The organism is Candidatus Brachybacter algidus (genome assembly GCF_016707225.1).
Classification (GTDB): Bacteria; Bacteroidota; Bacteroidia; order Chitinophagales; family Saprospiraceae; genus Parvibacillus; species Parvibacillus algidus.
The window spans coordinates 1,111,716-1,227,058 of the sequence record NZ_JADJID010000001.1; the positions used below are offsets into that span (position 1 = coordinate 1,111,716).

General features: G+C 35.7%; 81 protein-coding genes, 3 tRNA genes and 1 pseudogene (1 of these 85 only partly in view). 41 read left to right on the forward strand and 44 right to left on the reverse strand.

Annotated elements, in window-relative coordinates:
• Window positions 1-695 precede the first annotated feature (695 nt).
• Complete coding sequence (locus tag IPI15_RS04525; RefSeq protein ID WP_287401025.1) at window positions 696-1,451, reverse strand: TrmH family RNA methyltransferase; 756 nt, start codon at window positions 1,449-1,451, stop codon at window positions 696-698.
• A gap of 12 nt (window positions 1,452-1,463) precedes the next feature.
• On the opposite strand from IPI15_RS04525, the gene tamL reads away from it, so the two are divergent.
• Complete coding sequence (gene tamL / locus IPI15_RS04530) at window positions 1,464-3,836, forward strand: translocation and assembly module lipoprotein TamL (RefSeq protein ID WP_287401026.1); 2,373 nt, start codon at window positions 1,464-1,466, stop codon at window positions 3,834-3,836.
• 107 nt (window positions 3,837-3,943) lie between these two features.
• Here the strand turns inward: tamL and IPI15_RS04535 are convergent, their stop codons facing one another.
• Window positions 3,944-6,310 carry a DUF5686 family protein gene (locus tag IPI15_RS04535; RefSeq protein ID WP_287401027.1) on the reverse strand — a complete coding sequence of 789 codons (2,367 nt, stop codon included), beginning with the start codon at window positions 6,308-6,310 and terminating at the stop codon, window positions 3,944-3,946.
• A gap of 128 nt (window positions 6,311-6,438) precedes the next feature.
• On the opposite strand from IPI15_RS04535, the gene IPI15_RS04540 reads away from it, so the two are divergent.
• Window positions 6,439-7,863 carry a hypothetical protein gene (locus tag IPI15_RS04540; RefSeq protein WP_287401028.1) on the forward strand — a complete coding sequence of 475 codons (1,425 nt, stop codon included), beginning with the start codon at window positions 6,439-6,441 and terminating at the stop codon, window positions 7,861-7,863.
• Window positions 7,864-8,142: 279 nt separating this feature from the next.
• Complete coding sequence (locus IPI15_RS04545) at window positions 8,143-8,265, forward strand: hypothetical protein (protein WP_287401029.1); 123 nt, start codon at window positions 8,143-8,145, stop codon at window positions 8,263-8,265.
• 63 nt (window positions 8,266-8,328) lie between these two features.
• Here the strand turns inward: IPI15_RS04545 and IPI15_RS04550 are convergent.
• Window positions 8,329-8,399: transfer RNA gene (locus IPI15_RS04550), tRNA-Gln, on the reverse strand.
• Between the two features lie 257 nt (window positions 8,400-8,656).
• On the opposite strand from IPI15_RS04550, the gene IPI15_RS04555 reads away from it, so the two are divergent.
• The 4 genes from IPI15_RS04555 (at window position 8,657) to IPI15_RS04570 (ending at window position 12,203) form a co-directional block, all read left to right on the forward strand.
• Window positions 8,657-8,812, forward strand: coding sequence for a hypothetical protein (locus tag IPI15_RS04555; protein ID WP_287401030.1), 156 nt, complete (start codon window positions 8,657-8,659; stop codon window positions 8,810-8,812).
• Between the two features lie 89 nt (window positions 8,813-8,901).
• Window positions 8,902-9,570 carry a tRNA (5-methylaminomethyl-2-thiouridine)(34)-methyltransferase MnmC2 gene (gene mnmC2 / locus IPI15_RS04560; RefSeq protein WP_287401032.1) on the forward strand — a complete coding sequence of 223 codons (669 nt, stop codon included), beginning with the start codon at window positions 8,902-8,904 and terminating at the stop codon, window positions 9,568-9,570.
• 359 nt (window positions 9,571-9,929) lie between these two features.
• Window positions 9,930-10,700, forward strand: coding sequence for an aminotransferase class IV (locus tag IPI15_RS04565; protein WP_287401605.1), 771 nt, complete (start codon window positions 9,930-9,932; stop codon window positions 10,698-10,700).
• A gap of 30 nt (window positions 10,701-10,730) precedes the next feature.
• The gene (locus tag IPI15_RS04570; RefSeq protein WP_287401033.1) at window positions 10,731-12,203 is read left to right on the forward strand and encodes an acetyl-CoA carboxylase biotin carboxylase subunit; all 1,473 of its coding nucleotides are present in this window, start codon (window positions 10,731-10,733) and stop codon (window positions 12,201-12,203) included.
• Here the strand turns inward: IPI15_RS04570 and IPI15_RS04575 are convergent.
• The 3 genes from IPI15_RS04575 to IPI15_RS04585 all read right to left on the reverse strand — a co-directional run bounded on the left by IPI15_RS04575 (window position 12,196) and on the right by IPI15_RS04585 (window position 14,907).
• Window positions 12,196-12,573, reverse strand: a complete 378-nt coding sequence (locus IPI15_RS04575; protein ID WP_287401034.1) for a DUF983 domain-containing protein — start codon at window positions 12,571-12,573, stop codon at window positions 12,196-12,198. The two genes, IPI15_RS04570 and IPI15_RS04575, sit on opposite strands and share 8 nt — an antisense overlap.
• A gap of 14 nt (window positions 12,574-12,587) precedes the next feature.
• Window positions 12,588-13,862 (reverse strand): adenylosuccinate synthase, encoded by a 1,275-nt coding sequence (locus IPI15_RS04580; RefSeq protein ID WP_287401035.1) that lies wholly within the window; start codon window positions 13,860-13,862, stop codon window positions 12,588-12,590.
• An 88-nt stretch (window positions 13,863-13,950) separates the two neighbouring features.
• Complete coding sequence (locus IPI15_RS04585; protein WP_287419337.1) at window positions 13,951-14,907, reverse strand: prolipoprotein diacylglyceryl transferase; 957 nt, start codon at window positions 14,905-14,907, stop codon at window positions 13,951-13,953.
• 199 nt (window positions 14,908-15,106) lie between these two features.
• Here IPI15_RS04585 and lolB1 point away from each other — a divergent pair, with 199 nt between their 5' ends.
• Both lolB1 and IPI15_RS04595 read left to right on the forward strand, forming a co-directional pair.
• Window positions 15,107-15,922 (forward strand): lipoprotein insertase outer membrane protein LolB1, encoded by an 816-nt coding sequence (lolB1, locus tag IPI15_RS04590; protein ID WP_287401038.1) that lies wholly within the window; start codon window positions 15,107-15,109, stop codon window positions 15,920-15,922.
• Window positions 15,834-17,288, forward strand: coding sequence for a murein hydrolase activator EnvC family protein (locus IPI15_RS04595; RefSeq protein ID WP_287419339.1), 1,455 nt, complete (start codon window positions 15,834-15,836; stop codon window positions 17,286-17,288). The genes lolB1 and IPI15_RS04595 overlap by 89 nt, the downstream gene beginning before the upstream one ends.
• 37 nt (window positions 17,289-17,325) lie before the next feature.
• Here IPI15_RS04595 and IPI15_RS04600 read toward each other — a convergent pair whose 3' ends face one another.
• From IPI15_RS04600 to IPI15_RS04615, 4 genes are read right to left on the reverse strand one after another with little or no spacing between them, the layout of a single operon-like run.
• The gene (locus IPI15_RS04600) at window positions 17,326-17,715 is read right to left on the reverse strand and encodes a DUF423 domain-containing protein (RefSeq protein WP_287401040.1); all 390 of its coding nucleotides are present in this window, start codon (window positions 17,713-17,715) and stop codon (window positions 17,326-17,328) included.
• A gap of 30 nt (window positions 17,716-17,745) precedes the next feature.
• On the reverse strand, window positions 17,746-19,056 hold the full coding sequence (locus IPI15_RS04605; protein ID WP_287401041.1) for a TolC family protein: 1,311 nt from the start codon (window positions 19,054-19,056) through the stop codon (window positions 17,746-17,748).
• A gap of 10 nt (window positions 19,057-19,066) precedes the next feature.
• Window positions 19,067-22,174: an efflux RND transporter permease subunit gene (locus IPI15_RS04610; protein WP_287419340.1), complete on the reverse strand. Its 3,108-nt coding sequence runs from the start codon at window positions 22,172-22,174 to the stop codon at window positions 19,067-19,069.
• Window positions 22,175-22,178: 4 nt separating this feature from the next.
• On the reverse strand, window positions 22,179-23,246 hold the full coding sequence (locus tag IPI15_RS04615) for an efflux RND transporter periplasmic adaptor subunit (RefSeq protein WP_287401043.1): 1,068 nt from the start codon (window positions 23,244-23,246) through the stop codon (window positions 22,179-22,181).
• Between the two features lie 161 nt (window positions 23,247-23,407).
• Between IPI15_RS04615 and IPI15_RS04620 the strand changes: the two genes are divergently transcribed.
• Together IPI15_RS04620 and IPI15_RS04625 are read left to right on the forward strand one after the other, a co-directional pair.
• Window positions 23,408-24,865, forward strand: a complete 1,458-nt coding sequence (locus tag IPI15_RS04620) for an aldehyde dehydrogenase family protein (RefSeq protein WP_287419342.1) — start codon at window positions 23,408-23,410, stop codon at window positions 24,863-24,865.
• 132 nt (window positions 24,866-24,997) lie between these two features.
• Window positions 24,998-25,435, forward strand: a complete 438-nt coding sequence (locus tag IPI15_RS04625) for a hypothetical protein (protein ID WP_287401046.1) — start codon at window positions 24,998-25,000, stop codon at window positions 25,433-25,435.
• Window positions 25,436-25,512: 77 nt separating this feature from the next.
• Here IPI15_RS04625 and ald read toward each other — a convergent pair whose 3' ends face one another.
• Together ald and IPI15_RS04635 are read right to left on the reverse strand one after the other, a co-directional pair.
• Window positions 25,513-26,625: an alanine dehydrogenase gene (ald, locus tag IPI15_RS04630; protein WP_287419343.1), complete on the reverse strand. Its 1,113-nt coding sequence runs from the start codon at window positions 26,623-26,625 to the stop codon at window positions 25,513-25,515.
• Window positions 26,626-26,713: 88 nt separating this feature from the next.
• Window positions 26,714-27,700 (reverse strand): pyruvate dehydrogenase complex E1 component subunit beta, encoded by a 987-nt coding sequence (locus IPI15_RS04635; protein WP_287401049.1) that lies wholly within the window; start codon window positions 27,698-27,700, stop codon window positions 26,714-26,716.
• 180 nt (window positions 27,701-27,880) lie between these two features.
• Here IPI15_RS04635 and IPI15_RS04640 point away from each other — a divergent pair, with 180 nt between their 5' ends.
• On the forward strand, window positions 27,881-29,080 hold the full coding sequence (locus IPI15_RS04640) for a CofH family radical SAM protein (RefSeq protein WP_287401051.1): 1,200 nt from the start codon (window positions 27,881-27,883) through the stop codon (window positions 29,078-29,080).
• 278 nt (window positions 29,081-29,358) lie between these two features.
• On the opposite strand, the gene IPI15_RS04645 is transcribed toward IPI15_RS04640, so the two are convergent.
• From IPI15_RS04645 to rseP, 3 genes are all read right to left on the reverse strand, one after another.
• Window positions 29,359-29,442: transfer RNA gene (locus IPI15_RS04645), tRNA-Leu, on the reverse strand.
• A 30-nt stretch (window positions 29,443-29,472) separates the two neighbouring features.
• Window positions 29,473-29,985: a Fe-S protein assembly co-chaperone HscB gene (hscB, locus tag IPI15_RS04650; protein ID WP_287401052.1), complete on the reverse strand. Its 513-nt coding sequence runs from the start codon at window positions 29,983-29,985 to the stop codon at window positions 29,473-29,475.
• The gene (gene rseP / locus IPI15_RS04655) at window positions 29,986-31,323 is read right to left on the reverse strand and encodes an RIP metalloprotease RseP (protein ID WP_287401053.1); all 1,338 of its coding nucleotides are present in this window, start codon (window positions 31,321-31,323) and stop codon (window positions 29,986-29,988) included.
• Window positions 31,324-31,452: 129 nt separating this feature from the next.
• Here rseP and IPI15_RS04660 point away from each other — a divergent pair, with 129 nt between their 5' ends.
• From IPI15_RS04660 to IPI15_RS04670, 3 genes are all read left to right on the forward strand, one after another.
• Complete coding sequence (locus tag IPI15_RS04660; RefSeq protein WP_287401055.1) at window positions 31,453-32,160, forward strand: RsmE family RNA methyltransferase; 708 nt, start codon at window positions 31,453-31,455, stop codon at window positions 32,158-32,160.
• A 138-nt stretch (window positions 32,161-32,298) separates the two neighbouring features.
• A complete protein-coding gene (locus IPI15_RS04665) occupies window positions 32,299-33,879 on the forward strand; it encodes a peptide chain release factor 3 (protein WP_287401056.1) in 1,581 nt (526 codons plus the stop codon).
• 478 nt (window positions 33,880-34,357) lie between these two features.
• Window positions 34,358-36,922: an FtsK/SpoIIIE family DNA translocase gene (locus IPI15_RS04670; RefSeq protein WP_287401057.1), complete on the forward strand. Its 2,565-nt coding sequence runs from the start codon at window positions 34,358-34,360 to the stop codon at window positions 36,920-36,922.
• 10 nt (window positions 36,923-36,932) lie between these two features.
• Here the strand turns inward: IPI15_RS04670 and IPI15_RS04675 are convergent, their stop codons facing one another.
• Complete coding sequence (locus IPI15_RS04675; RefSeq protein WP_287419344.1) at window positions 36,933-37,814, reverse strand: IS1595 family transposase; 882 nt, start codon at window positions 37,812-37,814, stop codon at window positions 36,933-36,935.
• 180 nt (window positions 37,815-37,994) lie between these two features.
• Here IPI15_RS04675 and IPI15_RS04680 point away from each other — a divergent pair, with 180 nt between their 5' ends.
• The gene (locus tag IPI15_RS04680) at window positions 37,995-40,373 is read left to right on the forward strand and encodes a S9 family peptidase (protein WP_287401059.1); all 2,379 of its coding nucleotides are present in this window, start codon (window positions 37,995-37,997) and stop codon (window positions 40,371-40,373) included.
• A 432-nt stretch (window positions 40,374-40,805) separates the two neighbouring features.
• On the opposite strand, the gene rsmI is transcribed toward IPI15_RS04680, so the two are convergent.
• The 3 genes from rsmI to pssA are packed head-to-tail and all read right to left on the reverse strand — an operon-like array spanning window position 40,806 to window position 42,540.
• Window positions 40,806-41,537 (reverse strand): 16S rRNA (cytidine(1402)-2'-O)-methyltransferase, encoded by a 732-nt coding sequence (gene rsmI / locus IPI15_RS04685; protein WP_287401061.1) that lies wholly within the window; start codon window positions 41,535-41,537, stop codon window positions 40,806-40,808.
• Window positions 41,537-41,788, reverse strand: coding sequence for a phosphoribosylformylglycinamidine synthase subunit PurS (purS, locus tag IPI15_RS04690; protein WP_287401062.1), 252 nt, complete (start codon window positions 41,786-41,788; stop codon window positions 41,537-41,539). The genes rsmI and purS overlap by 1 nt, the downstream gene beginning before the upstream one ends.
• 41 nt (window positions 41,789-41,829) lie before the next feature.
• The gene (gene pssA / locus IPI15_RS04695) at window positions 41,830-42,540 is read right to left on the reverse strand and encodes a CDP-diacylglycerol--serine O-phosphatidyltransferase (RefSeq protein ID WP_287419345.1); all 711 of its coding nucleotides are present in this window, start codon (window positions 42,538-42,540) and stop codon (window positions 41,830-41,832) included.
• A gap of 140 nt (window positions 42,541-42,680) precedes the next feature.
• Between pssA and IPI15_RS04700 the strand changes: the two genes are divergently transcribed.
• The 3 genes from IPI15_RS04700 to IPI15_RS04710 all read left to right on the forward strand — a co-directional run bounded on the left by IPI15_RS04700 (window position 42,681) and on the right by IPI15_RS04710 (window position 45,306).
• On the forward strand, window positions 42,681-44,513 hold the full coding sequence (locus tag IPI15_RS04700) for a T9SS type B sorting domain-containing protein (protein ID WP_287401064.1): 1,833 nt from the start codon (window positions 42,681-42,683) through the stop codon (window positions 44,511-44,513).
• 101 nt (window positions 44,514-44,614) lie between these two features.
• Window positions 44,615-44,696: transfer RNA gene (locus tag IPI15_RS04705), tRNA-Leu, on the forward strand.
• A 109-nt stretch (window positions 44,697-44,805) separates the two neighbouring features.
• Complete coding sequence (locus tag IPI15_RS04710) at window positions 44,806-45,306, forward strand: hypothetical protein (protein WP_287419346.1); 501 nt, start codon at window positions 44,806-44,808, stop codon at window positions 45,304-45,306.
• Window positions 45,307-45,581: 275 nt separating this feature from the next.
• Here IPI15_RS04710 and IPI15_RS04715 read toward each other — a convergent pair whose 3' ends face one another.
• Window positions 45,582-46,634, reverse strand: coding sequence for a T9SS type A sorting domain-containing protein (locus IPI15_RS04715; protein WP_287419347.1), 1,053 nt, complete (start codon window positions 46,632-46,634; stop codon window positions 45,582-45,584).
• Between the two features lie 205 nt (window positions 46,635-46,839).
• Here IPI15_RS04715 and IPI15_RS04720 point away from each other — a divergent pair, with 205 nt between their 5' ends.
• Window positions 46,840-47,385, forward strand: coding sequence for a hypothetical protein (locus IPI15_RS04720; protein ID WP_287419348.1), 546 nt, complete (start codon window positions 46,840-46,842; stop codon window positions 47,383-47,385).
• Between the two features lie 791 nt (window positions 47,386-48,176).
• On the opposite strand, the gene IPI15_RS04725 is transcribed toward IPI15_RS04720, so the two are convergent.
• The 9 genes from IPI15_RS04725 to IPI15_RS04765 all read right to left on the reverse strand — a co-directional run bounded on the left by IPI15_RS04725 (window position 48,177) and on the right by IPI15_RS04765 (window position 62,547).
• Entirely contained in the window at window positions 48,177-49,409 is a 1,233-nt protein-coding gene (locus tag IPI15_RS04725; RefSeq protein ID WP_287401072.1) for a cation:proton antiporter, read from the reverse strand.
• Window positions 49,410-49,411: 2 nt separating this feature from the next.
• Window positions 49,412-50,230 carry a DUF8492 domain-containing protein gene (locus IPI15_RS04730; RefSeq protein ID WP_287419349.1) on the reverse strand — a complete coding sequence of 273 codons (819 nt, stop codon included), beginning with the start codon at window positions 50,228-50,230 and terminating at the stop codon, window positions 49,412-49,414.
• Between the two features lie 17 nt (window positions 50,231-50,247).
• Window positions 50,248-50,688, reverse strand: a complete 441-nt coding sequence (locus tag IPI15_RS04735) for a DUF389 domain-containing protein (protein WP_287419350.1) — start codon at window positions 50,686-50,688, stop codon at window positions 50,248-50,250.
• 355 nt (window positions 50,689-51,043) lie between these two features.
• A complete protein-coding gene (locus IPI15_RS04740; RefSeq protein ID WP_287419351.1) occupies window positions 51,044-53,125 on the reverse strand; it encodes a fibronectin type III domain-containing protein in 2,082 nt (693 codons plus the stop codon).
• A gap of 1,199 nt (window positions 53,126-54,324) precedes the next feature.
• Window positions 54,325-55,929: a sensor histidine kinase gene (locus IPI15_RS04745; RefSeq protein ID WP_287419352.1), complete on the reverse strand. Its 1,605-nt coding sequence runs from the start codon at window positions 55,927-55,929 to the stop codon at window positions 54,325-54,327.
• Window positions 55,930-55,943: 14 nt separating this feature from the next.
• A complete protein-coding gene (locus tag IPI15_RS04750; RefSeq protein WP_287419355.1) occupies window positions 55,944-57,281 on the reverse strand; it encodes a ligand-binding sensor domain-containing protein in 1,338 nt (445 codons plus the stop codon).
• A 444-nt stretch (window positions 57,282-57,725) separates the two neighbouring features.
• Window positions 57,726-60,668 (reverse strand): ELWxxDGT repeat protein, encoded by a 2,943-nt coding sequence (locus IPI15_RS04755; protein WP_287401076.1) that lies wholly within the window; start codon window positions 60,666-60,668, stop codon window positions 57,726-57,728.
• Between the two features lie 110 nt (window positions 60,669-60,778).
• Window positions 60,779-61,417, reverse strand: coding sequence for a response regulator (locus IPI15_RS04760; protein ID WP_287401077.1), 639 nt, complete (start codon window positions 61,415-61,417; stop codon window positions 60,779-60,781).
• A 527-nt stretch (window positions 61,418-61,944) separates the two neighbouring features.
• Complete coding sequence (locus IPI15_RS04765) at window positions 61,945-62,547, reverse strand: response regulator (protein WP_287401078.1); 603 nt, start codon at window positions 62,545-62,547, stop codon at window positions 61,945-61,947.
• A gap of 115 nt (window positions 62,548-62,662) precedes the next feature.
• Here IPI15_RS04765 and IPI15_RS04770 point away from each other — a divergent pair, with 115 nt between their 5' ends.
• Window positions 62,663-62,854 (forward strand): hypothetical protein, encoded by a 192-nt coding sequence (locus IPI15_RS04770; protein ID WP_287419357.1) that lies wholly within the window; start codon window positions 62,663-62,665, stop codon window positions 62,852-62,854.
• Entirely contained in the window at window positions 62,841-65,090 is a 2,250-nt protein-coding gene (locus IPI15_RS04775; RefSeq protein WP_287419358.1) for a tetratricopeptide repeat-containing sensor histidine kinase, read from the forward strand. The genes IPI15_RS04770 and IPI15_RS04775 overlap by 14 nt, the downstream gene beginning before the upstream one ends.
• Window positions 65,091-65,813: 723 nt before the next feature.
• Here IPI15_RS04775 and azu read toward each other — a convergent pair.
• Complete coding sequence (azu, locus tag IPI15_RS04780) at window positions 65,814-66,329, reverse strand: azurin (RefSeq protein ID WP_287401081.1); 516 nt, start codon at window positions 66,327-66,329, stop codon at window positions 65,814-65,816.
• Between the two features lie 66 nt (window positions 66,330-66,395).
• Window positions 66,396-67,241, reverse strand: coding sequence for a helix-turn-helix domain-containing protein (locus IPI15_RS04785; RefSeq protein ID WP_287401083.1), 846 nt, complete (start codon window positions 67,239-67,241; stop codon window positions 66,396-66,398).
• 212 nt (window positions 67,242-67,453) lie between these two features.
• On the opposite strand from IPI15_RS04785, the gene IPI15_RS04790 reads away from it, so the two are divergent.
• The 5 genes from IPI15_RS04790 (at window position 67,454) to IPI15_RS04810 (ending at window position 80,112) form a co-directional block, all read left to right on the forward strand.
• Window positions 67,454-71,587: a thrombospondin type 3 repeat-containing protein gene (locus IPI15_RS04790; RefSeq protein ID WP_287419359.1), complete on the forward strand. Its 4,134-nt coding sequence runs from the start codon at window positions 67,454-67,456 to the stop codon at window positions 71,585-71,587.
• Window positions 71,588-71,593: 6 nt separating this feature from the next.
• Window positions 71,594-73,270: a hypothetical protein gene (locus IPI15_RS04795; protein WP_287419361.1), complete on the forward strand. Its 1,677-nt coding sequence runs from the start codon at window positions 71,594-71,596 to the stop codon at window positions 73,268-73,270.
• Window positions 73,271-73,281: 11 nt separating this feature from the next.
• Window positions 73,282-75,045: a hypothetical protein gene (locus IPI15_RS04800; protein ID WP_287419362.1), complete on the forward strand. Its 1,764-nt coding sequence runs from the start codon at window positions 73,282-73,284 to the stop codon at window positions 75,043-75,045.
• 5 nt (window positions 75,046-75,050) lie between these two features.
• On the forward strand, window positions 75,051-79,358 hold the full coding sequence (locus IPI15_RS04805; RefSeq protein WP_287419363.1) for a hypothetical protein: 4,308 nt from the start codon (window positions 75,051-75,053) through the stop codon (window positions 79,356-79,358).
• Window positions 79,359-79,674: 316 nt separating this feature from the next.
• Window positions 79,675-80,112 (forward strand): hypothetical protein, encoded by a 438-nt coding sequence (locus IPI15_RS04810; RefSeq protein ID WP_287401089.1) that lies wholly within the window; start codon window positions 79,675-79,677, stop codon window positions 80,110-80,112.
• 519 nt (window positions 80,113-80,631) lie between these two features.
• Here the strand turns inward: IPI15_RS04810 and IPI15_RS04815 are convergent.
• Both IPI15_RS04815 and IPI15_RS04820 read right to left on the reverse strand, forming a co-directional pair.
• Window positions 80,632-81,045 carry a DUF1573 domain-containing protein gene (locus IPI15_RS04815; RefSeq protein WP_287401091.1) on the reverse strand — a complete coding sequence of 138 codons (414 nt, stop codon included), beginning with the start codon at window positions 81,043-81,045 and terminating at the stop codon, window positions 80,632-80,634.
• A 54-nt stretch (window positions 81,046-81,099) separates the two neighbouring features.
• Window positions 81,100-83,052: an acetoacetate--CoA ligase gene (locus tag IPI15_RS04820; RefSeq protein WP_287419364.1), complete on the reverse strand. Its 1,953-nt coding sequence runs from the start codon at window positions 83,050-83,052 to the stop codon at window positions 81,100-81,102.
• A 411-nt stretch (window positions 83,053-83,463) separates the two neighbouring features.
• Between IPI15_RS04820 and IPI15_RS04825 the strand changes: the two genes are divergently transcribed.
• Entirely contained in the window at window positions 83,464-85,737 is a 2,274-nt protein-coding gene (locus IPI15_RS04825; RefSeq protein WP_287419366.1) for an aconitate hydratase, read from the forward strand.
• 102 nt (window positions 85,738-85,839) lie between these two features.
• Here the strand turns inward: IPI15_RS04825 and IPI15_RS04830 are convergent, their stop codons facing one another.
• The 4 genes and pseudogenes from IPI15_RS04830 to rsfS form a co-directional block, all read right to left on the reverse strand.
• Entirely contained in the window at window positions 85,840-86,853 is a 1,014-nt protein-coding gene (locus IPI15_RS04830; protein WP_287419367.1) for a quinone-dependent dihydroorotate dehydrogenase, read from the reverse strand.
• Window positions 86,846-87,331, reverse strand: a complete 486-nt coding sequence (locus IPI15_RS04835; protein ID WP_287401099.1) for a methylated-DNA--[protein]-cysteine S-methyltransferase — start codon at window positions 87,329-87,331, stop codon at window positions 86,846-86,848. Before IPI15_RS04835 ends, IPI15_RS04830 begins: the two co-directional genes overlap by 8 nt.
• 345 nt (window positions 87,332-87,676) lie before the next feature.
• Window positions 87,677-89,672, reverse strand: a pseudogene (gene ftsH / locus IPI15_RS04845) (ATP-dependent zinc metalloprotease FtsH).
• Window positions 89,673-89,703: 31 nt separating this feature from the next.
• Window positions 89,704-90,087: a ribosome silencing factor gene (gene rsfS / locus IPI15_RS04850; protein WP_287401103.1), complete on the reverse strand. Its 384-nt coding sequence runs from the start codon at window positions 90,085-90,087 to the stop codon at window positions 89,704-89,706.
• A gap of 57 nt (window positions 90,088-90,144) precedes the next feature.
• Here rsfS and IPI15_RS04855 point away from each other — a divergent pair, with 57 nt between their 5' ends.
• Window positions 90,145-90,921, forward strand: coding sequence for a biotin--[acetyl-CoA-carboxylase] ligase (locus tag IPI15_RS04855; protein ID WP_287419371.1), 777 nt, complete (start codon window positions 90,145-90,147; stop codon window positions 90,919-90,921).
• A gap of 221 nt (window positions 90,922-91,142) precedes the next feature.
• On the opposite strand, the gene IPI15_RS04860 is transcribed toward IPI15_RS04855, so the two are convergent.
• A complete protein-coding gene (locus tag IPI15_RS04860) occupies window positions 91,143-92,495 on the reverse strand; it encodes a methyltransferase RsmF C-terminal domain-like protein (protein WP_287401107.1) in 1,353 nt (450 codons plus the stop codon).
• Complete coding sequence (locus tag IPI15_RS04865) at window positions 92,486-94,315, reverse strand: UbiD family decarboxylase (protein ID WP_287419372.1); 1,830 nt, start codon at window positions 94,313-94,315, stop codon at window positions 92,486-92,488. Before IPI15_RS04865 ends, IPI15_RS04860 begins: the two co-directional genes overlap by 10 nt.
• A gap of 413 nt (window positions 94,316-94,728) precedes the next feature.
• Between IPI15_RS04865 and IPI15_RS04870 the strand changes: the two genes are divergently transcribed.
• On the forward strand, window positions 94,729-95,196 hold the full coding sequence (locus IPI15_RS04870) for an acyl-CoA carboxylase biotin carboxyl carrier protein subunit (RefSeq protein ID WP_287401111.1): 468 nt from the start codon (window positions 94,729-94,731) through the stop codon (window positions 95,194-95,196).
• A 324-nt stretch (window positions 95,197-95,520) separates the two neighbouring features.
• On the opposite strand, the gene polA is transcribed toward IPI15_RS04870, so the two are convergent.
• Window positions 95,521-98,349, reverse strand: a complete 2,829-nt coding sequence (polA, locus tag IPI15_RS04875) for a DNA polymerase I (protein ID WP_287419374.1) — start codon at window positions 98,347-98,349, stop codon at window positions 95,521-95,523.
• Window positions 98,350-99,166: 817 nt separating this feature from the next.
• Here polA and IPI15_RS04880 point away from each other — a divergent pair.
• The 8 genes from IPI15_RS04880 to IPI15_RS04915 all read left to right on the forward strand — a co-directional run bounded on the left by IPI15_RS04880 (window position 99,167) and on the right by IPI15_RS04915 (window position 108,833).
• The gene (locus IPI15_RS04880; RefSeq protein WP_287401114.1) at window positions 99,167-100,639 is read left to right on the forward strand and encodes a MauE/DoxX family redox-associated membrane protein; all 1,473 of its coding nucleotides are present in this window, start codon (window positions 99,167-99,169) and stop codon (window positions 100,637-100,639) included.
• A 60-nt stretch (window positions 100,640-100,699) separates the two neighbouring features.
• Complete coding sequence (gene nusB / locus IPI15_RS04885; protein ID WP_287401115.1) at window positions 100,700-101,632, forward strand: transcription antitermination factor NusB; 933 nt, start codon at window positions 100,700-100,702, stop codon at window positions 101,630-101,632.
• A gap of 139 nt (window positions 101,633-101,771) precedes the next feature.
• Window positions 101,772-103,184, forward strand: coding sequence for a thrombospondin type 3 repeat-containing protein (locus IPI15_RS04890; RefSeq protein WP_287401116.1), 1,413 nt, complete (start codon window positions 101,772-101,774; stop codon window positions 103,182-103,184).
• Between the two features lie 48 nt (window positions 103,185-103,232).
• Entirely contained in the window at window positions 103,233-104,777 is a 1,545-nt protein-coding gene (gene guaA, locus IPI15_RS04895) for a glutamine-hydrolyzing GMP synthase (RefSeq protein WP_287401117.1), read from the forward strand.
• A gap of 119 nt (window positions 104,778-104,896) precedes the next feature.
• On the forward strand, window positions 104,897-106,198 hold the full coding sequence (locus IPI15_RS04900; RefSeq protein WP_287401118.1) for an ABC transporter substrate-binding protein: 1,302 nt from the start codon (window positions 104,897-104,899) through the stop codon (window positions 106,196-106,198).
• Entirely contained in the window at window positions 106,167-107,570 is a 1,404-nt protein-coding gene (locus tag IPI15_RS04905; protein WP_287401119.1) for an aldehyde dehydrogenase family protein, read from the forward strand. The genes IPI15_RS04900 and IPI15_RS04905 overlap by 32 nt, the downstream gene beginning before the upstream one ends.
• Window positions 107,563-108,207 carry a TrmH family RNA methyltransferase gene (locus IPI15_RS04910; RefSeq protein ID WP_287401121.1) on the forward strand — a complete coding sequence of 215 codons (645 nt, stop codon included), beginning with the start codon at window positions 107,563-107,565 and terminating at the stop codon, window positions 108,205-108,207. The genes IPI15_RS04905 and IPI15_RS04910 overlap by 8 nt, the downstream gene beginning before the upstream one ends.
• A gap of 143 nt (window positions 108,208-108,350) precedes the next feature.
• A complete protein-coding gene (locus tag IPI15_RS04915) occupies window positions 108,351-108,833 on the forward strand; it encodes a DUF1761 domain-containing protein (RefSeq protein ID WP_287401122.1) in 483 nt (160 codons plus the stop codon).
• Window positions 108,834-109,157: 324 nt separating this feature from the next.
• Here IPI15_RS04915 and IPI15_RS04920 read toward each other — a convergent pair whose 3' ends face one another.
• Window positions 109,158-109,970, reverse strand: a complete 813-nt coding sequence (locus tag IPI15_RS04920; RefSeq protein ID WP_287401123.1) for a S24 family peptidase — start codon at window positions 109,968-109,970, stop codon at window positions 109,158-109,160.
• A 333-nt stretch (window positions 109,971-110,303) separates the two neighbouring features.
• On the opposite strand from IPI15_RS04920, the gene radA reads away from it, so the two are divergent.
• The 3 genes from radA to IPI15_RS04935 all read left to right on the forward strand — a co-directional run bounded on the left by radA (window position 110,304) and on the right by IPI15_RS04935 (window position 113,743).
• Complete coding sequence (radA, locus tag IPI15_RS04925; RefSeq protein WP_287401124.1) at window positions 110,304-111,677, forward strand: DNA repair protein RadA; 1,374 nt, start codon at window positions 110,304-110,306, stop codon at window positions 111,675-111,677.
• Window positions 111,678-111,807: 130 nt separating this feature from the next.
• On the forward strand, window positions 111,808-112,530 hold the full coding sequence (locus IPI15_RS04930; RefSeq protein WP_287401125.1) for a TIGR00730 family Rossman fold protein: 723 nt from the start codon (window positions 111,808-111,810) through the stop codon (window positions 112,528-112,530).
• A 10-nt stretch (window positions 112,531-112,540) separates the two neighbouring features.
• Entirely contained in the window at window positions 112,541-113,743 is a 1,203-nt protein-coding gene (locus tag IPI15_RS04935) for an NAD(P)-dependent malic enzyme (protein WP_287401127.1), read from the forward strand.
• Between the two features lie 249 nt (window positions 113,744-113,992).
• Here the strand turns inward: IPI15_RS04935 and IPI15_RS04940 are convergent, their stop codons facing one another.
• The 3 genes in view from IPI15_RS04940 to IPI15_RS04950 are tightly spaced (at most 4 nt apart) and all read right to left on the reverse strand, a layout consistent with a single transcriptional unit that may run on beyond the window.
• On the reverse strand, window positions 113,993-114,439 hold the full coding sequence (locus IPI15_RS04940; RefSeq protein WP_287401128.1) for a DMT family transporter: 447 nt from the start codon (window positions 114,437-114,439) through the stop codon (window positions 113,993-113,995).
• A 4-nt stretch (window positions 114,440-114,443) separates the two neighbouring features.
• On the reverse strand, window positions 114,444-114,938 hold the full coding sequence (gene purE / locus IPI15_RS04945) for a 5-(carboxyamino)imidazole ribonucleotide mutase (protein WP_287401130.1): 495 nt from the start codon (window positions 114,936-114,938) through the stop codon (window positions 114,444-114,446).
• A protein-coding gene (locus tag IPI15_RS04950) for a 5-(carboxyamino)imidazole ribonucleotide synthase (RefSeq protein WP_287401131.1) crosses the window boundary here: on the reverse strand, window positions 114,931-115,343 show its 3' portion. The gene runs 733 nt beyond the window's last position; the window shows 413 of its 1,146 coding nt (coding positions 734-1,146); its start codon lies off the right edge, out of view — the gene reads right to left on this strand; its stop codon occupies window positions 114,931-114,933. Before IPI15_RS04950 ends, purE begins: the two co-directional genes overlap by 8 nt.

Genomic DNA, 115,343 nt, shown 5'->3' on the forward strand with positions numbered 1-115,343 from the left:
TATTTTTTGTAGCGTTGTTTTAATCTTTAAAAAAACAAAGATAATATATTTAAAAAATATATCATATGTTTTTTATAAATTAATTTCAAACAGATTTATTGAATTGTTCAATCTAATGATTAAGTGTTAATTGGTTTATAACATATATTCAAAACCTATTATGCATTTATTACAATGTCAAACGACATATTTACTTAATTATTATCTTAAGTTTCGGTAGTCAAATTTTTCTTATTGAAGGTTTTTTTTAAATTTTAATAAAATGTTAGATGTTAGAAGGTAGATTTTAGATGGCTTTCCACCAATCAGATGGATATTTTTTCTATTAAACCTTTTAAAGAAAAAATATGGATCAATTGACTAACCTCCATCTAACATCTAACATCAGCCATCTACCTTTGTTTCTTAACTGCCGAAACTTGAGTTATTATTTTAAATACTGAGTATGAAGAAATACTTAGAAAGTTTTCCCCAGCGGAGATCATCAATAACCAACTACAGATAAATGATTATAAAAATAGATAGAGGTATTATTAAAATCTGCAAATAGTAGCTGAAGCTTAGCAATTACATTTCACATACTTCCATTTTATACCGAATGGAAATTCGTAATAGCCCAAATAAATTTGGTCAAACGACTTTCAGCTCGGTATTATACGACAAAATATTAGTCAATAATATAATTCTGTTTCGTATTACATCTTCAAACTGATAGCATATAACAATACGGCTGTAGCTATTCCCACATTCAAAGATTCAGCATTATTGGTTGAAGCATGATCTATTTTAATTTTTTGGTCAAGTGCCGCTATAATCTCTTGAGATAAACCATTTGACTCATTGCCGACTATCAAAGTACCTTCCTTGGGTTGATGCCATTTATTAAGTGACATGCCATCCATTACAGCACCTATTAAGGGCCTTTTAAGTTTTTGTATGTCTTCATTTGGCAGAATGGAGCATGAAACTCTGAAAAAACTGCCCATGGAAGATTGGATAAGACGCGGATGAAATAAGTCGACGCTGCCATCAGAAAGATAGATCTTCTGAATTCCGAACCATTCTGCTGTTCGGATGATTGTTCCTATATTGCCTGGATCTCTGACATTATCAAGATAAAGATGGAAAGCAAAGATGTCTTCAACGTTAATTTTATGATATTCATCCATATCGCAAATAGCCAAGATAGGTGGTGGAGTGGACATTGAAGATATCTTACTAAATTGAACATTATCTGCCCAATATATATTAAATTTGTTTAATATTATTGGATTGCCGGTATAATCTTCATTAATTATTAGATATTTTATTAGCTGAGGATTATTGAGCATGAGCTCAGATACAATTTTCTCGCCCTCGACAATAAATAATTGGTACTTTTGCCTAAATTTTTTGGAATTCAGTGAAGTAAGTACCTTTAAGTAATTTTTAGAAATTTTTTCGTTTATCATCAAAATGATGTCTTGAATAAGAATTCTTGCAAATATATCCTTTTCAGTGTTTGTTTCATGTGCCTCATGATATTTTCAGGATGTAATGTCACTCAATTTTTAAATGAAGACCAAATTTATCTTAAAAATGAGACTGTTGAACTTAAAGGCAATTTCAAATCTAATGAAAAGACTCTACTCAAGGAAAATCTAATTGCCTTAACTAATATAAAACCTTTTAAAAGGGAGGCGATTTATACTTATTACAAAAATCAAGGAAAAATTGATTCTGCAAAGGCCATCAGACGCACATTTTATCAAATGATATCAAAGGAGCCTGTGTTTTTTGATACAGTCTTTATTGAATCCATCAAAAACTCTATGACCAATTTTCTACAAAAAGAAGGTTATTTTGATGCAAAAGTGACCTATGAAACTTCAATTAAAAAAGGAAAGTTTGGCTCAGTAAAATATATTGCAGAACCTAAAAGTCAATATACCTTCAGAGATATTACATATGAAGTGAGAGAACCGGAACTAGCGGTTTTTCTCTCTCCATTTTGGGATATGTCTTTTATTAAGAGGGGAGAGGTTGTATCAGATCTGAATTATCAGAAAGAGAAGCTTCGTGTGACAGAATTAATGTTAAATAATGGATTTTATTATTTTGATCCTAGCCTGGTAGGACCTCTTGTCGCTGATAGTATCGGATTAGAAGTGAATGCTGCCTTCCGTATAAACGAAACAGATGACCGAAAGGTAGTCCAGCGTTATAAAATTGGTAGAGTCAACATCCATAGTGATTTCGATCCTAATTATAACAAGCTTTATAATTTGGATACAATGGTCAACAACTATCGTTTTCTGCAGATCAATAAGGATTTCAAAGTCAAACCTTCTACTATATTGCAGTACGTATACCTTAAAAATGGAGATTATTACTCAAAAGAGAATTTTAGTCGCACTTACAGACAGCTAAACCGACTTGGACTTTTTAGGTATATTAATGTGAATCAAGTAATTGATGATGGAGATACTACCTTACTTAATGTTGATATTTATTTGCCTCCAGCCAAAACGATGGATGTTTCCTATGACATTGACCTCAACTATGCTAATCTGCGAACATCCACTACAAAGTTGTTTTCAGTTGCAGTCCAGGCAGGTACATCTATTGTAAAAAGAAATCTGTTCAATGGCGGAGAATCTCTTCGTTCCAATTTAAGTGTAGGTTATGAAACAAGTTTTAACTCATTAGTTAATAGGGTGGATTTTAGATTTCAAAATAGTCTGAGTGTACCGAGGTTTTTGGATTTTCTTGGAATTATTTCCACTATGAAAAAAATACCTACTAAAAATGGAAGATTATTGAGTGAAAAATTCATCTCAACGCTCGATGATAGAGTGACTACTAATATTAGTGCTGATTTTGAATTTGTTAATTTTACGAACTGGTATAGATATTATAATCTAAATGGTTCTTATGGTTTTGATGTGATACAGGACAATGAACATCATTACAAATGGAATCATGTTGGTATCAACTATTTCAAACCATTTGTTTTTTCCAACTATCAGGAAGTTCTGGAAAAAAATCTATTTTTAAAGCAGAGCTTTGAGAATCCCAGATTATTTACAGGTTTACTACTCAGAGACTTAACTTACACTTATAAGTCTGTGGATGATTTATATGGCCAGAATCAAAGATTAGCAGCTTATTTTGAAGTGTCCGGTGCGGAGGTAAGTCTAGCCAATAAAATCTTTAGCAAGGATAAGGAATGGAAGTTGTTCAATACTGTTGAGTTTTCAAAGTTTGCAAAATTTTATGCCGAAGCATCCCAGACTAAGAGATTATTTAACAATATAATGGCTGCTGCCAAATTTGGAATCGGTGCAGCATATCCTTTTGGTTCCAGCAAGTCGGTGCCATATCTCAAACAATTTGAGATCGGTGGTCCCTTCAGTTTACGTGCCTTCCCTATTAGAAAGATTGGCCCTGGAAGTTATCAGGATCCAGTTCAATTGGAAAATTTTGAGAATGGTCCATACTATCAAACAGGCGATCTTAAAATTGAATTTCTGTCTGAGATCCGATTTCCTTTATTTTACATATTTAAAGGTGCATTATTTCTTGATGCTGGCAATATATGGTCTTTAACGAGTGATAATGATGTCAATCCGGGCTCTAGATTCAACTTTAATGATCAACCGTGGACACAGATTGCTATAGGATCCGGATTGGGTTTGAGAGCAGATCTTGAATTTTTTGTGTTTAGATTAGATGTTGGAACCATACTGAAGAATCCTTACAAGGATAAGATTACGGGTACATATGATCCTTATTTTAATTTTAATAATAGATTGGGTAGGCTTGAATATAACCTGGCGCTGAATTATCCTTTTTAAGAGTATAATAGTATTAGAGTACTGCAGTATTTGAGTATGATAGTATATCAATATGATGCGGGCAGAGACTAATTACGATCTTTACTGTTTTAAAAGGATTAAATGCTTTAATATAAAAATCCAAAACCTACCTTAACAACAAAATTTTCACCTAAATTAAGAGGAGCCCTACTGGTAAGATCATAATAACCACCTACATTAATACCAAATGCAAACCAATCGTATATTGGTATCCTGATGAGGGAATTAAAACCTGCTCCTATTTCATGGAAACCATTAGAATAATCTCTCAATACAATACCTTCATGATTATTGGCCTTATCCAGTTTACCCCAACCAGCGTTATATGCCAGAAATAGCTCAGGCATTGAGAATTTTGTTACGAAAAGTTTGCCAATAGTTTGCTCTACAAATAAATGTGCGAATTTATTTGACCAAAATACATTGGCAGGCATTGTTTGGAATGAATTAGGTGCCTGGATAGTAAAACTTCCTGTTCTGGAAGCCGGTGCATTGAATAGTTTCCATATTGGAGGTTGCCCCAACATATATCCCGCCTGTGCAGTAAAGTTAGTATTACCAATTAGAGTCCATCTAAAGACTTTATTGATATTTACCTCAAGACTTTGGTACTCAAATTCACCATTCAACAATCCTTTAAAACCTGCATTTAAGTTTATATTAATTATCGGATAACTGATATTACGAACTATATACCAGGTATTAAAAAAATTAACCTGCCTTCCATTGTAATAATTATATCCCAGAGAAGCTTCACTGTTGGTAAAAGGAGAACGATCATCCCCATTATGTCCTTGGAATACATAATTATAAAGAGGGTCTATTGTTTTTCTGTTAAAATTTAAATAGAAATTGTTTGGTGCTCTTTGGTATCGATAACTAAGTTCGTGGTTTTCAATTTTATTGTACAAATTACTGTAATATCGATCGAACCACACATTTCTGAATCTGAATAAATGGTTACTTTCTATATCGTTTTGGTAAGAATATTTTACCGAATTAGTTTGTAATTTATCAAAGTGCCATGCCACAGATCCTCCATATTTAAACTCTTTATCTGAACTACCATAGGCACCATAAGCTCCAAATTGAAGATGTGGCATCATGTTCATATTGGTAAGTAAACTAAGCCCGAATCTATTTTCTTCAAATAAATTTCTTCTGTACAAAGAAAAAGCTTCGATGGCGACAGGACCTACAGGTATCTGATAATTAATAAAAAAATTCATATTCTTTAAAACATAACCAATTGGTGTTTCGTCATATATATAATTTCCAAATATGTAAGCGCTACTATCAGTTTTTTCAAGAGGTATAAATCTAAGACTATCAAGATTATGACCAGCGTTTGGGTCAAAAATTGTTTTATTTGATTTGTTTGAATTAAGTGCTTTTGGTTCAAAAGAAACGTTGTCGAAAATACTCGTTTGAGTAATTTTGAAAGGAATATCTTTATCTACTGCTGATGGAAATAACAAATTAGCAGTAAATTTTAATGGAAACCATTGTCCGGCTACTGTTTTGTATTCCTGCTGTAAGATGAAAGGATATATTTCATTTGATGCATTTTCTATCCTTATCTTTTGCACTGCCCAGCCTTTGTCAGAAATTACCATCATTCCTTTAAAGCAATTGAATCTGTTGGATTTCGGCCAGTAATCAATCTTATAAAGGGTGTCACCATTTTCTTCATATACCTTATCGAGGTTGAAATGATATTTATACCATGATAAGGGAGAGATAGGATTGATATAATCTTTATTGTAAATATTCAGATAATCCCTGTAAAAGTTAAGACTCTGAACATCTTCCGGCATGATTGCAAATTCAGCATCTTTTAAACCAGCGGCTGAAGAGGCGATGACTCTTTCGAAAACCTTATCCCTTTTCTCATATTGTCTTTCTACAAGTGATTCCGCAATAAAAAAAGTCGATGGATATTTTTTTGTAGCAGACAATCCTTTAATGCTAATTGAGTCATCATTTGTATTAAATCCCACTATGTTCTTCGTATAAATCCGGCATTGGTAAAAATCAATGTCAACTATGCTAAGGTTGGGTCTGTTCTTAAGGACTTTTTTTATTACTGCGATAGCAGGTCCGTCATCAGCTGTAATGACGGCCTCCTTTAGTTCATTTTGTGAAGCTGTTAGTCGGTATACGACACTGTCTTTGGTAAAAATAGTTCTAATCGTGTCATATCCAACATATCTTATTAGGATGCTATCCCCAATGGATTTTGTAGGCAGGGTAAAGTAACCATTGATATCAGAAATGGTCATGATTTCTGGCTTGCTCAAATTCATAACAGCTGAGAAGGGAAGAGCTTCAAGAGTTTCAGCATCGACTATTCTACCTTGGCCAATTGAACTTTGTGTGAACCCAAAATATAACAATAACAAAACATTAAGTCGTATTATCTTGATAATAACCGTATTTTTGATCTTTAACAATTTGTATTTAATTAACTTTGAATGTGGATAACAAGATCGTTGCAAGTCCGCTTAAAGATATAAATCATTTTTAAAAATTGATTTTCTATTAAACTATTGAATACGTATTTAAGTTCCGAAAAAAATATATGAAGCATCTACTTACTTTTTTAGTGATTTTATTTTTGTGTCCTGCCAGTTCACAAGCACAAACTCAGCTTGATTCTGAGGCCAGAGCAATTAATAATTATGTCATCTTTAGCAATGAAAGTGCCCATGGAATGTTGATAATTCATCGATTGCTTGAATTGTATAATCAGGAAATAAATAAATACGTTGATCTCCCGCAATATCAGCTAAATTTGTTTTCCAATGAAGACTTTCCGGAGAATATTTTTCAAGATGAAAGCGGTTCATTTTACAGAATATCTCCATCCGATCTGTATGCTATGGCAATAAAAGAATCAGCTATACTGCCGGCGAAGTATGCCACGCCAGCTAATACGATAATTGGAAATATGAAAGCTATTCTTGATGATCTTGAAAAGGAACGTTATTCCATAGGAACTTTAATAGCAAATACAGATCTCAAACAGCGTTCCAATCTTAAAAACATTTATGCAGCCTTAGATGCATGTGTCCTAAAATATGATGAATTTGAAAGCCAAAGAAAACAACTTTCTATTTTGTTGTCTAAGTTTTCAGGTGAAGCTAAGAAAAATGATGCCTTTAATAAATCATTTGTTGTTCCATTCAACAATTATTCCACTTCATTGCATTTGACATTTGATGCACTTCGCAGAGAGAATACTTCAAGTGCAGTTAACTCTATGAGTACTTTGATAAAAAATGCTAAAACTCTAAAGCAAGCGCTCTCAATTGTTGACACCAAAGCATTAAACAAACAACAGGCGTCTGTACTCAACGAATTAAAGACCATTCTGGATAAACAAATTGGTCACGTCGAAGCATTTAGCAAAAACCAATCTATCCCTGCTGAATATGATCAATATGGACCTTGCTATTACTTTTACAATATATTGTTGGCAGGAACGACCAATAAATATGGTACCGGAGTCATTGAGAGAGGTAATGAATGGATCAAGATCAATGGAAGAACATTTGAATATCAATTTGAAAGACCACATTTTTATAAAGTAATTAGGCCTAAAGAAATTATTGAAGAGGAGAAGAAGGTGGCTGTTCAAGAACCTCCTAAAGTTGTTGAAAATAGGGAAGTAGTTGCAGATAAAAGTAAGTTGATTACATCATCAGTTGAAAAGTTATTGATCGAAGTTTATGATAATCAAGAGTTTGACCATGATACCATTTCACTCAATTTTAATGGTACCTGGATTCTCCAGAAGCAATTGATCACTAAGGAACCAATAAGGTTATATCTCACACTAGAAAAGGGAAAGGACAACTATTTGATACTTTATGCAGACAACCTAGGTTCCATTCCTCCCAATACTTGTGCTATCAAATGGAAGAATGAAAAAGGCAAGTTCAATGAAATTGTATTAAAATCTGACTATAATACGAGCGAAATGGTCGTGATACGACGAGAATGAGAAGAGTATTAACAGTATTAGAGTATTACAGTATTATAGTATGACAGTATTAGAGTATATCAGTATTAGAGATGAATAGTATAAGATTCTGATTGATTAACTGATTTTTTAATTTTTGATTTAATGAGATGTAATCATGAATAATCTAATTAATTGTAATACAAGCGATTATGGCAGGTAAAATTGTCAATTATAAAATTAATTAGAACATAATTTAAATGATAATTGAACTATTTATAAGTTGAAGATTGTTAGAATTGAAATCAAAAATATATAAATATGTCGTTTTTAAGAGGATTGGTCGCGGGAGTTGCCGCATGGAAATGGGGTGGTGGTTGTTTTGGAACTATCATACTGTTCGTAATATTATACTGGTTATTGGGAAAAGGTGGCTGCTTCTAAAATAAACCGAGAATGCTATTAAAACAAAAAAGGCTTTCAATGTTAATTGAAAACCTTTTTTTGTTGACCGACAAGGATTCGAACCTTGACATACAGCACCAAAAACTGCAGTGCTACCGTTACACCATCGATCAAATTTGCTTGTTAGCGGGAGCAAAGATAATGAAGCTCTCAATATTTGCAATTAAATTTTGAAATAAAATTTTAACATGCAGATAATATATTGATTATCATATTTATATGAATTAAAATACTTTGTTTAGTCACACATTTCGCACCAAACACACAAACATTTACGAAGATTCTAAGAATATTTTACAAACTTCTTCGTTAATATGTTAATTAATCCCAACTTTTAGTAATTTTGTACTTTCTTTAAAATTATAATACCATGAATAAGAAGAATCTTTTAGGAAAATTTTTCGCTTTTATCTTATTAGCTACAGTAGTTATGGGCACATCATCTTGTAATAGAGGTTATGGATGTCCTTATAATACTTCTGTTTCAAATGTCGTTAAAGTGATCAACTTTAGCATTTTTGAGTAATAATATTAGAGTACGGAACATAATTCCTAATCTTTAAATATTTAACTAAAGAGTTAAAAGCCGGTTTTATCGGCTTTTTTTCTGCCCATATGTCAAATACTATCAAAACGACAGGAGATAATTCTCCTACCTTATATTCAAGTAGATTTCAAGCCCATTATCACTCTATCCATGGGGCTTGGACAGAAACTGATGTTGTTTTTATAAAGTCCGGTTTGGAATTCGTTGCTCAAAAGAATAAGAATTTAAAAATTCTGGAAATTGGTTTTGGCACTGGTTTAAATTGTCTTGCAACTATTCAATACGCTGATCATCATGGCTTGCATGTGGACTATACGACTTTGGAAAAGTTCCCAATTGACAAGGTCGTTGTAGAAGATTTTGGTGCTCAATTAAATTCAATTGCTGGTATTGAGCTACAAAAATATAATCAAATACACCAAGCTGATTGGAATAAAACTACCCAATTGTCTACAAATTTCCAACTAAATAAATTGGAGATTGATTTTTTTGATATTCCAATCAATAAGAAGTTTGATCTTATATATTTTGATGCATTTGCCCCAGAAACTCAGCCTGAACTTTGGACTGTCGAAATGTTTGAATTGATGGCAAAGGTTTTGGTCAAAGATGGCGTGCTAACTACTTATTGTGCCAAAGGTTATGTAAAACGGAATCTCAGATCAGCCGGATTTATAGTGGAAGCATTGCCGGGACCTCCTGGAAAAAGGGAAATCACACGGGCGATCAAGATGTGATTTATAATAAGTAATCAGTAATCAGTAATTAGCAATCGGTAATTGGTAATCATTAATAACATATCCTAGTATATGACTTTTGAGTAATCTATGAAGAAATTTTAAAAAAAGTATACTGTAGGGACAGGTCGTGATCTGTCCTTACAGTATACTTCTTAAAATTGATTACAAATCTTCATTCCTACTTCAGGGACTTCCGATCTGCAACAGTTGTCTCACCCTGCGACGCTTTGGCTTTGGCAGGCAAGCATAACCCTCTCACCCTCTCACTTTCTCAACTTCTCACAATATTTAAATAAAAATTTAGAAAACTTGGTTGAGAAGTAATATTTTCACACCATATGTTGGATAGGGGACAAATGTACGGTGATGGTTTTTTTGAGACCATGTTGATGATTAATGGCAAAGTTGCATTGATCCATCTGCATCATGAGCGCATACTTAAAACGGCACACAAATTAAAATTAATCCTGCCGGAAGAGCTTTTGGATTTAACGAATTTTGAGATTTTGCTCAGAGAATTTAAAACAACAGGGCATGCATTAAGAATTAGATTAAATATTATTCGTAATGGAAATGGTTTTTATCTGCCGCAACACCATACTGCAACTTACAATTTTAATGTTCAGCCTGCTGTTAACCCATCAAATCAAGAGGGGCAGATAATCCATTTGGTCGGAATCGCTGAAAGTGTAACTATTTACTCCAAAGGATTGTCCAATTATAAGACAATTGCTAAGTCAGAACAAGTCCTGCTATCGCTTGAGTGCAAAGAGAGATGTTTGGATGATTTATTAGTTTTGAACGAAAAAGGAGAAGTAGTAGAATGTATCTACTCAAACATTTTTTTTATCCAAAAAGATGGTATCATTGTTACTCCTTCTCTTGAAAGTGGTTGTCTTGATGGTTGTATGAGGAAGTATTTGATTGAAAATCAGAAGATTATTAATCTTAAAATTAAAGAAAAAAGTATTTATCTTTCCGATTTAAGTACTTACATTTCGTGCTTTATTACCAATTCAGTTTCAGGATTAAAGTCTATAAGTGCCATTAATAGTCATAACTTTGAAGATCAAGAAATTATTGATATCAACCATATAAATAAATTAATTCTAAAACTTTTCATTTAGAACAAATTCATCAATTTCAACTTAAGTTAAATGCAAAAAATACTAATAGCCAATCGAGGCGAAATAGCCGTAAGAATAATAAAAAGTTGTAAAAAGATCGGTGTCAAGACTGTAGCGATCTATTCAGATGCAGATGCTAATGCATTACACGTTCATACTGCAGATGAAGCTTATCATATAGGCAGTAATGCGCTGAATGAGAGCTATTTGAACGCTGAGAAGATCATTGAAATAGCTATAAAATCTAATTCGGACGGCATTCATCCAGGTTATGGATTTATGAGTGAAAATGCTGAATTTGCGTCAATGGTTAACGATGCCGGAATAATCTTCATAGGACCAAGTCCGGAAGCCATTACTACAATGGGAAATAAACTTGCCGCTAAAGAGGCTGTAAAAGCTTTCAATATTCCTATGGTTCCTGGTTCTCAGGGAGTTTTGAACAATAAGGAGGAAGCCAGAAAGGCAGCTCAAAAAGTAGGCTATCCTGTGCTAATTAAAGCGGCTGCCGGAGGAGGTGGAAAAGGGATGAGAGCTGTTGATGTAGATGAAAACTTTGATGAATCATATGACAGGGCCGTAAGTGAAGCGATTTCAGCATTTAAAGACGGTGCAGTCATGATTGAAAAGTATCTGGTCAAGCCAAGACATATTGAGATCCAGGTTATTGCCGATAATCATGGAAATGTGTGTCATTTATTTGAAAGGGAATGTTCCATCCAGCGCAGACACCAGAAAGTAATAGAGGAAGCGCCCAGTGCAATTTTGACAACTCAGATGCGCTCAGAAATGGGCGCTGCAGCTGTCAATGCCGCAAGGGCTTGTAATTATAGTGGAGTGGGTACGGTTGAATTTTTAGTGGATGCTGACATGAATTTCTATTTTTTGGAGATGAATACCAGACTTCAGGTCGAACATCCTGTCACAGAAATGATTACCGGTTTAGATTTAGTGGTGGAGCAAATAAAAATTGCAAGAGGGGAGGAGCTGTCATTTACTCAGGAGGATTTGAAAATCCATGGGCATGCAATGGAACTCAGAGTATATGCAGAAGATGCTTACAATAGTTTTCTTCCTTCTGTAGGAACGTTAATGGAATATAAGGAACCTGAAGGAATAGGTATTAGGGTCGATAGTGGTTATGTGGAAGGAGATGATATTCCTGTCTTTTATGATCCTTTGATCTCCAAGTTAGTTGTTTGGGCAGAGGATAGAGCAATGTGCGTTGAAAAAATGAAAGCAGCTATTTCAGATTATAACATACGTGGCTTGGAGACCACTCTGCCATTTGGTCATTTTGTAATGAACCATGTTGCTTTTGTGAGTGGTGATTTTGATACAGGATTTGTCTCGAAATATTTTACTAAAGAAGATCAAGATGATCAAGAGCGTGAGCTTGGAAGAATAGCTTCGATGATAGCTAGCAAATTAAATGAAGATGCTCAAGATTATAATGTATACAGTAAAAGTATGCCTTCAAATTGGAGGAACAATGCTATTTGACAGTATCAGGATTATAATGAACGTGCATATTGATCCATATAGCTCTTGACAATCTAAATATAAATGCGTAGAGAAAAAATATTACTGCCATCACCAGTAAAAATGCAACGTCCACACCAAATCCAAAAACGAAGAAAAATAATGCAAAAAAAGTAAAGATCAAAACAACTGATAAAAGGTAGCCGATGTACATCGCACCCCAGTAAAATCCCGGTTCCAGAGTATATTTCTGGCCACAATTACTGCAGGTGTCATTCATTTTAAACCAACCTTTGAAAGAAAGTATTTTAGTTGGAAATAGATCGGCATTATGGCATCTAGGGCATTTGAAGCCAAGAATGCTATTTATTTTAGAACCTTTTTCAAACATTTCAGATGTTTATTTTATCTAAGAATTAACTTCTCACGTTCAGGTCCTGTAGAAATAATCGTGAAGGGAACTCCAAGTCTTTTTTCAATGTCTGTAACAAAAACCCAGGCTTCAACCGGAAGATTTTCTGTTTCAGTTATATTTTCTAATGAAGAATTCCAACCTTTGTAATCCTTATACACACACTCCATTGATTGTTCAAGATCATAAGGAACCACATTGGTTTCTTCTCCATTTACTTTATAACAAGTAGCAGCCTTCAGTGTTTCAAAATTATTTAAGACATCCAACTTAGTCATCACTAGCTGAGTAACGCCGTTTAGCATTATGCTGTACTGTAGTGTTGGCAAATCGATCCAACCACATCTTCGAGGTCTTCCTGTTGTGGAACCAAACTCATTGCCTTCCTGACGGATTTTCTCACCAATTTCATCATGCAACTCTGTAGGGAATGGTCCCGAGCCGACTCTGGTGCAATAAGCTTTCGTTATTCCAATTACTTCTCCTATTTTATTTGGAGCTACACCCAAGCCACTGCAAACCCCGGCTGTGATCGTATTAGAAGAGGTCACGTATGGATAAGTACCATGATCAATGTCAAGCAAAGAGCCTTGTGCACCTTCTGCAAGTACTTTTTTTCCAGATTCTATCGCATTATTGATATAGTATTCACAATCAATTTGCTCTAATTCTTTAATGGTTTCGACACATTGAAACCATTTCTCTTCCTCAGTGGCAAGATCATATTCAACTTTACCGAATTGTTTGGCTAGAGATAAATGCTTATCCTTCAACTTGTCGTATAACTCTCTGAAATTTGGTTTGAAAAGATCCCCCATTCGAAGACCATTTCTTCCGGTCTTGTCCATGTAAGTTGGTCCAATACCTTTTAATGTTGACCCAATTTTTTCTATACCTTTTGAAGATTCAGAAGCTAGATCCAAGAGCCTATGGGTCGGTAGAATTAGGTGAGCCTTCCTGCTGACCTTCATTCTTGATTTATAATCTATATTAAGATTACGTAAATTATCAAGTTCTTTAGTAAGAGTGATTGGGTCTATGACAACACCGTTACCGATGATATTCATGATGTGGGGTCTAAATATTCCACTTGGTACTGTATGCAGTACAAATTTTTGGCCATCGATCTTCAATGTATGACCTGCGTTTGGGCCACCCTGAAATCTGCAGACCAAATCATATTTCTCAGCAAGGTAGTCAACAATCTTACCTTTACCTTCATCACCCCATTGCAATCCTATTATTACGTCTATTTGTTTACCGGACATGTTCTTATTTTAAAAGCGCACAAAAATAGTAATTATTACTGCTTTTTATATATGTTAATTTTTAATTTGTTAAAAATAATTCAGAGAGTTAAGCAGGTATTTGGTTTGAAGCTTTTTTTGAATTTTTTGTAACAATGTAAAACCCTATCAAACCACCAATAAAAAGTAAAGTAGCGATAATTTCTGCTTGCGAAAGCGCCATATCACCAAAATAAAATTTGTCATTGACACGGATCTTTTCGATGAAAAATCTCTCAAAGCCATTCAAAATGCAATAGACAAAGAATAATTGGCCCGCTACTTTTAATTTTTTTCTGATAGACCATAGTATGCCGAAAATAATAAATGCAAAAATAGTTTCATATACTGGAGTAGGGTAGACTCCTTGAGCAAGTTCATTACAATATTTTCCTACACAGTCAGGGATCTTTACGCCTTCCATCGCAACATTTCTGGGATATGTATTGGACCACAACCAATCAGGAAAGACGAACCACGATGGTTTCGGACTTGAAGCAACTATGCCCCAATCACCATCTCCTGATAATTGACAACCAATTCTTCCTATCCCATAACCGAGCATCAATGCCGGTGCCGTAGCATCGCATATATCCAGCGTTTTGAATCCAAATTTCTTTGCATACCAGGTTACTGCAAAGAATGCAACGATCAGACCACCGTATATAGCAAGTCCACTTCCTGAAAATAATGATTGAATCGGTTCACGTATGAACATCTTGATAGAATCAACGCTTTCAAAAAGTGCAAAGATTTTTGCTCCAATAACGCCGGAGACAGCAGCCATAATTGTGATATCCCCAACTTTTTCGTGCGGATAGACTATGCTGGTTTTGCCGTCTTTTGTTATTTTTAAAGGCTTTAATCTACCATTTGATTCTTGTCTTTTGACTTCCAGGCCTAGGAAATAACTGCTGATAAGTATAGCAATGGCCATCATGAAGCCAAACATTTTTATGATGGACGCCCAGTTGTCCGTTGCAGTGCCAAATAGATCATGAAAGACGTAGGATAAATCAGGATACATTCAATTTATTTTTATAGATAACGTTTAAATCTGTCTAATCACCTTTTTGGAATTTGCTATGACTTGCATCTTTCATTGATGATTACTTTTTGTAAAGGTGCTTATTTTTTATGATTTTGTTAAATGGATTAAAACAATAATTTTGCACTTTTAACTATTAATTCATTTAGACTGTTCTAAAATACAATTAAATCAAAGAATGAGAATATATATCCTGTTGGTACTAGCTTTTATGATCGCATCATGTTCCAATTCAAAAAGAACAGCTGCTTCAAAATCTAAAAATACTCAAACTGATCAGGTTGCAGTAATTAAGGATTCTGTGGAAGTTCCAGTTGTGAAAATGAAGAAACTTGAGATAGGTGGCATACTACGTCCATTGCACATAGATTTTGATCTAGTAGAAATGAAAGGGGACATGGAATTGCAGAATAAAAGTGATAATTATTCCTTTACATTTAATATCAGGATGAGGAAGGATAGTATCATCTGGATGCAATTAAAGAAATTCGGATTGGAAGGGGCAAGGGTTCTCGCTACAAAAGATTCACTTTTTGCTGTTGACAGGCTTCACAGAACATTTTTAAAGAAAAGTTGGTCCCAGATCCAGACACAAATGAATGCTCCTATTGATTTTCAGGTGTTGTATGAGATAATTGCAGGAAATGCGGTGTATTTTCCAAAAGGAATAGATAGCCTAAGAACGACTGAAAATATGAAATACTTATCTAGCCAGAATGATGATAAAAGAATTGAGATCGGTATCAATGCAGTTTTCAATGAGATGATAACTTATGTAATTCGTGATCTTAAGAAAGAAAATGTCGTAAATATCAAATTAGGAGATTATAAATTATTATATGATGAAAAAAAGTTTTCTTACCTTCGTGATATTGAGATACTTTCAGATAATGTAAAACTACTATATGTCAATCTTGCTTTCGACGAAGTCAATAGAAATCAATCCTTTAAAACACCTTTTGAGATTCCTGTCGGGTATAAGCCTATGGAATAGCAATAAATCATCTTTCATACTGCTAATTTTGTTTTTGGGATGTGGATATTTGTCTGCCCAGAATGCCAATGATCTTGAATCAAAAAAGAAGAAGGTAGAACAAAATATTAAAAAAACTCAAGATCAATTACAGCAAACTAAAGATAGTAAAGCTTCTACGCTCAAAGATTTTAATTCAATCCAAAAGAAAATTGACTCAAGAAAGGGTACTATTGAAGAAGTTCAGACAGAAATTCAATATGTAAGAACAATCATTGATGATAAAAATGATGCTATTAATAGTTTAAAATCTGAGATTATAAACTTAAAGAAGGAGTATGCAAAAATCATGAGAAGTGCATACAAAGCAAGTCTTATGACAAATGAGTGGATGCTTATAATTTCATCAACCAGCATGAATCAGGCCTTCAACAGATGGATGTATCTGCGGACTATCAAAAAGAATCGAAAAGCCAAGGCCTTTTCGATAGCTCAAAAACAACTTGCTATCGAAGTGGAATTAGCAAGTCTTGAAAACATGAAATCAGGAAAACAAGTATTGTTGAATAAGGAGGAGAAACAATCAAATCTTCTTCTAAATGACCTTAAGAAAAAGAATACTGTACTTTCAAATCTAACAGTAGAGGAAAAAAAGTTGATAAATGATCTAAATCGTCAGAAAAAACAGCAAAGAGCGATTGCAAACGATATTGAGAAAGCAATAAGAAAAGAAATTGAGAAAAAGGAACGTGAAGCCCGCGAGCTGGCTGCAAGAGAAAGGAAAAAGGAGAAAGAAAGAGCTGCAGCCATAGAGGCAGCCAATGCTAAAAAGGAAGCTAAATCTGCAGATGTTGTAATAGCAACTGAAAATGTTGAAGAGGTAAAGAAAGAAGCTACGGTTATTAAAAGTACAAAAGTAACCGAAAAGAAGGAACTTGTAATGTCTGAAACTCCTGAGAGTGCTAGCATATCTTCAGATTTTCAAGCTAACAGAGGAAGTTTTGCCTGGCCGGTTAAAAGAGGTGTAATTGTTAGACGATTTGGCAAGCAAGTACACCCTGAGTTAAGCCACGTTGAAATTATAAATAATGGAATAGATATCAAAACGGATGCCAATGCAGAGGTCACTGCCATATTTAATGGAGAAGTAGTTCACATTGCATTTCTATCAGGATATAAGAATACTGTTATGGTCAATCATGGTAAGTATTACACGATATATTCAAACTTAGAGTCTGTCAATGTTGACAAAGGACAAAAAGTAAAAAAAGGAGATTCAATAGGAAGGGCTGCAGTAAACGGAGACACGGGCAATACTGAAGTACATTTTGAATTATGGAACAAACAGAATCCTTTGAATCCTTCAATATGGTTAAAAAGCAGATAACTTCTAACCCTACTTAAACATCACAATTTATCGATACTTATTTTTGAGATCTTAGTATACCCATAAAAAGGCATGACCAACCAATAATATAAAATAATCCTCCAACTGGGGTCAAAGGGCCGATTATCGTCATGTTTTCAAAACCAGTAACTGCCTTTGTAGAAAGAATGTATAAAGAGCCGGAGAATAAAATGATACCGATTATAAAACTACTTGCCGCAAAGGATATGTATTTGGATGGCTTATGTTGATATAGAAGATATGCAAGAATGATAGCCATAACATGATAAAATTGGTAACTAACAGCAGTGTGATAGCTATTCAAAGATTCAGGTGAAATTAAAGGCTTGAGACTATGAGCTCCAAAGGCACCCATAATCACACCGAGTGCTCCTAATATTATTCCAATTAATAACTTGATTTTCACTTAGTTGGATTTTATATATTTTAACTACGATTATTGGTTGAGGATATTTCCTGACAAATATAAGAGTTCGAGTTCATTTGATTTAGCTAAATATAAAGCATCAATATACCTAAAATTAGCATCTGTATAAGATTGCTGTATTTGTTTAAATTCAAAACCATTCGTTACTCCAACCTGAAATCTTGCCAACCCAATACTAATATTTTCTTCAGCATTTTTAACATTATCCTCCTGAAGCTTTGTCAGATTGATAGAGTTTTGGTAATTTCTGTAATATTGCTCTAGATTGCTTAATAGTTGAATTTCAGTATTTTGTCTTGAGAGTTCAATTTGTTTGGTTTCCAACTCTGCATTTTTAATCTGACTCTTGATGGCCTTACCATCATAAATCGGAATAGAAATAGTTACTCCACCAGCTAATCCATTGGAAGAATTGACTCTGAAGAAACCACCTCCGTTATCAGCTCTGGTATAAGAGTATCCTAAACTACCCAATATTGTAGGTTTTAGTAACCCTCGGATATCTGCTTCTTTATTTAATGCCAAGGCGTAATTAATTCGATTGCGCATTAGTTCTACATTTCTTTGTGTAAAACTATTCATGATTTCCTCTTTATTAATGTTGTTCAAGACAAAAGTTGTATCTGATATGATGATGGAAGTATCAGTAGGAAGGTTCATTAAGGTGTTGATTTGTATGCTGATATTATCCAAAGCAACTTTGTAGTTTTCTATATTTGTCAGATACTCGTTTTGATCCAATTGTGCCTGAAGTACTTCCACTTTATTACCTGTTCCAATTTCTAATTTATTGGAAGCCAGTTGTAATCTTTGTCTTGAATATTCAATTGCAACTTGCGTGGTCTTAATAAGTTGCTTTTGCCGAATGGCCTGATAATAAAGGCTTCTAACCTGGTAAATAAGGTTTTCGGATATTTCTCTTTGATTCAGATCTGCAGCGTCAACAAGAATTTTAAATCTTTCGTAGAGATTTTGATTACGACCTCCATTATAAAGCGTCATATTACCGAATACCCCTGCAGAAATAGAATTATTTAGCTTAAACCCATTTTTAGTAACACCATTTGCAGATTCATTCACATTTGCAGTATAGGAGACATTATCTCCAGCATCTAAAGTTACATTTGGTGTTAGACCTGCATTTCCTTTTGTGTAATTGTTTTTTGCTATCTCTACGTTGATAGCATCTGCTTTTTTTGCAAGATTTGATTCAAGGATCTTCACCTCATATGATTTCAGTTGGTCAGATTCCTGTCCATTTAGTCCTAGATAAGCCCTTAGAGATAATATCAGAAACATTGATATTCTAATGTAATGCATAGTAGTTGTTTTAAATAGTAGCGACATCCTGTACCAATTCATCGCCCTCCTCGATCGGATGCGGTTTTTTCCTTGAAAAGTAGGTGTAAAGGGCGGGTATTACAAATAATGTCAATATCAAAGAAAAGAGAATTCCACCTACAATGACTACTCCAAGTCCTTTTCTACTGGCTGCTCCAGCACCAAATGAAATTGCAATCGGCATTGCACCAAGTGAAGTAGCAAGACTGGTCATCAAGATCGGTCTTAATCTTGCCGATGCACCTTCTATAATTGAAGTCATTTTGGACTTTCCCGTTTCTCTTATTTGATTTGAAAACTCCACTATTAAGATTCCATTTTTTGTAACAAGCCCTATGAGCATGATGATACCAATCTGACTAAAGATGTTCATGGTTTGATTAAAATACCACAAAGAAAATATCGCTCCTGCAAAGGCTAGTGGAACAGTAAACATAATTATAAGCGGATCAATAAAGCTTTCAAACTGTGCAGCCAATACAAGATAAACTAGCAACAAAGCAAGAATCAACGCAAACATAATGTTTGAAGAGGATTCTGCATAATCTCTTGATGCCCCTGTAAGATCTGTAGAAAAAGAATCGTCAAGCAGGTCATTTGATATTTTTTCCATAGCATCTATTCCATCAGCAATGGTCTTACCTGGAGCAAGCCCTGCAGAAACTGTTGCCGATTGGTAAAGATTGTTGTGATATAGTTGAGGAGGGCTGCTTATTTCTTCTATTTTTACTAAATTATCAAGTTGTACTATTTCTCCACTTATTGTTTTAAGAAATAATGATTTTAGGTCAATCGGAGCATCTCTATTTGCTCTGTCAAATTGACCAATTACTGAATATTGTTTACCATCCTGAATATAATAGCCATATCGTTGGCCAGAAAAAGCAGTTTGGAGTACTTGAGCGACTTCTCCGACTGAAATACCTAATACTTTTGCTTTATCTCTGTCTATAGTGACATTTAACTCAGGTTTATTGAATTTAAGATTTATGTCATTTCCTTGAAATGTTGGATCGGTGCTGACACGATTCATAAATTCAGGGATTACTTCTTTTAACTTTTCAAAATTAGGAGCTTGTAATACAAATGATACAGGTAATCCACCCCTTGGTCCTCCTCCTGCTGATATTGTCTGATCTTGAATTGCAAATACTTTTGCGTTAGTAACACTTTTTAAAATGCGATTGACCTGATTTACAATATCTTGTTGGCTTCTTTCTCTTTCTGATGCATCCACCAGTCTCAATCTGACAAAGCCGGTGTTTGGAGCACCTGATCCTGAAAACCCTGGTGCTGTAACAGAAAGTAAGATATCTAATTCCGGAATTGAATCTCGAAGAGTTGTCACCAATGACTGAATTATGCCATCTGTAAATTCGAAAGAAGATCCTTCAGGCGCTGTTAATGCCAACCTAAAGGCATTTCTATCTTCGAGCGGTGCTAATTCATTTTTAAGTTTTCCAAAAAATATCCAAACGATACCAATGGCGGCTGCAATGATCACAAATGCCCACCACCTTACTTTCAAAAATGCGGTTAAACTATTTTTGTATCCTGATTCCATTTTTTCAAAGAATGGTTCTGTAACTCTATACAACCAACCATGTTCATTGTTCTTCTTTGTTAGATATGCATTAAGCATAGGCGTGAGTGATAGAGAAACAAAGGCAGATATCAAAACAGATGATGCCAGGACAATACCAAATTCACGGAATAAGCGACCGACAAAACCTTCCAGAAATATTACGGGCATGAACACCGCAGCAAGTGTAAAAGAGGTAGAAATAACCGCAAAAAATATCTCATTCGCTCCATCTATAGCAGCTTTTTTGGGTGCCATACCTTTTTCAATCTTTTTATAGATATTTTCTGTTACGACAATACCATCGTCCACTACAAGCCCAGTGGCAAGTACTATAGCAAGGAGTGTCAAAACATTGATAGAGTAACCCATCACATACATCACAAAAAAGGCACCTAATAAGGAAACAGGTATGTCAATCAGTGGTCTAAAAGCAACGATCCAACTTCTGAAGAATAGAAAAATGATGAGGACAACCAGACACAACGAGATAATGAATGTCTCCTCAACTTCAGATATTGAATTTTTAATAAATAGTGTATTGTCCAAAGCTATATTTAGAGTGATATCCTTTGGTACATCTTTTTTGATTTGCTCTAGTCTCTTATAAAATTCATCTGCTATTTCAATATAATTAGAACCGGGTTGAGGCACCAGGGCAAGAGCGATCATAGGAATATTACTTTCCCGTAGGATTGTTTCTTCATTTTCCGGACCTAACCTTGCTTCACCTATATCTTTCAGCCTTATGTCGCGACCATCAGGGTAACTTTTGATGATCATATTATTAAACTCAAGAGGAGTGCTTAATCTACCAATTGTTTTGATGGTTAGCTCTGTTTCATTTCCTGTGATTTTTCCTGAAGGAAGTTCTACATTTTGTGCTTGTAATGCATTTGAAACATCAATGGCTGTGAGTTGATATGACGCTAGTTTCGATGGCTCCAACCATAATCGCATTGCGTATTTCTTTTGACCCCAAATCTGTAAACTAGATACGCCTGTAATAGTTTGTAATTTAGGTCCAAGAACATTTTCGGCGTAATCACTTAAATCCATATGATTTCTAGTACTACTTTGTACAGTCATAGAGATGATTGCATCTGAATTTGCATCAGCTTTGGATACGATAGGTGCACCATCCAGATCTTTGGGTAGTTGCCTTGCAGCTTGCGATACTTTGTCTCTTACATCATTGGCAGCACTTTCTAAATTTGCCGAAAGATCAAATTCGACGGAAATATTAGAAGTTCCCTGATTACTCGAAGAAGAAATGGTTCTGATACCTTGGATACCATTCAAAGCCTTTTCAAGCGGTTCGGTGATCTGAGATTGAATGATATCGGCGTTCGCCCCGGGGTAACTCGACCTTACATTAATGATCGGTGGATCTACAGATGGGAATTCACGCACACCCAAAGATTTAAATCCGATGAAACCAAATAATAAAATTACAAGGTTCATTACAATAGCCAGAACAGGCCTGTTAATACTTATAGTCGATAAACTTGCCATTGAATTATAGAGTTTTAGAAGGTTTGACGGACATACCTTGTTTTAACATGATAATACCAGTTACAATTAAGCTGTCACCTTCCTTAACACCACTCTCAACACGCACATTTTTGTCGTCTCTATCAGAAATTATAATCTCTTTTTCTTCAGCTTTACCATTTTTAATGATATACACTTTTTGTCCTTTCAAAATAGGTACAACTGCCGATGTAGGGATTTGAATAGTTTGAATATCTTTGGTTACGTCAATATTAATCTTAACAAAATTGCCGGGTAAAAGCCCACTTTTATTTTCTGCTATACCTCTGATGGTGACTGATCTCGTATTTAAATCTATTTGGGGGTCAATGGTTGCGACTTTTGCAGTTAATTTATTGCTGTTACCTTCTGATGTGAATTCAAAAGGTTGACCTACTTTAAATTCATTGAGGTATTTTTCTGGGGCCGTAAATTCAATTTTAATAGGGTTAAGTTGCTGTAATGTTGCCACAACTGTTGATGGACTAACATAACTTCCTAATGCAATACTTCTAAACCCAATTATCCCACTGAACGGAGCTCGAATTTCTGTTTGAGAAATTAAAGATTCATAATAGTTGATATCTGTTTGGTAGCTTAAGACCTGATTCTGAGCAATATCAAAATCTTCTTTGCTAGTTCCTTGAATTGCTAAAAGTTTTTCTTGTCTAGAAGCTTTGTCTTTAGATAATGTTAAAGCTACCTTGGCTTTGTTCAATTGTGCCCTGAGATCTTTGTCATTTAGTTTTACCAACAATTGCCCAGATTTAACATAACTACCTTCTTTAAAGTAAATTCCTACGACTTTACCTGATCCTTCAGAGGCAAGTTCTACTTTTTCATTTGGTAGGATGGTTCCAGTTGATTGTATTTCATTTGCTGCCTTTTGGTTTTTTAATACCATAATATCAACGGCTAAAGCAGGAGTATCCATTTTTTTACCATTACTTGCATTAGCATTACCTTCATTTGGAGTTGGAAAAAATAATGATTTTATAATAAAAAGAGATGCTATGATTATAGCTATAATAATGAAAACCGAATATTTACGCATGCAATATTGTTTAGTATAAAAGAGGTTGCCGTGATTTCAAATATAAGTTAGTTAACGATATATGGGCTTTATTGTTTAAATAATTATATTAAAATTATACTAAATCAAAAGCAAAGTTGTAAGTTTCATAAATTTCCTTAAAATTTATTAATTTTACTTTTATGAGTGAAGTATTACAAAATTCTATCTCTTCCCGAGATGGTCAAACATTCGTGTTTGATACGTTTGATAAAGTTAAAACGGTATTCGAAAGCCAAATTGCTAATCGCCAGAATGTAAAAAATCGAAGTGCTGAGGAAAGAAAGGATAAATTAAATTTGCTTAATAATGAAATACTAAAACATCGCACAGAAATCGAAGAAGCACTTTTCAAAGATCTTAAAAAGCATTCGATTGAAGCAGGTTATTCAGAGATATTCCCAACCTTATCTGAGATCAGAAATATTTCTCGAAACTTACGAAGGTGGATGAGAAGCAACCCTGTTAAGAATTCATTACCCTTTATTGGCTCTAAAAGTAAAATATTACTCGAACCCAAAGGAAATTGCCTGATAATTACTCCTTGGAATTACCCCTTCTACCTTAGTATGACGCATCTGGCAGTTTGTATTGCTTCTGGAAATGTGGCGATATTAAAAACTTCCGAATATTCTCCAAATGTTTCCAAAGTAATCAAAGAAATATTAAGTGGAGTATTCGAAGAGGATGAAGTAGCAGTCATATTTACTGGGGCAGAAGTTTCAACAGAAATGCCAAAACTACCCTTTGACCATATTCATTTTACCGGTTCTACAAATGTAGGAAAGCAAATAATGAAGAACGCTTCCACTAATTTGACTTCTGTTACTTTGGAGTTGGGCGGTAAATCACCTGTAATTATTGATGAAAATTATCCAATCAAAGATTGTATTAAACAAATAGGGTGGGGTAAATTTCTAAATGCCGGTCAAACATGTATTGCGCCGGATTATATTTTAGTTCACAAGGATAAAAAAGATGAATTTGTTGATAAGTTGTCTACCTATCTTAAAGATTCGTTTGGAGAAAAATCTACTGATTCTGAATTTCTAACAGGGATTGTAAATAAAAGCCATTTCAAAAGAATTGAGAATTTAGTTCAGGATGCAGTTTCAGATGGTAATCAGATTGTCTTTGGAGGCAAAATGGATAAAAGTCGGTTGGCTTTTGGGCCTACATTGCTTATGATGAATAGTTCTGCAGCTATTATGGAAGAAGAGATATTCGGTCCTGTTCTTCCGATCGTATTATACAATGATGTAGAAGATGCGATCAAATTTATTAATAAAAAGCATAAACCATTGGCTATGTATCTATTTAGCAATGATAAAAAATGGCTAAATGAAGTTTTATTAAATACATCGAGTGGAGGTGTTTGCATTAATGACACTATGGCACATTTCGTGCAAACATATTTACCTATGGGAGGTGTAAATCACTCAGGAATAGGCAAGTCTCATGGATATTTTGGTTTTAAAGAATTTTCAAATGAGCGCGCCGTTCTTAAGTCCTACATAAAAGGTGGGATTACTTGGCCATTTCAGTTTCCTTATACCAAGTTGAAGAAAAATATTCTTGAAATATTAATAAAATATTTTTGAATTTTTGAATGCTGTAGAATCGGAATACAAAATCATCACCTCCAATATAAAAATATTGCAAATCCAACCAATCAAGATAAATTAACGTCATTGGTTGTATACAAGATTTATAAAAATTAACTGATAAATAAAATGAAACAACTTATTCTTTTTGTAATGCTCGCTTTTTGCATTACATCTTGCAGTAAAAGTGAAGACAATCTAAACACACTTAAAGAATATGAGTTTCCTCAAAAGTGGGTTTTAGTTCAAATGTCAGGAGATATTCCTAACTCTGTTACTACCGGTGATCAGATGAGTTGGCAAGAATATTATTTATTGAAACAGGATGGAACTTTTATCAAATCAAGAACAAAGGATGGTGTTACTTTTATTAAAAATGGAACTTATGCTTTTGATCTTAGAAAAGAAGGAAATTACCTCATAACTACTTTTTCTGAAGCAAATATACTTGTTGCAACTTGTTATCAGGGTTTATCAGAAGAGTTATGGTTGCAAACAAATACCAGAGCTATAAGCAGCTGGTCCCAATGCGATGGGCCAGGTTTAATTTACGAAAGAACGGAATAGCAAAATAGTCTTCAATAAAAAAAGGGAATCAAATAAATTGGTTCCCTTTTTTTTATACATAAATGATTCAATAGCATTTAAAACAATTCTTCGACATCATGATATTCAAGGTTAAATGCATCTGCGACACCTTTGTATACGACCTTTCCATTAACGATGTTTAGACCTTTCTTCAACGCGGCATTTCTATTACAAGCTTCTTTCCATCCCAAATCAGCCAAAAGAATGGCATAAGGAAGTGTTGCATTGGTAAGTGCTAAAGTGGAAGTAAATGGCACAGCGCCAGGCATGTTGGCTACACAATAATGCACAACATCATCTATAATAAATGTAGGATCTTCATGCGTGGTAGGTCTACAAGTTTCTATACAACCGCCCTGATCTACCGCCACATCAACAAGCACCGTCCCAGGGCGCATTTCTTTAAGCATGTCTCTAGTGATTAAATTAGGAGCTTTAGCTCCGGGTATTAATACTGCCCCAATAATAAGGTCATGAGTTTTGATAAGCGATCTAATATTGTATTCATTTGAGAACATTGTAACGACATTTGCAGGCATTACGTCATTTAGGTATCTCAATCTGTTTAGACTTACATCCATTATTACTACTTGAGCTCCAAGTCCTGCTGCCATTTTTGCAGCTTGTGTACCAACGACTCCACCACCTAGTATCAATACCTTGCCTGGAGGTACGCCTGGTACTCCTCCAAGAAGTACACCACGACCTTTGATCGGTTTTTCAAGATATTTGGCTCCTTGTTGAACGGACATTCTACCTGCCACTTCAGACATTGGAATCAAAAGAGGTAGCGATCTATCTGGCATTTCAACAGTTTCATATGCCAGGCAGATACTTTTTTTATCAATCATTGCATTTGTCAATGGCTGATAAGAAGCAAAATGAAAATAAGTAAATAGTAATTGGTTCTCCTTAATCAAATTATACTCTGATTCAATAGGTTCTTTTACTTTTATTATCATTTCAGCGATGCTATAAACTTCTTCTATAGTACCTAAGATTTCAGCTCCAGCCTTAACATATTCTTCATTCGAAAAGCCACTGCCTTCACCTGCATGAGTTTGAACATATACTTTATGCCCTTTTTTGCTAAGTTCAAGCACACCAGCAGGAGTTAATGCTACTCTGTCTTCATTCTTTTTTATTTCCTTAGGAACACCTATTATCATTATGTTTTATTTAAAGTTATTTTAGTAATTTTTCGTAATCTGAAATTTTAAAATTAGATACTAGACACAAGACACAAGAGTCTAGTATCTATTTCGCCACATACATTACCTCTTTGACAGCCTTGATCACTTTAGCCGGATTGGGCATGTACTCTTCTACAAACACACCAGAATAACCTAGTGAAGTATCTGCAGAATTGACTCTTGTTACCGGCGCATCGAGATAGTCAAATGCGTATTTTTGTATTTCGTAAGCAATTTCTGCAGAAACTCCGAACATTGGCCAAGCTTCGTCTACTGCTACTACTCTGTTTGTTTTCTTAACTGATTCTATAACGGTTTTTATATCTAATGGACGAATTGACCTAAGATCTATTACCTCGGCAGAAATACCTTCCTTCGCTAGTTCCTCAGCTGCAATCATACATGTTTTTACTTGTTTGTTGTATGATACAAGAGTCACATCTGAACCTTCTCTTCTGACTTTCGCCTTACCAATAGGGACCAAATATTCACCTTCAGGTACTTCTCCTTTTTCACCATAAAATAGTTCAGATTCCATCATACACACTGGATTTGGGTCACGGATGGCAGATTTAAGCAAACCTTTTGCATCAGCTGGATCTGTACATGAAATTACTTTTATTCCTGGTATATTGCCCATCCATGATTCAAAAGTTTGGCTATGTTGCTGTGCTAATTGTCCGGCAGCACCTGAAGGTCCTCTGAACACTATCTGACAGCCAAATTGGCCCCCTGACTGAGATAAGGTCTTTGCTGCATTGTTTACGATTTGGTCAAAAGCAAGAACAGCAAAATTCCAGGTCATAAATTCAATAATCGGTTTCAACCCGTTCATTGCTGCGCCAACCCCAATACCTGCAAAACCTAATTCTGCTATCGGTGTATCAATCACTCTTTCAGGGCCAAATTCCTCCAGCATTCCTTTGCTCACCTTGTAAGCACCATTATATTCAGCGACCTCTTCTCCCATAAGGAAAACTAAAGGATCCAGGCGCATTTCCTCAATCATTGCCTCGCGCAATGCATCTCTCAACGTTAATATTCTCGACATTCAAATAATATTTGTGGCAAATGTAACAAACTTTGTTTACTTATTTGTGTTGGTTTTGTGTGATAAGAATTATATATAATGGCTCGAAGTTACATTATTATTAGGTGTTGGTTGTTCATAATCTTACATCTAGTTTAATTAGGCATATCTTTGTTATTATATTCATATTTAAAATTAAGCATGGACTCACAAGAATATAGTTACCCTATAGAAAATTCAGAACTACCGATGATCGAACGCATTGCATCAAAGGTTAATAGCAATGAGCGGATCACTAATGAAGAAGCTTTATTATTATATGAAAAGGCATCACTTGGGCAATTGGCAAAAATGGCTGAGGTCATCAGACAAAGAAAATCAGGCAATAAAGTATTTTTCAATAGAAACTTTCATTTAGAGCCAACCAATGTTTGTATTTATTCCTGTGCTTTTTGTTCTTACAGCAGACTTATCAAAGAGCGTGGAGATGGTTGGGAACTCTCGATGGATGAAATGATGGATATCGTTAAAAAATATGATGATCAACCCGTGACCGAGATCCACATAGTGGGTGGTGTAATGCCACAATACGATGTAATATTTTATTCAACTTTATTTTCAAAAATTAAGGAACATCGTCCGGAATTACACGTGAAAGCCTTGACACCAGTAGAGTATCATTATATTTTCAAAAAAGCTAAAATCTCTTATGCTGAAGGAATGAAGCTGATGATGGATGCCGGTCTTGACAGCATTCCCGGCGGTGGTGCTGAAATATTTCATCCTGAAATAAGAGAGCAGATCGCAGGTGATAAATGTACCGGCCAGGAATGGCTGGATATGCATAGGGAATGGCATTTATTAGGTGGAAAATCGAACGCTACAATGCTTTATGGTCATATAGAAAATTATGGTCACAGGATTGATCATATGGATAAATTGCGACAGCTTCAAGATGAAACGGGTGGATTCCAGACTTTTATTCCCCTTAAGTTTCTGAATGAAAATAATGAGATGTCTCACATCAAGCAATCCTCTGTATTGGATGATATGCGTAATTACGCTGTTTCAAGGATCTACCTTGATAATTTTGATCATTTGAAGGCATATTGGCCGATGCTTGGAAGAGATATGGCGCAGATGAGTTTGTCTTTTGGAGTGGATGACCTGGACGGAACAATCGATGATACAACTAAGATTTACTCAATGGCTGGTTCTGAGGAACAAAATCCCAATATGAATACCCATGATCTTGTAGTTATGATCGATGCAGTTCACAGGCAAGCAGTTGAGCGGGACACATTGTATAATGTAGTTAAATCATACACGAAGGAAGAGTTGGCAGAAGAGCAAACACAATATGACTATTATTCGTTGCCGGTAGTGAGTACAACAGTATAATATAATTTCAGCATGATATTGAAGTAGGGACAAGGCTTGCCCTTGTCCGCATTATAATGATAAGTGAAATAGTGTGGCTGGACTTAAGTGTTATAGTGTTATAGTATTAGAGTATATCAGTATATCAGTATGGCAGTACGATAGTATGATAGTTTATACTTACCGATTACCCATTATCCATTGCACCCATTACCAATTACACACTTCAAATATATCAGTACATCAGCAATGCTGAGTGGAGGGCAAAAAAAAAGGAGCCCTAATGCTCCTTTTAAAAGTACCGCCGGAGGGAATCGAACCCTCACGACCTCACAGTCACAGGATTTTGAATCCAGCGCGTCTACCAATTCCGCCACAGCGGCAATAAATCTTAATTGTTACGACTTCTCGTTTCAATGGGATGCAAAAGTATAAATACTTTCTTCAATTCGCAATAAATATTTCTCAATATAATGAAAATTCTTCAATTTACTCTTGGAATCATCATTCAATATTCCTTTATCATATTGATTTAGAATATCTTGTATGCCGGATAGTTGAAGTTGTATTTTATTTTCAATTTGGCTTTTAAGCGATTTTAACTTGGATTCATCTTTCAATTCTTTAGCCTCTTCAATTTCCATATTGAACTCCAACATTTCCATTAAGAATTCTTGAGGAAGAATCGGTTTTTCACCGGCAACTATTATATCTTCAAGTGTAAGGATGTAGGTAAAACGTTTACTTTTATCCTTTAAAGTGCTATATGCCAAATTGTTATATCCTGATTGTTCAGGTAAAGATTCATCTATCGAATTAGCTTTGTCAGGATGTAATTCCATTGATTTACTCAAGAATGACTTCCTAAGGTCCGCAGGATCAAGGTTAAACTTTCTTTCTACACCAAACCATTCGAAATAATTCATCTATTTAAGCGCTCTAAAGATATCCAAGCCATTGGCGTATAATAAAAGCCCTAATAGCAATACCATTCCAATTGTCGTCGCTACTTCCATTACTTTATCATTGACCTTTTTACCTGTTACAACTTCCCAAAGCAAGAACATGATGTATCCTCCATCTAAAGCCGGAATTGGCAATAAATTCATAAATGCAAGAATCAATGAAAGTATAGCTGTTATATTCCAAAATTCCCTCCAATTCCATTCGCTAGGGAAGAGCTTAGTAATACTTGCAAATCCGCCTAGGGATTCTGAAGCTTTTATATCACCGGAAAACATTTTTCCAAATGCAGATATTTGCTTAGATAAGAAGTCTACACCTTTGTGAACTCCGGCTGGCATCGCCTCGATCAATGAATATTTTTTTACATCATATTTATAATATTTGTCCGGGCCGTAAGGGTTGAATCCAACCACTCCCTTCTCATCAAGTTTAATATTACTAAGTACCATCGTATCTTTTTTACGAACTACTTCAAGTGAGATGGTTTTATTTTTAGAACTTTCCAGTTCCTTCATTAATTCGTGATAGTAAGGAACAGGCTTGTTATTGATCATCACCACCTGGTCACCTTCAGTTAAACCAGCTTTTCCACCTGGAGATTTTGGATCTACTTTTGCGACAATAGTCGGCAATCTTGCATTGATCATGCTCACTGCATCCTTTTGATTAGAAGTGATGGCAGCGGCAGCTTCATTAGATATTTTGACATCAATTAATTGTCCTTCGCGTTCAACCTTTACATCTCTAAGGTCATTAAGCATGATTTCTGTAACGAGAATTGGACCGCTAAAGTATTCATAAGGCTTACCTCCTAAAGAAACAATCTTATCACCATCCATAAATCCGGCATCATTAGCTAATTGGGTAGTAGATATTCCATACGTCATATTCTTAGCAGGCAATTTGGTCTCACCATAAAAGAAATACATCAATCCAAAAATAAAGAAACCTAAAATGAAGTTGACAGTGACTCCACCAATCATTATGATTAGACGCTGCCATGCCTTTTTAGACCTGAATTCCCAAGGTTCTGGTGCACGATTTTTGAATTCCTTATCCATGCTCTCATCAACCATACCGGATATTTTAACATATCCTCCCAGAGGCAACCAGCCAACACCGTATTCAGTATCACCTTTTTTAAACTTAAATAGTGAAAACCAGGGATCAAAGAAGAGATAGAATTTTTCCACGCGTGTACCGAAGAGCTTAGCTGGAATAAAATGTCCTAATTCATGTAAGATTACTAATATCGAAAGGCTCAATATCAGCTGGGCGATCATGATAACTATATCCATTTAATAAATATTATTTTAATTTTACTTTTTACAAACACAAAGGCGACTGATAAAGTTGCTTCTGAAAGTTGGCAAAGGTAATAGTTTATAATTGCTTTGCTAATATCATCAAAATTAATATATATACAAATGCAGTTGTTTTGGGGAGTTAAACACGATAATTCGACTATTATCATAGAAGGGGAAGAGGTCGTTCATTTAAACAAAAGTCTAAGAAAGCAACAGGGAGACTTAATTAATTTGATTGACGGTTCGGGTGTAATCTACAAATGTGAATTGGGGCAAATGTCAAGGAATCAGGCATTTGCGAGTATAGTAGAGATTGTTCAAAGTAAGAAGAAATGGCTTGGAAAGCTACACCTTGCAATCGCTTTAACGAAGAATATCGACAGAATCGAGTGGTTTGTAGAAAAGGCAGTTGAAATGGGAGTTGATGAGATTTCTTTCATTAATTGTGAAAGATCTGTCAAAACTAGTATCAAGATAGATAGGATCAAAAGGATTGTGCAGTCATCCATGAAGCAATCTTTGAACTGTTATTTAACATTGATCAATAATGATATTTCATTTAACCAAATACTAGAGAATACAAAGGATTATTCCACCAAACTTATTCCACATTGTGAAGATATTGAAAAGGTGAATTTGTCAAATGCATTCATTGGTGGAGGTAAAACTATTGTACTTATTGGACCTGAAGGAGATTTTACATCAAGTGAGGTAAATTTGGCCATTGAAAGCGGTTTCTCTCCAGCTTCTATGGGAGAAACAAGATTAAGGACAGAAACAGCAGGTATGATGGCTGTGGCGATTTATCAGAGTCAGAATTGGAGATAGAAGTTTACTAGTTAATTAATATAATAGTTAACCAGTAATAAGTATGACGGTCGCTTGTGACATTCTCACCTTCCTCACACATAGATTTATCATTCATAAATTTAATTTCTACCTTTGCGCCCTTATTTCAAAATATTTATGAGCAAAGAAACGGAAATCGCGAGACGCAGAACCTTTGGCATCATCAGTCATCCGGATGCAGGGAAAACAACTTTGACCGAAAAATTACTGTTATTCGGTGGAGCTATCCAGGTCGCAGGCGCAGTAAAATCTAATAAGATCAAGAAGTCGGCAACTTCGGATTTTATGGAGATAGAAAAACAAAGAGGTATCTCTGTAGCAACATCTGTCATGGGTTTTGAGTACAGAGATTTACAGATCAACATATTAGATACTCCCGGCCACAAAGATTTTGCAGAAGATACCTATAGGACCTTGACGGCAGTAGATAGTGTCATTGTGGTGATTGATGTCGCTAAAGGAGTGGAACCTCAGACTGAGAAATTGGTTGAAGTAAGCCGTATGCGAAAGACACCTATCATTGTGTTTATCAACAAATTGGATAGAGAAGGCTTAGATGCTTTTGATTTAATTGATGATATAGAACAGAAGCTCGGATTAAATGCTTGTCCTCTGTCATGGCCTATAGGAATGGGACAACGTTTCAAGGGTGTTTATAATATCTATGAGAATAAACTTTCACTTTTCGGAGCACATGGAAAACAAACTGAAGGAGAAACAATTGTCATCAATGACATCAATGATCCAACCATTGATAAGATAGTAGGGGAGAGTGCAGCAAAAGAATTGCGGGAAGAAATGGAGACGGTAAAAGGTATATACCCGGATTTTGATAAAGAGGCCTATTTGAATGGTAATCAGTCTCCAGTATTTTTTGGAAGTGCCGTAAATAACTTTGGAGTAAAAGAGCTCTTAGATTGTTTTGTGGAAATAGCTCCACCACCTTTGCCCCGAGAAACAGAAGAGCGCACTGTTAGACCTGAAGAAAATGCTTTCTCTGGATTCGTTTTCAAGATTCATGCCAATATGGATCCGAAGCATAGAGATAGAATTGCTTTTCTAAGGATTTGTTCAGGGGAATTTAAGCGAAATACCAATTATTTCCATGTAAGAAAGGGTGCGAAAATGAAGTTCAGTAACCCTACTACATTCATGGCATCGAAGAAAGAGTTGGTGGAAGAGGCATATCCTGGAGATGTTGTAGGTTTATACGATTCGGGTAATTTTAAGATCGGCGATACCCTTTCAGATGGTGAATCATTGCACTTCAAAGGGCTTCCAAGCTTCTCACCCGAGCAGTTCAGATTTGTAAACAATGCAGATCCAATGAAGTCAAAGCAACTTGCCAAAGGTTTGGAGCAATTAATGGATGAAGGTGTAGCTCAATTATTCATAAAAGAAGATAATGGACGAAAGATCGTAGGTACAGTTGGTGCGCTTCAGTTTGACGTCATTCAATTTAGATTAGAACATGAATATGGCGCGAAATGTACCTATGAACCTGTGAATCTGCACAAGGCATGCTGGGTAACATCAGAGAAACAATCTGACATGGATGCATTTGTCCAAAGAAGAAAAAAAGATGTAGCAAGAGACAAAGATGGCCTGCTTGTATATCTTGCCGAAAGTGCATGGGCATTAAATACTGCGAGAGAAAATCATCCGGAAATTGATTTTCATTTGACGAATGAGGGGTAAAAGAGATGCTAGACAATAGATTATAGACAATAGATACTAGATTGTCCACCCCCCAAACCCCCATCAAAGTGGGACATCACACAATCATATTTATTACTAAAAATAACAACTTTCAATTAAACAAAATGACCAATATTGAACTATAATATGAGGCCATACGGTTGTCCAACTTTGGAGGTGGCCAAGGGGGAGGACATCATCTACAGAAAGATATTTTTTATTTTTAAAATATTTGAAACTCTCATTTGAATAACACATTATCAGTTCTTCACTCATCACTCATCATTCATTACTAGCTTTTCGTCCATTTTTTACCTCTAAAACCTAATTTTACCAAACAGTTTGAAATTTCTGAATCAATTATTTTGAATCTATTACATATTAATAAATTTTATTATCTTTGTAATTGTATGTGAGCTTACTATGTAGCTTGTATTCAACATTTATTTAAGACAACTACAAAATTTATTAAGGTCTTATGGCAACAAGAAAGCCTAAGCAGGCGCCGCCTTCTTTTACAAAAAGAATCAGCAACATTCTAAAGGATGACAGGCTACCCAAGATTACAGGTTTGTTTTGTTATCTATTAGCAATTTTCCTTTTTATATCCTTTACCTCTTATTTATTTACCTGGAAAGCCGATAGTGACTTTTTGCAGCCGTTCAAATGGGACAATCTTTTTGAAGCTGAGAAGGTAGCTCAAAATTGGTTTGGTAAGCTTGGTGCTTTGGCATCCCATTTAATTATTTTTCTAACTTTTGGTTTAAGTTCATTTGCTTTAATATTGTTATTAATTCGAATAGGCTATAGACTGATCAACGGTGAAGGATCAGCCTTGATTTGGCCAATGTTTAGAAACGTATTTTTTGCAATGGTTTTAGGATCAACTTTCTTCGAACTAATCCTTCCCACAGCTTCTTTTCCTTTTAGTGGCGCATATGGCAAGAGTATTGTTGCGCTTGGTAATGAGTATTTAGGAGCAGTCGGAACCTGGTTATTATTTGGATTCGTATTATTAGCTATTGCCGTTTGGTTTAGAAATGCCAATCCAGAAATGTGGTCTTTTAAAAAGTATTTTCCTGAATTCAATAGGAGCTTCTTCTCGTTTTTAAATTTTTCAGGTTGGATAGAGTCATTCAAGCGAAATAATTTGCATAATGATGAATACGGCGATGATTCTGAAATAGTTGAAGATGTCGATGAAGAAATAGTAGAAGATAATTCTTTAATTATAAACAAATCTTTTGATGATGAATTTGAGGCTGTTGAAACAACTTTTACCAAAAGAATCCCTTCTAGTTATAATCAGGATGTTCCTTTTGAATTGGAAGAAACTGAAACCAATGTTCAACCTTCTAACGGTCAAATAGCAACCCAGGAAGAATTGGGCTTTGAAATTGATGAAATTTTCTCTACAATGCGTCAGGATAAAGATACGGAGCAAGAAGCTCCTATCTATGAGTTGACAAAAGATGAAGAGGAATTACTAAAAGTAAGAGCTGAGCTTGACAATCCTGATGAACCATACAACCCAATTCTTGAGCTTTCAAAATATCAAAAACCTGGATTGGAGCTGTTGGATAGTTATGATGATCAGCAAGTTCAAATAGATCACGCAGTGCTGAATGCCAATAAGGATCAGATCGTTAATACACTATTGAATTATAAGATCGAGATCACTAAGATCCGAGCTACAATTGGCCCAACAGTAACTTTGTATGAGATCGTACCGGCGCCCGGTGTAAGAATCTCAAAAATTAAAAACCTTGAAGACGATATTGCCTTAAGTTTAGCGGCACTTGGTATTAGAATTATTGCTCCAATACCTGGAAGAGGTACTATCGGTATTGAAGTTCCAAATCAAAATAAGCAGATTGTTGGACTTAGAGAAGTGCTGGGATCAGAGAGATTTCAGGCAGCTCAAATGGATCTTCCTATTGCTTTTGGTAAAACGATCAGCAATGAAGTATTTGTAGCAGACCTTGCTAAAATGCCTCACTTACTCATAGCTGGAGCCACAGGGCAAGGGAAATCTGTCGGAATTAATGCTATTCTACTATCGATTATTCAACACAATCACCCGGCTTATGTCAAGTTGGTATTGATCGATCCTAAGAAGGTTGAATTATCAATTTATAGCAGACTCGAAAGTCATTTCCTTTGCATGCTACCTGATCAGGACGAACCGATTATTACCGACACTAAAAAAGTGATCAGGACGTTGAATTCATTGGTTATTGAGATGGATTCAAGGTACGACTTGCTGAAGAAGGCCGGTGTCAGGAATATTAAAGAATACAACCATAAATTTACTGAAAGGAAACTCAATCCAAACAAAGGTCACAAATTCCTTCCGTTTATAGTTTTAGTTATAGATGAGTTTGCAGACTTAATTATGACTGCAGGAAAGGAAATCGAGGCACCAATTGCAAGAATTGCTCAGTTGGCGAGGGCTATCGGTATTCACTTGGTAATTGCAACACAAAGGCCTTCAGTCAAGATCATCACGGGTATCATAAAAGCGAACTTCCCGGCTAGAATTGCATTTAAAGTATCATCAAAGATAGATTCCGGAATCATTCTGGATGCCGGAGGTGCCGATCAATTGATCGGTCGTGGTGACATGCTTTTATCCGCAGATGGAAAGATCGTAAGAATCCAGTCCGCTTTTGTGGATACGCACGAGGTTGATAAGGTGGTGAAATTTATAGCAGATCAACAAGGTTTTCCTACGCCATACATGTTGCCGGAAGTTCCGGATGACACTGCTGAGGGCAGTGGTAAAGGACAATTGAAGTTGGCTGACCTGGATGATTTAATTCAGGAGGCTGCTTTGTTGGTTGTTCAGAATCAGCATGGGTCGACGTCAATGATTCAAAGAAGATTGAAGTTGGGTTATAATAGAGCCGGAAGAATCATGGATCAGTTGGAGTCATTGGGCATTGTAGGAGGCAATGAAGGGAGTAAGCCGAGAGAGGTATTATTTCATGGGGAGATGGAGGTTAATTCATTTTTTGAGAATTTGAATGAGGGGGCGTTTTAGAAAGCAAACTTTATGAAGTAGGCGCATAGTTAACAATGTCAAAATAAGGCCTGGGCTCATGTTTTACCATTCGGGTCAGTAAATCATCAAATATTTCTCCTTTCATCAGGTGTCTGTTGTATCTGTAGCAATATTCATTTATGTAATATTGAATATACTTGACATTGCCATGAATTCCCGCAAACCAGGATTTTAATCCATTAGTTGCTCTATTAATCTTATTGAATTTAATGATATTAGACTTGGCTTTTTTTATTCCAATTTTGTGGTTTAGTAAATCATCATGAGTAGTTAAAGTTGCTTCCTGATCTACTTTATTTTTGACAAAATTGTTTAGCACATTTTGCTTTAAATTTTTTAGGTGACAACCATACATTCTACTAATTCCTTTAGATTTTTTTTCTATTGCAAGGAGAATCTTATTCTTTTCATTTTTCTTTGAACCAGAGGTTTTGTTCAAATATCCAACATCAAAGAGTCCTAATTCTACTTGCCCCAATAATGGATGAATATTGCTACTTTCCATAGCCTGCATTACTTTTTGCTTGAATAACCAACATGTCTTTTGCCTAAGTTGTAATTTCCTACTGAGTTCAGTTGAGGCCATTCCCTTTTTGTTTGTTGATATAAAGTACACTATCCAAAAAGCCTTTTGTAGAGAAAATTTGACCTTGTGAAATAATGTCCCAGCTGTTGGGCTTTCAAGGTGGCAGCACTTTGTGCATTGTCTGTCAAATTCCTTGATTCCCTTGCAATATTTTAGATTACTGCATATCGGACATTTGTATCCATCCTTCCATTTTAGTTCTGCTAAATATTTAGAGCAGCTCTGGATATCAGGAAATTTTGATTGAAATTCGAAGACGGAAAGTGATTTGAATTTTGATTCCATGGTAATTTGATTTGGGTTGTTCAAAGATAAGCATTTTTATTTATTGAAAAAGTGCCTAATTAAAAAATATCCCCCCAATTCACGCATTTCTCCCTCTCCTCCCATTTATTTCCTTCCTTTCTCAACTTAAAATGTACTTTTATTGACTTTATCTTATGTAATTATCAAAGTACATCTTTCATGAAATTTACTTTTACTTTTTTAATAGCTCTTTCAATCCTCCCTTGGGTAGCTCATTCCCAATCCTCTAAACTCACCATCCAAAAAATTATGCAGGATCCTAAATGGATCGGAGCCTCTCCCAAGCAAGTATACTGGGGCATTGACAATAAAGTCTATTTTATGTGGAACCCTGACAATGCTACATCAGATTCATTGTATAAATGTGATCCAACAGGAAAAAAAATCACCAAACTTACTGATCAAAATTCTCCAGCCATTTTAAGTACGACTGACATCTTTTACTCCAAACAAAGGACATCCTATTGTTACAATGAAGCAGGTGATATTTTCTATGTCAATGAAAAGAAGAAAGTACTTCGTGTTACTCAGACTGCCGAGTATGAAAGAATCGCAGGCTTTGACGACGATGGTTCGAAAATAATATATTTGGTGAATGATGAGCTATTTAGCTGGAATGTCACCAACGGGCAGACAACTCAAATTTTTTTGATAAAGAAGAATCGCACTGCGACTACCGATTCTAAAAAGTTAGACACAAAAGACGCCAAATTAACCAATGAACAATATCGTTTATTCCCAAGGTTTAAAGAGTTGAATGAAAAGAATGCTAATAGAAAATTAGCGAAAAAGGTTGAGAAAAATCTTATTCCATATGGTTTCCAATTAACTGATGATAGATTTGACAATGCAACTTTGAGCCCCGACGGGAATTTTATTTCTTTTCGTACTTCTAAGAGTAGACCATTAGGCAGTCTAACGATGATACCCGAATATGTCACTAGATCCGGTTATACAAGTAATATTGACGGCAGATCAAAGGTTGGAGAAAATTATTTTACCAATTTTATGCAGTTCTATGATTTTCAAAATGATAGTTTGTTTCATTTAGACCTGAATGTTTTACCGGGTATAAAAGTTATACCGGATTTCTATGATAATTATCCTACTTTAAAAGATTCTTTGGTAAAACTGAATAAAGCAAAGGAATGTAAAATAAATGATCCCGTGTGGAGCGCAAATGGACATAATGCTATCATTCAGGTGTATTCGTATGATTTTAAGGATAGATGGATCTGCTGGTTCAGTGGATTTAAAAACCAATTAATTACCCTCGACCATCAGCACGATGAAGCATGGATAGGAGGCCCGCTTTGTGGAAGCGTATACAATCCAGGCTATCTTAAATGGTTGGATAATGATAATATTATCTTTTCATCAGAGGTAAGTGGCTATTCGCATTTGTATTTGATCAATGTGAAAACCGGGATAAAGAAGTCGTTGACTCAAGGTTCGTATGAAGTTCAGCATGTCTTCTTGTCTATTGATAAAAAGGACCTTTTCTTGGTCACCAATCAATCTGAACCTGGAAGCCACACTATTGTAAAATTAAATATCGCTTCCGGAAAAAATGAAATTATAACTAATCTTGGCACTGGTCTGGAGGATGTATGTTTTTCAAAAGACTTTAAATATGTTGCCTTTTTAAGCTCTTCTACCAATATTCCATGGGAATTATATATTCAGGAAGCTAGGACAAATGGAAAACTGACTAGAATTACAGATAAGTCCCGTTCAGAGGAATTTTCTAAATACCCTTGGCGCATTCTTGAAATAGTCAAAGTTACAGCCCGTGACGGTAAGGAAATTTATTCCCGACTTTATAAACCAAAAGTTCAGGATCCTCTGAAACCTGCCGTCATCTTTGTACATGGAGCCGGTTATTTGCAGAATGCGCACAAATGGTGGAGTTATTATTTTAGAGAATATATGTTTCATAATATGTTGGCCGACCTCGGTTATACAGTTTTGGATATGGATTATAGGGCAAGTGCAGGCTATGGACGCGATGTAAGGACTGATATTTATAGATTTATGGGTGGTAAAGATTTGACAGATCAAGTCGATGGAGCAAATTATTTAGTAGCCAATTGTGGTGTCGATGCCGCTAGAATAGGCATTTACGGAGGTTCATATGGCGGCTTTATTACTTTAATGGCTTTGTTCACTGAACCTGATATTTTTAAGGCAGGTGCAGCACTCAGACCTGTGACTGATTGGGAGCATTACAATCATGGATATACGGCGCAGATTCTCAACACGCCGGTGCAGGATAGCATCGCTTATGCTAGAAGTTCTCCGATAAATTTTGCCGAAGGGCTCAAAAATAGGCTTTTGATTTGCCATGGTATGATAGATGTCAATGTGCATTTTCAAGATGTGGTGCGCCTCCAACAAAGACTTATTGATCTTGGAAAGGACAATTGGGAAGTAGCTGCTTATCCTACTCAAGACCATGGATTTACCCAACCGGAATCGTGGACAGATGAGTATAAAAGGATATTTAAGTTGTTTGAGGAAGAGTTGAGGGGAAAGTAATGATGTTTAAAGATTATTGTAATGGCTGCAGGCATTTGGCGGTAGGCATTAAGCTATAAGCCGTAAGTCGGGATTTGACTTTATTTTATACTTTTATTAACAGTGATTTTACAAAAATATGAAATTTGTAGTCGTAATGTTTAATCCTAAAGGTGCAATGAGTTGATTTCCCCCTTTTGAGGGGGCTAGGGGGAGTCTTTAACGGAATCACGTATTTGGATTTTGTCTGAATCACGCTTGCCTGCCAAATAAGGCAGGCATTTAAAGGGATTACACGGATTGCACGGATTGTGTCGATTAAATTGGAATTTGCTTCATTTATTCGCGAGCAGCTTTCGCAATTCGCCATGGGATGCGACCTTTCAGGCCTTTTCTAGGCTGTAAGCTATAGGCAGTAGACCGTAAATTAAATACTATTCTACTCTAATACTTTTAAACTATAATACTATGCTCCTTTTTTACCTTTTTCTCTTTTTCCTTCCCTCCCAACAAGATGACTATTTCTCCTTTTTGTGGAATCTTTGCAGTATTGAGTTGTGACAATAATTCTGAAAGTGACGCAGTAACTGCTTGTTCATGAATCTTAGAGATCTCCCGAACTATGCACGCCAAGCGCTCTTCTCCGCAATGAAGGATGAGTTCTTCGATACATTTCTGCAGCCTGAATGGTGACTCATACATGATTACAGTGCAAGGCAATTGTGATATTTCAGTCAAACGTGTTTGTCTACCTTTTTTGTGGGGCAGAAAGCCTTCGAAAAAGAATTTATCGCTAGGCAATCCACTCATTACTAGTGCGGGAACAAATGCAGTTGGCCCGGGTAAACAAGTTACTTTGACGCCTGCTTGTTTCAATGCCCGAATAAGTAAATAACCGGGATCTGATATACCGGGCGTGCCGGCATCCGATATCAATGCGATATCCTGGCCTGATTGGACAGTGGAAAGTATGTGCTCGACAGCCTTGTGCTCATTAAATGAGTGATATGGTCGCAGTTGAGTAGTAATCTCATATTTTTTCATGAGATGGCCTGATGTCCTCGTATCCTCGGCATAAATCAAAGAAACAGACTTTAGGATTTCAATAGCCCTCAAAGTAAAATCACCAAGATTGCCAATGGGTGTTGGCACTACATGCAGTTGTCCGGCAAAAGTAGAATCCATTATGCGACGGAGATCGTAAAGGTGTAATACTCCATGATCTTATTAGCTAATAGTTTATCACAAGCTTCTGTAACGAGATTTTCAGCACTTGCATCATCAGCACTTTCGAAAGTCATCGTCAAATGTTTTCCAACTCTAAGGTCTTCCACGCCGTGTATTCCGATATGGGGAAGGTTGACAGTGATGGTCTTTCCTTGTGGATCCAATAATTCCTTAAGTGGCATGATATTTATCTCTGCGATATACTTCATTGTATTTTGTAAATTTTATTTTTAGACTGTATAGCGGGTAATCAAATTTTCACAAAGTTAGAAATTATTGAAAGACATGAATACAATAATATTCCTGCGGAGAGTGAAATTACTGGGTAGAAAATGAATAAGCCTACAATTGAACCCAATAAAAAGATAATAAACGGTTGAGTGAGAAACTCTTTTGTAGGTTTTATTTTAAAATGATCGAATTTACTATTCATTAAAAATGAGAAAATAATTACACTTCCATACAAGAACCATTTCTTTTCAATGATTTCAATAAGTGCAATATTTCCATCTTGTTGGATTAAAAGTAGTCCCGCAAAGAACATCGCCATGGCAGGTATGGGTATTCCAATAAATTTATCGCTTTGCTCTGTAGATATATTAAATCTGGCTAATCTCAGACCTCCAAATACCGCCAACAAGAAGGCAGGGTAAAGATACATTCTATCACTTAATGTACTCATAGCTGGATCTATATCCCACGATTGAGCCAAGAAAACGTAAACAATCGCAGATGGGAAAACTCCAAAAGAAACGACATCTGCCAATGAATCCAGCTGCACGCCTAACGGACCATCCACCTTTAATTTTCTTGCTAACAGGCCATCAAGAAAATCAGCAAGCAAACAAATTCCATGCAAAACAAGTGCTTCTTCAATATGTAAATTCAAGATGCTTACCACAGCAAGTGCTCCACAAAATAAATTCAATAGGGTAAGAGCGTTAGGAATATTTTTTATCATGCAGCCTTTTTTGTTTTAAAGCACAAATTTGCTAAAACAAATTCTAGTTAACTAACATTATAAGTATTTTATTCGTTCTTTAAGTTGTTTAGATATATCTTGGAGTAATTCAGAGAATCTATATTATTTTAAATTATCATATGAGATTATTTTCTATACTTGTCTTGATTACTTTATCATTTCGAGCCAACGCACAGGCTCCAAACGATGACTGTATCGACGCCATTAACATTTCAGACGTTACCAATTATTGTTCAACTTATGGTGCTTTTAATACTTTTGGGACTACTCCTTCTATTCCTTCTGAATATACATGTATTCCGAATGATAAAACAGCCAGGGATGTGTGGTTCAAATTTACAGCAGAAGCAAATTTTATAAATCTAAAAGTTACAGGAGCTGCTATAGGCAATGATAATGGTACTTTGAAAAATCCACAAATAATTCTATTTTCAGGCCCATGTTCAGCTCTGGTTGAAATTCAATGTTTTTCAGATGCATTTGATGAACATAAAGTAGATGCTTATGCAGGACCATTGACAATAGGGCAGGAGTACTATATTAACGTCAGTGCCAGAAATGATGTCACGGGTAGCTTCCAATTGTGTCTTAACAATTACAATTTAACTTATGTGCCTGATGGTGACTGCCCAACCGGTAAGATACTGTGTGACAAATCATCTGTCTTTATTGCCAATTTATTAGGTACGGGCGATCTAAATAATGAGATCCCTCCAGGAACTTGTTTAAATTCTGAAAATGCTTCCTCTTGGTATCGCTGGACTTGCAGTAAATCAGGTACTTTGGTTATAAAATTGACACCTTTAAAGGAAGAGGACGATCTGGATTACGCATTATTTGAATTGCCGGGTGGTTTGAATGATTGTCCAAATAAAAAAACATTACGATGTGGTGCAGCAGGGGAAAATGTTGGCGCTCCTAAAGCCTCATGGATTCAATGCACAGGGCCTACTGGATTAAACTTTACTAGTGGCGATTTGGTCGAGTACCCCGGTTGTAATGACGGGAATGATAGTTGGGTGAAATATATTGATATGGTTGAAGGAAAGAGCTATGCTTTTATCGTCAATAACTTTTCTCCTTCAGGTCAAGGCTTTTTTATGGAATTTGGTGGTACTGGGGAATTTCTAGGTGCTAGAGCTGCCTTTGACATTGAACCCGAAGGTACTTGTTTTGAAGATTCATTGACTTTTATTAATTTATCCACAGCTCCTACTGATCCGATAGTTAGTTGGAATTGGAATTTTGGAAGCAATGTGAATCCCAGTGTTTTTACTGATCAGAATCCACCCAAGATCAAATATAATACTCCCGGATATAAATCAATCAATCTGACCATTACTTCACAAGATGGATGTGTGCATACGATAAATAAAACATTCATAGCTAAATGTTGTGAATCACCATTGGAAGTAGAATTGCGTGCCTTACCTTCTGCTCTTGTGGAGTTGGGTGATTTTATTGATCTGAAGGCTATTACCTCGAATGCTTTTGGTCAAACGACTTTTGAATGGATCCCTGCTGATTTGATCGAAGATTGCTTCAATTGTTCTGAGGTAAATTTCAGACCTGCTAAAGATGGGATTTTTTATGTCAAAGCTCAAGATGAGAAAGGTTGCATTACAAATGACTCTTTGGAAATAAGGATTATTGACAATTTCAATGTGTTCGCGCCAAATGTCTTTAGTCCTAATTATGATGGCATCAACGACGGATTTACGATATTTCCAAATCCAGGCGCTAAAAGTATAAAGAGATTAAGAGTTTTTAATCGCTGGGGTGCATGCGTTTATGAAGGTAAAGATCTAACGCCCGGGGAAACATCAGAAGGGTGGGATGGGACCTTCAAAGGTCAGGAGTGTAATCCGGATGTTTATGCTTTTTATGCTGAAGTGGAATTTTTAAATGAAAGAATTCAAGTTTTAAAAGGCAGCGTAACCCTTGTAAGATAGAGAGTTGTGTTTTTTTGTTTAACAAAAGACAAAAAAAGTAGAAAAAAATATTTAATATTTCTTGCAAATTAAAATTAACCTTTTACATTTGCATCCTTATTGCGGGTGTGGCGAAATTGGTAGACGTACCAGACTTAGGATCTGGCGCCGCGAGGCATGGGGGTTCGAGTCCCTCCACCCGCACTTCTTTTTACCCTGATGTCTTCAAAATCTATAATTTCCTTTTCTAACATTTATGTCCAACGACTTTCGTTGCGAATACGTTTATTTAGAAATCAATATCAGCGTTACTATGAAATTTGTGCTCTTTATAGCTTTGACTATTTTGTCCGGATGCTGCTTGGTTTCTTCACAAGATTGTGGATGCAAACCTCCAGAACCCGAACTTTTAATTGAGGCAAAATCTTGGATTGAATCCTATCAGGAAGACGCACCCTTTGTTTTCAAGAGTGATAATGGAATTTTAGATACATTCACTATCAGCAAAAATTCAACAACAGAATTTTGCGGTGGTGATGAATGTGGAAGTAATTGCAAAATCGAATCTGCCACATTAACCTCTTCATCGAATCCAGTAGTCCAATTTCAAATATCTGCTCACGACAGACAGTTTGTCGATTTTAGAGGATCGAATTCTGCTGACTTTGGGCTTTACGCATCATTGAATGTTTCGAATGAGAAAATAAGTTCGCATTCCGGAGGATCCGCTGATGTTTTAAAAAATTATAAATTTTTAGGAGATAGTACTTTCGTAGTTTATGTATATGATGATCAGCCATCAGGAAATTTTTGATTTTTTGAATTATACTGTAGCCAAAGATTTCGGTTTAATAGAGTTTACCAGGAAAGATGGTCGAGTTTGGCGCAGGGAATTTTGATATTTCTATTAATATGAATTTTCTAGTTTTGTAAATCAAGTAATTAAAATAAATAGCAATAACTCCCCCTTGGCCCCCTCAAACAAGGGGGATATGTTTTCACCTCTTATTCCTCACTCTTATTGTCATCTTTTTGATTTTGGAATCATAGTATTACATTGGAACTTATTTATGAATTCCAATTTGCATCTTAATTTACTTTCAAATATTTAAAACTTTTGTTTTGGCTGTCAATTTGCAGATGAATTATGTAGATGCCAGATGGATAGTTTGAAATATTAATTACATTCTTAGCTTCAGCTGAGCTGATTTTTTTGCCAAATAAATCATAAACACTAATTGCACCAATTCTTTCGGATCCAATAATCTCAATATTTCCATCACCTGGATTAGAGGATACCATAATTTTGTCATCAAAACCAGAGGTTGAAGTACTAGAAAGACAAGCTTGTTTCACTTCATTTTCATTGTTGCAACCGATTGCATTGTCTGAAAATACGAAAAAAGAAGGAGGAGCGATTAAATAATTACATATTGCTTCAACTGCACAAGTAGTAAGTAAAGGATTGAAATTAACAACAAGACTTGAGGTGAGTAGGGCTTCATTATTAAGCCCTTGGAGTGAATTTATAGTATTATTTTCATAAACCCTCATGGAGCCGTCAACTTGCAATAGTCCGCCTAACCCTGATAAGTTTTTTAGATTATTGTTTCTAAATATAGCAAAATCATTAGCGACATATTTAAGACTTTCAAGCCCTTCCAAGCTAGTCATTTCATCCATACCCCAAACTTGGAAAATACCCATCACTGAGTCTAGTTTGTTCAATCCATTTAGATTTTTAATCAAAGGCGACCCTTCCAAATAACAATATTCGCCCGCTACGACCTTTAAATTGTTAAGTCCCTCATAGGAAGTAAGCCCTTCGTTGCTCTGAATTCTGACTGCGTCTCCAATGCGTTCTAATTTTGACAAACCTTCAAAGTTTTTTAGCATGGAGCTTCCCGTAACGAAAAACGTTCCCTTCACTGATTTAATATTATCCAGACCAACCAGGTTTGTAATGTCGGTTGCTAAGACGCTGAGATCACCTGCTATTTCTTCACAGTTTGGATAATTCAGTTTGAATTCATCCAATGAAGCTTGAGAAGTAATATATAAATTTGAAGGAGGACATTGACTTAGGGATAAGTTATGGATCAAAAACAATATTAATGTTATTATAGTAAAATTTATTTTCATGATATTTGATTTATTGACCGTTCCGTCATATTTAACTTAATTTATAATTTTTGTAATTATAGAAATGATTTAGTTCTTTAATTTACAGTAATCATAATATCGAATAAAGTTAAGCTCAAAAACTTTGCTTAAATCATACTTTCGGGTGAATTATCACATTGTATTACAGATAACTTTGAATTTTAATTCTAAAATCTGTAAAAACATGAAAAGATTCTTAAGTATTTTATCAATTATATTTCTTTCACTTAATGTAAGCCTGGGACAACAATCTTTCAAAGTAACACATCTGCCTTTGGATGCAAAAATGGATGCCGGCATTCCTGGAAACCTAAATACCGGTCAAAAGATGAATGACCTTTCCTGGGCATGGCAAAGCAATGTAGCTTGCTTTGTTCAAACTCAGCAAAAGAAATTTACCGGAAATCATGTTTTGTATTCTATAGATGTACCTTCCGGATACGAATATGAAATTACCGTAACACCAAAAGATCCTTCACTCAACCTTAGTCTCTATGGTTATATGGTAGGGGAGATAAGCGATAATAATATTGTGCCACGTTTAAGTTCATGCATTCGATGCGAAGCTGATTTTAAGTGGGATTATAAAAAGCGTGGGCTGGTCCAGGATCATAGCAGAACGATCAAATATATTCTGGCCACCACTCAGCCTTACAAGGCAATCATTGGTGTAGTGGGTGCAGAAGGACTCGCAGAAGGAGATTATGTATTGAGATTTAAGCGGAAGTGAGGGAGGTCAGAAATGTTGAATGTTGGATTTTAAATGTTGAATGAGAGAGTAGTCGGAGTCGTAAAAACAATAAGGATGGCGATTTTAGGAAGGTTAGAATATGGAATTTGGAGTGCAGCGAAAGCCCCGCTCTTGATTTGAAATAGAATTTTAGATCTATGTGAATAGCATTCATTTTGTTATAAGGATTAATATTTAAATGAAGCTAAATTCTCCGCTTTCAATAGCCCATGATTTTAATCAGGGGTAAATGAGGTTAGAAATGTTGAATGATTAATGTTGAATGAGAGAGCTGGCGTATTCGCAAGATATTTAAAGTAGGCGAGTTTTGGAATTTCGAATTATAGTTGTTGGAGTGCATGGAAAGCCACACTCTTTGTCGGGAATTGAATATTGAATAATTTAAGGGAATTGAATCTCTTGGATTATGAGATAATGACTGATTATAAGTTGAGTATATGCAAAATAAATTTTGCAGACACCATAACGCCCACAGTCCCGAGAGATACGATTCGGGATAGGTTAACTTACGCTCAGCCCTTCATAGCGAATTACGAATAATAATTTAAAGTTAAAATATGATCGTGAATGTTCGGCGTAGGATAACCTACGTCGGGGTGTCACCAAGGTTTCACTTTGAAATAAATTAAATAGATGATTACAAACCCAAGCTTTGGAGAGGATCGTAGGATGTTCCTCATTTTCACAACAAATTTTTATAAAAAAGTATAACCATTGAAATGATTATCTGTGATCAAAATCCAAGCGCCAAACATCAACCCCCAAATAATTTATTTCAATTTCCTCACAAGCCTCTCAATAGTCATTCCTTGCACCAAAATACTAACTACCACGATCACATAAGTTATCAATATCAGCAAGTCTCTTTGTGGACTAACGGGAAGTGATAAGACCAAAGCAATGGAAAGGCCACCTCTTAATCCTCCCCAAATGATTATTTTTGCTTCTGAATTCGTTATTTGTACTATACGAGGCAATAGTAATTTAGGTAGAAATACGACTATAATCCTTGACAATAACACAATAAATATCGTAATTAGAGAGATAATCAGATAAGTAACATTGATGTCTATTACTATGATTATAAAAGCGATAGTTATGAATAGTAATGCATTCAGAATGACATCAAATAATTCCCAAAATTTACCAATGTATTCCTGGGTAACGTCGCTCATTGCCTTACTTTTCTTATAATTTCCTACTAATAGCCCCATGATTACCATCGCTAATGGTCCGGAAATATGAATGAAATTACACATCCAATATCCACCCATAACAAAGGCTATAGTTAGTAAAACTTCCGTTTCATAATCATCTATAGATCTCAACAATCTGTGCAATGTAAAGCCTAGTATAGCTCCTATGATTCCACCACCGAGAGCTTCTTGTGCAAAAAGTTTACCAAAAAAAACAAGATCTATTCCGTCTGATTTATGATTTAAAGTGTGCAACAGCGCTACGAATACAACTACTCCAATTCCATCATTGAATAAGGATTCACCCACTATGGTAGATTCAGTTTTTTGTGAAACCTTAGCTTTTGTCAAAATTCCAAGGACCGCAATAGGATCAGTAGGTGACACTATTGCTCCTAGTATTAAGCAGTATATAAGTTCTATGTTAATCCCAAACCAACCGCAAAGGTAGTAGAATGAATAGCCTATTAAAATAGTAGATAAAATTACTCCTGGAATAGCAAAAATTGCAATAGGCTTTATCTGACTTTTTATATTAGCCCAATTAGTATGTAAAGCGCCGGCGAATAATAGAAATCCAAGTAAAATATCAAGTATAAAATCGCTGATTTCTGCTTTTTCTATAAAATCATGAATTTGAGTATAATGTTGGATATCCCAAAACTTTAAACTAATTATTCCTAATGATAAGATAGTTGACAAGAAAAACAGCCCAATGACAAAGGGCATCTTAATAAACCTATGGTTGATATAGGCGAATGCAGCTGAAATAATGATCAGTAAGGATATGATGTGGTATAAACTCATTTTTATTCTTTAATTATAACAAGGGTATCAAGGTTGAATTTTTCTATTGTCCAATTTTGCAGTTTTAATTTATCCACATTAGATAGGTCCACTTTAGATTTATATATCAAAATAGGTACTCTGATCGAGCTATCTTTTTTAATGAAATATTCATGATTAGCAATCGACAATAAAGTGAGTTGCGGAAAAAGGCTGTTGGCTTCTTTCATGAATTTTAAATTGTCATAATTGTTCTTTTTGATTTCATTTTCTAGAATAGAAACTCTCGTGTCATTTTGAAGATTTGTAGCACCCTCATTTCTGATTTCATTTAAAATTGAACTTTTTATTTTTTGTAATTCATCCTCTGAATCCTGTTTTAATACCAAAATTGTATTGCTTAATTTATATAGAGGCAATCTATTACATAGGTCTTCATTTTCAACAGAATCTAACCTATGATCGAGCAATGCAATTTCAATAGTTTTGGGGTTTGAATAGTAATTTGTTTTTTTATACAGAATTGTTTCTCCTTTACTTATTAGTTCATTTGTTATAAATCTATCTGCTGATTCTTGAAATTTTTGTCGATTATAAAGTCTGTACGCAAAAAATGTACTTGGTATCAGCAAGGCTAAGGTCAAAATAGTCAATCCGTACCTCACATGTTTTTGGTCCTTTTCATTAATTAATTTTGTAGGAGCATATTTCATGTATTTGACAACAGCATAAGTTGAGATACAGATAAAAACTGAGTTGATGCAATAGAGAAAAAGTGCACCAAAGAAATATCTAAATTCACCTGAAGCAAGTCCATAACCTGCAGTGCATAAAGGCGGCATGAGTGCAGTTGCTATGGCTACACCTGGGATTGGATTGCCTTTTCTTTCCTAGTAACAGCTATTACTCCTGCTAAACCACCAAAAAAAGCAATTAATACGTCGTAAATATTTGGTGAAGTTCTTGATAGAAGTTCTGATTGAGCAGTTTTAAATGGGCTTAAGTAAAAATAAACAGTAGAAACCGCCAAACTGACGATCGTAGCAATAAACAAATTTTTTAAAGCTCTTTTCAAAAGTTTAAAATCAAAAACACCTAAGGCAAACCCGGATGCCACTATAGGCCCCATTAAAGGAGAAATAAGCATGGCACCAATGACAACTGCTGTGGAATTCATATTCAATCCAACAGATGCAATCAATATAGCACAAGCCAGAATCCAAAGATTTGGGCCCGAGAACGAAATATTTTGCTTTATATTTTCAAGCGTTTCTTCCTTATTGGCCTCGCCTTCATGCAAGTTAAAGATATTGTAGAGCTTTCTAATCATTTAGTAAAACTACAAAAAATCATACTTTCAATTTTTAGAAAAAATATAAGTGTGTATAATGAATTGTAAAAAGCCAAAAAAGAAAAGACTTAGAGCATAAAGATTCCTCGCTTCGCTCGGAATGGCGTTATGATGATGGGATGGGGGTATAAAGATTCTGTCATTCCGACTGAAGGGAGGAATCTGTCAAATAAAGGTCAACTACTATATTCATATCCATCTTTTTATAAATTATTTATTAAAATATATAAGTTGGTGTGCAATTTTTTAATACACACAAAATATAGCGTTCTAGAATTTATGTTGATAGATATTTTGAGGTTATTTAAAGTTCTATGCTCATGACATTTGAAAATCCTGACTTTCTCCCTTTAGAGTCTTCAGCTTTTATCGCAAATTGATATTTTCCTCCGGTAATAATTTTTTCTGAGTACTTTAAACTTCCATCTATCTTCTTTAATAGCTCAAATGGACTCTCGTCTTTTGCTATATAAATTAAATACTTTGTCTTCTTATTATTTCCTGGTTTCCACTCCAGTAAAAGATCATTTTTTTCATCGATTATACATTTCGTTAGAATTGCCGGGACTACTTTTGACTTATCTATTACGATGAAGCTGATGTGTGCAATGTCTTCTGAGATAAGTCCGGCATCGTCAATTGCTATGATCTTGTAGGTATATCTGTTTCCAAATTTTAAATTTTTTTCAAGTATAATTTCATCGATCTTTAGTTTTTTCACTAAAGTAAAAGCTTTACCGTTTTCACTCTTGAATAATTGATGGTCCACGACATCCTTACTTCTGCTTGGCTTCCAATTAATATAGACGGAGCTGTCACTTACTGCATAATCAGTAATACTTGGCGGCATAGGTGGAATCTTGTCAGGTCTTTTGACCATTTTTGATTCGGAAAACTGTGATACATGTCCGTTATGATCTACAGCTGTAACCTTATAATATACCTGTTCTGTGAGTGTTTTCATAGTTACTGTATCGATGTAGTTATTTATACGTATAGGTTTTTGCAATATATTTGTGTATAAATGATTATTACTATTCGCTCTATATATAAAATAGCCAGCCATATCATCCTCCTTGTTTTTGTCCCAACTTAGCCTGACAATACCGTTGGAATCTATGCTTGCTTTAATATTTAAAGGTGCTGAAGGAGCTATTGTATCTCTAAATGCAACAAGCTTTGGAGAAGAGAACACTTCGTTGCCCGCAGTATCAATGACACTTAGTCTCAAGTACATTTTTTCATTGATATTTTTGGCTTTTTGTGTTAATATCGTTGTGTTAGGGGGGATGATTTTCTTATTTGTTTTTTCAAATGACCCATCACTTCTATATCCCTTGTAAATATTATATCCAGAAATATCTTTTTCTAATCCTTTCTTCCACTTTATTGTGTACTGCCCATTTTGAGCATTTGTAGTTATGTCAATAATTTCAGGGACTTGAGGGCCTGTTTTGTCTCTTCCCATCGCTTTAATTGACTTGGAGGAAGTAGATAATTCTCCAAAAGGTGTTACACCAATTAATCTGTAAAATATTGGTTTATAATTAATTACCTTTATTGAGTGCGAGAATACATCATTTGAAAATTCTCTGGATTCACCCCCTACAAATGGAATTTCCATCAGTCTTTTAAATGATTTATTGTCTGTTGAGCTTTCAATGAAGTATGCAGAAAAATATTCTTCATGATATTCCCGATCCCAAAATATATTAATTTTTCCCTCAAGTTCGGAAATATTACTTATTGTAGGAATTGGTAAATTCTTTTTTAAAGTTTTTAGAATTATTACACCGTGGATGACATTTGGGTTATTGATCGCACTTACTCTGTACAGGTAGCTTTCCCCGGCTTTTATTCCTGTATCTTTGTAGAACAATCCAGCCGATCTAGCTGCTTCTTGACTAATATCAGACATGAGCATTGTCAGTGAATATTTATTGATGAGATCTTGTCTTTTACTACCAAAGTTCATAACAGGATCTATTTTATCATCAAGATCTCCGTACAAACACTGTGCAACTGTCAATTCTTCTTTTGAACAATTTAGAATATTTCTTTTGAATTCAGCCGCTGATCTTGATCTAATTACTACTGTATCTCTGGATGCCAACAAAGGCAACTGTAACAAAGTGTCTATCAAATACCTTTCTATGAGATATCCTTTGAAACTCTGGTCGTACCATGGTTCTGAATTATTAACTCCCCATCTGAGCAATACATTAGATCCATCATATTTAGCTATGACTTCAATTCTTGAAGTTGTATCTGCTTTAATCTTATTGTTGAAACGTAAAGTATCATTCTGAGCTATGATACTTTGGGGATATAATATACCATTTAGGGCAATAACAATTGCTAAAGTCAAAATTTTGTAAAATGTCATCACACTTTTAATTTTTACGCAAATTATAAATTGAAGTATAGGATAATTAATTCTTTTGGGTGAATTGCAAAATGGTTTATTTCTCTGCATGCATTTTGAGATTGGTGGAAAGTAAATTTGTATGACAAAATAGTTGCCGAAAAAAATGTAAGCGAGCTAGTATTTCTATTTTATTTAAAAAGGATAGTGTAAATTGCTGAGTACTAGATTTAGTTATTTTATAAGGAATGATTTGCATGTATTTTTGTGCCACCTTATATAGGGGACACATTTACAAACTTGCTCCAATAAGTCAACGTTTAATACTCATTTGCATTTTATTTGCTTGTTTAGGTATGGTTCATAGTTACTGCCAATCCTTTCCTTTTATTGGGCTTAACTCAAATAATTGTGGGGATGAAGATCCAATTATTTATTAGCAATCCTTGGTTTAAAAAATTACGAGAAAGAAATTTTATTTAAGAAAGTTACTACTGAATAATTTTTTGTAAAAATAGAATAGAAGATTTTAAATAAACTTTTAGTATGTCAATTACTCAAGTTTCGGTAGTCAAATTTTCTTTTTTGAAAGATAAATTTAAATTTTTATAAAATGTTAGATGTTAGTTCTGATGTAATTCATTTTATTCCAAAATCAAAAGATAACTTAAATAAAGTTGAACGCAGATGCCGTTGATATTTATGATATAGAAAGTTGTTTAGTACAATATTCCCTTCTGCAAGAGGGTGAACGACGAAGAAAAGGTGCAAAAGCGACCTTTTCAAGGAAGTGAAACGAAACGAAGTCCCACGATAGAGGGACAAAGTGTAGTCAGAACATCTTAAGTTTACCTGCCGTAAGAATGGAGACAGTAAACGAAAAGATGCCTCTGTGATGCCAAGGGGGAGTTGTCGATATTTATAATTTTTATTATTTACATATCGTTTATTAACAATGTTATGCAATGCGTTATATAAGAGAAGGTAGATTTTAGATTGCTTTCCATCAATCACATGGATATTTTTTCTATTCAACTTATTAAAAAAAATATATGAATCAATTGAATAAGCTCCCTGCCGTCACTTCTTTAGTCAGCCAAGCCCGCCGTCACTTTCTCTAGTCGGGCAAGCATCTAACATCTAATCCCGTAGCTGCGAGACCATCTACCTTTGTTTCTTAACTGCCTAAACTTGAGTCAATTACTTTGTTATTTATTGATTCAGCTATTGCTATTCGTTAATTCTGAATGAGGTAGTCGACAAATTATAAATACACCTTCACCAGGTTGAGCTTCAATAGTACATAATCCATTTAATTGTTTACAGCGCTCTTGGATGTTGTTCAATCCGTTACCATTACTTATTTTATTCTTTTCGTATCCTTTACCATTATCTTTTATAGACAAAATCACTTCCTTTTCCAATTTATACAATTGCACAATAGCCTTAGTTGCTAAACTATATTTTGCTATATTATTGATAGCTTCTTTAACTATTAAAAGAAGATTTCTCTTTTTCTCCGGGTCTTTTACAGAAGCTGCTAATATTTCATCAATAATAAAATCGCAACTAATATTTTTTGGTGAAAGTAACTCATAACTATAATTTCTCAGCCTGGATTCTAATGTAAAATTATCTTCACTTGAAGACTTCATACTCCAAATGATATCATTCATTCTTCCCATCAGATCTTTAGAGGTCAATGCTATTTTCTCGATCATTTTTTTACTTTCATCCGGCTTTGAATTAAGCACGTGGCCTGCCAGTTCTCCATATATGCTCATACTGCTGAGCGTAGCACCGATATCATCATGTAGATCTGTAATGATGCGCTCTCTCTCTTTTTGTACTGCAAATTGTTTTTCTATTTGCTTCCTTTGCTCTTGTAGCTTATATCGTGTAATGACTTTGCCAGTATAATATACTGAAACGATAATTAATAAAATCAAGAAAATTTTAAACCAAAGTGTTTGCCACCAATATGGCATAAAATAAATATTTATCAATTGCGCTTCTCCTGCCTCTTGACCATCTGCATCCATTGCGATTATTTCAAATTGATAATTGCCGGGAGTTACATTCACGAATCTTGCTATGCCAGAGTTTCCTGCAAAGATCCATTCGTCATTGTAATTCTTTAATCTGTATTTAACTTTTACTTTTTCAGGATTAAAAAATTCAATAGCATTGAATTCTATTTCTACAAAGGAAGTACCCGGGTTTATCTTTAAGTCAGCATATTTATTAATAGATATTGGTTTCGTTGTAATTAACTCGTCAGCCTTTATACTTATAATTTGCAATCTTGGTTTTGAAATAATAAATTTATCCGGCACATTGCCAGATAATTTATTAATTCCATTGACTCCACCAAATAATAAATCTCCGCTCTTCATTGTGCAAAAAGCGTTTGAGTTAAATTCCATGTCCTGTATTCCAAATTCAGATCCAAAGTTTTTGAATTGACTTACATCCTTATTAAATCTACATAAGCCTGAATTGGAGCTGGTCCAGAAAAATCCATTTTTGTCTTTTAAGAGGGAATATACATATAGATCTGGCAACTGTCGATTAAGTTCCTCTAAGGGTTCTAATATTTGTTTAGAAATAACATAACTGTATAAGCCTCTTGTCGTGGCCAACCAAAGTGTATCGGGAGCCACAGATAAAATACATTTTACAAATAATGATGAGTCGAGCTTTTTTACAAATGAATATTTATCGCCTTCCTCCTTTAATAAATTTATTCCCTTATCTCTTTGACAATTTAGAAGAATCTGATCAGGCAAGTAAAAGAGCAGAGTATTCAAATCAACTGCACTCAATGGTTTTAATCTTTTTACCAATCTTTTTCGGTATCAAATAATAATAGATTTCCATATGTTCCAATCAATAGTTTTCCATCAGGCCTTTCTAACATTGATATTATTCTATCGATAAAAAATTGGTTTGAGATTATAGTTTTATCAGATTTAGGTAGATATTGAATTAACCGTTCGCCTCCAATCCAGATATTTCCACGTTTATCTTTCATCATACATTCAAATGACAAGCCACTTTCTTTCACAATGGTTTTAATGAACTTTCCTTTGTTGTCTAATTTTACTACACCTGTTTTTTCAATTGAGGCATAAATATTTCCGAATTCATCACTTTCAATGGCTCGGATGAAATTGTTTATTTTGTAATGTGATGCAGCAACCTTATTTAGCAAATGATCAAATCTGAAATTATTTAGGTTGCAATAATCTATACCATTTCCAAAACTAAGAAGCCATAAATTATTGTCTAAATCCCACATAATAGGTTCGGCCCCCGGTGAAATGCTATTTTGGTCTTCTGGACTGTTTATTAGTTTATTGATGTATTTTTTTTCTTTTAAACTAAAACAATAAAGTCCATCTTCAGCGGAAATCCATAATTGCTCATTGCCATCAGTGAGTATTCGAGTGTACTTTCCAGTATTGATTTTTTTTCCCTTATAATAATATTTAGTAATCGTATTGCTGATCCAGTTGTAACAACACAGAAGTCCTTTATTAATACTCCAGATTTCATCTTTCAATCCCATGGCATAATCAAAGAGTAAGAATTTTGGATTTACATTTTTTAATTTCCATTGCAATTTAAGAGAAGAGTCAATTGCGCTTCTGTAAATATTTCCAGCCTTATAATCATAATAATAAAAAGACGATTGATAAATTTCATTGGGGTGGAAATACGCTACAATACTTAAATCTTCGTTTTGGGGTATATAAAGAAATTGTAATTTTTTTTCTTTTAGATGATAAATTCCCAATAGGCCGGTATTGGATCCTATCCAAAGTCTGTTGTATTCATCTATGTGTAGAATACTGATAGATTGTAGTTTAATTCCTTTTTTTGCAATTGCAATTCCTAAATCAATTGTTTCAAAGGTGTTTTGTGTTTGATCATATTTAATTAGTTCGGTATCATATTTGCTCAACCATAGATTACCATCTTTATCCTCCAACACCTTTATAAGAGAATGGCTTTTCAATGAAGTATTATTCTTGGTGACATCGACAAATTTAACCCCATCGTACCGATATAGGCCACTATGTGTGGTGATCCATAAGAATCCTCTTGAATCCTTGAAGACGCCATTACAAACGCTTTGAGAGAAACCTTTTTCTTTGTTTAAATGATTAAACAAGAGATTCGTTGATTGGGTGTAACCAATAAATGATAAAATTATAAAGAATGAAAAAAATAAATATTTTTTTTTCAAGGTAATAAAACTGCTTTTTCTTATTCTGACCTTCATTGATTCTTTCTTCTAAATAAAAGTGAAAGTGAGAAGAAATAGTTGATCAGTCCACGAATGGTCATATCAAGTTTCATTTCTAAATTAATAATTTTAAACAAGTGAAACATTTATGAATAGATCAATTCCCAGCAAAATATGCAATATAATAATTCATATGAATCAACCAAAGATAATTATTTAAAGCATCTCATGCATATCTATCTATTCATGGTTGAATCCATAAGGTTTTGCACGAATATTTCTTTACCACAATAAATAAATTGAACAACTTTAGTTATCGTTTTTGACTTTCAAACAGCTGTACATAATTACAATAATTTATCTCTATTATTAATTTTTTATAAACCTCACTAATTGAGATTTATTTTGACTTGTTATCCTTATCGTATATACACCAGAAGCAATGGCACTAATGTCTAGTCCATTTGAAGCCATTAGACTACCTGACATAAACCTGGTTTGAACAGCTGAGCCATTTGTATTGTATATCTCTACTAAATTTGAAGTTTCCGTACAGCCTAATATTTTGACATTATCGTTAGCAGGATTGGGATAAACTGCAAGGCTATTGTTGTTGCCTAGTAAAACACTTTTTATCCCTGATAGGGAAGTTTTACCATCTGCCTCATGAATTTTTAACCTGTAATAATTGATTCCTATTTTTGGAGTTTTATCAATAAAGTCATAATTAGTTGCATTGCCAGAAGGTACAGATCCGATAGTATTCCATGCCTTTGCTTCAATGGTACGTTCTACCAGATAGTTTTTTATATTAATCTCGTTTGAAACCTTCCATGAAATTTGGACCTCTTTGTATTTGTATGCTGATGCTTCAAAAGAAAGTAAATCGATAGGTAGAGGAATTCCTTGAAGTGTAAAATTGAAGTTACCTCCGGTTCCATTGAGATCAGTGACTTTTATATAAAGTTTTACATTTTCACGTGTTTCAAGTTCTCCGTTAAATAATTCTATTGGATCTATATTGACTATTTCCTGCATGTTTCCCTGGAAGTTATTGACGCAACCGCCAGATACTTCCGTAAGACTTCCACAAGAGTTTCCTTTGTATACAGTAATTGCGGCATCAAAGCCATCGGCTTCAGGCACTACTCCTAAGCTAACTATGCCACTGTTTGTGTTTTCAATATCCATCGTATACCACAAGTCGCTTTGTTGGGGTGCTCCAGATGAGTTATAACAAGAAGAGGGAATATTGCTATTCGAAGTACCAGTAATAGTTTGCGTTCCAGGATCTGTAAACTCACCGGGATTTGGAGTAAGATTATTAGGTCTGTCGCAATCATCATTAGCCTGAATTAAAAAAATCGGCTGATCATAATCTATCTTTAGTGGGCATAAATAGTTGGTAAAACTAAAAATATAGCCACCCACAGGTAAGTCATCGATAAATATGCTGTCGTCAACGGATGTAGCCGCGGCACCATATTCTTCATAGGTCAGTATATTTGTCATCACTACAGTCCATCCTGATACTGCCGCACAGGCCGAAGTAGTAAGCTTGAATCCCACCTTTCCATTATTAGAAAATAACCCAGTAGGTCTTTTTTTAATGTTAACAGCCACTTCATCATTACAGCCATCAGTGAGTACAGGAGAGAAATCCTTTATGGCAGTGCATTCGACGTGTTCATCTGGATATGCATAAAATAACCAAAGAAAATTAGGATCTATTGGAGCCGGAATAGACACAATAATATGTTGACCTTTAGGAGCTGTCCATGTCCCTTCATACCCCAGCAACAATATATCGGGCTGCGACAAAGTCCATGTATCATAATTGTCATTTGACTCAAAAGAAAACTCAACTATTGCGGCACTATCGCACCCTATTCCCAACCCTTCATGATAGTCAGCATCTACAACTTGCAAGTCAGAGAAACAAGGATTATCAACATAAAACACTTCTGTTCCAAAATCAGGGTCAGTAGCTGTCAAATAAAGGCGATCTCTTATGAAAGTTAAATTTTTGGGAGCAGCATTGGCTGAACCTGGATTGATATCCTGCATGAGCACAGTGCCGGCTTCTGTGCCATCTGTCTTCCAAAGCTCTGTGCCGTGAGTACCATCATTTGCTGAAAAAAATACCAAATCATAATGGCCTTTCAATCCGGTAGGTAGGGCAGAACCGGATACACGTATATCTTTGATCATAGAGGTCCCCGAGGTAGTACCATTGCTCTTCCAGATTTCCGTTCCGTTTACACCATTGTTTGCCGCGAAATAAAGAATTCCATTCAAATCAAATCTTTGAAAAGTTCCATATAATGGAATCATTCCATTTGCGCCCGGATTAACATCTTTAACCATAACTGTGCCTGATTCTGTGCCGTCACTCTTCCATAACTCGACACCAAGTCCTCCACTTTGAGCAGTAAAATAAAGCAGATCTTCACCGGCGGTAATATTGGATGCAAATGAAGGCTCTATGCCCGTTTCAATATCTTTCAATATCATCGTTCCACTTGGTGCGCCATTACTTTTCCATAATTCTTCACCATGTGCATCATCATAAGCGCCGAAATACAAATCATCATTAAATGCTACTAGGTCCGTTGTGACAGAAGTATTAATCGGCATTAATTGAATGGTGCCGGGAACAGTTCCATCGGTCTTCCAAATAGAAATACTAGCTCTAAAGAATAACTCATTTCCAACAATTGTGAAATTTCTAGGTTCGCTACTGCTATTTTCGTCTCCCGGCAGTATGTCCATGAAGAGAACTGTTCCTGCAGAAGTGCCGTCGGTCACCCATAATTCTTTGCCATTAACGCCATTATTTGCTGCAAAAAACAACTTGTTCTGGAAGACAATTGCCTGAAAAACGCCAGAAATTCCATTATCATTTACACCGGGTGGGCCAATATTTTTTAGCAACGATGCATTGTTTCCATCTAAGTCACACACCCAAGGCTCAGTTTTGTAGGTTGAATTGTACCCTGCGAAAATTAATTTATCACCAAGCCTGAATATTGGCGCCATACCTCCACCGGGTACTCCAGGATTAATATCATTCAATATTTGAGTTCCTGCTTCTGTGCCATCAGTCGACCATATTTCAGAGCCAGTTGTAGCTGAAGTGGCACGGAAAAAGACTTTATTGTTGATGAGCTTAAAAGCATCAAAAGTACTTTGGCCGGTCTCTGCCCCGCTTGCTGTGCCCGGATTGATGTCCTTGAGTATTTCAACTTGTGAAAATAAAGTGTATTGAATGCAAAAAAATAGAATTATTGTTTGTAGTAGAATTTTGATCATGAGCGCAGAATTACAGATATAATTTTTTTTATTGTAAATGTAGCCTGCATCATCATAACTGGCAATAGCTAATACTAGTGACAGTATGTTCGTAAAAATATTAATATTTACTAGTCAGTATCAAAGAGCTTCAATTTATGGACCATTGAAATTGCCTCACCCATTGAGTGTACCTGAAGTTTTTCATATATTTTTCGGATGTGGCTATTGACTGTAAAATAGCTGATTCCGAGCACGTCAGCTATCATTTTGTAACTGTCACCTTTAGATAGATTTTTTAAAACTTCCAACTCTCTTTCTGATAAATTAAGGTCTCTCTTTTCTGATTCTTTACTACTGAAAAACCTCATTACCTTCAATGCTATGGATGGGCTCATGCTGGCGCCACCAGCCATTACCTCATCAATGCTTTGTGATATTTGTAGCACTGAGGCGTTTTTTAGTATATAACCCTCTGCACCATATCTAAGCGCAGTAAGGATCTTATCGTCATCGTCAAATGCAGTTTGAATAATGATTTTTATATGTGGGAAATTTTCTTTGACAATTACTACACCTTCAAGACCATTTACAATTGGCATTTCTATATCCATCAATATTAAGTCAGGTTTATCAGTAGCAACATTTTTTAGGATATTAGCACAATTCCCATATGTCCCTACACACTCCATATTTTGTGATAAGGAAATTAAAGCATTGAGGCTTTCACGCCTTGATACATTATCATCATATACCGCTATTCTTAACATGAAACAAACTTAGTCCTTTTAAACAATAAATTTAATAACTAATTCTAGTCATTCAAATTGTAAAGACAACATAATAATAACGAATCGAATTTCTTGGTATAGCATCCTGAAGTTTTATTACTAACTCAAGTTTAGGTAGTCAAATTTTCTTTTTTGAAAGATAAATTTAAATTTAAATAAAATGTTAGATGTTAGAAGGTAGATTTTAGATGGCTTTCCATCAATCACATGGATATTTTTTCTACTAAACTTATTAAAGAAAAAATATGAATCAATTGACTAAGCTCCATCTAACATCTAACATCAGCCATCTACCTTTGTTTCTTAACTGCCGAAACTTGAGTTACTAATCAAGATTTTTTAATTGGGTATTTTATTGGAATAACTGGTCAACTAAATATTTCCTTTTGTCTAAGAATAAAATGGATTAAAATAAAGAAAGTAATCTTTGGTGAATGTAAATGAAATTGCAGTTATTATTGTTGATTATTAAGTAGTTATAAATTTTATATTTACTATAGGGTATATTAACTTGATGATAAATTCCTCAAAAAAGCCAAGGCTTCTGACCTTGATTCTACATCAAGTTTAGAAAATATGTTTCTTAAATGGGTCTTAACTGTATTGACTGACAAATGTATTCTTTCCCCAATCTGCTGGTTTGTGAGTCCTTCCCAAAGTGCTTTAAGTACTTCGTATTCTGCTATTGAAAGTCCGAAGTGTTGTTTAACAACCTCGAAAGAAGGAAGTCCTTTGTCATGACTCATACTATGGTTGTACAATGCAATTTCGATTGAACTAATGATATCGCGGTCATTGAATGGTTTGACGATGTATCCATATGGCATCGTAACTTTTGCAGAATCAAGTACCTCCTTACTCGAATAGGAGGTAACAAAAATGAATGGGATGTTATGGTTTTCATGAAGTATTTGTCCAATTTGTATACCATTCAAATTTCCCTTGATCGAGATGTCTAAAAGAACCAAGTCAGGTTTTCTGCTGGAGATCATATCCAGCGCACGTGTGCTATCATAAGCGATACCAGCTACTTCATAATCATTTGCGAGCAAGGTCATCTCAAGATCTGCAGCTATGATAGATTCATCTTCAACAATTAAAATGCGCACGATTCGTCTCTTTAATTTTGTTCAAAAGTAATTAAGTTCAATGCTTTAAATTAATACTTTAGGGTGAATCTATTTCTAAAAAGTAATTTTAATTTGCACGCAAATTTTTTTTATTATGAAAGGTTTGAATGAAGAGGCCCATTCGGCTAAGATCATTAAAATGAATGAAGATCTTAAGGTCGAAGAGTTAAGTATGTTATTGATAGAGAAAGAAAATATCGATAAATTATTAAATTCGTTGGTTGAAATTGATATTGAAATAACTAACCACTTAAAAAATCTAAATGATACAAATGATAAAACGTAATATCTTCCATCGGATCATTGCATTGATATTTATTTTATCATCCTCTGGAAATATTGGGTATGCAAATCTAATTGACAAAGATTCTATATTGCAATATCTGAATATAAATGGCACAGAGGCGACCAAAAATTTCTTAAAAAGGAAAGACTTGAAGTTTCCTGATAAAAATACGCAGGTTCAAGCGGAGTATTTGTTGGCTTTTCTTTTGTCAGGTAATAACCCTGAGCAAGTATCAGATAGCCTCGCTAGACTTCCGGTTGTTCAAAAAATGAATTCAGAGGATATTAAGGACTTATTGAGATTTATAAATGCCACTATTGATTTTTTAATTGAAGAAAAAGACACATACATAATTACTAATTTAACAGGCTACAAAATTGCATTATCGCGCTACTATAACAGGGAATCATATGCTTTTCTTAGCCAAATAATTACTTATTACAGATTATTCAAAGATCCAAAGAATGTTGATTCTACGCTTGTAAAAATGAAAGATCTTGTCGGAAAAGATAAATATTTGATGGCCAGATATCGCATAATGGAAGGGTATATTTTTATGTCTAACCAAGATGACAATTGTATCACATCCTTTCAGAAGGGAATTGAAATGATGGAACCCTTTCTGGGCAAATCAAATGATTTTTTAGTTTCTGAGCGCAATAGTTTAATTTCTGATTCTGTCATCATTGCATCAGCTTATTCATCATATTCCAGATGGATTCAGGGAAAAGGTGACCTTAAGCGTTCAGGTGAATTGCTTATTATGGGCAAAAAAATGATCCCTGCTGACAGTCTGTATGTTATTCATCAGATCAATTATTATAACAACCTGTCATCAATCTATGCCGATTTAGGTAATCCTTCGAAATCGATTGAATATGCTATGTTAGCAGCTAATATTACAGATAAAAAAAAATATTCAAAACTCAGGAATTCAAGTGTCGCACTTTTCCTAGCCAAAGCTTTAATATCTAATAGATTATACCAGCAGGCTTTAGATGAATACCAAAAGGTACTTAAAACTGCAAAAGCCGGCTCGAAAATGTTGCGTAATACTTATTTAAATATTGCGCAGGTCTACCAAAAAATGGAAATGTTCGATTTGATGAATTCTTACCTTAAACAAGGGGATAGTATAGAAGTAATTGGGGTGGATGTGGATATGTTAACACCTTTGCTCAAAGGATATAGAGCTATTAATCTTAAAAATTACAAGGAAGCTATTAGAAAAGGTCAGAAAGTATTGGTATTGGCTAAAGATAATTGTAATCCTCGTATTGAAGCCGATGCGTTGTTATTACTATCTAAAGCTTATGAAGGCGCCGGAAACTATTCTGAAGGTCTTCATTATTTTAAACTTTACACCCAAAGCATAGACATGCTTTATAATCAAGGACAGGAAATGGCATTATTTGACCTGACTGAAAAATACGAGAATCAAAAAAAAGAAGCGCTAATATCAAATTTAAATGAAACTAATATTTTAAAAAATTCTGTCATAAAAACTCAACGATTATTTTTAGTTGGTTTGTTAGTTGGCGCTCTGGCACTTGGTATTTTTATTTATCTGTTAATAACCTTTAATAAAAAATTAAGTTCGAGGAATGTCATCATTGAAAAATCGGTAGAAGAAAAAAATATCCTATTAAGGGAGATTCATCATAGAGTAAAGAATAATCTTCAGGTGATATCAAGTCTATTAAAACTTCAGACAGTCTATATCAAAGATGCCAATGCAGTTCAAGCTATTACAGAAGGTCGAAGCAGAGTGCAGGCGATGGCCATCCTTCACCAAAATCTTTATAGTGATACATCTTTAACTGGCGTCAACATTGAAACTTATTTTGAAAATCTAATTCAAGGACTGTTTGATACTTACAATATCAGTGAAGATAAAATCCATCTGGTCAAAAATATTACGCCTCTAATCCTAGATGTAGACACAGTAATTCCGTTGGGCCTGATATCAAATGAATTGATAAGCAATGCGCTTAAACATGCTTTTAACGAATCACTTTCAGGTAAAATAGAAGTTACATTACAGGAAATTAATAGCGAGTTGGTACTAAGAATAAGTGATGATGGAATAGGTTACATCTCGGGAAAAGAAAATCCAGGATTTGGGAGTAAACTCATACAAACACTAAGTGACAAAATGAATGCAATTTTGGAGATCAGCAATGATAAAGGATGCACGGTCAAAGTAACTATAAAAGAGTTTCAAAAAGTGGGTTAAACTTCTTTTTAACTTTTTGCAGCAATGTGTTCCATTAAATATTTTTCTTTGAATCAATAATCAAAATTTAATTTAAATTTTTTAGGGTCAAAATGTTAAGGGTAACGAAATTTTTTAATGACCAATATTTTATGGAATAATTCAAAGCTGAATTTCAATTGAAAATAATTATTGGGACTCAACTAATTTCTATTCGATACTAGCTATGAATAACATTTGATGTTATATTTTAACTCAGATTTCTACTTATAATACGAATTGGAATTATATAATTGACTAATAATTTGCCATAAAATACAGAGCTTTACAATACCGAGCTGGGTTACGTTTTGCGAATAAAGATTACTCGCTTCGCTCAGAAAGACGCTAAGTCGTTTGGATATTGGTGAAAAATGAGGCGGCGCAGCCGCCTCATTTTTCACCCCCTCAAAACAAATGTTTTGTCATTCCGACTGAAGGGAGGAATCTGCCAAAATAATGAATAAGCCATTAAAGATTGATCTTAATTAATTGCATAGCTTATACGAAATGGAATTATCTTATTGGTCTTATTTATATTTGCGTTTCGTATAAAACAGAATAATTTTAAAGATTTTCAATAAATAAATTTGCTCTGAATTATGATTTTTAAAATTTAATTTGAATTACTGACCAATTGTTTCTATAAAAAAACAAATGCCGCGAATGCGGCATTTGTAGAAATATTAGATTAAGTATGAGGGATTATTCTACACTTAGTTTACCCTTCATGGTCATGTGATGACCAGGGAATGTACAGATGTAATCATAACTGCCTTTGGCTGGAGCATTAAAAGTTATGGTGGTACTTTCTCCACCACCAATGAGGTCGGTATATGCGATGATTTTGCTATGATCAGCAGGGACATATCCGGTAGTACTTGCTTTTACCGCTTCCTCGGCAAATGCATTTACATCTGTTCCCTGAGCTAAAAGCACAAAATTATGCCCCATAGCGTTTTTAGCCATTTTTCCTATATGCTTTAAAGTTAGAACTATTACCTGGCCTTCATAAGCATCAATGTTAGATAAGTTGTATTTCATCATATCGTCACCTTCCAATGTTACTTGCACAGTATCTTCTCTTGGAGTTGTCACTTCCTCTTCCTCCACAGTGGTATCAGGTTCTTCAACCTTTTTTTCTTCATTTTTACATGAACTAATGGAGAAGATGCTTAAGGCGAAAATCAATAATAGAAATTGAAATTTAAACTGTTTCATTACTTAATATTTTTTTGCAAAGATATGTTGAAGAATTTAATAAAATCAGGACGCTTTCAGCCAATATTAGGACAAATCAATCATCTTTCTGTATTGTGTAGGACTATAATTTGTCTCTTTTTTAAAGAATCTACTGAAATACGAAGCATCTTCAAAGCCAAGATTCGTACTTATTTCCTTAAGAGTTAAATTCGTCTGATGAATTAGCACTTTAGCTTCAAGAATGGTGACCGCCTTTATTATTTCGGAAGCTGTTTTACCGGTTTCTTTTTTTATACGCTTATTTAGATGATTTGGAGTACTATTTAGATTGAAAGCGTATTCTTTGATAGTCCAGTTTTGCTTGAAATGTGCATGCACCAGAGCATTGAACTTATAAAATACATCTTTCTTTTTTTCTGGATTAATAGGTTTTTCTCTAAATGTTAGAAACAACTCTGCAATAACAGTAGATAGATAAAAAGATATTAGACGATAATTTCCAGGTTGTTCCTTTCTACTTAAATATAAATTACGAATACGAGTCAATATAAAAAATAAATTTGTTGAGTCCTGATTTGTGAAGTGAAAATAATCGTTTATACTTGGCTGCGTATGTAACATGTCTAAAAATGGGTTCGCACCAATAAACTCATCAGAGAAGTGACAGTAAAAACCTTCTAAGTCTTTTGATAATAATGATGTAGAAGTTATATTGTTTTTAGGTGTAAATAATAAATCATTTTCAAAAAGCTCGAACGAATCTATTCCTACAGACTTAGTCATTTTGCCCTTTATTACATATACAAAGTCATTTACTGTCTTCTTATGTGGAGGAAGTGGTATGTTGAAATATACATCACCTTCTTTAAAATAGTGTATAAAGAATTGACTTATGGTATCATCATTTAATAGCTCCTTGTTGCTATTCATGATATGATATTGCCTCAATATTATTGGGCTTAAGGTCGGTATGTTTAGCTTTTCTTTCAAAATTCAATATTTGCAAAATAGAAATATAATATAATCTTTTTGAATTGAAAGTTTATAATTGTCAAATTAACAAAGCCTAACAAATCACCCGAAAGAATGAAGGTTTTTTTTTCCATGTATATAATTTTACATATTCATAAAAACAACTTATCATGAGATATTTTATACTTCTACTTCTAGCTTTTGTTTCAATTAATTTATGTGCTCAAGATAATACCTGGATTGGTAATACCGGTAATTGGGATGTTCAAACAAATTGGTCACTAGGAACTATTCCAAAAGAAAATCATAATGTAAAAATAACGGGTTCTTCATCTAAAGTAACTGTTCCTGTTGCCTTTTTGGCAGTAGCTAAGAGTCTCTCAGTTATTGATAATAGCAAACTGGTAAATAATGGTACAATAACAATCAATACGCTCAATACTTTTGATGGTATTTATAATAATAGTTCTATTACAAATGTTGGTACAATAAATATATCAAATACCGGCGGTGCCGGAACTGTAGGGCAAGGAATAAACAACTTTGGTCTTTTTGACAATGACGGAGTTATATTCATGGGTCCGGATATCAGAGAAACCGGCATCTGGAATAGAACAGGTAGTACCTTTAATAATAATAATGAAATATCATTTACCGGTTCGATTACTGTATGTGGGATTGATGCAGTAGGAGGAACATTTAATAATTATGGAATTCTTGATAATAAAGCGAATACCGGAAATGCTTTTATCCTTGTTTCTGGTTCAGGCAAATTTTTCAATCATCCATGCGGTATAATAAATGAAACCACTAGTGAGCAGATTACAGCCACCCATTTGGTCAATTCCGGTATAATTAGACTTAAAACATCCTTGCCCACGACGATCACTTCTAATTCAGGAGTCATAGCGAATCCAAATGGAAGTGTCATATCTGGCACGAATACAGGCAGTATCATCACGAATTCAAACACAATCGTATGGACTGGCTGTGGTCAGAATGGTTCGACTTCCAATGCCGCAAACTGGGTTGGATTAACTTCATCACAATTGGCAGATGGAAACGATCATGTCATCATACCAACAGGGCCAATGAACACCGGTAATTATCCTTTCCACACAGGTCCGGGGTTAAATATGACTTCTACAAGTATTATAGAAATCAATGAAAATGCCAGTATAACTTTTGCTGATATTAATGGCAATGCGATTCAAAGTGCTGGAGTAATTAATCTATTTGGTGAGATAATTGTGCAACATAGCAGTCAAAATGGAATTAGAATTACGAATACCGGAACTTTGATTGGTGGGGCGAACTCTAACATAACTGTCATGAATGTAGAACAAAATGCGATTAGAAATGATGGTATGATTAATTTTAGTGGGTCGATTACGACTTCCACAAATGTTGGGGCATCCGGGATAAATAATACCAATGAATTCAATCTTTCCGGTTCCGGAGAAATAGATATAATAGGTGCAGAAGGCGTAGGGATTATAAATAATGGTGATTTTAATACTTCAGGAAACACTTCAGTTTATATAAACGCTGCTTTAGGTGGTGGTTTTTTTAATCAAGATGGTGGAGTTGTTAAAAATGCAGGTATAATGACTATTAATAACGTCAGTAATACCGCTTATCTTCAACTCGCTAGTTCAACATTCAATAACACCGGTAATTTTAATTTAACTGGTGCAGGTACTGCAACCGGCATCTTAATGGAATCAGGAGGGATTTTAGTCAATGCCGGATGCGGAATTCTCAATTTATCTAAAAAAATGCAAAAAAATAGTGGAACTTTTACAAATGCCGGAGTAATTAATAACACTTTCATTGGTAGTCATTCCATTACAGGTAATATTGTAAATACGGGTCTAATTGTCAACTACAACGGTTCACTAGATCTTACAAAAATTACCAATAATGAGATTGTATTAATACCAAGATCGACATATCCAGGAGGAACGATTTCGCCTTTTTATCACGGCGCTCCCCCTTATTCTACAACACTTCAAAACAATAGCCTGTATGCCGTTGGGACTTCTACTGTCATTGGCACTTTTACTCCCGGTACAAATTCTTTAAAAGATGTGTCAGGATATGGAGAAGGAAATTTCAATTATGAAGCGAAATTTACATTGAACGGTTGCCCACTATATTTTACAAAAATTCCTATTACACTGGACAATGATCTGAATCCTGATAGTGATGGAGATGGTGTTCCCGATAATGAAGATAACTGTCCCTCAATTTCCAATCCAAATCAACTCGATACAGACAACGATGGTATGGGTAATGCATGTGATACAGATGACGACAATGACGGAGTGCCGGATGTATCAGACAACTGCCCGTTAATTTCCAATACCAATCAATTGGATTCCGATAATGATGGTCTGGGTAATGACTGTGATAACGATGACGATAATGATGGTGTTCCTGATGCCTCAGATAATTGTCCTTTGGTTTCTAATACAAATCAGCTAGATACAGACAATGATGGTATGGGCAATGCCTGTGATGCTGATGACGACAACGATGGTATACCCGATACACAGGATAATTGTCCTTTAAATTCAAATGCGAATCAACTCGATACTGACAGCGATGGTATAGGTAATGTCTGTGATAACGATGATGACAATGACGGGGTGCCGGACGTTTCAGACAATTGCCCATTGACAGCCAATGCAGATCAGGGAGACATCGATGGAGATGGCATGGGAAATGCCTGTGATACAGATGACGACAATGATGGTGTACCTGATGTTTCAGATAATTGCCCACTCACACCTAATTCGGGTCAAGCCGATACTGATGGAGACGGCATTGGTGACGCTTGTGAGGATGATACGGATGGCGATGGCATAAATGATAACGCTGATAATTGCCCTTCGATTTCCAACCCCGACCAGACTGATACAGATGGAGACGGAATGGGAAATGCCTGTGATGCGGATGATGATAATGATGGAATACCCGATACTCAGGATAATTGTCCGACGATACCAAATCCTGGCCAAACTGATACAGATGGGGATGGCATTGGTAATGCTTGTGACGATGATGTAGATAATGATGGGATTCCAAATAATCAAGACAATTGTCCAACGATATTCAATCCAGCTCAAATTGATACAGATGGAGATGGAAAGGGAGATGATTGTGATAACGACGATGATAATGATGGAATTCCCGATGAAGTTGATAACTGTCCTCTGACCTTTAATACTTTTCAGGTTGATACTGATAATGATGGTATAGGGGATGCTTGTGATACAGATGATGACAATGACGGTTTTCCAGATAACGTTGATAATTGTCCATTTACATTCAACCCTGATCAAGCTGATGCAAATGGTGACGGAATAGGTGATGCATGTGCCGATGATATAGATGGTGATGGCATTCCGAATGTACTTGATAATTGTCCAAATATTTACAATACTGATCAATTAGATTCTGATGGCGATGGTATGGGTGATGCGTGTGATAATGATGATGATGGAGACGGAATTACTGATTCATCAGATAATTGCCCTTTAGTGTATAATCCTGATCAACTAGACACAGATAGTGATGGTATAGGAAACATTTGTGACAATGACGATGATAATGATGGAGTAGGAGATGACACGGATAATTGTTCTTTCATTCCAAATGCCGATCAGTCTGACGCTGATGGTGATGGCCAGGGTGACGTTTGTGATGACGATGACGACAATGATGGCGTTCCTGATATTAGCGATAATTGTCCGTTTACTCCAAATCCTGATCAGCTAGATACTGATGGGGATGGCATTGGTGACGTCTGTGCAAATGATATTGATGGTGACGGAATAAAAAATTCAGATGACAATTGTCCTTTGGATTACAATCCCGGACAACTAGATACAGATAATGATGGAATTGGAAATGTTTGTGACGCAGATGACGATGGCGATGGGGTAGAGGATGTGGTCGATAACTGTCCATTGGATTTTAATCCAGATCAAATTGATTCAAATGGAAATGGAATTGGTGATGTTTGTGATGGCACGTCAGCCGTGGATGACATTTTACAATCTATCAAAGTGTACCCAAATCCTGCAAATGATCATCTGAAACTTGTAAAAGGAGGTTCCGAAATTAAGGCTTGGTTTATTTATGATGTTTATAATAGATGCTTAGTATTTGATAAAAATGTCAAAGGTAACGAGGACGTTACAATTAGCTTAATGTCATGTAATTCAGGTGTCCATATTATAAGGATAGAACTTGCAAGCGGAAGCACTTTAATAAGAAGATTCACTGTCATAAAATAAATGAAGGTGAAAGATAATAAACTTACCATCAGTTTTATATGCCTGATGTTCCTGTGCACAGCTGTAGGAGCTCAGGATATAAAAACCCTTATCGTACCGCCGAAAGCTTCATTCTCCGGAGGAATATTTGCCTCCGGTCAATATTATAATGTACGTGGTATTGACAATCGTCGGAGTCCTTATTCTTACAATCTTGCAGGTAATTTAACTTTCAAGTTGAGTGTGATCACAGTACCATTGAGTTTTTCCTTTCGCGATCAGCAGTTCAGTTATGGCCATTCATTCAATAAGTTTGGAATGAGTCCTTATTACAAATGGATCAAGGTACATATTGGACACAGATCTATGCGTTTTTCGAATTATACACTTGGAGGAAAAAACTTTTTCGGAGGAGGTTTGGAATTGACTCCCGGAAAGTTTCGCTTTGCAGCATTTGCAGGAAATATGCAAAATCCTTTGGCACAGAGAGATACATTGGTCTATGGAGCTGAGTTAATTCCAACATATAAACGGTCCATCATAGGAGGAAAAATAGGTGTTGGTTCTTCAAGAAATTATTTTGACCTCATCGTGCTGCATATTAAGGATAAACAGACGGATGAACTGGACCTAGATCGTAGGAAGGTAGGAATTAATCCATCGAAGAACATTGTAATGGGAACAGAATGGAAAACACTTTTATTTAAAAAGTTGAATTTCAATGGAACCATAAATGCAAGTGTTTTTACCGATAATTTAGCCCTTGAATCTTCTCTTGAAAGCGTCAAAAGTCCTTTTTTAAATAATTTATTTGAGCTGAATGCCTCTTCTAAACTAAGTCTGGCAGGAGAAGTTGAGTTGAGATATAATTTTAAATACTTTGGAATTGGTGCTAAGTATCGAAGGATAGAACCCAATTACAGATCTCTTGGAATTCCATTCTTACAAGCTGATATTGAAAATTATACTTTCAGATTGAATACTGCATTATTTAAAGCTAAGTTCAACACGAACGCAAATGTCGGAATAGAGCGCAATAATTTGCGAAATTTAGATTATTTGTCAAGAAAAAGGCTTATTGTCAATTTGAATACAAGCTGGATGATTACAAAGGAACTACTTGTCTCGGCTAATTTTTCCAATTTCAAATTTGAAACGACGGATGGTTTAGTGGAGATCAATGATACACTTAGATATATCAATGTCAGTAGAATGTATGGTTTGAATTTTAACTATACAAAAAAGTCAAAAAATACACAATTTGGAGTCTTTGGAGGTATTCAGCAACAGTCATTAATGGATCTGAGCCCTGTGGCAAGAATAGGTGGTGAGGTCAATAACGTCAATGTAAATGCCGGTGTAAGACTTTTCTGGAAGGAAAGTGATTTTACTGTTTCTCCTTCACTCATAGTGTCTTCCTATGGTTATTCTGATAATAAAAGAAATAGAGCCGGGGTTGCTGTCACACTACAAAAATCCCTATTTGACAAGATCTTATCCTTCAGCTCTGCCACTAGATTGTCTTTTGATAAATTGAATGGGGTAAAAGACGGAAGGGTATTGAATCAGCGCTTCGGTATCAATTGTAATGTTTTGAAGCATTCGCAGGTCAATTTTAGCAGTTATTTTATTTCTAAGAAAAGCTTTTCGGGTAATTCCTTTAATGAAATCAGACTTTCATTGGGTTATGGTCTTAAATTTTAATGATGTCAGTTATGAGAGATTTGGTTATATTTTTATTGGTTCTATCATCAGGTATAGTGAGTTCGCAGAATATTCAGGTAATGGTAGACGTGCAATTACCTTTTCCAACTGAAATTGGGCAATTGGAAGATGCATCACAGGCCTACTCAGCGACTTTGATTAATAGCGTTTTTACCCAACAGAATGTTTATATGTTGGCTACCCTTGCCGGTGACAATGGAGTTTCTATCTCTATAGACGAAAATTACTTACCACCGACTCCACTTGTTCTTGATGGAGGCGAAAGTGTCACATTGACCACTCAAGAAATATCAGAACTCAATTCTACATTAGGCGCTGATGGTTTTATAATTGAAGGTGTTTCAGATCTTCAACTTATTCTGGGTTCGATTCCGGAAGGGAACTATACGCTTTGTGTTACTGTGTATGATTATAATACCAGACAACAGATCGGTAATGGATGTAGCATTGTTTTTCCTATCGGGAATGGCAACATACCCACGATCATCAGCCCATATTGGGAAGAGATCGTCATGGCTTCTGAGATCCCTTCCTTTCCAATTATATGGGAATATCCCCTGAACGTAGGTTACGATCAATCTGATATGAAGTACATCGTTAAGATCATTGATATAACTGCCAATTATGACTGGGACATCGAAGAATTATTTAATGATGCCGGAATCCCTGTAGTAATCGAAAAAGAAGTTTTTACTGTCACAAATTATTTTTACAATCAGGAAGCAGATGATCCGGAACTGATCGTCGGTCATGAATATGGTGTAAGAATTCAGGCAATCGACCAAAATAATATACTTGGTTTTGATAATGGGAAATTTTCAGAAGTAAGACGTTTTTATTATGGTGAGATGCCTGATGTATTTGGTGATGAAGGTGATGGAAGTACGCAAGCAGATGAGACTCCATCAGACTGTGAATCACGATGCAATCCTCCTTTGATTGAAAACAATAATTTCGTAGCAGGCATTGATTCACTCGAATCTATCAAAATAGGTCATTTTTATTTATTGGATTATCAGCTAACAGAAAATGATAATAAATATTCAGGTACAGCGAAAGTTCAACTTGACTTTTTAAATAATGTAAAAATCAATGTTCAGGTAAAGGATATTAAAATAAACGAATTAGGTCAGGTTTTTGAAGGTACCGTAAGAGCAATACAAGATGATACCGGCGATTTGGCTGCTCTGGCACAATATATTAATTTTCCGATTGCTGACGGTATGATTGATCAGGGATTAAATTATGTTCCCGAACAATATTCAAACATGTTAGCTCCTTATCTACAATATAGTCGAAATATATACGCTTTTGCTGCTTCCTCTGATATTGGTTTACCTATTGGTTTTGAGCAAAGTTTGATGGGGAATAAATTTATAATGGGGTTGACCGATTTCATTTTGACCCCAACCGGAGCTAAGGCAAAAGTAGCTATTGGTGCCAAACTGTCCATTTTTGATGGTGACAATATGTTTATGATGATCGCTGATTCTGTATGCATTCACCCGGTGGGTTTTGGAGGTGATTTTATGATTCAGTTACAGCAAGATTTAAATTTTCCAAATGATAATAACAATGCTTTTGAATTAGTACTAAAAGGAAGCTCCGGTATTGCTAATTCATGTAAGATTCAATTCAATTGCCAGGGATTACAATCATTTCAATTGGCTGGTGAATTGAATTTCCCAGAAGTGTCATTCGGCCATATGATCAACAGGACGGAGATGAAAGCAAAGCTAAGGCTACTTTTGTAATTGATTTGGCAAACAATCTACAGGATACTTCTTCACAATCTTCGACAGATACTTCAGGGGGCTATTTCTATCAGACCGGTGGAAATAATTCAGTGTGGGGCAAGGTCAATTGGATGGCTCAAGTCAATATGAATAGTTTTGAGATCACCGGATTAAAAGGTTGGAGATTTGATATTACAGATGCCTTCATTGACATGAGTGATCTTGCCAATCCGGATAATATTGACTTCCCGGATGGATATCACACCACGACCAATGACTATAGAGGGTTTTACTTGCGCGAAGCAAGTATTACACCGCCACCCCATATTTTACTTGATTCTACATACGCCATTGTCAGAAATCTATTGATTGAACCGGCGCTTTATGCGAATATCCTTGTGGAAAATATCTTGCCAATAGAAAAAGGCAATCTAGGTGGATTTGGGATTTCTATCGATACGCTGCAACTGGATTTTTATGACAATACGTTAGAATACGGCATGATGACTGGTGATATGACACTTCCTTTTGCCGGAGATTCCAGTTTATTGAAATATACAGCACTCATCTTCAATACTGCAGCTTATGATGAACCGGACCCAAATTTTATTTATGCATTTGATGTAACAGTCATGCAACAATTGGAATTTCCTTTTTTAATAGCTGATGCCACAATAGCGGATGATTCGTATTTGGAAGTTGTATTTATGCCTGGATCCAATGAGCAACCATATATAAAGACGTTATTGCATGGTACATTATCGATTGACACAGAGCTAAATTACCCCTCAGGATTGCCTGAACTTCCTGCAGATATTAAGTTGGCTGAAATGGAGTTTCAAATAGATTATACCTCCGGTAGCATTGGATTTGATTCAGACAATACTTACCTAGGTTTTGCAAGCCCGCAGAAAAAAGTTGGTTCTTTTCCGATATCCATGGATAATTTTGATGTTTCATTGGATGCTGAGGCTGAAACTGTCGCAGTTCAATTTTCAATTGGGCTTTCAATGGGAATGGATGAACTGGACTTATCAGCGGGAGCAACATTTTCTTTGGTTTCAAACATCGAATCTATGGAGGTGTTGACGGGAATAATGGATAATGGTGTCGGAGGAGCTTTTAATGTGGCAAAAAAAATAAGATTGGACAGGGTAACTTTCGACTCTATAAACATAGGATTGGTAAAGGAAAATTTCTCCATACTAGGAAAGATCATGTTTTATAATAATCCAATAGAGGGCGGAGGTCGTGACAAAGGTGCTAAAGGTTCACTAAGTGTTACATTACCAATAGCCGGAATATTCGGAAGATTGTCTGCGATCTTTGGTACTTATGGAACTCCTCCTGAAGTCCCGCAAGGTCAGAACTTTGCCTATAGTGAAAATTTTTACCCATATTGGTATGTGGATGGGATAATTGGTTCGGAGGCCGCGATACCAATATGTGCCGGTGTAGGGATCTACGGCTTCGGTGGAGGAGTCGGTTATAACATCATACAAACTGCCAGTTACACGATAATTGATGGTGAGATCTCCGGTGAACCGGAATATACGCCGACCTACAATTCATTCATGATAAGGGCCGGAATTATGTTAGGAACCATGCCAACTCCTACAGCATTCAATGCCGATATTACCTTTACTGCACAATTCGTCAATGGTGGTTTAGACATGATGTCCTTAACAGGGGATGGTTATGTAATGACACCCATCAATGAGCGAAATGATCCACAGCTGTATGTGGGTGTAGCACTTGCCTTTTACACCCAGAACGATACGCGGGACTGGTATATGGATGGCTCACTCAAAGTGGCTGCAAATATTGGAGACGGTACATTTGTAGGAAATATGCAAAATCCTGTTATTCCAAATCAAATGGTCAATGGTATTTTCTATGCTAGTGCTGATACTTGGTATTTTTACATGGGAGCACCCGATTTTGATCCATACGACAGTGATGATCCAAGAGGAAGTGCATTATTGACATTGGAAAATATACTTGAAGCAAATTTCAAATTGTACATGATGGTAGGTCATGGTGTGCCTACCAGCCTGCCGCCACTTCCACTTGAAGTCCAGAATATTCTTAACAATCCATCAGGAGATTTGGATGGAACTACCAGTGCCACTAATGTCAATGCACAAGGTGGAGGAGTAGATTATGAATCAGGTGCAGGTTTCTCACATGGCGCATATGGCTCTCTTAATGCCTCTATAGATGCCAGAATTATATATGCGGCACTTTCTGTATATTTAGGATATGATATGAACATCACAAAACAGGACGTGACCTGTGCCAATACAGGAAGAGCAAAAGGCATCAATGGCTGGTATGCTGAAGGCCAGGCCTATGCCGGGTTAGAGGGCTCAGTTGGTGTAAGGATTAAGGTATTTGGTGTTGAGCAAAAATTTAATCTATTTTCTCTTGCTGCAGCTATCGCATTATCCGGAGGGGCTCCATCCCCATCTTATTTTCATGGTCAGGCCGCTGTATATTTCTCACTATTGGGTGGGAAACTTGAAGGCAGTAGCTCCTTTAATTTATCAGTGGGAGAGAGATGTTCCCCGGTTTCCAATGATCCTTTGGCAGGTATCGACTTTTTCGAACATATAGATCCAAGTCAGGATGAAAGAGATGTCATTCCATCAGCGAGGGTATTAACCCGTTTTGTGCTACCTATGGGTGAAGATATTGTGATACCCACACCCATTTTTGATACAGATGGAGAAGTCACCAACGTTGTCAACTACAAGTATAGACCTGAAATTAGTTACACCTTGAAAGAGGATTTTGGTAGTAAAAACACTGTTTCCTGCCAACCGATAAGATGGTTAAATGAGGATGTTCATGATGCTATGGTCGTGCGCCCAGTTCAAATGTTGCAGCAAAATAGATATTACACCATAAATATGAAAGTGCAAGCATGGGACCTTCAAACAAATAATTGGCTAAGGGTTGATAATAGGATCTGGTCTCAGGATACGATAGTCCGTTTTAAAACCGGTAGTTGGCCGCCGGACCTCTACGAATTCGTACAATATACTGTGCCTTTACCTTTTGAAAGATTTTATCTTCAAAATGAATTGAATCTTGGTAAAGTATATTTTACCCAGGCTTTACCTCAGGATCATTATTTCCCGGCGACAAGTCTATTTGGAGGACAACCAATGCAATATAAGATACGGTTTACAAAATTGGATGACCAAAGTGTCACAGACGTAAACTTTACAAATAATAGTGGGGGAAGTAACCCACATCTATCCTTCGCTATGCCTACATTGGAAAATGAAGCAATATATGCCATGCAGATCATTAGAAAGAATCCGAATATGCTCACAGCTGTTGCCTTACGAAATACTTTAGATATCCTCAATACTGAAGATGAATTATTGCAGGCTAATTTAACGCTAATACCTCCGGGGGAGCAAATAGAAGGAAATGAATTTCTATTGTATCATACCTATTTTAGAACTTCAAAGTTCAATACGCTCAAGGCGAAGATGCAGGCAGCCAGCCTGCAAGGGACACAATACACACATATTAATTCTTCCTATGGCAATAAGCTAAATGTCAATATGACAATCAATGAAGGTTTTGAGCAACGTGATTTTCAAAACTTTTATCCCGGGATATCTCAAAATGAGGACTTGCTTTTCGAGCCGCGTATTAGAGTACTTGATTTATTTAATAAAACATATCACGATAATAAAGCCGAACCTAAAATTTGGGGCTTTCAGGATTATTATGAAAATACGGTTCAAGGTGGCTTTTTTAATTGGAATTGGCCACAAGATCTTAAGTTGGAATGGAGTCAAAATATGGTTCACAGAATAAAAAAGCAGAATATTGATACCAATCTGAAACCACCTTTGACAGAGGGTGAAATTAGCGCACTCTGGCAGAATTATATGTCCACAGGGAATTTAACCTCCGTGAATTATTATTTTAATACAGGTATGTTTGGCAACATTAATTTTTTAGATGGGTCTGGCCCTTCCAGCAATTTTACTGTAAAATATGATGTACATCATGAAATAGGCAAGGATAAGGAAGTTGTTTATAATTGGGCAATGGACTATCTGGCGCGTTCTTTGCCATTTCAGCCATATAATTATCAAGCCTATTTTCAAATGGTTCAGCCGGCTTTTATTCAAAAGAAGAACCAGTTGAATAATACAAATTTTAAGCTACAGAATAATACAGGAAGTTACAATTTGAAATTTAGTAGAAATATTTCCCATGTTCCGGGTGAAGAGTTGTTTAATATATTTACGATGTATAGTCTTGATTTTAATACACCGGGATTGATCGTTACGGGAGGGAAGTAAGGTGGTCGGGAGATGAGTAATGGGTAATGAGGCGAATAAATGTTGGATTTTGGATGTTGGATGTTAAATGGTACGCTCCGATGATAGCGTTCATTCTAATTTCTAATTTTTGATTTCTAACTTTATCATGGATTTATGATTTTAATTAAATATCTTTATTTATTGATATAATAAGGCAAAGGACTTCCTCTTTTTTTGAGGTTTGCCCGTCCATCAAATTGTATGTGGTGATTGCCTGGGTGTCTTTTAATCAGAAAAAGTATTATTGTTTTAATATTATTCCATGAATTACCATCAAAAAATTATTATTCATTTCATGTATAATATCATCTTGCTTATTTTTATTTTTTCAATTACTTCTTGCCAAAAGGAGACGAATGAAATAGATCCTGATTTATATTCAATTGTATTTTGTAAGGAAATAGTCATTAATACTGCAGATGCTATAAATTTCCGTCTTGTAGGAAAGTGGAAATGGTTTAAACAAATTTGTTTTCCAAATTTGGAGCAGGACCTTAAAAGCAATTTAGGTTTAATAGTAGAATTTATGTCTGATAGCACATTTAAAGTATTGAAAGATGAGATGCCATATATGAACGGTACTTGGAAATTACAAGCAAACACAGATGGACTTCAAATTATTACTCTACCAATTGTCAATGAATTGACCGGAAAATTCAATATGTGTGATAATAAATTTGTTTGTAATGATATCGGTAGAGATATCTGCGCAAATTTCTTTAGAAGGCAATAGATCAATTTCTTTTTAAATAATGAAGTGTTGCCAATAAATTGCCTTGGTTTTAACCAACGGATAAGTATTAAAGAGAAAATCGGACTTTAGTCCCCTTAAGGAATTGAACAGCTAAAGCAGTTAAGTCGAACAAGGTTTTTAAAGCGACTGAAGTCGGAAGTGTTGGAACTGAATGTCCGTCGGTTAAAACCGACGGTAAAATACCCATCGATTTCTATTTTAATGCTGAAGAATAGCTAAATAAATTGCCGTTGGTTCTAACCAACGGATAAGTATTAAAGAGAAAATCGGACTTTAGTCCCCTTATGGAATTGAACAGCTAAAGCAGTTAAGTCGAACAAATTTTAAAGCGATTAAAGTCGGAAGTGAGTATTAATGATAGTCCGTCGGTTAAAACCGATGGTAATTTAAAATAGAGCTTTTTTTTACCCATTGGAGATTAACAAATAAATTGCCATTGGTTTTAACCAATGTATTAGGATAGCAGAAAAAATCGGGTTTTAGTCCTGTTTATATTTTTTACTGCATCACATGCCCCTTTATCTTACCCATAAATACAGAATCTTGTCCAACATAATTAATATAAATATCCTTGTCGAAGAAACCGGGAATATGTGCATCAAAAACAACTGAGATACTAGCCGTATCCTTTGGTCCAATATGCATTTTGCTAAGTTTTACCTTCATACAATCACATGTTGTTGACATTGGTAGCATTATAATTGTGTCAGGTTTATTATTAGTGATGACAAGTGTTGTATGAAATGGAACATCTCTTGGGATTTTCCCTAAATCTTTGACAGGGTAATCAAGAAAAACACCTTCCTGATTTTTGTTCGCTCCATTTACGTTTCCTGAAGCTCCATCATTTTTGCAAGATGCAAAAGCAAGAATCATAAGTGCAAGAAGTATAACACTGTTATATAATTTCATATTATTTATTTTTCGCAAATGTAAACATTTGACATTAAGATAGCGAAATTCGAATTAATTAATTTCTTTAGCAAATTCAACAAAGTAGTTGATACTTGTTGGATTACGCATTGTATCAGCATTGACACATTTTTCAACTGGTCTTCCCATCAAGATCTTTTTGATTGGCGTTTCCATTTTTTTTCCACTTAAGGTATAAGGAATATCAGCTACCTGTATTATTTCATCCGGAACATGTCTTGGTGAATAATCACTCCTTAATTGGCTTTTTATGCGTTTTTTGAGTATGTCATCCAGGATAATTCCTTCTTTTAACATTACAAATAAAGGCATAAAGTGATCGCCATCTTTTTTCTCAATATTTACAATCAGACTGTCAACAATCTCTTGAATATGGTCCAGACTTCTGTATATCTCACTTGTTCCAATCCTGATGCCCTGCTTGTTTAAAGTGGCATCTGATCGCCCATAGATCACTACGCCATCATCCTGAGTGATTCTTATCCAGTCACCATGCCTCCATAGACCATCATACATTTCAAAGTAACTTTCGTTGTATCTAACCTTTTCTTCATCATTCCAAAAATATATTGGCATACACGGCATTGGTTCAGTAATCACCATTTCTCCTTCTTCATTTTCTAATTTATTGCCGTCTTCATCCAGACAATATAGTGCGCATCCCAAAGCTCTGCACTGGATTTCCCCTTCATAAACCGGTCTAACTATGCATCCGCCCACAAATGCTGTGCAAACATCTGTTCCGCCGCTCATTGAAGTTAACCATATATCATCTTTGATTTTTTCATATACATAATCAAATCCTTCCGGAGGTAAAGGCGAACCTGTTGATCCTATCGATCTTAAATTGCTAAGGTCATAGTTCGCCTTTGGGTCTATATCTGCTTTTTTATTCGCAAGGATATATGGAGCACTGGTTCCAAAATGATTTACCTTAGTTTCAGCCGCCAATTTCCAAAGGAAGTCAACTTCAGGATAAGCCGGACTGCCATCATAGATCAATATCGCAGCTCCCCGCAGCCATGCACCATGTAGAAAATTCCACATCATCCATCCGGTAGTGGTATACCAGAAAAACAATTCATCTTTTTTTACATCATTATGAAATGCATGGTATTTATTTAATTCCAATAAAACACCTCCATGAGAATGCGTTATTGCCTTTGGCGCACCGGTAGTTCCGGATGAATAAAGTACCCACAAAGGACTTGAAAAATTAACCCTTTTATACGTAAGTCCGGTATTAGATGAATTTAACTGTTCGATACATATTCCCAAATCATTATTCTTGGGAATTCCTGAAGATAAATTAAGTGCATTGGAAACAGACTTTAATTTGGCAATCAATTGCTGATTTTTATCATGCAGATCGAAAACTTTACCACCATAATTATAGCTATCTACATATAAATATACTTTTGGCGAAATCTGCTCAAATCGGTCGATGATACTTTCTATTCCAAAGTCAGGCGAACAACATGACCAAATTAACCCACTCGCTGCTGCAGCTAGAAATGCAGCAGATGTTTCATAGGCATTAGGTAAGACTCCACATACTCTGTCTCCCGGCTGCAAACCCCAATCATCGAATTGTAACTGAATGTTAGCGGCAAGTGTCAGAAGTTCTTTCCAAGTATAAGACTTTTTAAGGCCGGATTCTTCTACAGATATGATAGCTATTTTTGAATCCTCCGCATATCGAGTTAGGTTTTCTGCAAAATTGAGATTTACATTAGGGAACCAATTATAATTGGGCATTTTTTTACCCACCAACACAGAATTTCTATCACCTTCATAGACCAATCCAAACCAATCTATAAGATCATTCCAGAAAATCTCTTTATTATCAATACTCCATTGCCACAGTTCCTTATAATCATTTGCAGAGACAGCATATTTGCTATTGACATAATGACGGTAGCGTTCAAGCTCACTTTCCTGAACGATCTTTTCTGATGGTGACCATAACAATTTTCCTTCAGACATGCGTGACGAATTTGTTTTTAACTAGAGTTGCAGGGTAAATATATTTTTTTGAAATCTTTGATATCATTGGTCTAAAAGTTAGAAATTAGAAATTAGAAGTCAGAATAAATCTTCGAATTTTGCCTACCACAAACATTTGAACTTACAAATTAAGTAAAATATTAATTGATTATCAACATAAGTCAAATTATGTTACTTTAGGTTAAACTATTCCATCTGATTTTCATTTAAGGGTTAAAATCAAGTGGCTGGATTCGGGCAAAGGTAATTTTTGATAGTTATTTAAACAAGTTCTAAATTATGTTTACTTTTAACATACGGTGTTCATACTACCTTTATCAATAAATTTATTGCTAAAATTGCGTTTTAATTGAATTCCCTCTTTAAAATATAACTTAAAATATAATTATTATGGCTTTTGACATAGAAATGGTGCGTAATGTTTATGCCGGTTTCAAGCAAAAAGTAGATACTGCGAAGAACTTTCTTAACAGACCATTGACGCTCTCTGAAAAGATCTTGTATGCCCATGTGCATGAAGATAGTCCAATGCAGGATTTTAAAAGAGGTGAGGATTATGTGTTTTTTGCTCCGGATAGAGTTGCCATGCAAGACGCTACTGCACAAATGGCTTTATTGCAATTTATGCAGGCTGGTCGTCCACAAGTAGCTGTACCGAGCACGGTCCACTGTGATCACTTAATTGTGGCTAAGGTTGGTTCTGAAACTGACCTTACAGCAGCAGAAGCCGATAATGCCGAGGTGTACAACTTCCTCTCTTCTGTTTCTAATAAATATGGTATTGGTTTCTGGCATCCTGGTGCAGGTATCATTCACCAGGTAGTCCTTGAGAATTATGCATTTCCGGGGGGAATGATGATTGGAACGGATTCACACACGGTGAATGCCGGCGGACTTGGTATGGTTGCCATCGGTGTTGGTGGTGCTGATGCATGTGATGTAATGGCCGGTCTTGCCTGGGAATTGAAATTTCCAAAGTTGATCGGTATTAAACTGACCGGTAAATTGTCTGGTTGGGCGAGTGCTAAAGATGTGATCTTAAAAGTTGCCGGTATCCTTACTGTAAAAGGTGGTACAGGTGCTATAGTTGAATATTTTGGTGATGGAGCTGATGCTTTGTCATGTACCGGAAAAGGAACGATTTGTAACATGGGTGCAGAAGTCGGAGCGACGACTTCAACTTTTGGGTATGATGAATCAATGGATAGATACCTTAGATCAACTGGTCGTGCGGAGATAGCTGATATGGCCAATGGCATTGCTGATTACTTAAAGGCTGATAAAGAAGTGTATGACAATCCTGAAAAATACTTTGATCAGGTTATTGAGATTGATCTTAATACTTTGGAACCCCACTTAAACGGTCCATTTACACCTGATAAAGCGACACCTATCTCAAAAATGAAAGAAGTGGCTTTAGAAAATGGCTGGCCAATGAAGATCGAAGTTGGTTTGATCGGTTCTTGCACCAATTCTTCTTATGAAGACATTTCAAGAGCTGCTTCAATTGCCAATCAGGTAATTGAAAAAGGCTTAAAAACTAAATCTGAATTTACAATTACACCGGGTTCTGAGCAAGTTCGTTTTACGATCCAACGTGATGGTTTGATAGATATTTTTGAATCCATGGGTGGAACTGTTTTTGCAAATGCCTGTGGACCTTGTATCGGTATGTGGGCTAGGGTAGGAGCGGAGAAGCAAGAGAAAAATACCATCGTACATTCATTCAATAGAAACTTTGCGAAAAGAGCGGATGGTAATCCGAATACTTTTGCCTTCGTTGGTTCTCCTGAATTGGTAACAGCGCTTGCCATCGCAGGTGACTTAAGTTTCAATCCACTGACGGATACTTTAACCAATGAACTTGGACAAGAAGTTATGTTGGATGAACCGACTGGTTACGAATTGCCTCCAAGAGGTTTTGACGTAGAAGATCCGGGTTACCAAAAACCTGTAGAAGATGGATCAGGAGTAGAAGTAGTTGTGAATCCTGATTCTAATAGATTGCAATTGCTTGAACCATTTAAGGAATGGGAAGGCACTGATCTTATAGGTTTGAAATTGCTAATAAAAGCCAAAGGAAAATGTACTACGGATCATATTTCTATGGCGGGTCCATGGTTGAAATTCAGAGGACACTTGGACAATATTTCAAATAACATGCTCATTGGTGCCATCAACTTTGCGAATGACACTGCAGATAATGTTAAAAATCAATTAACGGGTGAATATGGCCCTGTACCTGCAACACAAAGAGCTTACAAAGCTGCCGGAGTTGGTTCAATTGTAGTAGGCGATGAGAATTATGGTGAAGGAAGTTCAAGAGAGCATGCTGCTATGGAACCAAGGTTCCTTGGTGTTAGAGCAGTTTTGGTGAAATCTTTTGCCAGAATCCACGAGACTAACCTTAAGAAACAAGGAATGTTGGCATTAACTTTCTCAGATCCTGCAGATTATGATAAGATAAGAGAAGACGATACGATAGACATCATTGGCTTGACGCAGTTTGCACCAAATACTCCTTTGATCTTGGTTTTGAACCATATCGACGGATCTCAGGATAGCTTCCCTGTCAATCACACATTTAATCAACAACAGATCGAATGGTTTAAGGCGGGTGCTGCATTGAATATAATCAGGAGGAATGTAGCGAATGCTAATTGAAAAATATTAAATTGAAAATACGATACCTTTGGTGACATTCATCAAAGGTATTTTTTTATACTATAAATTAATTGGATGGTTTAAGGGCTTTTTACACAAAAATTACATCAACCTTCCCACTATCCCTGGCCCCTCATATATAAAACTTGTATATAACTGCACCAAATCCGCTCCCGAAGCCATCATTGCTTCTGCCTGTTCTTTATTTGAAATACCTCCAACTCCAATTAAAGTCATTCCAGCAGGCATATTTGCCCTAAGATACTTCACAACTTCAATTGACTTATTTGCCAATGGCTGACCGGATAAGCCACCGGCACCAATGACTTCGAGAAAATCGCTTGATGCTTTTAGTCCTTGTCTGTCTATCGTTGTATTGGTTGCGATGAGTCCATCCAATTTACAAGCAGTGGCTACTTCAATAATGTCATCATACACCGATCTCTCGTTGTCAGGTGAGATCTTGAGCAGGATAGGTTTGGGTTTTGCTAAACCGGCATTAATTTCCTGGACGGACGAAATGATCTTGATCAAAGGTTCTTTTTCCTGCAGTGCTCTTAATCCCGGAGTATTCGGTGAACTCAAATTAATTGTAAAATAATCAACTTGTTCATGTAGGTGTTTGAAGCAATACACATAGTCCTTCCATGCGTCTTCATTCGGTGTGTCTTTATTTTTACCAATATTACCGCCAAGAATTGGTCGATCTTCAGGTAGCTGTCTTATGTTTTCTGCAAGATTGTGTACTCCTTTATTATTGAAACCCATTCGGTTGATCAAAGCATTATCTTCTTTGAGTCTGAAGAGTCGTGGTTTTGGATTGCCTGATTGGGGTCGGGGAGTGACCGTGCCAACTTCTATATGACCAAAACCCAACTGCTGCAATGACTCAATATAATTGCCATCTTTATCGAATCCTGCAGCTAGCCCAACACGGTTTTTGAAGTTTAAGCCGAAATGAGTGCTTTCCTGATCGAAATTTTTTCCGGCAATACTTCTAAGTAAATTTTTTCCGAAAGGTAATTTAACGCAGAAATTAGCGCCTTTCATGGCGATGCCGTGGGCTTCTTCAGTAGAAAAATTGAATAAAAGTGGTTTTATTATTTGCTTATACATCCGGCAAAAATAACGAATCTCCCTGCTCAAATGCAAGTAACCAGATTTTTCTCTTGATTCCTCCTGCATATCCATGCAATTTTCCATCACTTCCCATCACTCTGTGACATGGGATCATGATGCCAACTGGGTTTGCGCCCGTTGCTGTTCCAACTGCTCTTGCATGACTACCGGGGATTTTTTTTGCAATATCGTTATAGGTAATTGTTTTACCTAAAGGAATTTCATTGATATACTCCCAAACACTTTTTTGAAACTCTGTTCCTTTGAGATCATACTCGATACTATCTGGTAACTTCTGACTTGCAAAAAATGCATCCAGCCACTCTATAGCCGACAAAGTATGATTGTTTGGAAGGAAATCTTTTGGTATTTCCTGACCTTCTTTGACAAAGCTCACAAAAGAAATTCCCCTATCCGAAGCACCGATTAAGATACTTCCGATAGGGGAATGGTATATGTCACTGTAGTCGGACATTTCTAAAGTTTGATGTTTGTTTCAAGTTTGATGTTTGTTGTTTGATGTTTGACCTAGAAGGTAGATGTTAGATGGTAGATGTTAGATGGTCGTCAGTTGATTATACCAATGTTATCAATTACATTTTACGTTGCACATTTCACATCTAGCCTCTTACTTCTCATATATAACAAATCGTAAAACATTGCTAATGAATTTTTTGTAAATAATAAAAAGTATGAACATCAAAGACTCCCCCTTGGCCCCCTCTTGCAGAAGGGGATATTGTGCTAATCGACATTTTACATTTCACATTCTACATTTCACATCTAGCTTCTGACTACTGACTACTGACTACTGACTACTTCACACCGCACTCGGTTCCGCCGGAGGAGTCCCAATCGCAGGAACACCTTCCGTATATATTTCAGGATGGAGCAACGGAGCTTCTATCTGGTATGGACGTTCACCCAACAATTCCTCCACATCTGATTTATGAAGTACTTCTTTAGAAAGTAATTGATGTGCCAACAATTCAAGGTCACTTTTGTGCTCTCTCAAGAGAACAAGGCAACGCTGATATTGACTATCCAGCAATTTTCTTACTTCTTCATCGATCATTGATGCAGTATGCTCTGAGAATGGTTTTTGGAAAGAGTCACTGCCCATCTGGTAGAAGGAGACATTCTACGATATTATTCATTCCATAGACAGTCACCATGCTGTATGCGAGTTTAGTCACTTGGTCAAGATCGCTTTGTGCTCCGGTTGAGATTTTACCGAAGATGATTTCTTCAGCTGCTCTACCTCCAAAAGTCATACAGATTCTGTCTAGCAATTGCTCAGTTCTGGTTATGTACTCTTCTTTTGGAAGATATTGCGCATAGCCAAGGGTACCAATTCCTCTTGGAACGATCGTCACTTTCACAAGTGGTGATGCATGTTCCAGGAACCAACCACAAACAGCGTGTCCAGCCTCATGATAAGAAATGATTTCTTTTTCTTTTGGAGAGATCAATGAATTTTTCTTTTCAAGTCCTCCGATTACTCTGTCCAGTGCAAAATTGAAATCTGACATATCGACAGAGGTCTTATTTCTTCTAGCAGCGATTAATGCAGCTTCATTACATACATTAGCTATATCCGCTCCAGCAAAACCCGGCGTCATCTCAGCCAATGCCATACTTTTGACATCAGGATTTAACTTGATACTTCTCAGGTGCACATTGAATATCTGCACTCTTCCATTTAAGTCTGGTCTGTCGATACCGATCTGTCTGTCAAAACGACCCGGTCTCATCAAAGCATTGTCTAGGACATCCGCTCTGTTGGTTGCAGCCATCAGGATTACACCTTTGTCTGTACTGAAACCGTCCATTTCCACCAATAATTGGTTCAATGTGTTTTCTCTTTCGTCATTACCACCTTGGAAATTGCTCTTTCCTCTTGATCTTCCGATAGCGTCAATCTCATCTATGAAGACAATACAAGGTGCTTTTTCTCTTGCTTGTTTGAATACGTCTCTAACTCTTGAAGCACCCACACCAACGAACATTTCAACGAAATCACTACCTGACATAGAGAAAAAAGGCACATTTGCTTCACCGGCTACGGCCTTAGCTAGTAATGTTTTACCCGTTCCCGGAGGACCCACCAGTAAGACTCCTTTCGGTATTTTACCACCAAGTGAAGTATATTTCTTAGGGTTCTTAAGGAAATCTACGATCTCCATGATTTCTTCTTTGGCTTCATCGAGTCCTGCCACATCAGCAAATGTCAAATCTACTTTTGCATCTTTCTCAAACAACTGTGCTTTTGATTTACCAATATTGAATATCTGTGCACCCGGACCGCCACCGCCACCACTTACTCTACGCATGATGATAAAGTAAAGTGCCACAAAAATCAATGGCATCAATAAATAACCAAGGATAGTACCTATTACATTAGTCTTTTTCTCGTAGGTTAAGACGACGCGGTTCTCAGGAGAGAGGGTGTCATTTATCTTATCAAACTTATTTTCAAAGTTTTCCAATGATCCGATCTCCATCGTGAAGTTCGGTTGATTATCGGAAAAAGTGTTTTTGGAGGCATCTTTATATTTGGCAAGACTTTCTTTTTTAAGATAGATTTCAGCCACATCACTATTGATGACAACCATTTTGCTGACATCACCAGCTTCTACGTAAGTTTTCAACTCATCATAGCTGATTTTTGAATTAGTCCCAGATGGAAACAGCAAAAGCTGACCCAAGATCAACATCATGATTACCGCTCCATATATCCAGTACGAATTAATTTTAACAGGCTTTTTTTGCTTGTTTTTATCGTCCGGAGTTAGATTATTATTATTCTCTTCCATTTAATTTTTTGTAGTTAATTTCTTTATAACTTTAAATACTGTCATAAGTTGTAGTAACTCCATCAGACCATAGTCCTTCCAAGTCATAAAATACCCTTGTTTCAGGATAGAATATATGCACTAAGGTTGAGAAATAGTCCAACAGTATCCATTTCGCTCCCGGTCCACCTTCCATATGACTGGCCTTTAGATTTAACTCTTCTTTAACCCTTCTGTTGATGTTATTGGCGATAGCATTGATCTTCACTGTAGATTCTGCTTCACAAATAATAAAGAAATCTGCAGGTGCATCTTTTATATTTCTAAGATCTAGTTTGACTATTTGATCGCCTTTTATATCTTGCATTGCATCTACAATCAGATCAGCTAGTTCTGTCTCCTGTGTATTTATCGCTTGTTGCTTGGTTTGTTCCAAATTTATTTTTTCTTTTGTGTATAAACGTTATAATTGTGCAAAATAACAAAAAGAATTTTGACTTTAATACCTAACACTCTTTTCGTCGGAAAAGTTTGTGTCAAGCTTGATTCAGTGGCTTCAACACAAACATATTTAAAAAACCTATATGCAAAAAGCAAGCCGATAGAAGGAACTGCTATTTTGTCATACAATCAAACGGCAGGATATGGGCAGAGAAATAATAGTTGGGAAACACAAAATGGCCTGAATATAGCGCTGAGTCTTGTTTTACTTCCCGCATTTCTCAATCCTGACAAACAATATTACCTGTCAATGGCTGTCGCTCTAGCTGTTAAAAAGGCAGTTGAGGAATTAAGTCAACAAAAGGTTAAGCTGAAGTGGCCGAATGACATCATGGTGGGTGATCGAAAAATTTCCGGAATTTTGATTGAGTCCAATTTGTTTAATTCAAGGGTAGAGAAAAGTTATGTAGGCATCGGACTGAATGTGAACCAGATTGATTTTGGATCACTAAAAAGTACTGCAACTTCCCTTTCAAATATTTCAGGAAAGGAATATGATTTGGATCATGTATGTATCTTGATTATGGAATGGGTCGAGCGATATTACCTGCAGATAAAAGCCGGACGACTAAAAGAACTTTTTGAAGAATATGATGAAGCACTTTACAAAAAAAATGAATACATAACGCTGTTACATTCAGATGATATGACTTCAAAAGTCTTATTAAAAGGTGTGGAGGAGAATGGAAAAATACTGGTAATGCATGAAAACGGAGACTTAAGGGCTTATCTTCATGGTGAAGTTCAAATAATGAAAGCTCAGCTCTGATATAAGGGAAAATTCCATTGATCGCAAAACTTAATGTGCTAAAAATCGTGTATAACAAATTGCACAAATAATGTCCAACAGGGTATATGGCATTGACATACGTTTTATGCTTGGCAAGCTGTTTAGTTTAAGGGTGTTGTGTTTTAAATCACGATGCCCTTGACGTAAAATTATTTTGTTCAATTTGTTATACAAACCTATATAGTTTAAGCGCCAAGGTGCTATTTAAGTATCCTTAAATTCACCGGCAAATAATTATTTATCCTATTCTCCAGGATCTTTACCAGTCCAATATTATTTCCATGATAGGTCGCATAATGCCAACCTTTCTGTTCATAATTTTCGATAGTAAATGTATCTTTTTTCAAATATTTAATTGCTTGATCCTTATTTAATTCAAGTTTTGGATACAGCCTTTTAAACTCATCCAACATGGATATCCCATGAGCCGGAATGAAATCCCTTCCCTTTATGGCACCAAGTTCAAAAAGTGGTCTGATATTCATAAATTGCTGTTGGCTTTGTAACGCATGTGGCGCATAAAACATGTTGCTTTCTTTGTCAATTTGAATTTCATCTTGGTAGCCTGTTAAAAATTCAGGCAGCAGACTTGCTTCTTCTTTAGAAAGAGCATGAAATGCTGATTTTGGTTTGAAGTAATTACTGTTTGTATTTTCAGAAAGCTTATCTGTCCGTTTCAATAATGCTATAAAGAATCCTTCACCTCTTACTTTGTGCGGATAACATTGGTACCCAATTGCCTCACCTTCGATAATTTCAGTGAGTCCCCAAGATTTCTCATGATTGATTTTTTCTATTTCAAAATATCCGGACTTAATTAAGTCAGCCAGTTGTTTAATATTTTCACCGGAATTATAAGTGCAAGTACTATATATAAGGTATCCACCCATTTTAACAAGAGTTGCCGCATGACTCAAGATATCTGTTTGCCGAATTTCACATTTCCGAAGATTTTCAGCATTCCAATGATCCACTGCGTCATGGTCTTTTCTGAACAATCCTTCTCCTGAACATGGTGCATCTATGAGCAAAAGGTCTGCTTGAATACCTGTGTTTGCAATGGTGTCCACAGGATAATTGATCACGGCTGCATTCGAATGGCCCCATTTAATGACATTTTGTCTAAGTGCACCCAACCGAACTGAAGTTACCTCATTGGCTAGTACGAAAACATCCTTATTTAATTTGGACAAAGCATGTGTGGTCTTGCCTCCAGGAGCAGCGCATAGATCTATGACCAATTCCAAATTTTGCTTATCTTGAATTTGGTCTATTAGTTGACCTGTAATCATACTGGAAGCTTCCTGCACATAATATGCCCCGGCATGAAAGGAAGGGTCATAAGTAAATGAAGGTCTTTCAGTCAAATAGAAGGAGTCAGATTCCCATGGTATAACCGTGTCTATTGGAAGTTCATTCGTAGAAATACGCAGTGGATTGCGACGAATGGAAATAGGCGGATCAGTCATCAATTTATCAAGAAATTTTTGAGCTTCTCCGCCCAATTCATTTTTTATCCTCTCAATAAATGGTTCAGGAAGTTTTAACCCCATTTTGATAAAGGTCCTTTTGAGGTAAAAAATCTGTTAGCCTTTTCTAGAACTTTAGGCTCGTCCTCAAGCACAGGCGCATGGTGCGGTTTTATTCGGGCGTCAATAATAAGCGGGGCATCTATACTCCAGTGTTTATGGTCCATTCTTTCGTTTAAGCCATAACAATTGGCTGCAGGATTGGATCTGGTAAAGGTTATCCAAACGAAATTATTGTCTGTTGCTATAGTGAAATCCACATCATCGCATATGACTATCAGCGCAACACCTTGCCAATCAAATCTTTCAATGTAGGATGCAAGCACACCTGCCTGAGCATGACCAACTTTTCTATTTTCATACTTTGGTCCTTTGACACACAGAATTCCAGATGTAAAAAACTTCGGATCCTGAAATCCCGGAGGCAATAAAAGATCGTGTGGCAATGTTGAATTTAATTGTCTCAAAGGCGGTCCATATGCTGCAACAATCAATTTACTACCATGATTCAATCCATCTCCTGAGTAATCCAGTGTATCAATCGTCGTTTTGGTTATGAAGTGCAAGTCGCGATTGAAGTCAATCCTTTCGAAAGTATACTTCAAAAATCCTTTGACATCATAAACATCGGGAACGATATCAGCATCTTGGGCCGTGATGAATAAGTATTTCGCCAAAGAAGTCTGTCCACTGCCCAATAGTCTATTGGCTATTGTTAAAATTTCTTCAGGTCTTTGATCTCGGAAAGGCATATACCTTTCTGAACCGATAGCAAATAGTAATGGATGAACTCCTGCAGCATCCACTGCATGTACTTTCTTTAAACCGGGAAATTCTGATTGAACAGTGCTGCCAAACAATCTGTGGATCAAATACCCAAATCCACTGTCTTCAGCAGGCGGACGACCAACTACAGTAAAATGCCAGATAGCATTGGTTTTATGATAGACTTTATCCACATGCATCAATGGAAAAGGGTGGGAGAGGCTGTAATAACCCAGATGATCTCCGAATGGGCCTTCTTCTTTCAATTTTTCAGGATCGATGATACCTGTGATGCAAAAATCTGCTTCCGCACTAAGATAATACCCATCTTGTTCGATATATCTATAACGTCTGTCATTCAAAAGTCCTGAAAAGATTGTTTCACTAAAACCTTCCGGAAGGGGCAGCACAGCTGCAATGGTATGCGAGGGTGGACCACCGACATTAATACTAACTTTAAATGGTTTTTTTAGGTTGTTATATTGCTGATGATGCACACCGATACCGCGATGGATCTGATAATGAAGACCAATTTCTTTGTTTAATTCATAGTCATTGCCGCTCATTTGGATGCGGTACATTCCAATGTTGGTATTTTTTATTCCGGGTTTTTCAGGATCAACAGATAAGACTTGAGGCAGCGTAACAAAGGCACCTCCGTCCTTTGGCCAGGACTTTATCTGTGGCAATTGATGGATTTGGGTAATGTTTCTTGTTAAATCTGATGAACTAACTTTTTTTGGAAGTGATTTAATTGCTTTGGGAAGCAAGGAAAGTAGTTTGAATGGTTTTTTTAAATATGCAGCGGGGTCCAGTCTTAGTTGAGCAAGTGTTTCGATGGTTTCGATCTCTTGTCTGAATATGTATTCAGTACGTTCATTTGTCCCATATAAATTAGACGCGGCACGAAATGGGCTACCTTTGACATTTTCAAACAGGAGTGCCGGTCCACCGGCTTCTTGGACTCTTCGATGGATATAAGCCATTTCAAGATTCGGGTCTACCTCTTCCTTAATACGGATCAGTTGATCAGTCTTTTCCAGTTCGTTAATGCAATCTTCGAGAGAAATGTAACCCATGTAGAATATTTTTTACGAAGATAAGACATTGAATGATAAGTGATAAATGATTAATGATAAATAAGAGTGAGCGAATCTCTTTGTTCTGGATTGTAGGCAATTATTTTTATGATGAAAAATGAATGAAGAAAAATGAAAAATGAGATCTGGCAGTGCGATTTGAATTAAAGAGCAGGCAATTATTTGATTAATAAATTAATTCAAGGTTAGGAGTTGCTTTTATAATGAGAAGCAATGATTTCATTTACTGTACTCAACAATCGAAGTTTCATTCTAATTTCTAAATTCTAAATTCTAATTTCAATCATCTAAATTTAACCTGAGTGATATCAATAGTTCAATTAAAATTAATTTCCAATATATTATCAGAACATAATCCAATATTTTTACCTTGCACATAATTAGAATGTGATATGAAAGCAAAAGTAAATGGTATTAATGAGTTTGATTTGTCAGAAGTGGTTGATATAAATGTTTCATTAAGTATTAATGATGATAAAATTATATTTAGGAAGGATGGAATAAATTATCATGCCAGATTAATCTCTCAAGATGTTCAGTCGAAAAAGTATACAATTGAAATTGAAAAAAAACTATTTGAAGTAAAGTTGGAAGATGATCTGGATCAATTAATAGCCTCTATGGGTATGAAAGGACAAAGAATTCAAAATGTTTCGGAGATAAAATCACCAATGCCCGGGCTAGTCCTCAAATTACTCAAACAATCCGGTGAGGAAGTTACAGCGGGAGAAACTATCCTGGTGCTAGAAGCAATGAAGATGGAAAACGCTATTAAGTCGCCGATTGAAGGTGTCATTCAGTCTATTGAAGTGAAGGAAGGTCAGTCGCTTGATAAGGGGATGGTGTTGATCAGATTCTAGATAATAGACTATAGACACTAGATTCGATTATGTGCAAAGGTGCCATGGAATTCAATAATAATTTTTTTTGATTTATAGCCCAATCGTATATGGTTCTGCGATATTAGACACCCCGGCTATCGCCACCCCTCTGCCAGAGGGGAAGTTGCGACTTTATTTCTTCTTTTTTATGATTATTTGTAATGATTTCTTACGTCTGATTTCTAACTTATAGAGTTTGTAGTATTCAAATAAATAATCGACATTACAATTATGGATACTTATATAATCAGCTTTGCAATGCCTGCTCTTATTATTCATTATTCATTCTTCATTTTTCATTACCTAATGCGCTTCTAACCAATTCTCCCCAACTCCCGTACTCACCTCGATAGGTACAGCAAGTCCCGGTATTGCATTCTGCATATTACGGATGACGATTTCTTTTACTTGCTCCAATTCAGTTCTTAAGACGTCGAAAACTAATTCATCGTGAACCTGCATGATCATCTTGGATTGAACTCCTTTGCTTATAAACTCTTCATGGATCTTGATCATGGCAAGTTTGATCATATCTGCTGCAGTTCCTTGGATTGGGCTATTCACAGCGATGCGTTCGGCACCGCTTCTTGCAAGTGAATTCCTGGAATTAATGTCCCTAAGATATCTTCTCCTTCCCATCAAAGTCGTCACATAGCCAAATTCGTGAGCTTCATTTACCATTCTGTCCATATAAGATTTTAATCCGTTGAACTGAGTAAAGTATGATTCAATGATTTCCTTTGCTTCTGTCCGCTTAATACCCAGTTGTCTTGAGAGATTCAATGAACCTGCACCATATATAATGGAGAAATTGACAGTTTTCGCATTTCTTCGTTGTTCAGGGGTCACTTCCTCCAATGGCACTCCATAAACTTTAGCTGCAGTGGCTGAGTGAATGTCCAGTCCTTGTTGGAATGCTTCTACCATAGCTACATCCTTACTTAATTCAGCTATCAACCTCAATTCAATTTGAGAATAATCCGCTGAAAGAATAACATGGTCGGCATCCTTGGCTATGAATGCTTTTCGAATTTCACGACCTTCAACCGTTTTGATAGGAATATTTTGAAGATTCGGATTATTAGAACTCAGTCGCCCAGTAGCAGCCAAAGCTTGATTAAAACTACTGTGAACCCTTTTCGTCACAGGATTGATCATTTTAGGTAAGGAGTCAACATAGGTTGACCTAAGTTTACTCAAACTTCTATGGGAAAGAATCTCAGCCACAAACTTATACTCCAGGGCAAGTTCTGAAAGCTTTACTTCATCTGTAGAGAATTTGCCTTGCTTTGTTTTTGCCCATCTATAAGGTATTTTCATTGTTCCAAATAGTAATTCTCCAACTTGGGTTGGGCTATTGATATTGAATTCCTGACCTGCTTCTTTGTAAATGTTTTGTTCATATTCGGTGATTCTATCACTTAATACGATGCTGTATTTTGCCAAATAATCAGGATCAATATTCACACCTGCCATTTCAAGATCGGCAAGGACGTATATTAGTTTACTTTCGATATCTTCATACAATTTTTCTGAATTGATCTCTTTCAAACCAGGTAATAGGAAATTGTATAATTGAAGCGTAATGTCAGCATCTTCCGCAGCATATTCTTTTATCTGCTCCAATGGCACTTCCCGCATGGAGATCTGACTGTTTTTCTTCTCCCCGATCAGTGCTTCTATGGCAACGGGCTTATATTTTAGATAGGATTCTGACATGTAATCCATTCCATGTCTAAGATCAGGTTCCACAAGATAATGAAGTAACATCGTATCAATGAGCTTTCCTGCAAGTCTTACATTATATTTTATCAACACGCTGACGTCATATTTGAGATTTTGACCGATCTTGTCGATTTCCGGATCTTCAAAAACTAATCTGAGTCTGTCGACGATTTTTTGAGCTTCAACTTGGACTTCAGGAACCGGAATATAATATGCTTTATGTGGTTCTGTACTTAGAGAAATACCTACAAGTTCTGCGACAATTGGATCCAATGAAGTGGTTTCAGTGTCGAAACACATGAACTTTTTATCCTGAATATCTCCAAACATTTTAGCCCACTCGATCTCTGAATCTACTACAATATATTCGTGATCTACATTGCTGATGTTAAATTCAGCATTGGAAATTGCTATATCAAAAGTACTTGTCTTAACATCGCTTTCAGTCGTTTCGAATAATGATCCCTGCTCACTTCCTACTCCTTTGGTCACTTTGTTTGGCTTAGATTTCTCGGGAAGGTCCAATACACTTCTACCTAAGATAGTTGTAGCCAATGTCCTGAATTCCAGTTCTTTAAATACTTCCATTAAAGCTTCTTTATCAAACTCTTCCATGATGTAATGAGTTGATTCGAATTCAACTGGAGCATCCAGGTGAATTGTGGCTAGTGTTTTAGAAAGCCTTGCTAGATCAGCTTTTTCAGCTACTGTTTCAGCGAGTTTCCCTTTAAGGTTTTGTGCATTAGCAATAATATTTTCGACATTATCATATTCTGCTAATAGCTTGACAGCAGTTTTCGGGCCTACACCGGGAAGGCCGGGTATATTATCTACTGCATCACCCATCAATCCAAGAAGATCAATAACCTGGTCAATACGCTTGATCTCCCACTTTTTTAGGACATCATCTACACCAAGGATTTCGATGTCATTACCAAATCTGGCAGGTTTATATTGAAAAATATTTTCAGAAACGATCTGAGCATAATCTTTGTCCGGTGTCACCATAAAAACTTGAAAACCTTCCTTCTCTGCCTTTTTAGCTAAAGTACCGATGACGTCATCTGCTTCAAAATTTGGAATAATCTCTACTGGGATCCTCATACCTTTCATAATCTGAATAATGTATGGAATGGCAAAGGAAATGTCTTCCGGTTGGGCATCTCTTTGTGCTTTATATTCTGCATAAAGCTCAGTTCTGAATGTACCTCCTTTTGGATCGAATATAACACCTAAATGTGTTGGTCTTTGATTGGTGATCAATTCCCAAACGGATCTGACGAAACCGTTAATAGCAGAAACGTTTTGGCCTTTGGAATTCATCAAAGGTCTATTGATAAATGCATAGTGAGCGCGATAAACCATGGCATGGCCATCTATGAAAAATATTCTCTTTTCGGCAGACATATTTGAAAATTTAGATTGTAAAAGTAATTTATTCTGCAGGAATTTGGATACAGACTTGAATTATAAAAGAATATATGATGTCTAACCGGTTTCGTTTAAAATGTAATATGAAATTTAAGTTCGCAAAAGTTATACTTTCAATTGGCTAAATGGCACCTGCTCTGCTTAAAAAAATAAGAGAATTATGAAATAACCAAATATTTATAAAACTTAAAGTCTTTTGCCATTACCGCAAATAAGAATCGAAGATAATTACACTAATGATGCTTCGCATCCAACACGAATTTATTCGTGCAAATTCGTGTAATTCGTGGCAAAAAAAATATATTGCGATGGACTAGTAGGAATATTCATTTAGCCATCAAATATTATCAACTAATTCGAATCCTAAAGAATTGGGATCATCAAATTTATATTATACAAAGCCAAAATATGCTTATATCTTTTATCGTTTATAAGATTTTCAAACAAATTTGTAGGTTTTGATTTTAAAAATTCTATTCAAAAAGAGCCACTTTTAAACGACTTTTATTAAATTTTACAAAAAAGTACGTTTGCTTTTTAACAAATTATAAATTTTTGTATCTTTGCCGTGCAAAATTAAATTTACACAATCTTTGCTTAATTAAAACTACCAAGTGGAAAAGACCCTTGACGAAAAATATATATTACAGAACAACACACCAGTTAGCTTGGTGTCCCTTTCTGTGATTGCTTCCTCTAGCTTTTTACCAAATGCGAATTGTGCATCTTTCATTTTGCTGCACTTACGTCACCACCTCACTCAAAGTTTCAACCTTTCTAAATAGTATCCTAAATGACATTAATTAAATTGTTATCTTATATTGGTATAATTGCTTTACTAATTACAGTAGCGACAATATATTTTAAGAGATCAAATAATTATTTTATCAGTTTTCTGCAACACTTTTGTGGAACGCTTTTCATTGTTTCAGGATTCGTTAAGGCGGTTGACCCTCTTGGAACATCTTTTAAAATGGAGCAATATTTCACTTCATTTTACTACACCTTCGAAAATACTGCATTTTCGTTTATTGCACCTATATTTCCATTTTTTAATAATTATGTAAATGTATTTTCCATATCTACTATTGTTTTAGAAATGGTATTAGGGGTTATGTTGGTACTAGGTATTAAGCCTAAGTTTACAGCTTGGGCTTTCTTCTTGCTGATGTTGTTCTTTACTATCCTTACAGGATTTACATATCTGACGGGATATGTACCGATGGAAGCTAATTTCTTTGAATTCGGCAAATGGGGCGAATTTGCCACATCTAATATGCGAGTTTCTGATTGTGGTTGTTTTGGAGACTTTCTGGTTATGGCACCTAAAACATCATTCCTTAAAGATGTATTTTTATTGATTCCGGGGTTGATATTTATAATTTACACTCGTTTATTTCATAAATTATTCAATGCGGGTGCCAGACTTGGTCTTTTTATAATAAGTATTATTGGATTTTTATTTTATTGCCTCAATTTTATGTATTGGAATGAGCCATCTGTTGATTTCAGACCATTTAAAGAAGGAGTGAACATCAGAGAACAAAAGGTAAAAGAACAGGATGCTGAATCAAAAAGACCTGTCAGTCAAGTAATCACTCCAAAAGATGGAGGACCTGTAGTTACCCTATCTATGGATGAATATATGAAGCGTTTTGCAGAGTTTCCAAAAGATAAATTTGATATTCTGCAGGTTACAGGTGAATCCACAATTGCTCATTCTAAGATCAGCGATTTCAGAATTACCACTGCTACAGAAGCTGGAGATGATTTCACTGATCAAATATTGCAAGACACGGGTTACAGTCTCATGATCATTAATTATAAAGTAACTTTGGATACTGAAATGAAAATGGTTGAAGTCATTGATACTATATATGCTGCTGAAGATTCTATCAAGACAATGTATGATAGCACCAGAACTATAGCAAGTATCAAGAAAACTAATGAAGAGGTTGAAAACACAATATTCAAACAAGATTGGTTGGACGCTTATAAAGGGAAGATTTTGCCATTGATAATTAAAGCTCAGAGTAAAAAAATGGCAGTAAATGTAGTTTTCGGAGGATTAAGTGTTGGACAAATGAATGATGCTAAAGCAGCTTTAAATATTGATTTCCCTGTATATCAAGGAGATGAGACAATATTAAAGACTGTTATACGATCAAATCCTGGTATTCTACTTTGGAAAGATGGTGCGATCATTAAAAAATGGCACATCAACAAAGCACCCGATTGGGCCGAGATTGAAACTTATATGAAGTAGAAATCAAAAATTTATATTTAATATTATTCAATTTCGTAATATTACAGTTCAAAAAATAAGATGCTAAGTAGAAGAAATATCAGAGTAAAAGTGATGCAAGCGTTGTATTCTTTTTATACGACTGAGGGATTGTCTAAGGAAGAAGTATTGTCTTACTATGATGATACTATTAAAAGCTCTTATAATCTTTTATACTATCAGTTATATCTAATGGTGAAGATAGCTGAACACTCTAAAGACGATGTTATTAAAAGGCAAGCTAAATTACTTCCTTCAGAATTTGATAAAGCTTTTACAGCTAAATTCTATGAAAATCCATTAACACAAACAATTGCAGCTAATAAAGAACTTCAAAAGATTGCACTAAAATATCAATTTGAAGAGAAGACTCCGGAAGACTTTACCCGAAAATTATATAAAACTTTAAGTCTAACTCCTGAATATGCTGCTTATGTTTCAGGAGAAGGATCAGGCGAGGAAGATCAGCAGATCATGTTGTTCTTGTTCAAAGAGCTCTGTAAGCAAGAATTTTATAATGATACTATAGAAGATATCTTCTTTAATTGGCTGGATGATCAATCCATAATTATAGGAACTGTAAAAAAAATTATAAAGGATTTCAAGACATCCAAGGAAATCTCAGAAGAATATGGACCATCAGATGAAGCAATAAATGAATTTGGTAGAGAAATGCTCAAGTATGTCCTTGTCAACAATGAAAGTCTTGAGAAAACATTGGGCCCACTTATTGATAATTGGGACATAGAGCGCGTGGCTTTTATTGACATGATATTAATTAAAATGTCAGTGGCAGAAATGCTAATATTTCCAACAATTCCTACCAAGGTTTCCATCAATGAATATGTAGAATTAACGAAGGCCTACAGTACTGATAAAAGTAAAGATTTCGTTAATGGTATTTTAGATAAAGCATTACACACTCTTTCAGAAAGTAAAAAGATCAGTAAATCAGGAAGAGGTTTACTGGATTAAGTAATTTTTTAATTAAAATCATGTTTACCTTCCACTGACTAATAGCGGTTATATTTCTATTTACTTGATTTCTATTTAAGAAAATTGAAAAATAGCTGTTAAAGTTAGTGGTTTGATACAAAAAATTAAATACATACAGATGAAAAAGTTCCATTTTTTATTAATGTTTAGTCTCTTCTTTGGCACAATAGTCATGGCACAGAATGCAGACTTTAAAAATTCAGTTGGGCTATCAGCAAGAGTTCAAAATGGCAATCTTTTAAACGATCAGGATTTTGAATTTGCCAGTTCAATTTTGAACATTGATGCTTCATTTACCCGAAATATAAATTCTTGGCTCAATGTGTCGGTGCCTGTTGGAGCAAATTTATTTGTAAGTGATGCTATAGATAATAAATTTGCCGGTATTCATGGAGATATCCTTGCTCAGATCGGTTTGTTTGATAGATCCAGGATAGCAGCTCCTTATTTATATCTTGGACCATCTTTTATCCTAAGCAAAGATTTTGTTGAAGATAAATTGAGTGTGTTTGACATTGCGGCAAGAGCTGGTATTGGTGCAAATTTTAAAATTGCAGATCAATTTCTGATTGGTTTAAATATAGGATACAATAATACATTTGATGAGAATCAGAAAGGATCATTAGACGCAGGTATTGGCTTTTACGTCCTCTTCGGTGGAAGTGGTGGTGGAAATAAAGCTATCAATCTTAAACAACTAAGTAAGAAGGATACAGATGGGGACGGAATTGTCGATATTAAAGATGAATGTCCTACCTCTCCAGGTGTTGCTGCTTTCAATGGTTGCCCAGACACTGATGGTGATGGTATAGTTGACTATCTTGACAAATGTCCAACTGAAGCCGGTACAAAGAATACTGGCGGATGTCCTGACAAAGATGGTGATAATGTCGCTGATAAAGATGATAAATGTCCTGATGTAGCCGGAGATATTACCTATGGGGGATGTCCATTTATTGATTCTGATGGAGATAAAGTTCCGGATAATGAGGATGATTGCCCACAAGTTAAAGGGCTAGCAAGATACAGAGGATGCCCGGATACCGATGGTGACGGTGTTCCTGACAATATTGATAAATGTAAAGATAAAGTAGGGACAGTAGAAACTATGGGATGCCCGGATACAGATGGCGATGGCATTCCTGATAGCGAAGATAAATGTCCTACAAAAGCCGGGACAGCTGAGCTAAATGGTTGCCCTTCTGCAAACCAAGCAGATATAGACATTTTGACCAATGCCTCAAGAAGTATAAAATGGACAGATGGTGCATTTGTACTTAATTCTACTAGTCAATCAGCCATAGATAAGGTTATTGCCTTATTGAAAAAAAATAAAAAATATTCTCTAGTTATAACTGGCTTTAGCGATGATAAAACGCTAGTAGATGAAGTTGGTAATCTTAGTAAATCAAGAGCAGACGAAGTGAAATCTTACATGGTAAGCAAAGGGATCACAGAAGATAGAATTACAGCAAAGGCGGGCAATCTGCCAAAAATTTCCACCAGAAAAGTTATGTTTGAATTAAAGTAATATTCATTCGTTAATAAATATTAAGTACACTATAAATAGTTGTTTCAGATGTCTCATGACAAAGTAATTATATTAGATTGCGGTTCTCAATATACTCAGCTGATAGCCAGAAGGGTAAGAGAATTAAACATTTTTTGTGAGATATATCCTTTCAATAAGATTCCAACTCTGGGTGAAGATGTTAAAGCTGTCATCATATCAGGCAGCCCTTTCAGTGTCAGAGATGAAAATGCTCCAACTATTGAATATGGACCTTTCATTGGAAAAATACCCTTATTGGGTGTTTGTTATGGCGCTCAATATCTTGCTTCTCGCGAAGGTGGAAGGGTAGAGCGCTCTGAACAAAGAGAATATGGTAAAGCGATATTAAAAATAGAGGATCTTGAGGATCCTCTATTTTATAATATTTCTCAAAATAGTCAAGTTTGGATGTCTCATGGGGATTCTGTACTTGCAATTCCTGAGGGATTTAAGAACATTGCAACTACTGAAGAGAATGAATATGCACTTTTTAAGAAAGAACAAATAGCTGATGAAGCTCCTGTATATGCATTCCAATTTCACCCAGAAGTAACACATACAGCGAATGGATTGCAGTTATTGTCCAATTTTCTGCTGAAAATAGCAGGTGTAAAAGCTGATTGGACACCTAACGCCTTTATAGAAGAATCCATCGAAAATCTTAAAACTCAGATTGGATCAGAAAAAGTACTCATGGCGCTATCAGGTGGTGTAGATAGCACTGTAGGTGCGACACTACTACATAGAGCTATTGGTGAAAACCTTATCTGTTTCTTTATTGATAATGGTCTTTTGCGCAAGAATGAATACAATGAAGTGCTGGAGGATTACAAAGAACTAGGATTGAATGTAGTAGGGATAGATGCCCGTGACCATTTTTACGATGCATTAGCAGGAAAAGAAGACCCTGAAGATAAACGTAAAGCAATTGGTAAGGGGTTTATAGATGTATTTGAGGAAGAAGCTCACAAACTTGGGGATATCTCTTGGTTAGGTCAAGGGACAATCTATCCTGATGTTATTGAATCAGTTTCTGTTCATGGACCTAGCGTCACCATTAAGTCTCATCATAATGTTGGTGGACTTCCGGAGCATCTAAAACTTAAAATTGTTGAGCCACTGCGTATGTTGTTCAAAGATGAAGTTCGCAGAGTCGGTCTTGCACTAGGATTATCTCCCATATTTATTCAGAGGCAACCTTTTCCCGGTCCTGGTCTGGGAATCAGGATCCTTGGAGAAATCACACCGCAAAAAGTGGCTATGCTTCAGGATGCTGATGATATTTTTATAAAATTGCTTAAAAAGGAAAATTTATACAATGAGGTTTGGCAGGCTGGAGTAATACTTTTACCTGTGAGATCAGTTGGTGTGATGGGTGATGAACGTACCTATGAAAATGTAGTTGCTCTAAGGGCAGTGTCAAGTACAGATGGTATGACTGCTGAATGGAGTAGATTACCCTATGAATTCCTGGCCACAGTTTCGTCCGATATTATCAATAAAGTGCGAGGAATCAATAGGGTTGTTTATGATATTAGCACTAAACCTCCTGCTACGATTGAGTGGGAATAGTATTAAATTAATATTAGATTATGGTTTTCATTCGATGTTATTATTTTTCATGACATCCATCTAATTGTAAGATGTTTATCTTTGCAAAACTAATTCGAACAAATTATGGTTTTTAGATTATGAAAGGCAGACTAATATTCTTCAGTTTCATGAGTGCGATTCTATTTTTGTGTAGTTGTAATACACCTAAAAAATTATCCAATACTGATACTACTCGTAAGGATAATACGGAATCTAAGAAACCATCAAAAGATCCTGATAAACCTAAGGAAGATAGCTCAAAAATAGTTAACGATCCCAGAAGTATTCCGGAAAAACCAATAGAACAGCGACCTAGACAGGAAGAGCCATTTAAAAGGCTTAAAAAGGAAAATATTAATGTTGTGCTGGCATTGCCAATGGATGGTGGCTATGAGGTGAACAGGTTCGCTGAATTAATTAATGGATTTGGGCTTGCTTCAGAGTCATTAAGTCCAGGTAAGTTGAAGATAAAGGTAGAGGTTATCAATATTGGTAATACTAATTCTGAAGAAGATCTTTTAAACAGATCGGCTATCGAAAGGGCCGATATTTTAATTGGAGGTTATCAAACGAGTCAGGTAAAAACATTAGCTAAAATAGCTTTGGATAAAAAGATTCCATTCATTTCCATTTGGAATACTTCAGAAGAAATAATTACGAATAATCCGTATTATGTTCAATTAAAGCCATCACTTGATACCTATTGTAAATCAATAGCTGAATATGTTTCTAGTGAATTTAGGCCTCAAATGGTATTCATAATGATAGAAAATCGCAACAGTAAGGACAATAACACATTGGAAGCTTTTAAGTTAATTTACGACGGAAGCAGAACTCCTTATAAAATTATTTATACTTCTGAAAATAATACAGATTGGAAGAATTCCTTAGCAGGATTAAATAATGTTGTATTTAATATTCCAAATTGGGAGAATAAAAATTGGGTCAGTTCTATTTTGAATCAAATTAATAGCCTAAAAAAAAATAAATCATTTATAGTCACAGGAATGCCTCAGTGGATAGAATGGGATCAGATGAATTTTAATATTTATGAACAATTATCGCTTCATATTCCTGTATTCAATTATGTTGACATGGAATCTATGAATGCTTCCTTATTTAATGAGTCATATTATAATAAATACAATACATGGCCTTCTACAGAATCATTTTATGGAAGCGATATATTAAATATGGTCCGTAAGATTTCAACAGATTTAAGTGAGGGGTTAGTTTTCAATCCTAACAATCAGATTTCAGGAAATTATTTTTCAAATTACCAAATTTCAAATTATACTAAACCTACTTTAGAAACTAATAATAGTGAATCTTCATACAGTCACAACGTTTACATAACAATTGAAAAATTTGAAGGAGGTCGATTTGTCCAGGTCAAATAAGAATTATGTTTCACTAAATCCATATACAGGTGAACTTCTCAATGAAATCCCTTCTTGGACGAACAATCAAATTAGAGTTGCGATTGACAATTCGAAAACAGCATATAAGGCATGGAAGCAAGTGGATATTGCAGAAAGAAAATTATTTTTAGAAAAGCTTTCTCGTTACTTGCTAAAAAATAAGGATTATATTGCTCGCACAATTACGGATGAAATGGGCAAACCCATTGCTCAAAGCCGTTCTGAAGTTGAAAAAACAGCTTCACTTTGTGATTATTATTATGGAAAACTGGAAGAGCTTGATATTCCAACCAAAATACAGTTGGAACAAGGAAGATTTGGTCTGGTACAAGCTCAGGCACAAGGAGGAGTATTGGGTATTATGCCGTGGAATTTTCCACTTTGGCAAGCCTTGAGATTTGCTGTACCAGTGCTTTGCGGAGGAAATGTTGTGTTGTTAAAGCACTCTCAAAATGTTGGTCTAACAGCGCTTTTAATCGAACAGGCTATCGAAGATTCATGTGGCATTCCAAATGTTCTTACTTCAATGTTTATAGAGCATGAGGATGTAAAAGCAATCTTGGCTGAAGATCATATTATAGGAACTTCAGTGACAGGAAGTGAAAGAGCTGGAATTTCTATAGGTTCCATCGCAGGAACTAATATCAAAAAAAGTGTAATGGAACTTGGGGGAAGTGACCCTTTCCTTGTGTTGAAAGATGCAGATATTGCATTTTCAGCATCTCAAGCAGTTAAAGCCAGATTGAATAATAATGGACAAACATGTATAGCAGCAAAGCGGTTTTATTTGGATAAAGTTATTGCTGATGAATGGCTAGAGCTATTCATTAAAGAGATGAAATCTTATGCCGTAGGTTCTCCATATCATGAAAAAAATAAAGTCAGTGGACTTGCGAGGGAAGATCTTGCTAAAAATTTGTCCTATCAAGTTCAAAAATCAGTGAAGCAAGGTGCTTCATATTTATTAAAAGGTGGAATTGATGAGCAAATTTCAACTGTTTACCATCCTGAGATATTAATGAATATAGCGACAAATAGTCCATTGGAAGTTGAAGAAACTTTTGGTCCTGTGGCTTCAGTATTTGTGGTAAAAGATGAAAATGAAATGCTGCAAAAGGTTAATAATTCAAGATTTGGTCTAGGGGCCAGTGTCTGGTCTAAGGATATAGAAAGAGCTTTGAAGATTTGTGGACAGGTCGAAGTTGGTTCTGTAGCTATTAATCAAATGATGAGCAGTGATCCAAGGCTTCCTTTCGGAGGAATTAAAAAATCCGGATTTGGAAGAGAAATGGGTGCAGAAGGATATTATGAATTTCTCAATCTTAAGACGATCATTGTTCCCAATGAATGAAAGACGCTTAAATAAATTTAACGAGGTTGCTAAAAAATCACAGCTAAGTATAACCCTTGTTTTAGAAAATGTCAATGACTCCCATAATATCGGAGCAATATTGCGTACGTGTGATTCTATTGGTATTAGAAAAATTTCAGTAGTAAATACGAATGAAGGCAAGTTGTCTGAGCAGTTAATTTTAGGTAAAAGGTCTTCTATGGGCACTCGTAAATGGGTAGATGTAAAATTTTACAACAGCTTAGAGGTATGTATGGAAGAAATAAAGAAAAGTCATACTTATATTGTTGGTGCTGCTTTGTCAGATTTGGCAGGAAATTATTTCGAAACTGATTTTACGCAGTCAATTGCAATTATGTTTGGAAATGAACATAGTGGATTAAGTGATATGGCATTGTCTTATTGTGATGCCCAGGTATTGATTCCACAGGTTGGTATGGCAGAAAGCCTCAATGTATCAGTCGCTGCCGCAATCATCCTTTACGAAGCTTATCGTCAAAGATATAATGCCGGAAAGTATACAGACAATCCTGACTTAAATACCACTCAGTCTCAGGAAATGTTAGAAGTTCTGATAGCTAAGACAAAGATAAAAACACGAAATATTCCGAGGTATAAATTAAAGCCGATAGACTGATTTAATTTTGCGACTTTTTATTGGAAGATTAATATACCTTTATTTTTAATATTAATCTAATTGTTTTTTAAAAAATATATACTAATAGTAAAAATATTTTTTAACTTCAATAATTATTGCGCTTCCATTCAAAAACGTTTATTATGCAACCTAATTTTATAGCAATTTTTGTCGCCGCTTTAATTCCTTTAGTCATAGGATTTGTTTGGTATTCACCTAAATTATTTGCTAATGCATGGATGAATGCTGCTGAGATCTCCGAATCTAAACTAAAGACTGGCAATATGGCTTTGACTTTTATTCTCACATATGTATTCAGTATATTAATAGGTTTTATGATTCAATTTGTAACTATTCATCAATTCGGTGCTCTGGGTATGGTAGGTGGAGACATAGCAGGTGCAAAACAATCTTATTCAGCTTTCATGAATGATTATGGACAAGCTTTCAGATCATTTAAGCATGGTGCATTGCATGGTGGGATGGTAAGCATTTTATTTATTTTCCCAATCATAGCAATTAATGCACTATTTGAGCGTAAATCGTGGAAGTACATTTTAATAAATACTGGTTATTGGTTAGTCAGTTTAACGATCATGGGCGGAATTATTTGTAGCTGGCAGTAATCAGCAATCAGTGATGAGTAATCAGTGATGAGTGATCAGTAATAAAAGCTTAGATTCAAATTACTTTTTATTCAATCTTTGCTACTTATAAAATCAGTGTAATCATAAAATCCGTTTAATCCGTGATTCTGACTGATTGTATCCTTATCACCTTTCCTTGGTAATGGGTAATTAGTAATAGGTAATGCGTGAAGATTTGGCGGAGTGACTAGGTTTTATCAGTAATCAGTAATGGTAATCAGTATCAGTAATCACTCGTATCAAGCATCTCACTTCAAGCATCTATTATCTAGTGTCTAGCATCTGATCTCTGACCTCTGACCCCTAATTTTGATGCATACGATTTATCATATCTGCCTGAGCTTTAATTGTATTATGTAAAGATAATATCTCTTCATTAGAAAAAGCTGATTGTTGAGCACTTCTATTATGCTTGAATCTTGATATTTTAGATCTCACGAACCAAACCTCTTGGATATCATTGCCTTGCATTCGATACATATTATAGGACTCATTGTCAGAATGCATCTCTAAATGTTTATGTTTACGAAGATTATTAACTACCCTCTTAACTACAACATCTCCACGAGTAACTACTACATATACATGATGGTCTCTTATACTTGATTCCCAAAGAGTAGGTTCAAGATAGCTGCAGATTAATATATCATGTTCTTCTATAGACGGTTCCATTGAATCACCGCGTACATCAAAACTTCTGAAAGTGCCTGTCTGATAGGTTATATCAGGAAGTGTATATGATGGAAGGTCCCTCATCATCTCGAGGTTGTTTAATTCCTCTGCATAGCCGGCTTGAGCGGGCATCGGAACATGAACTATTCTTTCGTCATTATCCTTATCCGTTACTAATGTCAGAGTCTTAAAGGAATATTGATTGTCTTCATCTAAAAATATTTCACCTTCACCCATGAAAAGAAATAAAGGATTTACATTATATCTCGCTATTAACTTCTGTATAACTTCGATCGGAACATCTCGTTTTCCCTTTACCACCTCACTCAGACTTTGAGGAAGGTAGTCTAATGATTGGCTGAGTTTTCTTGCGCTTTTGACAGTGCTGTCTTTTATTAGTTTATTGACAACCAAAACAAATCGCTGTGAAACAACATTTGCCATATTTATTTAATTTATATAGTTCAGTAGCAAAGGTAATAAGATATTACAATAAATCAACAAGTATGTTAGCAAAATATTTAAATAATTTAATTAATGCACAGGAAAGTTACATGAATTAGTTGTTAATTGTTATTTGTTAATTATTAGTTGTTACTTATTAGTTGTTGCTTTTGGTGATGGTATGTTAAAAGGTGAGAAGGTGCGAGGGTGAGGGGGACGGATCCCTCTGGGATCTGTCCCCCCAATGGGTCATGACCCATTGGGGTTGCTGCGCTCCGCGCAGCAACCCCAGAAATATCCAAATTATTCTTAATATTGTAAAAAAATAAAAAGTTGGCTAAGGCAAAAACAGTATATATATGCACTTCTTGTGGCGCTAACAGTCCAAAATGGATTGGCAAATGTCCATCATGTGGAGAATGGAATACTTACCAGGAAGAATTGATCCAAGCACCTGTAAGTGCTAGAAATAAGGGCACTTGGGCGCCAACTGAGAGCAAAGCAAAAGTCTCTGTCAAGCCTAAGCTATTGAAAGATATTGAAACCAATAATTATCACAGAATAAAAACCCAAGATGAAGAACTTGATAGAGTGCTTGGCGGAGGAATAGTTCCAGGATCAGTAATTTTGGTAGGTGGTCAGCCAGGTATAGGTAAATCTACTTTGATGCTACAAATCGCGATGCAGCTTGATGTAAATGTATTGTATGTATCTGGTGAGGAAAGTGAGGAGCAGATAAAATTAAGAGCTAATAGGATTAACCAGGATAATGGTAAATGCTATATTTATAGTGAAACTGATGTAACTGCCATTCTTCGACAGGTTGAAGAAATTCAACCTTCTATAATGATTCTGGATAGTATTCAAACAATGTACCTTGATTGGTTGGATTCATCAGCAGGCAGTATAAGTCAAATCAGAGAAACCGCAGCTGAATTGCAGAGATTTGCAAAAGAGAAAAATGTAGCCATTGTAATTATTGGACATATAACCAAAGATGGTGACCTTGCCGGACCAAAATTGTTAGAGCATATTGTCGACACCGTTTTGTATTTTGAAGGCGATAGACATTACGCTTATAGATTACTTAGATCAAGAAAGAATCGTTTCGGATCAACTGACGAGATTGGCATTTATGAAATGGCCGAAAGTGGATTGAGGCAAGTTCCAAATCCGAGTGATGTGCTATCAGGACATCGAGACGAGGCTTATAGTGGGAATGCAATAGGTGTAGTAGGTGAAGGATCTAGGACATTTTTACTTGAAGTACAGGCTTTAGTAGCAAGAGCTGTATATGGCACCCCACAAAGATCTGCTACAGGTTATGATTCTAAAAGAATGAATTTACTTTTAGCTGTACTGGAGAAGAAATGTCAGCTGCCAATGGGTTACAATGATGTATTTCTTAATATTGCCGGTGGCATTAAAGTGGATGATCCATCCATTGACCTTGCCTTAGCTGTTGCTATTATTTCATCTTTGGAGAATAAGCCTGTGCCTCAAGGTTTCTGCTTTGCAGGAGAAGTAGGATTGTCTGGAGAAGTTCGTCCGGTTCAGAAATTAGATCAAAAAATTAATGAGGCAGAAAGAATGGGATTAACTACTATTTTTATTTCAAAATATGCAAAGTATACTGCTAGTAATCAGCTGAGAATTAATATTATACAAGTAATTAAGATCGAGGAATTACTTGATATTTTCAATTAAGGGCTTTTTAAATTATATGTTTTTCTTGATCTAAGTGATTTAAATACCTTTATTTTCCTACTTTTATTGGTTTTTTGTCCTAAAAGAAAAGACAATTTAATGTTGTAATAAATTTAAATGAACTTCCTATATGAGTAAAGAAAATAACAATCGCATGCCACGGAATATGAAGCAGTGGAATACTATGAAGGGTGAAAATTCCTGGACACTTTTCAAAGTAATTTCTGAATTTGTGGATGGTTTTGAAACTCTAAATAGAATAGGACCGTGCGTTTCGATATTTGGATCTGCCAGGACGAAACCAGGAAGTAAATATTATGAAATAGCCACAAATATTGCCAAAAGATTAACTGAAGAAGGATATGGTGTTATTACCGGAGGTGGACCTGGAATCATGGAGGCGGGTAATAAAGGAGCATATGAAAGTAGCGGTATCTCAGTTGGCTTGAATATAGAATTACCTTTTGAACAAAACCATAACCCTTATATTGATCCAGATAAAAACTTGAATCATAGGTTTTTCTTTGTTCGTAAGGTAATGTTTGTTAAATACGCACAAGCATTCGTCGTAATGCCTGGTGGATTTGGCACAATGGACGAATTGTTTGAAGTTTTAACTCTTATTCAAACAAAGAAAGTAAGTCGCGTACCAGTTATATTATTTGGAGTAAATTATTGGAAAGGACTTAAGCTTTGGATTAAAGAAGTAATGGGTGAGGAAGAGGGGAATATAAATCCGATCGATATGGATCTTATTCCAAGTACAGATGATATAGAAGAGGTGATTCAGATCATCAACGATTACTATGAAGGTGAAAAACAAGTTAGACTAAGACCAAACTACGAACTTTAAAAGAAAATTAATGGACTATTTTAAGGAATCATTATTCCTGCACAAACAATTAAAAGGTAAAATTTCAGTACAATCCAAATTTACAGTTAGAACAAAAGAAGATCTTTCGCTAGTATATTCTCCGGGAGTTGCTGCTCCTTGCCTTGAGATAGCTGCCAATCCTGCTTTAGTGTATGATTATACGATGAAAGGAAACACTGTGGCTATCGTATCAGATGGATCTGCCGTGTTAGGATTAGGAAATATAGGTGCCGCTGCTGCCATTCCTGTTATGGAAGGCAAGGCTATGTTGTTTAAGCGCTTTGCACAAATAAATGCGTTTCCGATATGCCTGGATACTCAGGATACTCAGGAAATAATAGATACTGTAAGAAGAATCGCGCCTGTATTTGGAGGTATTAACCTTGAAGATATTAGTGCTCCTCGTTGTCTAGAAATTGAAAATGCCTTGCAAGATTTAGGTATACCTGTATTTCATGACGACCAACATGGCACTGCAGTAGTAGTGTTGGCAGGGTTGATAAATTCTGCGAAGCTGGCTGGGAAACGATTGAATGAACTAAAAGTGGTCATTAATGGAGCAGGAGCAGCCGGTATAGCCATTGCCAGATTATTAAGATGCGTGGAACATGCCACAGGTGATGTTTGTGAGCCGGTGAAAGAAATATTTATTTGTGATACAAAAGGTATTATATGCAGAGATCGTGAAGATCTGACTGATGCAAAAAAATCTTTGCTCTCCTTCACTAATTTCGAAAACAGATCAGGTAGTCTGAAAGATGCTTTGATCGATACTGATGTGTTCATAGGCGTAAGTAGTGCCAACCTTCTTGACAGGCATGACATTGCTACCATGAATAAAGATTCTATCATCTTTGCCCTTGCAAATCCAATTCCAGAGATTATGCCTGATGAAGCACATGCAGGAGGAGCATTCATCGTAGGAACTGGAAGAAGTGACCTTCCTAATCAAGTGAACAATGTACTTGGTTTTCCAGGGATATTCAGGGGTGCATTGGATGTAAGAGCTCCTCAGATATCAGCGAGTATGAAGTTGGCAGCTGCATTTGCGATCGCTGAATGCGTCTCAGAACCAAGTAAGGACAACATAATTCCTGCCACGCTGAATGAAGAGGTAGCTTACAAGGTTGCCGAAGCGGTTAAAAAGGCAGCGACGGCGGAATGGGGTTTGGAGCAGATATATGGCTTTTAGGTAATTGTTAGTTGTTAATTGTTATTTGTTATTTTGTTGATGGGTCATGTTTGTGGTGACGCAGAAATAATACATTATAACAAAAACAGCTATTGATAAATATCAAAACCTAACTCCTTATACTAACAAGCTAAAACGCTAAAGCGCTAATGCGCCAACACGCTAAAGCGCCCCCTATACCTCAAATAAAACTAGTTTACACTACAACACTAAAGACCAAAGCTCAGCGATCCAAAGCCTAAAGACCTTTTAATATTTCCTGATTACAATTACTCCAATTATTACCAGCAATACACCGATAATTCGTTGTATATTAATTTCCCTTACCGGAGTACCCAAAAAGCCAAAGTGATCAATGGGCAAGGTGATAAGCATCTGGCCAAGAATAGCAAGGCTAAAAGTCATTGTTACTCCAATTCTCGGAATAGCCAAAATGATTGCGGTAATGAATATAGCTCCGCATATTCCGCCAGTCCATGCAATTAGTGGTGCATCTTTGGTTTGATAAAAAAGCGCAAACGGATTTTTAGTAAATAAGAGACAAATCCCAAGCGCTATACTTCCTACAATAAATGAGATGAAGGAGGACAAAATTGGGTTGCCAACAAATTGAGTTAATTTATTATTGATTGCACCCTGCGTAGGTGTAAGCACTCCTGCTAAGATGGCGAGTAGAATAGGAAGCCAATTTGTCAAAGTATTATTCGATTTTTAAAGTTTTAGAAAGTACCGCATTTTCCATTTCAGCTTTATAATTCTGGAGTTTTAATGAAAGTTGAGTATCATTCGTTGCGAGGATTTGAGTCGCCAGAATACCTGCGTTTTTAGCACCATTTAGAGCTACTGTGGCGACAGGAACGCCTCCTGGCATCTGAAGAATAGATAAAATGGAATCCCAACCATCCACTGAATTGGAAGATTTAATTGGAACACCAATCACAGGGAGGATCGAAATAGCAGCCACCATTCCTGGAAGATGTGCAGCACCACCGGCTCCTGCAATAATGACTTTTATGCCTTTACCTGCTGCTCCTTTTGAATAGGAGAATAACAAAGATGGTGTTCTATGGGCAGAGACAACCATAGCTTCATATTTAACCCCAAAGGATTCAAGTATTTTAGCTGCATCCTGCATAATTGGCCAGTCTGAATCTGATCCCATGATGATTCCAACCAGAGGCGTTTCATTATCCATTTTTAATATTTTTAAAGTTTGATTTGACGATTTCAAGTTTATCTTTCAATAATTTAACATCATCACCAACAATATTGATATGGCCCATCTTTCTAGCGGGTTTTATTGTCGTCTTTCCATATAAATGTACATAAACTCCCGCTTCATTCAGTGTTTGATGCCATCCATCGAAGTCTGCATTACCCTTATCATCCTCTTCACCAATGACATTATACATTATCCCCGGTGAAATTATTTTTGTTGAACCAAGTGGTAAATTTGAAATTGCCCTTAAATGCATTTCAAATTGAGAACACACGGCATTATCGATAGACAAATGCATGCTGTTATGAGGTCGCGGTGCTATTTCATTTAGGAATACTTTGCCATCATTGGTTATAAAGAATTCAAAGGCACAAATACCAC

What these genes read in the sequence shown, in the direction of transcription:
- IPI15_RS04640 (WP_287401051.1), top strand. Translation starts at nt 27,881, where the DNA reads ATGGACTCACAAGAATATAGTTACCCTATAGAAAATTCAGAACTACCG.
- azu (WP_287401081.1), bottom strand. Translation starts at nt 66,329, where the DNA reads ATGAAACAGTTTAAATTTCAATTTCTATTATTGATTTTCGCCTTAAGC.
- purE (WP_287401130.1), bottom strand. Translation starts at nt 114,938, where the DNA reads ATGGATAATGAAACGCCTCTGGTTGGAATCATCATGGGATCAGATTCA.
- IPI15_RS04615 (WP_287401043.1), bottom strand. Translation starts at nt 23,246, where the DNA reads ATGCGTAAATATTCGGTTTTCATTATTATAGCTATAATCATAGCATCT.
- IPI15_RS04720 (WP_287419348.1), top strand. Translation starts at nt 46,840, where the DNA reads ATGAAAAGATTCTTAAGTATTTTATCAATTATATTTCTTTCACTTAAT.
- IPI15_RS04930 (WP_287401125.1), top strand. Translation starts at nt 111,808, where the DNA reads ATGAGTAAAGAAAATAACAATCGCATGCCACGGAATATGAAGCAGTGG.
- IPI15_RS04830 (WP_287419367.1), bottom strand. Translation starts at nt 86,853, where the DNA reads ATGTATAAGCAAATAATAAAACCACTTTTATTCAATTTTTCTACTGAA.
- IPI15_RS04710 (WP_287419346.1), top strand. Translation starts at nt 44,806, where the DNA reads ATGAAATTTGTGCTCTTTATAGCTTTGACTATTTTGTCCGGATGCTGC.
- IPI15_RS04835 (WP_287401099.1), bottom strand. Translation starts at nt 87,331, where the DNA reads ATGTCCGACTACAGTGACATATACCATTCCCCTATCGGAAGTATCTTA.
- IPI15_RS04785 (WP_287401083.1), bottom strand. Translation starts at nt 67,241, where the DNA reads ATGAATAGCAACAAGGAGCTATTAAATGATGATACCATAAGTCAATTC.
- IPI15_RS04585 (WP_287419337.1), bottom strand. Translation starts at nt 14,907, where the DNA reads ATGTATCCTGATTTATCCTACGTCTTTCATGATCTATTTGGCACTGCA.
- IPI15_RS04580 (WP_287401035.1), bottom strand. Translation starts at nt 13,862, where the DNA reads ATGTCCGGTAAACAAATAGACGTAATAATAGGATTGCAATGGGGTGAT.
- IPI15_RS04570 (WP_287401033.1), top strand. Translation starts at nt 10,731, where the DNA reads ATGCAAAAAATACTAATAGCCAATCGAGGCGAAATAGCCGTAAGAATA.
- IPI15_RS04715 (WP_287419347.1), bottom strand. Translation starts at nt 46,634, where the DNA reads ATGAAAATAAATTTTACTATAATAACATTAATATTGTTTTTGATCCAT.
- IPI15_RS04860 (WP_287401107.1), bottom strand. Translation starts at nt 92,495, where the DNA reads ATGGGGTTAAAACTTCCTGAACCATTTATTGAGAGGATAAAAAATGAA.
- IPI15_RS04565 (WP_287401605.1), top strand. Translation starts at nt 9,930, where the DNA reads ATGTACGGTGATGGTTTTTTTGAGACCATGTTGATGATTAATGGCAAA.
- IPI15_RS04680 (WP_287401059.1), top strand. Translation starts at nt 37,995, where the DNA reads ATGAAATTTACTTTTACTTTTTTAATAGCTCTTTCAATCCTCCCTTGG.
- rseP (WP_287401053.1), bottom strand. Translation starts at nt 31,323, where the DNA reads ATGGATATAGTTATCATGATCGCCCAGCTGATATTGAGCCTTTCGATA.
- IPI15_RS04910 (WP_287401121.1), top strand. Translation starts at nt 107,563, where the DNA reads ATGAATGAAAGACGCTTAAATAAATTTAACGAGGTTGCTAAAAAATCA.
- IPI15_RS04525 (WP_287401025.1), bottom strand. Translation starts at nt 1,451, where the DNA reads ATGATAAACGAAAAAATTTCTAAAAATTACTTAAAGGTACTTACTTCA.
- IPI15_RS04740 (WP_287419351.1), bottom strand. Translation starts at nt 53,125, where the DNA reads ATGACATTTTACAAAATTTTGACTTTAGCAATTGTTATTGCCCTAAAT.
- lolB1 (WP_287401038.1), top strand. Translation starts at nt 15,107, where the DNA reads ATGAGAATATATATCCTGTTGGTACTAGCTTTTATGATCGCATCATGT.
- IPI15_RS04755 (WP_287401076.1), bottom strand. Translation starts at nt 60,668, where the DNA reads ATGATCAAAATTCTACTACAAACAATAATTCTATTTTTTTGCATTCAA.
- ald (WP_287419343.1), bottom strand. Translation starts at nt 26,625, where the DNA reads ATGATAATAGGTGTTCCTAAGGAAATAAAAAAGAATGAAGACAGAGTA.
- polA (WP_287419374.1), bottom strand. Translation starts at nt 98,349, where the DNA reads ATGTCTGCCGAAAAGAGAATATTTTTCATAGATGGCCATGCCATGGTT.
- IPI15_RS04815 (WP_287401091.1), bottom strand. Translation starts at nt 81,045, where the DNA reads ATGAAATTATATAACAGTGTTATACTTCTTGCACTTATGATTCTTGCT.
- IPI15_RS04635 (WP_287401049.1), bottom strand. Translation starts at nt 27,700, where the DNA reads ATGTCGAGAATATTAACGTTGAGAGATGCATTGCGCGAGGCAATGATT.
- pssA (WP_287419345.1), bottom strand. Translation starts at nt 42,540, where the DNA reads ATGATAAAAAATATTCCTAACGCTCTTACCCTATTGAATTTATTTTGT.
- IPI15_RS04865 (WP_287419372.1), bottom strand. Translation starts at nt 94,315, where the DNA reads ATGGGTTACATTTCTCTCGAAGATTGCATTAACGAACTGGAAAAGACT.
- IPI15_RS04880 (WP_287401114.1), top strand. Translation starts at nt 99,167, where the DNA reads ATGACATTAATTAAATTGTTATCTTATATTGGTATAATTGCTTTACTA.
- IPI15_RS04595 (WP_287419339.1), top strand. Translation starts at nt 15,834, where the DNA reads ATGTCAATCTTGCTTTCGACGAAGTCAATAGAAATCAATCCTTTAAAA.
- IPI15_RS04575 (WP_287401034.1), bottom strand. Translation starts at nt 12,573, where the DNA reads ATGTTTGAAAAAGGTTCTAAAATAAATAGCATTCTTGGCTTCAAATGC.
- mnmC2 (WP_287401032.1), top strand. Translation starts at nt 8,902, where the DNA reads ATGTCAAATACTATCAAAACGACAGGAGATAATTCTCCTACCTTATAT.
- IPI15_RS04675 (WP_287419344.1), bottom strand. Translation starts at nt 37,814, where the DNA reads ATGGAATCAAAATTCAAATCACTTTCCGTCTTCGAATTTCAATCAAAA.
- IPI15_RS04790 (WP_287419359.1), top strand. Translation starts at nt 67,454, where the DNA reads ATGAGATATTTTATACTTCTACTTCTAGCTTTTGTTTCAATTAATTTA.
- IPI15_RS04665 (WP_287401056.1), top strand. Translation starts at nt 32,299, where the DNA reads ATGAGCAAAGAAACGGAAATCGCGAGACGCAGAACCTTTGGCATCATC.
- IPI15_RS04700 (WP_287401064.1), top strand. Translation starts at nt 42,681, where the DNA reads ATGAGATTATTTTCTATACTTGTCTTGATTACTTTATCATTTCGAGCC.
- IPI15_RS04660 (WP_287401055.1), top strand. Translation starts at nt 31,453, where the DNA reads ATGCAGTTGTTTTGGGGAGTTAAACACGATAATTCGACTATTATCATA.
- IPI15_RS04730 (WP_287419349.1), bottom strand. Translation starts at nt 50,230, where the DNA reads ATGCCGCCTTTATGCACTGCAGGTTATGGACTTGCTTCAGGTGAATTT.
- IPI15_RS04935 (WP_287401127.1), top strand. Translation starts at nt 112,541, where the DNA reads ATGGACTATTTTAAGGAATCATTATTCCTGCACAAACAATTAAAAGGT.
- IPI15_RS04770 (WP_287419357.1), top strand. Translation starts at nt 62,663, where the DNA reads ATGAAAGGTTTGAATGAAGAGGCCCATTCGGCTAAGATCATTAAAATG.
- IPI15_RS04775 (WP_287419358.1), top strand. Translation starts at nt 62,841, where the DNA reads ATGATAAAACGTAATATCTTCCATCGGATCATTGCATTGATATTTATT.
- hscB (WP_287401052.1), bottom strand. Translation starts at nt 29,985, where the DNA reads ATGAATTATTTCGAATGGTTTGGTGTAGAAAGAAAGTTTAACCTTGAT.
- IPI15_RS04920 (WP_287401123.1), bottom strand. Translation starts at nt 109,970, where the DNA reads ATGGCAAATGTTGTTTCACAGCGATTTGTTTTGGTTGTCAATAAACTA.
- IPI15_RS04605 (WP_287401041.1), bottom strand. Translation starts at nt 19,056, where the DNA reads ATGCATTACATTAGAATATCAATGTTTCTGATATTATCTCTAAGGGCT.
- rsmI (WP_287401061.1), bottom strand. Translation starts at nt 41,537, where the DNA reads ATGGATTCTACTTTTGCCGGACAACTGCATGTAGTGCCAACACCCATT.
- IPI15_RS04540 (WP_287401028.1), top strand. Translation starts at nt 6,439, where the DNA reads ATGAAGCATCTACTTACTTTTTTAGTGATTTTATTTTTGTGTCCTGCC.
- IPI15_RS04820 (WP_287419364.1), bottom strand. Translation starts at nt 83,052, where the DNA reads ATGTCTGAAGGAAAATTGTTATGGTCACCATCAGAAAAGATCGTTCAG.
- IPI15_RS04760 (WP_287401077.1), bottom strand. Translation starts at nt 61,417, where the DNA reads ATGTTAAGAATAGCGGTATATGATGATAATGTATCAAGGCGTGAAAGC.
- IPI15_RS04900 (WP_287401118.1), top strand. Translation starts at nt 104,897, where the DNA reads ATGAAAGGCAGACTAATATTCTTCAGTTTCATGAGTGCGATTCTATTT.
- IPI15_RS04825 (WP_287419366.1), top strand. Translation starts at nt 83,464, where the DNA reads ATGGCTTTTGACATAGAAATGGTGCGTAATGTTTATGCCGGTTTCAAG.
- IPI15_RS04810 (WP_287401089.1), top strand. Translation starts at nt 79,675, where the DNA reads ATGTATAATATCATCTTGCTTATTTTTATTTTTTCAATTACTTCTTGC.
- IPI15_RS04625 (WP_287401046.1), top strand. Translation starts at nt 24,998, where the DNA reads ATGAAACAACTTATTCTTTTTGTAATGCTCGCTTTTTGCATTACATCT.
- nusB (WP_287401115.1), top strand. Translation starts at nt 100,700, where the DNA reads ATGCTAAGTAGAAGAAATATCAGAGTAAAAGTGATGCAAGCGTTGTAT.
- guaA (WP_287401117.1), top strand. Translation starts at nt 103,233, where the DNA reads ATGTCTCATGACAAAGTAATTATATTAGATTGCGGTTCTCAATATACT.
- IPI15_RS04670 (WP_287401057.1), top strand. Translation starts at nt 34,358, where the DNA reads ATGGCAACAAGAAAGCCTAAGCAGGCGCCGCCTTCTTTTACAAAAAGA.
- IPI15_RS04545 (WP_287401029.1), top strand. Translation starts at nt 8,143, where the DNA reads ATGTCGTTTTTAAGAGGATTGGTCGCGGGAGTTGCCGCATGGAAATGG.
- purS (WP_287401062.1), bottom strand. Translation starts at nt 41,788, where the DNA reads ATGAAGTATATCGCAGAGATAAATATCATGCCACTTAAGGAATTATTG.
- IPI15_RS04915 (WP_287401122.1), top strand. Translation starts at nt 108,351, where the DNA reads ATGCAACCTAATTTTATAGCAATTTTTGTCGCCGCTTTAATTCCTTTA.
- IPI15_RS04890 (WP_287401116.1), top strand. Translation starts at nt 101,772, where the DNA reads ATGAAAAAGTTCCATTTTTTATTAATGTTTAGTCTCTTCTTTGGCACA.
- IPI15_RS04610 (WP_287419340.1), bottom strand. Translation starts at nt 22,174, where the DNA reads ATGGCAAGTTTATCGACTATAAGTATTAACAGGCCTGTTCTGGCTATT.
- IPI15_RS04800 (WP_287419362.1), top strand. Translation starts at nt 73,282, where the DNA reads ATGAGAGATTTGGTTATATTTTTATTGGTTCTATCATCAGGTATAGTG.
- IPI15_RS04555 (WP_287401030.1), top strand. Translation starts at nt 8,657, where the DNA reads ATGAATAAGAAGAATCTTTTAGGAAAATTTTTCGCTTTTATCTTATTA.
- IPI15_RS04725 (WP_287401072.1), bottom strand. Translation starts at nt 49,409, where the DNA reads ATGAGTTTATACCACATCATATCCTTACTGATCATTATTTCAGCTGCA.
- IPI15_RS04870 (WP_287401111.1), top strand. Translation starts at nt 94,729, where the DNA reads ATGAAAGCAAAAGTAAATGGTATTAATGAGTTTGATTTGTCAGAAGTG.
- IPI15_RS04620 (WP_287419342.1), top strand. Translation starts at nt 23,408, where the DNA reads ATGAGTGAAGTATTACAAAATTCTATCTCTTCCCGAGATGGTCAAACA.